The 113,291-nt window shown below is 43.7% G+C and carries 124 protein-coding genes, 5 tRNA genes, 1 pseudogene and 2 riboswitches (2 of these 132 cut by a window edge); of the genes and pseudogenes, 89 read left to right on the top strand and 41 right to left on the bottom strand.

The window, feature by feature from the left end:
* The 13 genes from ADP71_RS12135 to ADP71_RS12195 all read left to right on the top strand — a co-directional run.
* Positions 1-136 carry the end of a tape measure protein gene (locus tag ADP71_RS12135; RefSeq protein WP_171461184.1) on the top strand. The gene continues 3,347 nt to the left of window position 1, outside the view, so the window shows 136 of its 3,483 coding nt (coding positions 3,348-3,483); its start codon lies off the left edge, out of view; the stop codon is at positions 134-136.
* 53 nt (positions 137-189) lie between these two features.
* Positions 190-447, top strand: coding sequence for a hypothetical protein (locus ADP71_RS12140; RefSeq protein WP_104932292.1), 258 nt, complete (start codon positions 190-192; stop codon positions 445-447).
* A 33-nt stretch (positions 448-480) separates the two neighbouring features.
* A complete protein-coding gene (locus ADP71_RS12145) occupies positions 481-1,104 on the top strand; it encodes a hypothetical protein (protein WP_104932293.1) in 624 nt (207 codons plus the stop codon).
* Between the two features lie 73 nt (positions 1,105-1,177).
* Complete coding sequence (locus ADP71_RS12150) at positions 1,178-1,909, top strand: DUF4236 domain-containing protein (protein WP_171461185.1); 732 nt, start codon at positions 1,178-1,180, stop codon at positions 1,907-1,909.
* A 546-nt stretch (positions 1,910-2,455) separates the two neighbouring features.
* On the top strand, positions 2,456-3,292 hold the full coding sequence (locus tag ADP71_RS12155; protein WP_104932296.1) for a BRO-N domain-containing protein: 837 nt from the start codon (positions 2,456-2,458) through the stop codon (positions 3,290-3,292).
* Between the two features lie 101 nt (positions 3,293-3,393).
* Positions 3,394-4,005, top strand: a complete 612-nt coding sequence (locus ADP71_RS12160) for a hypothetical protein (protein ID WP_104932297.1) — start codon at positions 3,394-3,396, stop codon at positions 4,003-4,005.
* Positions 4,006-6,120, top strand: coding sequence for a hypothetical protein (locus ADP71_RS12165; protein WP_104932298.1), 2,115 nt, complete (start codon positions 4,006-4,008; stop codon positions 6,118-6,120).
* A complete protein-coding gene (locus ADP71_RS12170) occupies positions 6,117-7,073 on the top strand; it encodes a hypothetical protein (protein WP_104932299.1) in 957 nt (318 codons plus the stop codon). The genes ADP71_RS12165 and ADP71_RS12170 overlap by 4 nt, the downstream gene beginning before the upstream one ends.
* A 2-nt stretch (positions 7,074-7,075) precedes the next feature.
* On the top strand, positions 7,076-7,660 hold the full coding sequence (locus ADP71_RS12175; RefSeq protein ID WP_104932300.1) for a hypothetical protein: 585 nt from the start codon (positions 7,076-7,078) through the stop codon (positions 7,658-7,660).
* On the top strand, positions 7,657-8,295 hold the full coding sequence (locus tag ADP71_RS12180; RefSeq protein WP_104932301.1) for a hypothetical protein: 639 nt from the start codon (positions 7,657-7,659) through the stop codon (positions 8,293-8,295). Before ADP71_RS12175 ends, ADP71_RS12180 begins: the two co-directional genes overlap by 4 nt.
* Positions 8,296-8,331: 36 nt before the next feature.
* Entirely contained in the window at positions 8,332-8,670 is a 339-nt protein-coding gene (locus ADP71_RS12185; protein ID WP_104932302.1) for a hypothetical protein, read from the top strand.
* Entirely contained in the window at positions 8,667-8,960 is a 294-nt protein-coding gene (locus ADP71_RS12190; RefSeq protein WP_104932303.1) for a hypothetical protein, read from the top strand. The genes ADP71_RS12185 and ADP71_RS12190 overlap by 4 nt, the downstream gene beginning before the upstream one ends.
* 12 nt (positions 8,961-8,972) lie before the next feature.
* Positions 8,973-9,566: a M15 family metallopeptidase gene (locus ADP71_RS12195; protein WP_104932304.1), complete on the top strand. Its 594-nt coding sequence runs from the start codon at positions 8,973-8,975 to the stop codon at positions 9,564-9,566.
* A 450-nt stretch (positions 9,567-10,016) separates the two neighbouring features.
* On the opposite strand, the gene ADP71_RS12200 is transcribed toward ADP71_RS12195, so the two are convergent.
* Both ADP71_RS12200 and rsmI read right to left on the bottom strand, forming a co-directional pair.
* Positions 10,017-10,101 (bottom strand) — tRNA-Leu (locus ADP71_RS12200).
* A 76-nt stretch (positions 10,102-10,177) separates the two neighbouring features.
* Positions 10,178-11,056: a 16S rRNA (cytidine(1402)-2'-O)-methyltransferase gene (gene rsmI, locus ADP71_RS12205; protein WP_019959343.1), complete on the bottom strand. Its 879-nt coding sequence runs from the start codon at positions 11,054-11,056 to the stop codon at positions 10,178-10,180.
* Between the two features lie 55 nt (positions 11,057-11,111).
* On the opposite strand from rsmI, the gene ADP71_RS12210 reads away from it, so the two are divergent.
* From ADP71_RS12210 to ADP71_RS12225, 4 genes are all read left to right on the top strand, one after another.
* Positions 11,112-11,465, top strand: a complete 354-nt coding sequence (locus ADP71_RS12210; protein ID WP_104932428.1) for a YraN family protein — start codon at positions 11,112-11,114, stop codon at positions 11,463-11,465.
* Positions 11,462-12,052, top strand: coding sequence for a phosphoheptose isomerase (locus tag ADP71_RS12215; protein ID WP_019959341.1), 591 nt, complete (start codon positions 11,462-11,464; stop codon positions 12,050-12,052). Before ADP71_RS12210 ends, ADP71_RS12215 begins: the two co-directional genes overlap by 4 nt.
* A 21-nt stretch (positions 12,053-12,073) precedes the next feature.
* On the top strand, positions 12,074-12,679 hold the full coding sequence (locus ADP71_RS12220; protein WP_019959340.1) for a BON domain-containing protein: 606 nt from the start codon (positions 12,074-12,076) through the stop codon (positions 12,677-12,679).
* Between the two features lie 126 nt (positions 12,680-12,805).
* Entirely contained in the window at positions 12,806-13,318 is a 513-nt protein-coding gene (locus ADP71_RS12225; RefSeq protein WP_171461186.1) for a hypothetical protein, read from the top strand.
* A 27-nt stretch (positions 13,319-13,345) separates the two neighbouring features.
* On the opposite strand, the gene ptsP is transcribed toward ADP71_RS12225, so the two are convergent.
* From ptsP to ADP71_RS13215, 5 genes are all read right to left on the bottom strand, one after another.
* Positions 13,346-15,097, bottom strand: coding sequence for a phosphoenolpyruvate--protein phosphotransferase (ptsP, locus tag ADP71_RS12230; RefSeq protein WP_171461187.1), 1,752 nt, complete (start codon positions 15,095-15,097; stop codon positions 13,346-13,348).
* 16 nt (positions 15,098-15,113) lie between these two features.
* The gene (locus ADP71_RS12235; RefSeq protein ID WP_019959337.1) at positions 15,114-15,383 is read right to left on the bottom strand and encodes an HPr family phosphocarrier protein; all 270 of its coding nucleotides are present in this window, start codon (positions 15,381-15,383) and stop codon (positions 15,114-15,116) included.
* A 3-nt stretch (positions 15,384-15,386) separates the two neighbouring features.
* Positions 15,387-15,797: a PTS sugar transporter subunit IIA gene (locus tag ADP71_RS12240; RefSeq protein ID WP_019959336.1), complete on the bottom strand. Its 411-nt coding sequence runs from the start codon at positions 15,795-15,797 to the stop codon at positions 15,387-15,389.
* Between the two features lie 34 nt (positions 15,798-15,831).
* Positions 15,832-16,668 (bottom strand): methylenetetrahydrofolate reductase [NAD(P)H], encoded by an 837-nt coding sequence (gene metF / locus ADP71_RS12245; RefSeq protein WP_019959335.1) that lies wholly within the window; start codon positions 16,666-16,668, stop codon positions 15,832-15,834.
* 287 nt (positions 16,669-16,955) lie between these two features.
* A complete protein-coding gene (locus ADP71_RS13215; RefSeq protein ID WP_026353691.1) occupies positions 16,956-17,180 on the bottom strand; it encodes a zinc-ribbon domain-containing protein in 225 nt (74 codons plus the stop codon).
* A 105-nt stretch (positions 17,181-17,285) separates the two neighbouring features.
* Between ADP71_RS13215 and purU the strand changes: the two genes are divergently transcribed.
* Positions 17,286-18,146 (top strand): formyltetrahydrofolate deformylase, encoded by an 861-nt coding sequence (gene purU, locus ADP71_RS12255; protein WP_026353690.1) that lies wholly within the window; start codon positions 17,286-17,288, stop codon positions 18,144-18,146.
* 74 nt (positions 18,147-18,220) lie between these two features.
* Here purU and ADP71_RS12260 read toward each other — a convergent pair whose 3' ends face one another.
* Genes ADP71_RS12260 through ADP71_RS12270 form a run of 3 tightly spaced genes read right to left on the bottom strand, consistent with a single transcriptional unit; the run spans position 18,221 to position 19,614 of the window.
* Positions 18,221-18,580 (bottom strand): YbaN family protein, encoded by a 360-nt coding sequence (locus ADP71_RS12260; RefSeq protein WP_026353689.1) that lies wholly within the window; start codon positions 18,578-18,580, stop codon positions 18,221-18,223.
* Positions 18,581-18,584: 4 nt separating this feature from the next.
* Positions 18,585-19,139 (bottom strand): DUF1415 domain-containing protein, encoded by a 555-nt coding sequence (locus ADP71_RS12265; RefSeq protein ID WP_019959331.1) that lies wholly within the window; start codon positions 19,137-19,139, stop codon positions 18,585-18,587.
* Positions 19,132-19,614, bottom strand: coding sequence for an Lrp/AsnC family transcriptional regulator (locus tag ADP71_RS12270; protein WP_019959330.1), 483 nt, complete (start codon positions 19,612-19,614; stop codon positions 19,132-19,134). Before ADP71_RS12270 ends, ADP71_RS12265 begins: the two co-directional genes overlap by 8 nt.
* Positions 19,615-19,961: 347 nt before the next feature.
* Positions 19,962-20,058, top strand: a riboswitch (glycine riboswitch).
* 16 nt (positions 20,059-20,074) lie between these two features.
* Positions 20,075-20,171, top strand: a riboswitch (glycine riboswitch).
* A 48-nt stretch (positions 20,172-20,219) separates the two neighbouring features.
* On the opposite strand from ADP71_RS12270, the gene gcvT reads away from it, so the two are divergent.
* The 9 genes from gcvT to ADP71_RS12315 all read left to right on the top strand — a co-directional run bounded on the left by gcvT (position 20,220) and on the right by ADP71_RS12315 (position 28,693).
* On the top strand, positions 20,220-21,317 hold the full coding sequence (gene gcvT, locus ADP71_RS12275) for a glycine cleavage system aminomethyltransferase GcvT (protein WP_104932307.1): 1,098 nt from the start codon (positions 20,220-20,222) through the stop codon (positions 21,315-21,317).
* A 67-nt stretch (positions 21,318-21,384) separates the two neighbouring features.
* A complete protein-coding gene (gcvH, locus tag ADP71_RS12280; RefSeq protein WP_019959326.1) occupies positions 21,385-21,768 on the top strand; it encodes a glycine cleavage system protein GcvH in 384 nt (127 codons plus the stop codon).
* Between the two features lie 148 nt (positions 21,769-21,916).
* Positions 21,917-22,378: an inner membrane protein YiaA gene (gene yiaA / locus ADP71_RS12285; protein WP_104932308.1), complete on the top strand. Its 462-nt coding sequence runs from the start codon at positions 21,917-21,919 to the stop codon at positions 22,376-22,378.
* Between the two features lie 95 nt (positions 22,379-22,473).
* Positions 22,474-23,031, top strand: coding sequence for a DNA-3-methyladenine glycosylase I (locus ADP71_RS12290; RefSeq protein ID WP_104932309.1), 558 nt, complete (start codon positions 22,474-22,476; stop codon positions 23,029-23,031).
* Between the two features lie 12 nt (positions 23,032-23,043).
* On the top strand, positions 23,044-23,685 hold the full coding sequence (locus tag ADP71_RS12295) for a LysE family translocator (RefSeq protein ID WP_019959323.1): 642 nt from the start codon (positions 23,044-23,046) through the stop codon (positions 23,683-23,685).
* Positions 23,682-24,875: an MFS transporter gene (locus ADP71_RS12300; RefSeq protein WP_019959322.1), complete on the top strand. Its 1,194-nt coding sequence runs from the start codon at positions 23,682-23,684 to the stop codon at positions 24,873-24,875. Before ADP71_RS12295 ends, ADP71_RS12300 begins: the two co-directional genes overlap by 4 nt.
* 30 nt (positions 24,876-24,905) lie before the next feature.
* Entirely contained in the window at positions 24,906-27,758 is a 2,853-nt protein-coding gene (gcvP, locus tag ADP71_RS12305; protein WP_104932311.1) for an aminomethyl-transferring glycine dehydrogenase, read from the top strand.
* A gap of 176 nt (positions 27,759-27,934) precedes the next feature.
* Positions 27,935-28,117 carry a hypothetical protein gene (locus ADP71_RS12310; RefSeq protein WP_019959216.1) on the top strand — a complete coding sequence of 61 codons (183 nt, stop codon included), beginning with the start codon at positions 27,935-27,937 and terminating at the stop codon, positions 28,115-28,117.
* Positions 28,118-28,120: 3 nt separating this feature from the next.
* Entirely contained in the window at positions 28,121-28,693 is a 573-nt protein-coding gene (locus ADP71_RS12315) for a hypothetical protein (RefSeq protein ID WP_104932312.1), read from the top strand.
* A 45-nt stretch (positions 28,694-28,738) separates the two neighbouring features.
* Here the strand turns inward: ADP71_RS12315 and ADP71_RS12320 are convergent, their stop codons facing one another.
* On the bottom strand, positions 28,739-29,701 hold the full coding sequence (locus ADP71_RS12320) for an Lnb N-terminal periplasmic domain-containing protein (RefSeq protein WP_019959218.1): 963 nt from the start codon (positions 29,699-29,701) through the stop codon (positions 28,739-28,741).
* A gap of 225 nt (positions 29,702-29,926) precedes the next feature.
* Positions 29,927-31,600 carry a gamma-glutamyltransferase gene (ggt, locus tag ADP71_RS12325; protein ID WP_019959219.1) on the bottom strand — a complete coding sequence of 558 codons (1,674 nt, stop codon included), beginning with the start codon at positions 31,598-31,600 and terminating at the stop codon, positions 29,927-29,929.
* Between the two features lie 395 nt (positions 31,601-31,995).
* On the opposite strand from ggt, the gene ADP71_RS12330 reads away from it, so the two are divergent.
* Positions 31,996-32,544: a tetratricopeptide repeat protein gene (locus ADP71_RS12330; RefSeq protein ID WP_019959220.1), complete on the top strand. Its 549-nt coding sequence runs from the start codon at positions 31,996-31,998 to the stop codon at positions 32,542-32,544.
* A gap of 51 nt (positions 32,545-32,595) precedes the next feature.
* Here the strand turns inward: ADP71_RS12330 and ADP71_RS12335 are convergent, their stop codons facing one another.
* Complete coding sequence (locus ADP71_RS12335; RefSeq protein WP_171461188.1) at positions 32,596-33,954, bottom strand: hypothetical protein; 1,359 nt, start codon at positions 33,952-33,954, stop codon at positions 32,596-32,598.
* Between the two features lie 193 nt (positions 33,955-34,147).
* Between ADP71_RS12335 and ADP71_RS12340 the strand changes: the two genes are divergently transcribed.
* The gene (locus ADP71_RS12340; protein ID WP_104932429.1) at positions 34,148-35,107 is read left to right on the top strand and encodes a L,D-transpeptidase; all 960 of its coding nucleotides are present in this window, start codon (positions 34,148-34,150) and stop codon (positions 35,105-35,107) included.
* 69 nt (positions 35,108-35,176) lie between these two features.
* Here the strand turns inward: ADP71_RS12340 and ADP71_RS12345 are convergent, their stop codons facing one another.
* From ADP71_RS12345 to ADP71_RS12375, 7 genes are all read right to left on the bottom strand, one after another.
* On the bottom strand, positions 35,177-35,734 hold the full coding sequence (locus tag ADP71_RS12345) for a hypoxanthine-guanine phosphoribosyltransferase (RefSeq protein ID WP_019959223.1): 558 nt from the start codon (positions 35,732-35,734) through the stop codon (positions 35,177-35,179).
* A 66-nt stretch (positions 35,735-35,800) separates the two neighbouring features.
* Entirely contained in the window at positions 35,801-36,595 is a 795-nt protein-coding gene (locus ADP71_RS12350; protein ID WP_019959224.1) for a YoaK family protein, read from the bottom strand.
* 8 nt (positions 36,596-36,603) lie between these two features.
* On the bottom strand, positions 36,604-37,065 hold the full coding sequence (gene dtd / locus ADP71_RS12355; RefSeq protein WP_019959225.1) for a D-aminoacyl-tRNA deacylase: 462 nt from the start codon (positions 37,063-37,065) through the stop codon (positions 36,604-36,606).
* A 135-nt stretch (positions 37,066-37,200) separates the two neighbouring features.
* On the bottom strand, positions 37,201-37,401 hold the full coding sequence (locus tag ADP71_RS12360; RefSeq protein ID WP_019959226.1) for a glycine zipper 2TM domain-containing protein: 201 nt from the start codon (positions 37,399-37,401) through the stop codon (positions 37,201-37,203).
* A 165-nt stretch (positions 37,402-37,566) separates the two neighbouring features.
* Entirely contained in the window at positions 37,567-38,010 is a 444-nt protein-coding gene (locus ADP71_RS12365; RefSeq protein ID WP_019959227.1) for an ExbD/TolR family protein, read from the bottom strand.
* 3 nt (positions 38,011-38,013) lie between these two features.
* Entirely contained in the window at positions 38,014-38,685 is a 672-nt protein-coding gene (locus ADP71_RS12370; protein ID WP_019959228.1) for a MotA/TolQ/ExbB proton channel family protein, read from the bottom strand.
* Positions 38,686-38,764: 79 nt separating this feature from the next.
* A complete protein-coding gene (locus ADP71_RS12375; protein WP_019959229.1) occupies positions 38,765-39,577 on the bottom strand; it encodes an energy transducer TonB in 813 nt (270 codons plus the stop codon).
* 188 nt (positions 39,578-39,765) lie between these two features.
* On the opposite strand from ADP71_RS12375, the gene ADP71_RS12380 reads away from it, so the two are divergent.
* Positions 39,766-40,401: a LysE family translocator gene (locus ADP71_RS12380; protein ID WP_237343026.1), complete on the top strand. Its 636-nt coding sequence runs from the start codon at positions 39,766-39,768 to the stop codon at positions 40,399-40,401.
* A 17-nt stretch (positions 40,402-40,418) separates the two neighbouring features.
* Here ADP71_RS12380 and recJ read toward each other — a convergent pair whose 3' ends face one another.
* Both recJ and ADP71_RS12390 read right to left on the bottom strand, forming a co-directional pair.
* Positions 40,419-42,113: a single-stranded-DNA-specific exonuclease RecJ gene (gene recJ, locus ADP71_RS12385; protein WP_019959231.1), complete on the bottom strand. Its 1,695-nt coding sequence runs from the start codon at positions 42,111-42,113 to the stop codon at positions 40,419-40,421.
* Positions 42,110-43,135, bottom strand: coding sequence for a hypothetical protein (locus tag ADP71_RS12390; protein ID WP_019959232.1), 1,026 nt, complete (start codon positions 43,133-43,135; stop codon positions 42,110-42,112). Before ADP71_RS12390 ends, recJ begins: the two co-directional genes overlap by 4 nt.
* Positions 43,136-43,454: 319 nt before the next feature.
* Between ADP71_RS12390 and ADP71_RS12395 the strand changes: the two genes are divergently transcribed.
* The gene (locus tag ADP71_RS12395; protein WP_026353675.1) at positions 43,455-44,741 is read left to right on the top strand and encodes a M23 family metallopeptidase; all 1,287 of its coding nucleotides are present in this window, start codon (positions 43,455-43,457) and stop codon (positions 44,739-44,741) included.
* Positions 44,742-44,908: 167 nt separating this feature from the next.
* The gene (locus tag ADP71_RS12400) at positions 44,909-45,535 is read left to right on the top strand and encodes a hypothetical protein (RefSeq protein ID WP_171461189.1); all 627 of its coding nucleotides are present in this window, start codon (positions 44,909-44,911) and stop codon (positions 45,533-45,535) included.
* A 64-nt stretch (positions 45,536-45,599) separates the two neighbouring features.
* On the opposite strand, the gene ADP71_RS12405 is transcribed toward ADP71_RS12400, so the two are convergent.
* Positions 45,600-46,385 carry a hypothetical protein gene (locus tag ADP71_RS12405; protein WP_019959235.1) on the bottom strand — a complete coding sequence of 262 codons (786 nt, stop codon included), beginning with the start codon at positions 46,383-46,385 and terminating at the stop codon, positions 45,600-45,602.
* A 184-nt stretch (positions 46,386-46,569) separates the two neighbouring features.
* Between ADP71_RS12405 and ADP71_RS12410 the strand changes: the two genes are divergently transcribed.
* On the top strand, positions 46,570-48,867 hold the full coding sequence (locus ADP71_RS12410; protein WP_171461190.1) for a Tex family protein: 2,298 nt from the start codon (positions 46,570-46,572) through the stop codon (positions 48,865-48,867).
* Positions 48,868-48,924: 57 nt separating this feature from the next.
* On the opposite strand, the gene ADP71_RS12415 is transcribed toward ADP71_RS12410, so the two are convergent.
* From ADP71_RS12415 to ADP71_RS12435, 5 genes are all read right to left on the bottom strand, one after another.
* Positions 48,925-49,452, bottom strand: coding sequence for a GTP-binding protein (locus ADP71_RS12415; RefSeq protein ID WP_019959237.1), 528 nt, complete (start codon positions 49,450-49,452; stop codon positions 48,925-48,927).
* A gap of 69 nt (positions 49,453-49,521) precedes the next feature.
* Entirely contained in the window at positions 49,522-50,409 is an 888-nt protein-coding gene (locus tag ADP71_RS12420; protein WP_104932318.1) for a transporter substrate-binding domain-containing protein, read from the bottom strand.
* 41 nt (positions 50,410-50,450) lie between these two features.
* On the bottom strand, positions 50,451-50,900 hold the full coding sequence (locus ADP71_RS12425; RefSeq protein ID WP_019959239.1) for a chemotaxis protein CheX: 450 nt from the start codon (positions 50,898-50,900) through the stop codon (positions 50,451-50,453).
* A gap of 3 nt (positions 50,901-50,903) precedes the next feature.
* Positions 50,904-51,269 carry a response regulator gene (locus tag ADP71_RS12430; RefSeq protein WP_019959240.1) on the bottom strand — a complete coding sequence of 122 codons (366 nt, stop codon included), beginning with the start codon at positions 51,267-51,269 and terminating at the stop codon, positions 50,904-50,906.
* Between the two features lie 24 nt (positions 51,270-51,293).
* Entirely contained in the window at positions 51,294-53,411 is a 2,118-nt protein-coding gene (locus ADP71_RS12435) for an ATP-binding protein (RefSeq protein WP_171461191.1), read from the bottom strand.
* 878 nt (positions 53,412-54,289) lie between these two features.
* Here ADP71_RS12435 and ADP71_RS12440 point away from each other — a divergent pair.
* The 9 genes from ADP71_RS12440 to ADP71_RS12480 all read left to right on the top strand — a co-directional run bounded on the left by ADP71_RS12440 (position 54,290) and on the right by ADP71_RS12480 (position 63,680).
* Positions 54,290-57,115: a hypothetical protein gene (locus ADP71_RS12440; RefSeq protein ID WP_019959242.1), complete on the top strand. Its 2,826-nt coding sequence runs from the start codon at positions 54,290-54,292 to the stop codon at positions 57,113-57,115.
* 158 nt (positions 57,116-57,273) lie between these two features.
* The gene (locus tag ADP71_RS12445; RefSeq protein WP_019959243.1) at positions 57,274-57,861 is read left to right on the top strand and encodes a beta-class carbonic anhydrase; all 588 of its coding nucleotides are present in this window, start codon (positions 57,274-57,276) and stop codon (positions 57,859-57,861) included.
* Positions 57,852-58,472, top strand: a complete 621-nt coding sequence (gene nadD / locus ADP71_RS12450; protein ID WP_019959244.1) for a nicotinate-nucleotide adenylyltransferase — start codon at positions 57,852-57,854, stop codon at positions 58,470-58,472. The genes ADP71_RS12445 and nadD overlap by 10 nt, the downstream gene beginning before the upstream one ends.
* Positions 58,473-58,498: 26 nt before the next feature.
* Positions 58,499-58,882, top strand: coding sequence for a ribosome silencing factor (gene rsfS, locus ADP71_RS12455; protein ID WP_019959245.1), 384 nt, complete (start codon positions 58,499-58,501; stop codon positions 58,880-58,882).
* Between the two features lie 93 nt (positions 58,883-58,975).
* Positions 58,976-59,896, top strand: a complete 921-nt coding sequence (locus ADP71_RS12460) for a DMT family transporter (protein WP_019959246.1) — start codon at positions 58,976-58,978, stop codon at positions 59,894-59,896.
* Positions 59,897-60,011: 115 nt separating this feature from the next.
* A complete protein-coding gene (gene rlmH / locus ADP71_RS12465) occupies positions 60,012-60,482 on the top strand; it encodes a 23S rRNA (pseudouridine(1915)-N(3))-methyltransferase RlmH (RefSeq protein WP_019959247.1) in 471 nt (156 codons plus the stop codon).
* A 106-nt stretch (positions 60,483-60,588) separates the two neighbouring features.
* Positions 60,589-62,466 carry a 1-deoxy-D-xylulose-5-phosphate synthase gene (gene dxs / locus ADP71_RS12470; RefSeq protein ID WP_171461192.1) on the top strand — a complete coding sequence of 626 codons (1,878 nt, stop codon included), beginning with the start codon at positions 60,589-60,591 and terminating at the stop codon, positions 62,464-62,466.
* A gap of 351 nt (positions 62,467-62,817) precedes the next feature.
* Complete coding sequence (locus ADP71_RS12475) at positions 62,818-62,994, top strand: hypothetical protein (protein ID WP_019959249.1); 177 nt, start codon at positions 62,818-62,820, stop codon at positions 62,992-62,994.
* A gap of 188 nt (positions 62,995-63,182) precedes the next feature.
* The gene (locus ADP71_RS12480; protein ID WP_019959250.1) at positions 63,183-63,680 is read left to right on the top strand and encodes a MaoC/PaaZ C-terminal domain-containing protein; all 498 of its coding nucleotides are present in this window, start codon (positions 63,183-63,185) and stop codon (positions 63,678-63,680) included.
* Positions 63,681-63,746: 66 nt separating this feature from the next.
* Here ADP71_RS12480 and phoR read toward each other — a convergent pair whose 3' ends face one another.
* The 11 genes and pseudogenes from phoR to ADP71_RS12535 all read right to left on the bottom strand — a co-directional run bounded on the left by phoR (position 63,747) and on the right by ADP71_RS12535 (position 76,482).
* On the bottom strand, positions 63,747-65,090 hold the full coding sequence (phoR, locus tag ADP71_RS12485; protein WP_019959251.1) for a phosphate regulon sensor histidine kinase PhoR: 1,344 nt from the start codon (positions 65,088-65,090) through the stop codon (positions 63,747-63,749).
* Positions 65,091-65,744: pseudogene (phoB, locus tag ADP71_RS12490) on the bottom strand (phosphate regulon transcriptional regulator PhoB); the annotation flags it as partial.
* Positions 65,745-65,788: 44 nt separating this feature from the next.
* Positions 65,789-66,925 (bottom strand): glutamate 5-kinase, encoded by a 1,137-nt coding sequence (proB, locus tag ADP71_RS12495; protein WP_019959253.1) that lies wholly within the window; start codon positions 66,923-66,925, stop codon positions 65,789-65,791.
* Between the two features lie 190 nt (positions 66,926-67,115).
* Positions 67,116-68,045, bottom strand: a complete 930-nt coding sequence (gene rbsB / locus ADP71_RS12500; protein WP_104932329.1) for a ribose ABC transporter substrate-binding protein RbsB — start codon at positions 68,043-68,045, stop codon at positions 67,116-67,118.
* Between the two features lie 16 nt (positions 68,046-68,061).
* Positions 68,062-69,006 (bottom strand): ribose ABC transporter permease, encoded by a 945-nt coding sequence (gene rbsC / locus ADP71_RS12505; RefSeq protein ID WP_104932330.1) that lies wholly within the window; start codon positions 69,004-69,006, stop codon positions 68,062-68,064.
* Positions 68,993-70,486 (bottom strand): sugar ABC transporter ATP-binding protein, encoded by a 1,494-nt coding sequence (locus ADP71_RS12510; RefSeq protein WP_104932331.1) that lies wholly within the window; start codon positions 70,484-70,486, stop codon positions 68,993-68,995. Before ADP71_RS12510 ends, rbsC begins: the two co-directional genes overlap by 14 nt.
* A 9-nt stretch (positions 70,487-70,495) precedes the next feature.
* Positions 70,496-70,885 carry a D-ribose pyranase gene (gene rbsD, locus ADP71_RS12515; protein WP_019959257.1) on the bottom strand — a complete coding sequence of 130 codons (390 nt, stop codon included), beginning with the start codon at positions 70,883-70,885 and terminating at the stop codon, positions 70,496-70,498.
* Positions 70,886-71,172: 287 nt separating this feature from the next.
* The gene (gene topA / locus ADP71_RS12520) at positions 71,173-73,491 is read right to left on the bottom strand and encodes a type I DNA topoisomerase (protein ID WP_171461193.1); all 2,319 of its coding nucleotides are present in this window, start codon (positions 73,489-73,491) and stop codon (positions 71,173-71,175) included.
* A 98-nt stretch (positions 73,492-73,589) separates the two neighbouring features.
* Complete coding sequence (locus ADP71_RS12525) at positions 73,590-74,048, bottom strand: DUF494 domain-containing protein (protein ID WP_104932332.1); 459 nt, start codon at positions 74,046-74,048, stop codon at positions 73,590-73,592.
* 16 nt (positions 74,049-74,064) lie between these two features.
* Complete coding sequence (gene dprA, locus ADP71_RS12530; RefSeq protein WP_104932333.1) at positions 74,065-75,162, bottom strand: DNA-processing protein DprA; 1,098 nt, start codon at positions 75,160-75,162, stop codon at positions 74,065-74,067.
* A gap of 54 nt (positions 75,163-75,216) precedes the next feature.
* Positions 75,217-76,482 (bottom strand): LysM peptidoglycan-binding domain-containing protein, encoded by a 1,266-nt coding sequence (locus ADP71_RS12535; protein WP_171461194.1) that lies wholly within the window; start codon positions 76,480-76,482, stop codon positions 75,217-75,219.
* A 168-nt stretch (positions 76,483-76,650) separates the two neighbouring features.
* Between ADP71_RS12535 and def the strand changes: the two genes are divergently transcribed.
* The 6 genes from def to ADP71_RS12565 are packed head-to-tail and all read left to right on the top strand — an operon-like array spanning position 76,651 to position 83,255.
* On the top strand, positions 76,651-77,148 hold the full coding sequence (def, locus tag ADP71_RS12540; protein ID WP_019959262.1) for a peptide deformylase: 498 nt from the start codon (positions 76,651-76,653) through the stop codon (positions 77,146-77,148).
* Positions 77,149-78,081 carry a methionyl-tRNA formyltransferase gene (gene fmt, locus ADP71_RS12545; RefSeq protein WP_171461195.1) on the top strand — a complete coding sequence of 311 codons (933 nt, stop codon included), beginning with the start codon at positions 77,149-77,151 and terminating at the stop codon, positions 78,079-78,081.
* The gene (rsmB, locus tag ADP71_RS12550) at positions 78,078-79,334 is read left to right on the top strand and encodes a 16S rRNA (cytosine(967)-C(5))-methyltransferase RsmB (protein ID WP_171461196.1); all 1,257 of its coding nucleotides are present in this window, start codon (positions 78,078-78,080) and stop codon (positions 79,332-79,334) included. The genes fmt and rsmB overlap by 4 nt, the downstream gene beginning before the upstream one ends.
* Positions 79,300-79,887, top strand: a complete 588-nt coding sequence (locus tag ADP71_RS12555) for a DUF4390 domain-containing protein (RefSeq protein WP_257793067.1) — start codon at positions 79,300-79,302, stop codon at positions 79,885-79,887. The genes rsmB and ADP71_RS12555 overlap by 35 nt, the downstream gene beginning before the upstream one ends.
* Before the next feature lie 3 nt (positions 79,888-79,890).
* Positions 79,891-82,005 carry an ATP-binding protein gene (locus ADP71_RS12560; protein WP_019959266.1) on the top strand — a complete coding sequence of 705 codons (2,115 nt, stop codon included), beginning with the start codon at positions 79,891-79,893 and terminating at the stop codon, positions 82,003-82,005.
* The gene (locus ADP71_RS12565; protein ID WP_171461197.1) at positions 82,005-83,255 is read left to right on the top strand and encodes a sigma-54-dependent transcriptional regulator; all 1,251 of its coding nucleotides are present in this window, start codon (positions 82,005-82,007) and stop codon (positions 83,253-83,255) included. Before ADP71_RS12560 ends, ADP71_RS12565 begins: the two co-directional genes overlap by 1 nt.
* Positions 83,256-83,270: 15 nt before the next feature.
* Here ADP71_RS12565 and ADP71_RS12570 read toward each other — a convergent pair whose 3' ends face one another.
* Positions 83,271-84,113, bottom strand: a complete 843-nt coding sequence (locus tag ADP71_RS12570) for an IS3 family transposase (RefSeq protein ID WP_104931415.1) — start codon at positions 84,111-84,113, stop codon at positions 83,271-83,273.
* Positions 84,089-84,403 carry a transposase gene (locus ADP71_RS12575; protein WP_104931416.1) on the bottom strand — a complete coding sequence of 105 codons (315 nt, stop codon included), beginning with the start codon at positions 84,401-84,403 and terminating at the stop codon, positions 84,089-84,091. The genes ADP71_RS12570 and ADP71_RS12575 overlap by 25 nt, the downstream gene beginning before the upstream one ends.
* 147 nt (positions 84,404-84,550) lie before the next feature.
* Between ADP71_RS12575 and rsmD the strand changes: the two genes are divergently transcribed.
* The 41 genes from rsmD to secY form a co-directional block, all read left to right on the top strand.
* Positions 84,551-85,117, top strand: coding sequence for a 16S rRNA (guanine(966)-N(2))-methyltransferase RsmD (gene rsmD / locus ADP71_RS12580; RefSeq protein WP_026353679.1), 567 nt, complete (start codon positions 84,551-84,553; stop codon positions 85,115-85,117).
* Positions 85,118-85,200: 83 nt separating this feature from the next.
* A complete protein-coding gene (locus tag ADP71_RS12585; protein ID WP_019959269.1) occupies positions 85,201-85,455 on the top strand; it encodes a YfhL family 4Fe-4S dicluster ferredoxin in 255 nt (84 codons plus the stop codon).
* A 98-nt stretch (positions 85,456-85,553) separates the two neighbouring features.
* Positions 85,554-85,637, top strand: a tRNA-Tyr gene (locus ADP71_RS12590).
* 31 nt (positions 85,638-85,668) lie between these two features.
* Positions 85,669-85,742, top strand: a tRNA-Gly gene (locus tag ADP71_RS12595).
* A gap of 19 nt (positions 85,743-85,761) precedes the next feature.
* Positions 85,762-85,836: transfer RNA gene (locus ADP71_RS12600), tRNA-Thr, on the top strand.
* Positions 85,837-85,918: 82 nt separating this feature from the next.
* Positions 85,919-87,109 carry an elongation factor Tu gene (gene tuf / locus ADP71_RS12605; RefSeq protein ID WP_058305387.1) on the top strand — a complete coding sequence of 397 codons (1,191 nt, stop codon included), beginning with the start codon at positions 85,919-85,921 and terminating at the stop codon, positions 87,107-87,109.
* Positions 87,110-87,122: 13 nt separating this feature from the next.
* Positions 87,123-87,198, top strand: a tRNA-Trp gene (locus ADP71_RS12610).
* Between the two features lie 62 nt (positions 87,199-87,260).
* Positions 87,261-87,701 carry a preprotein translocase subunit SecE gene (secE, locus tag ADP71_RS12615; protein ID WP_019959470.1) on the top strand — a complete coding sequence of 147 codons (441 nt, stop codon included), beginning with the start codon at positions 87,261-87,263 and terminating at the stop codon, positions 87,699-87,701.
* 2 nt (positions 87,702-87,703) lie between these two features.
* Positions 87,704-88,237, top strand: a complete 534-nt coding sequence (nusG, locus tag ADP71_RS12620; protein WP_104932336.1) for a transcription termination/antitermination protein NusG — start codon at positions 87,704-87,706, stop codon at positions 88,235-88,237.
* Between the two features lie 112 nt (positions 88,238-88,349).
* The gene (gene rplK / locus ADP71_RS12625) at positions 88,350-88,781 is read left to right on the top strand and encodes a 50S ribosomal protein L11 (RefSeq protein WP_019959472.1); all 432 of its coding nucleotides are present in this window, start codon (positions 88,350-88,352) and stop codon (positions 88,779-88,781) included.
* Complete coding sequence (gene rplA, locus ADP71_RS12630) at positions 88,782-89,474, top strand: 50S ribosomal protein L1 (protein ID WP_019959473.1); 693 nt, start codon at positions 88,782-88,784, stop codon at positions 89,472-89,474.
* Between the two features lie 234 nt (positions 89,475-89,708).
* Positions 89,709-90,209 carry a 50S ribosomal protein L10 gene (gene rplJ / locus ADP71_RS12635; protein ID WP_019959474.1) on the top strand — a complete coding sequence of 167 codons (501 nt, stop codon included), beginning with the start codon at positions 89,709-89,711 and terminating at the stop codon, positions 90,207-90,209.
* Positions 90,210-90,255: 46 nt separating this feature from the next.
* The gene (gene rplL, locus ADP71_RS12640) at positions 90,256-90,624 is read left to right on the top strand and encodes a 50S ribosomal protein L7/L12 (protein WP_019959475.1); all 369 of its coding nucleotides are present in this window, start codon (positions 90,256-90,258) and stop codon (positions 90,622-90,624) included.
* A gap of 142 nt (positions 90,625-90,766) precedes the next feature.
* Positions 90,767-94,939, top strand: a complete 4,173-nt coding sequence (gene rpoB, locus ADP71_RS12645) for a DNA-directed RNA polymerase subunit beta (protein ID WP_104932337.1) — start codon at positions 90,767-90,769, stop codon at positions 94,937-94,939.
* 53 nt (positions 94,940-94,992) lie between these two features.
* Positions 94,993-99,147, top strand: coding sequence for a DNA-directed RNA polymerase subunit beta' (rpoC, locus tag ADP71_RS12650; protein ID WP_171461198.1), 4,155 nt, complete (start codon positions 94,993-94,995; stop codon positions 99,145-99,147).
* 351 nt (positions 99,148-99,498) lie between these two features.
* Positions 99,499-99,870, top strand: a complete 372-nt coding sequence (rpsL, locus tag ADP71_RS12655) for a 30S ribosomal protein S12 (protein WP_019959478.1) — start codon at positions 99,499-99,501, stop codon at positions 99,868-99,870.
* 106 nt (positions 99,871-99,976) lie between these two features.
* A complete protein-coding gene (rpsG, locus tag ADP71_RS12660) occupies positions 99,977-100,447 on the top strand; it encodes a 30S ribosomal protein S7 (protein ID WP_019959479.1) in 471 nt (156 codons plus the stop codon).
* Positions 100,448-100,465: 18 nt separating this feature from the next.
* Positions 100,466-102,571: an elongation factor G gene (gene fusA, locus ADP71_RS12665; protein WP_171461199.1), complete on the top strand. Its 2,106-nt coding sequence runs from the start codon at positions 100,466-100,468 to the stop codon at positions 102,569-102,571.
* 83 nt (positions 102,572-102,654) lie between these two features.
* Complete coding sequence (tuf, locus tag ADP71_RS12670) at positions 102,655-103,845, top strand: elongation factor Tu (protein WP_058305387.1); 1,191 nt, start codon at positions 102,655-102,657, stop codon at positions 103,843-103,845.
* Between the two features lie 15 nt (positions 103,846-103,860).
* Positions 103,861-104,172 carry a 30S ribosomal protein S10 gene (rpsJ, locus tag ADP71_RS12675; RefSeq protein WP_019959443.1) on the top strand — a complete coding sequence of 104 codons (312 nt, stop codon included), beginning with the start codon at positions 103,861-103,863 and terminating at the stop codon, positions 104,170-104,172.
* Positions 104,173-104,327: 155 nt separating this feature from the next.
* The gene (gene rplC / locus ADP71_RS12680; RefSeq protein WP_019959442.1) at positions 104,328-104,963 is read left to right on the top strand and encodes a 50S ribosomal protein L3; all 636 of its coding nucleotides are present in this window, start codon (positions 104,328-104,330) and stop codon (positions 104,961-104,963) included.
* Entirely contained in the window at positions 104,963-105,583 is a 621-nt protein-coding gene (rplD, locus tag ADP71_RS12685; protein WP_019959441.1) for a 50S ribosomal protein L4, read from the top strand. Before rplC ends, rplD begins: the two co-directional genes overlap by 1 nt.
* The gene (gene rplW, locus ADP71_RS12690) at positions 105,580-105,891 is read left to right on the top strand and encodes a 50S ribosomal protein L23 (RefSeq protein ID WP_026353710.1); all 312 of its coding nucleotides are present in this window, start codon (positions 105,580-105,582) and stop codon (positions 105,889-105,891) included. Before rplD ends, rplW begins: the two co-directional genes overlap by 4 nt.
* 11 nt (positions 105,892-105,902) lie before the next feature.
* The gene (gene rplB / locus ADP71_RS12695) at positions 105,903-106,739 is read left to right on the top strand and encodes a 50S ribosomal protein L2 (RefSeq protein WP_019959439.1); all 837 of its coding nucleotides are present in this window, start codon (positions 105,903-105,905) and stop codon (positions 106,737-106,739) included.
* Between the two features lie 4 nt (positions 106,740-106,743).
* Complete coding sequence (gene rpsS / locus ADP71_RS12700; RefSeq protein WP_019959438.1) at positions 106,744-107,019, top strand: 30S ribosomal protein S19; 276 nt, start codon at positions 106,744-106,746, stop codon at positions 107,017-107,019.
* A 10-nt stretch (positions 107,020-107,029) separates the two neighbouring features.
* Positions 107,030-107,359 (top strand): 50S ribosomal protein L22, encoded by a 330-nt coding sequence (rplV, locus tag ADP71_RS12705; RefSeq protein ID WP_019959437.1) that lies wholly within the window; start codon positions 107,030-107,032, stop codon positions 107,357-107,359.
* 9 nt (positions 107,360-107,368) lie between these two features.
* Complete coding sequence (rpsC, locus tag ADP71_RS12710) at positions 107,369-108,070, top strand: 30S ribosomal protein S3 (RefSeq protein ID WP_019959436.1); 702 nt, start codon at positions 107,369-107,371, stop codon at positions 108,068-108,070.
* On the top strand, positions 108,054-108,470 hold the full coding sequence (rplP, locus tag ADP71_RS12715) for a 50S ribosomal protein L16 (protein ID WP_019959435.1): 417 nt from the start codon (positions 108,054-108,056) through the stop codon (positions 108,468-108,470). Before rpsC ends, rplP begins: the two co-directional genes overlap by 17 nt.
* Positions 108,470-108,661 (top strand): 50S ribosomal protein L29, encoded by a 192-nt coding sequence (gene rpmC, locus ADP71_RS12720; protein WP_019959434.1) that lies wholly within the window; start codon positions 108,470-108,472, stop codon positions 108,659-108,661. The genes rplP and rpmC overlap by 1 nt, the downstream gene beginning before the upstream one ends.
* Positions 108,661-108,924, top strand: a complete 264-nt coding sequence (gene rpsQ, locus ADP71_RS12725) for a 30S ribosomal protein S17 (protein WP_019959433.1) — start codon at positions 108,661-108,663, stop codon at positions 108,922-108,924. Before rpmC ends, rpsQ begins: the two co-directional genes overlap by 1 nt.
* 183 nt (positions 108,925-109,107) lie before the next feature.
* Positions 109,108-109,476, top strand: coding sequence for a 50S ribosomal protein L14 (gene rplN, locus ADP71_RS12730; RefSeq protein ID WP_019959432.1), 369 nt, complete (start codon positions 109,108-109,110; stop codon positions 109,474-109,476).
* 12 nt (positions 109,477-109,488) lie between these two features.
* Positions 109,489-109,812, top strand: coding sequence for a 50S ribosomal protein L24 (gene rplX, locus ADP71_RS12735; protein WP_019959431.1), 324 nt, complete (start codon positions 109,489-109,491; stop codon positions 109,810-109,812).
* Between the two features lie 15 nt (positions 109,813-109,827).
* Positions 109,828-110,367: a 50S ribosomal protein L5 gene (gene rplE, locus ADP71_RS12740; RefSeq protein ID WP_019959430.1), complete on the top strand. Its 540-nt coding sequence runs from the start codon at positions 109,828-109,830 to the stop codon at positions 110,365-110,367.
* A gap of 3 nt (positions 110,368-110,370) precedes the next feature.
* A complete protein-coding gene (gene rpsN / locus ADP71_RS12745; RefSeq protein ID WP_019959429.1) occupies positions 110,371-110,676 on the top strand; it encodes a 30S ribosomal protein S14 in 306 nt (101 codons plus the stop codon).
* 18 nt (positions 110,677-110,694) lie between these two features.
* On the top strand, positions 110,695-111,087 hold the full coding sequence (gene rpsH, locus ADP71_RS12750) for a 30S ribosomal protein S8 (protein WP_019959428.1): 393 nt from the start codon (positions 110,695-110,697) through the stop codon (positions 111,085-111,087).
* 13 nt (positions 111,088-111,100) lie between these two features.
* Positions 111,101-111,634: a 50S ribosomal protein L6 gene (rplF, locus tag ADP71_RS12755; RefSeq protein WP_019959427.1), complete on the top strand. Its 534-nt coding sequence runs from the start codon at positions 111,101-111,103 to the stop codon at positions 111,632-111,634.
* 14 nt (positions 111,635-111,648) lie between these two features.
* Positions 111,649-112,002, top strand: coding sequence for a 50S ribosomal protein L18 (rplR, locus tag ADP71_RS12760; protein WP_019959426.1), 354 nt, complete (start codon positions 111,649-111,651; stop codon positions 112,000-112,002).
* 21 nt (positions 112,003-112,023) lie between these two features.
* Positions 112,024-112,533: a 30S ribosomal protein S5 gene (gene rpsE, locus ADP71_RS12765; protein ID WP_019959425.1), complete on the top strand. Its 510-nt coding sequence runs from the start codon at positions 112,024-112,026 to the stop codon at positions 112,531-112,533.
* Position 112,534: 1 nt separating this feature from the next.
* Positions 112,535-112,720 carry a 50S ribosomal protein L30 gene (gene rpmD / locus ADP71_RS12770; RefSeq protein WP_019959424.1) on the top strand — a complete coding sequence of 62 codons (186 nt, stop codon included), beginning with the start codon at positions 112,535-112,537 and terminating at the stop codon, positions 112,718-112,720.
* A gap of 1 nt (position 112,721) precedes the next feature.
* Positions 112,722-113,159 carry a 50S ribosomal protein L15 gene (gene rplO / locus ADP71_RS12775; RefSeq protein WP_019959423.1) on the top strand — a complete coding sequence of 146 codons (438 nt, stop codon included), beginning with the start codon at positions 112,722-112,724 and terminating at the stop codon, positions 113,157-113,159.
* Between the two features lie 11 nt (positions 113,160-113,170).
* On the top strand, positions 113,171-113,291 hold the start of the coding sequence (secY, locus tag ADP71_RS12780) for a preprotein translocase subunit SecY (RefSeq protein ID WP_026353709.1). 1,193 nt of this gene lie beyond the right edge of the window; the window shows 121 of its 1,314 coding nt (coding positions 1-121); its start codon is at positions 113,171-113,173; its stop codon lies beyond the right edge, outside the window.

Genomic DNA, 113,291 nt, shown 5'->3' on the forward strand with positions numbered 1-113,291 from the left:
GTATTTGGCATCGCAAGATAGCCAAGCTGATATGGCAAGAGTATTGGTCACACCTGAAAATGCCAAAATCATCAAGCAAATTGCCCAAGCAGGTTTTAAAGACATGGCTCGTGATGGTGCTGCAAAATCTTCATAACTTGATGTTTTGATTTTGGTTATAATCATGGCATATTCTAACAAGGGTGTGCCATGATTGTTAATTTGTATGAGTTTTTGGAAATTGAACCCAGTGCATCATTGGAAGAAGTGTTGGCAGCCATTGCCAAAGCCGAAGCGAATGGGAAAAATCCTAAACTGATTTTGGCGAGTAAAAATCTGTTGTGTGATGCTCAAAGACGCAAACAATACAATGAGTCATTGAAAAAGTATTTGGCGGCGACTGGCGTGACTCTTGATTTTAGTCCTAAACCTAAATCAATTAAAACCATCATTACTAACAATCAGTAAGAATCATCGGAAGAGCAGTTAATTGATGATGAATTGTCAGAACAAAATGCCAATGAACAAGCTATTCGTGTTTTACAGAAGAAGATAGCAATTGGTGTGGCAATATTTGTAGTGATGTTGCTAGGGTTGGCTATTTATTATGTACCGCAATATTGGGCAATACGTTCAGCTAAAATTGCGGCTGAGCAACGCTTGATTGACCCAACAAGCCATTTATTTCGTGACATAGAATATCATTCCGCTATTATTCGTGAGGATAAAAGAGGTTTTGTTTGTGGATATGTGAATGGTAAAAACCGAATGGGAGCTTATACAGGCTTTACAGGATTTATCTATTCTGTAGATAACAAAGATATTTTTTATGAGCCCAATGATGAAGATGACGATTATGCAAATAAAATGTTTTTTAGGTCTTGGCAAGTTGCCTGTTTAGGTGATGATTATACAAAACACTTTATAGATTTGGAAAACTTAGATAAAAATGTTGATAAAGTAGGTAAGAAAATTGAAGATTTGATACAACAATATAAAAATAATGAATTAACCCAAGCCGAATTTTCTGAGCAGTCTGAGCCTTTAAGAGAAGAGCTTAATGGACTTATTGATAGCAAATCTAAAGAGCTATTGACACCTAAGATATTTGTTAAAAGTAAGTGATAAAGTTTTAATCACTTAATCATGACTGAATCCACCTATTGCAGGTCGGGCTTTTTTTTGTTGGGGTGAGCATATGGGATGGCGTTTTAGAAAGTCGATTAAGATTTTGCCTGGCGTGCGTGTGAATATTGGCAAAAAAGGTATTTCTAGTGTATCCGTGGGCAGGCGTGGTGCTAGCATTAATGTTGGTAAACGTGGTACACATGCCAATGTGGGCATACCTGGTTCAGGTTTATCGTATCGCACTAGAATTGGCGGTGGTAATAGAAATCAACCCAATGGGCAGCAAGGACAATCAAAAACTGGCTGCCTCCCCTTGATATTGGTTGTAATTGGTTTATCGGTATTGATGAATTTCATTTTTTCAGGCTCTAGCGATAAGAAGAACGATACAGTGAATACTGTCAAGGCCGTAGCACCTGCTGTTCAAAAAGCGAAGCCTGCCTTACCAGCACCAACCAAAAGCGAAGAAAGCAGTGATGAGGCTGGTGATGAGTTTAAGCCGATACCGTATCTTGGTGAATCTGAGTCAATAAAAGTAGAAGAAAAAACCGATGCGCAACTGATTGCAGAGAGGAAGGCTTACAATCAAGAGTTAAAACGACAATGGCGTGAAAATGATACACAAATACAAGGACTGCTTTCAAAAGGTAACTCTGGTTCTAGTAGTTATTATGCGCCACCTAGCGGTAATTACAGTTCTTCATCATCTCCATCAAGAGAAAAAACGGTTTATGTTGAAGGGTATTATCGCAAAGATGGTACTTATGTGGAACCACATATGCGGAGTAGGCCTAGTCGATAAGAGCATTCTTAAGATTGAAGCCCCACCTATTGCAGGTAGGGCTTTTTTGTTTTATGATGCGCTCAAGGTGTCGCAGCCTTTGTATAAGCGGTCATCACTGCCGTCATTGAGTGATATTTTTTCGTCCATAGAATTCGTGTATCTATTGTTTATGCAGTAGTGCGTCAAAGTTATGGTCGAGAGGGTGAGGAATACAATACCCGTAAGGGGAATAACTCCAGCCGTCTTATGCAGGCTTGCGAACCTCTTGACCGCCCAATTGAGTCCACCTTGCACAGGTGGTTTTTTTGTTTTATGATGTGCTCAAGGTGTCGTAGCCTTGAAACACAAGCGGTCATCACTGCCGTCATTGAGTGATATTTTTTCGTCCATAGAATTCGTGTATCTATTGCTTAGGCAGTAGTGCGTCAAAGTTATGGTCGAGAGGGTGAGGAATACAATACCCGTAAGGGGAATAACTCCAGCCGTCCTTGTGTAAGGCTTACGAACCTCTTGACCGCCCAATTGGGTTTTTAAAATTTCGTAAAAACACAAGGAGTGTTCATCATGAACGCACTGTCTTTCAATCAAGTTTCTTTGAATCCTGTTACACATACTGACAGCCAAATTTGGATTACCGCTACTGAATTAGCTCACGCATTGGGTTATAAAAAAGCCGATGCAGTTACACAGATTTTTAATCGTAATGAAGATGAGTTTTCAAGTAGTATGTCCCAGACCCTCAATTTGAGTGTCAGCGGTAAAATCAATGGCTTACAGCACAAATCAGTACGCATCTTTAGTTTACGTGGCTGCTATGCAATCGCCTTTTTTGCCAAAACCGAAGTCGCCAAACAATTCCGCAAATGGGTGTTGGATTTAATCGAAACCGAAGCACAGAAGTTTACAGGACGCTCAACTACCACAGATGAACGCACAGGCTTACGTGATGCCGTCAATGCCGTAGTCAGCAAAAAAGGCATGTTGTATCCCGACGCTTACAAATTGGTACACCAACGCTTTAATGTTGAACACATCGACGAATTGACTTTAGAGCAAGTCGGACAAGCGACAGAATATTTGCATCGTTTGTTATTGGATACTGCTGAAGCCGTGGTGCAGCCTGTATTGAGTCCAGAACAAAAACGTCGTATTTATTTAACCAGTATTCATGCAACCTTATTGGCAGCTTGGTGGCGTCATTATCAAGAAGGCATGTTTTCATTGAATCGCAAAATGGCAGTATCAGTACATGATAGCTTTATCAATACTCATGAATTGATTTCTGAAGTTTGCCGAGATTTAGATATTGATACTGTGAGAATACAAGATTTGGCAGGTATGCCTTGGGAATCTGATTGGCATACCCGCAGTAAGTTTTGGAATCAATTGGCACTTGCTTGATTGAATTACAATAAAAAAACCATGAAGTGAAAATGCATCACTTCATAAAACCATAACCAGCGTCCTGAAAAAATCAGGACGCTTTTTTATTGGAACAAAACATGAGTTACCCATTGAAGTTTAAATTCTATGTTGACGAAGAACTTGCACAAGAAGTGCAATGGCGCAATGGCTTTCCTACTTTGCCGATTGCTTACAAAGATGCCGAAACTGTGATTTATAAGTTTTATGTCGGTTGCCGCGATATGTCACGAGAATTGGCCGTAGATAGCAGCAATCCTGACACCAACATTAAATTGATGTTGGCTGAAGCTGCGCAGGCGTGGCAAGCAAATGTGGCAGTGACGGCAGGAAGTATGGTGCAACCAGGCAATGGTTTTATGTATCGCTGCATCAGTTCTGGTATTTCTGGAAGTACTCAACCTGTTTGGCCAACGGTACATGGGCAAGGTGTTGCCGATGGTACGGTTCGCTATGTGTGTGCAGGAGTGGCATGGGATATTTCCAATATGTTTTTGTCACAATCAGAAGAATTTGCCACCACATCGACTGCCAAAGTCGCCAACTTGGGACCTGTTTTGGATGGTGGTGCTGAATTTGCAGTGCCGCTTTGGTTACGTGCTGTCAATCCAAATACCTCAAGCCAAAATGATAACAATGCACCCATCATGCATTTGGCTTGGAACAAAGTGATCGAACGAGAGAATATCTAAATGTTAGCCATCCGTCCTCTTGCCACAAGCCCTCTTGCTGTTCACGTTGCCACAGGTGCGGCTGTTGATATTGTGTATGAAGGCGTGGCTTTGTTGTTGCCGCAATCTGTCGGTGAAATTGCGTACGAAGGCGTCGCTTTGTTGTTACCGCAAGCGATTGTGCATGAAGTGGTGTATCAAGGCATCGCATTGCAATTGCCGCAAGAAATGGGCGTTGTGTACGAAGGCGTTGCACTGCAATTGCCGCAAACGATGCAGCCAAAACCATTGCAATACGTTTTTGAAGACTCATTCCAAGATTTTGGTCCATTCAATCTGAATGTTGAAACAGATTTAGGTAGCCTCGATGTGTGCCAATTGTTTGACCGCATCGAAATCACCCAGGCATCAGGTGAGGCCTCAACTGCAAAACTGTCTTTTTTGCAAGATGTGGGTGAGCGCATTGATTTATACCAATACTTGAATCGTAAGATGCGCATTGAGTTAGTGCGTCCTGATAAACCGGCATTTGTGTTATTTGACGGTGAATTTGATGCCAGCATTTGGCAAGTGGGTGGCTTTTTCATCGAGTGGAGTGCGCTGACACCAAGAAAACGCATGCTCAATCAATTGACTCAAGCACAAGTGGACCAAATCGGCTATTTTCAAGAAGATGTGTTCAAAAAGCGCGATGATTACGATGATATGGCAACACAATTAGAAGATCGCATGTCTACCATTCCTGCCAATCTTGATTTCATCGATGGGCAGCCGTTTGTGAATTCTTGGTTTGCCAAAATCATACCTGATTATGTGCTTGGACCTTGTGAGATTGAAGAGGCGCACCGGTCACACAGCGTCAATTCGCAAGATAGCATTGTGAACACCGTCGTTGTCAAATTGCAGCATCAATGGGATTTGTGCCGATATGCTGAGCGAAAATATTGGTTTGATTCACGCTACACAGTGTGTAATTACGCCAACTATGGCTTACCACCTTTGAATGACACGGTCAAAGCGGCTGCTCAAAATACCGGTTGGGTATTGAGCCATTATGAATCAAGCGGCCTGCACGATGGCGGCATTTATCGTTGCTCGTGGCGTGGCGGATTTCCTGCTGAAATGATTTGGTCACCTCGCGGCGGTACGTTTGAGCCTGTGAACGAAAGTGGACGTAGTAGTCGTGTGGTGTACAACTATACCGATTTGTATGCACAGCGTTGTTCGCTCATGCTCAGCAAGCAATTTGTGCAACCTGTTGAAGAGTCAATTTTGATGACGGTGCAAAATGCAGCATCAGTACGCCGCTATGGTGAGCGTAAGCAAACGCAAAATGTGACGGTGACTCAAGTGCGAGAAGACGCTACTGACCGCAAAATCAAGAATTGGGAAAACCAAAGCACTTACAAAAACCCTGCCAAACAAGGTGCCATCAAACAAGCCAATGGCTATTGGATTATTCAAGCAGACAACATCAAAAAAGGCGCATTGCAGCAAGCGTTGGATGTGGCTGTGCGCATTGCAGAAACCAATATTTTGAAGTCACATCGCAGTCACAAATTTGTGTGTAGAACTGATCAAATTGCACCGCAATTGGACATCACTCAAACGCATGAAGTCGATGCAGGACAAGTTTCAGGACGCTTCAAAGTTGACCAAATCACGCATGTTTTTGATTTGCAATCGACTCAAAAGTCTTATACCGAAGTGACGTATGTCATTTTTTCAAATGCTGAAAATGGCAGTTATGTACACCAAGCGATTGAGCCGCCACGCGCGGCTTTGAATCATTTTGCAAAGCCGCAATACCAAAGCCAATTGGGTGTTTTCAACATTCACCAAGGTGCGCGCGTATTTTATGAAGAAGGCGAATATGAGGATTGGGAATCAGAAAATACTTCCTCTCACCCTGCAATCAAAACAGTCAGTATTGGCCAAACGGTTTATTACTACAAGCTTCACGGATGGATTACAGAAACCACTGACAACAACAATGGTGTCGAGATTCGCCAGAGTAAAGACTTCCAAGTAGTAGCAGATGAGATTGAAGAAGAAACAACCGAAACAATGGAGGTGGAAGTGACGCGCACCATTGGCGTTGGTATTCCAAATGACGAGCAGGAGTTGATTGCATGAGTGACAGACAAACAGCGAATGACCTTGCCAAATGGATTGGTCCACAACGTCAACCCAAAACTGCTTCTGCGAAACAGCGTGGTAAGCCTATTGATAAAAGCATTGGCAATGCAGGTGGTAGCGGCTTGGGCGACCAAGCATATACGGGAGATGATGCTCCCACGGGTTCAGAAGATAATCGACCTGTTGACCACACGCTTAGGGAAGAGTTGCGAGTCGGTGATGAGCCTGAGAAGTTCGAGCTCAAAGACTGCGAAACGGGTGAGCCTGTAACGCTAGACGGAATTGGCGGCAATGGCACGAAAGCAGTGCCCCCTGTTGGTTTTGAAGACTGCGTACCGCCGACAGTTGATAGCGGATATGTTTCCGGGGTGTATTGGACAGTAAGCACGGATGTTGGTAAGTTAGGATATCCTAAAACGCCAATCTTGGTAAATTTTGCCGCTCAAACACGGCAAAAAGCAGTCGATGCTGGTCTTGCATCTATCCCATTTGTGCCTGAGTCGCTTACAAATGCAATCGAGTCGAGCATGGATGGTACGTTCGGCGGCGGATTCAACATGTGTCATCAAACAGGTTGTGATTCTGTTGGGTTTGCTATTAGTAGACGATTATGCAGCGCAAATCCAAACCCTATTTGCGACTTACCTCCTCCAATTGCCGTATGGCCTGAAAATGACAGAAATCATCTTAACTACAACACAGAAAAAGGCTGCATCGAGGCGCTATGTCCTGACTTGAATCCGCATGTGTCTGCGAAATACAAAAGCTGTCAAGACGAAATGATTTTGTGCGATAAGGATGGCAACAAAGTGCATGTCAAAATCAATGTAGACGGCACGATGGATGTTACACAAGAGAAGCACGGTCAAACAGCGACAATTAAAGACGGCAAAGTCGCATCAGTCAAAGTCTTATCAGAAACTCAATTAGACAGAATTTTTAGAGATTAAATATGCACACATGGGCAAACAATATGCTGACAACACTGTCGGCAGGCATCACTGCGTCTGCAACAAGCATGACTGTTGCAAGTATGGGTGATTTGGTTTTGGGCGTAAATGAAACAGCGTTTTTGACGCTGCAAAATGACGCTGCAAGCCTGTATGAAATCGTCAAAGTAACAGAGATTTCAGGATTGACGCTCACAATTCAGCGAGCGCAAGAAGGCACAACGGCTCAGGCATGGGAGGTGGGTGCAATAGTGGTTGCAGCTCAGACGAAATCGCAGTTGATTGAAATTCGAGATGGTATCGCTCGAATCAAAAAGCAAATGTGGTTCCAAGTTACAGGCTCGGCAGTATCGTCTGTAAACGGGCAAAAGCAATATTTACAAGCTGCATCTGCCATGGCTTTGACTATTGATTTACAAGACGGGGAAGACATGGTGCTTGAAATCAATCCGGCCACGTTTAATGTAACACTCCCTTCAATATCTTGGCGTGGCAGTGTTCTGACTTGGTTTGAAAATAAGTGGCATACACTTACATTGAGCAAGCGTGGATCAAGCTTGATTTGCTGGTGGGAGGTGGAGCCATGAGTTTTTTGGCCAGGCAATTGATGGGACTAATGAAGACGGTTAACACAGGACGCCCGCAGCAGCTTTGGCGGTTCACGGCGTCTGCTGATTGGGTATTATCAGCATCAAATACAATTGCAAAATTGAATAGTGGCGCATTAGCCGCTTGGCTTCCGATTTTGCCGTCTTCAAAAACAAGAAGTGTTGCAAGCGGGGGCAAGTATTACTTTGAAATTCGAGTCAATCAAGTAATTGTCGGGAATTCAAATGGTCCTCGTTTTGGGGTTTTTGACGGTTCTCAATACCATCTATTCATGCCGCGCGGGGCTGTGGCTGAGGGTACAGAGCCGCACGGCACGAGTACAGCAGCAAATTGGCATCGTTATACAGATGCAACATTGGTTGCAAACACTGTTTATAAATGGAATGGCGGGGACACTGTTGGCTGCTCTGTTGAAAAGAGCGGCAGTAACACGCTCATTAAATTCTACATAAACGGCATGGATGCGGCATATGTTGGCAAACCTGAGTTGTTGATTGCAGGGACGCCAACACTAGGAATCGCGCTTGCGGGTTATCGTATTGCGTCTGCTAATGTGATTGATTTGCAAATTTTAGACTTGAAATATTTGCCCGCAGGTTTTGAGCCGTGGTGATGACCAGCATTAATGGGTCTTTTAAAAAGGGAATTTATGAGTGCAGAAACAGGAGCAGCATATTGGGCGCTCGGTGCGATTGGCATCACAGGTAAAATTTTGGGATTGCCAGTTGAGTTGTTGTTAATTGGTGGCGTGGTGGGCGGTGCTATGCTTGGGCGGCATCGAGAGACAACTCGATTAAATGGCATTGCGACCATTTTATTGTCGGCGGTTTTGGCAGCATCTCTGGCACCATATTTGCCAAAGATGTTTGGCTTTGAGCAAGATTTGGATGTGTTTTGTGCGGTAGCGATTGCAGCGGCGTGGCCTTGGGTTGTTTTGGAGCTAGGACCTATGCTTAAAAGCCGATTATCAGGGAGTAAAAAACCATGATGCTTTTATTTTTAACGATTATTCAGGCGCTCATTTTGGGCGCCATTTTTGTGCACAGTGCTTGCGTGCTGTCAAAAACACGTTTTGAAGGATGGCTCAATCCGATTTGGTTGAGCCACATTTGCTTTTTGGGTTTTGGAATGTACTCAGGTTCGGCGCTGCTCAAGTCAGGTAGTGAATTCAATGGGCAATTGATGGCGTTAGAAGGTGCAGTCTTGTTGCATCTGATCGCTGATTACATTGCATACAAAAAACGTAGTCGTTGCAAAGTGGCAAAAATATTTGGATAAAGGACAGTCAAAATGACTTTGATGAAATTGGGTATGAAATCGCATGAAATTGCGAAGTATCAAAAAATCTTAGGTGTGAAAACCGATGGCATTTTTGGCAAAATTACAGAACAGCATGTTCGTGCTTTTCAGCGTGACAGTGGTTTGGCACAAGATGGCATCATTGGACCGCAAACAAAGGCGGCTTTGGAAGCCGTAGGCAGCGTTTCTTATGTTGCGACAAGCAAAACCACATCAGGCAAGTTTCAACTGTCTGAGCGCAGCCGTGAGCGATTAAAGGGCATTCATCCGAAGATGGTGGAAATTATTGAACGTGCAATGGAATTGACTGATATTGATTTCATGATTACTGAAGGTTTGCGTACTCGTGAGCAACAAGCGAAATATGTCAAAGCAGGGCGCAGTCAAACGATGAATAGCCGGCATTTGACCGGTCATGCGGTTGATGTAGCTGTGTTGATTGATGGTGTGCTGACTTGGGAGTGGAAATATTACGAACAATTGTCTAAATATTTTAAGCAAGCAGCCCAAGAATTGGGCGTTAAAATGACTTGGGGTGGGGATTGGAAGACGTTACGTGACGGTCCGCATTACCAAATTGATTAAAATTGCGCAATTTAAACCGTCTATAGAACCGTCTATAAAATCAAAAAGAAAAGCCACCTATAATGGGTGGCTGGTCTTTTTTTTGTGCTTAAAGCTTTTAAACACAAGGTTTTCTTTGGTGGGCCCGGTGGGAATCGAACCCACGACCAAGGGATTTTGAGTCCCCTGCGTCTACCAATTTCGCCACCTGGGCAGTGGATTTGGTTTAGAAGTAGGATTATAGGTAAGACTCGGTGATTTGTAAATCAATTTTATAAGAATAATATTAAAAATAGGAAGGAATGGATTGGGAAACAATATGATGAGCAGATTGCTTTTACGTTGATAAGCATGTTACCAATTCAAGTACCAAGTGAGATGAAAGAATGATTGAATCATTCATAAGAAGTTTGGGTATGAAAATAGCGGGCAAAAAAATAACCGCTAGCGCGGTTTATTTTCCTAAATCTGTGGTGCCCAGGGTCGGACTCGAACCGACACACCTTGCGGCGGGGGATTTTGAGTCCCCTGCGTCTACCAATTTCGCCACCTGGGCAGTGGATTTGGTTTAGAAGGTGCATTATAAGGGATTCAAAAAATGCGTCAAGTATTTTTGGATAAAAAAAGCAAAATTATTTTGATTTTAATGTTAAGCCCAAGTCATATAAGTCTTTTTTATTGTCACCAAAAGTGCGGTGAACAATGTCACACGCTTTTTTCAATGGCATGTCATCCATTAATAATTGTAATAATTTTTCGCCTTCGTTTGAAATACCAGCCTCATCAGTGCTTTTTTCGAGCGGATGTAACACCAAAACCATTTCGCCACGGCTTTGATTGCTGTCTTGTTTTAAAGCGTCCTGTAACTCGGTCACGCTGCCGACTAAAAATGTTTCAAACGTTTTGGTGATTTCTCGTGCGAGCATCAAACGGCGTTCAGGAAACAAAGCTGCCATGTCGGCCAAAGTGGCTTCGATGCGGTGCGGGGTTTCGTAACCGATGATGGTATGTGGTTTGCTTTGCCATTGTGCTAATAATTGGCGGCGCTCATTGGGTTTGGATGGAATGAAACCTGCAAACTCAAAATCAGGTGCCACAATACCTGCAACCGATAAAGCAGCGATTACAGCACTGGCGCCCACTACAGGCCGCACATGAAAGCCAGCTTGGCGTACTTGTTCAACCAAACGTGCACCTGGATCACACACGGCAGGAGTACCTGCATCAGACACTTGAGCGACCACTTGACCGTCTTCTAAAGCAGCAATGATTTTGCTGGCCATGGATTGTTCGTTTTGTTCACGCACACTCACCATTTTGGCTTTGATGCCATAAGCGGCGAGCAATTGACCCGTCATGCGTGTGTCTTCGGCACAAACCAAATCAGCACGAGACAAGACGGCTAAGGCATGCAAAGTGATGTCGGATAAATTGCCAATAGGTGTGGCCACCACATATAATGTCTGTGGTTCTATATGTGCTTGAGCACGTTCTAATAAGGGTTGTAACACTTGTGTCTCGTTGTAATCAGTTGATGGTGTGATACTATCATATGCGGAGGGTGCTATGCGTTTGCAACATCCAAGCGGTCGCGCAGCAGAAGACTTGGCGGCGGAATTTCTTGTGGCACAAGGTTGCCAAATCATTGAGCGCAATTGGCATTGTCGCCGTGGTGAAATTGATTTGATTGTTTGGGATGGTTCGGTCTGTGTGTTTGTAGAGGTGAAAATGCGCACTTCACAAGCTTATGGTGGTGCTATGGCATCGATTACAACTACCAAACAACGAAAATTGATTTTAAGTGCACAATGGTATTTGCACACACGGGCTCAGCCTGAACCAGCTTGCCGTTTTGATGCGGTATTGATAGACGGAAATGGCCACATTCAGTGGCTGAAAAACATATTGGAATGCTCATGAATTTAACTGACCGCGTTTTTGAACACTTTGCTGAAAGCATTAAAGTCAAACAAGACAATCAAGAATTATTGGCTGAAGCGACAGCTGCTGCAACAGAATTGATGTTTGCGGCCTTGGTGAACGATGGCAAAATTTTATCTTGTGGCAATGGCGGTTCGGCTGCCGATGCACAACATTTTGCAGCTGAATTGGTGGGTCGATTTGAAATTGAACGCATGGGTTTGGCAGGCATTGCTTTGACCACAGACACATCAGCCTTAACAGCGATTGCCAATGATTATGATTTTAATCGTATTTTCTCCAAACAAGTAGAAGCTTTGGGTCGCAGCGGTGATGTGTTGTTGGCGATTTCAACTTCTGGCAATTCTGCCAATGTGATTGCAGCAATTGAAGCGGCGCACGAGCGTGATATGCGAGTGGTGGCGATGACGGGTAAAGATGGCGGCAAAATTGCGCACTTATTAAAAGAAGAAGATATTTTGTTGAATGTGTCACATCAACGTACCGCACGCATTCAAGAAGTGCATATTTTGTTGATTCATGCGATGTGTGATGGTATTGATCAATTATTAATGGGAAATGTTTAAGCGACCTGTAAGGATGATTACATGAAAAAAACGTTGGCAGCAGTATTGATTGGTGTGAGCTTGACTCAAGCGTTGAGTGGATGTGCCGCTTTGGCAGTAGGTGGTTTGGCAGTGGGCGGTTTGTCCATTTTAGACCGCCGCGCAACAGGTGCTCAAGCAGATGACCAAGTCATTGAATTGCAAGTGGTGAATAATATTACCACTTATTTGCACAATCAATATCCTGTTAATGTTTATAACAATGTCAAAGTCATCAGTTACAATCGTGCGGTATTGCTCGTTGGCGTTGTGGCAGATCAAGCGGCAAAAGATACTGCTGAGCGCATTGCCCGTTCACAATTGGCAGTCAATCGCGTGTATAACCATATTACCATTGGTGAAGAGCGTTCAATGAATGTGGCACAAGATGTGTGGATGACTTCTAAAATACGTACCATGTTACTTAATCCAAAAGGTTATAACCCAAATCATGTGAAAGTCACGACATTCAATGGCGTGACCTATGCACAAGGTGTGTTAACCCCTGAAGAGCAAGCTGCTATTAATCAGCAAATTAGCACCACGTTGGGTGTACAAAAACTGGTCACTTTGTATGAGACTTTTGTACCGACTGTGCAAACCCAGTAAGTAGTGATTTCTACTACTTAAGTAAAACCTTAAGGTGCAAATTTTGACTATTTTTCTAGATTAGGAGATATGGTTTCGTGGTTTGTATTAAAATAAGCGTATCATTTTAAATGAATTTTTATTTTTATGAATAATTCTGAGACAAGTGTTGAGCCAAGTGCCGCACAAAAAAATAAGCCTCGTTCTTCTGTTTTTATGAAGTCATTTTGGGGTCTGATTGGTTTATTGGCATTGGCTGCTGCTGGTTTGATTGGCATGGCTGTTGTGGCTTTGAATGAGCATACTTATGTTGAAAAATCGGTAGAAAAACCAGTTGATCCAGGCGTGGAAATTCTTGATTTAGCAGGTAACAGCCGTATGGTCGATAGTAATTTGGTGCCTGTAAATCCATTGGGCAGTGATGAAAATGCTGTCAAATCTGATACCGAGGGTGAGGCGCAAGCCAAGTTGAATGATGAAAAAATTGCTGGTACCAAATTGGTTGAAGCGGTGAAACCTGTTGTTGTTGAGAAGAAAACAGAACACGCTGCCAAGCCATCTGAGCATCATATCGCTAAAGTGGAAGTTGTTAAGCCACCTAAAGTAGAGAAATCAGTACAACATAAAGAAGCCAATGCACAAATGGACAATTTGTTTTGATGGATAGTAGTAAAAAAACCGCTGTTTTTAAACAGCGGTTTTTTGTGGTTCAATGTGGTTGAGTTTTTTCAACAAATCATCTACTTTATTCGGATCATCATTGCGCAGAATTCGCCAAATCTGTTTTTCAATTTCATCGGTATTGCTGTGCACAATCATGTTTTTAACCCGTAAAATATTGGACGGATGCATGGAAAATTGGCGCAATCCCAAGCCGAGTAATAAACGCGTATAACGGTCATCACCTGCCATTTCACCACATACGGAAATTGGTTTGTTGGCTTTTATGGCACTGCGTATCACATGTGTGAGCAGTTTCAGGACGGCTGGATGAGCAGGTTGATACAAGTGGCTGACGGTGTCATCTGAGCGATCTACTGCCAAAGTATATTGAATTAAATCATTGGTACCGATGGATAAAAAATCTACCAATTTCAGCAAGCTCACCACCATTAAGGCCGCAGATGGTACTTCAATCATACAACCCACCGCCACATTGCTTTCAAACTCTTGACTGCGTTCAGTCAGTTGCTGTTTGACCAACTCTAAATGGCTGTGACATTGTCGCAATTCAGTCAATGAGCTAATCATTGGCCATAAAATGCGAATGGGGCCATGCACTGCAGCACGCAAAATGGCGCGCATTTGGGTGCGAAACATCACAGGCTCTGCTAGGCATAAGCGTATACCAGTCAAACCTAATGCAGGATTTAAAGTGTCATTGTGATTGAGCCAGCGAGGGTTTTTGTCCACGCCTAAATCCACTGTGCGTATGGTCAGTGGTTTACCCTTCATTTTTTTGATGGCATCTAAATAAATTTCGTACTGTTCTTCTTCAGAAGGCAAAGTATCGCGGTTTAAAAATAAGAACTCACTGCGAAACAGGCCGACACCATCAATAGACAATTTATGCGCTGCATTGATATCGGCAGGGGATTCAATATTGGCTAAAATTTGAATATTGACTTCGTCGGCAGTGGTAGCTGCTGTATTTTTTAATTTATTGAGTTGGCGTTTTTGACTGCGGTAGAGTTTGGCACGTTTGCGGTATTCTGATAAAACCGTATCACTGGGGTCAACAATGACGACACCATCAATACCATCGACAATGACCCATTCGTCTTCTTGGATGATATTGCGCGCATTGTGCAGTGCAATCACTGACGGAATATCTAAGCTGCGCCCTAAAATAGCGGTGTGACTGGTAGGACCACCGATATCGGTGACAAATGCGGAAATGCGACTGTCTTTGAAATAAATCGTATCGGCAGGAGAAATATCATGTGCAATCAAAATCATGTCATCAAACAAATCATTGTCGACATGCAATTCTACTTCTTGACCACGCAAATTTTTAAAAATGCGTTCAGCGACCTGTAACATATCTTGCTTACGTTCGCGTAAATATTGATCTTCTATGATGTCAAATTGTTGTGACAAGCGTTCTAATTGAACTTGTAAAGCCCATTCGGCATTGATTTCTTTGGCCTCAATAATATCTATGGGCTCACGAGACAATGTGACATCAGTCAAAAGCATCAAATGCAGCGAGATAAATGCGCCCAATTCGGTTGGAGCATTCTCAGGAATACTGCTGCGTAAGTGCTCTAATTGGCGTCTGGTTTGTTTGACCGCATTTTGAAAGCGTTGGCATTCAACGCTGATTTCGTGCGCTTCAATGGGATAATGCGGCACATCATCCAAACCTTGTTGCAATAAGCGCGCTCGCCCAATTGCAATACCCCCTCCAATGGCAACGCCATGTAACATGATGCTCATGACTTTTTATCCTTCGCTATTCTTCCTCGCCGAAATATTCGGCAATGAGTTTTTTCAACGCTGCCATGGCTTCTTCTTCATCTGAACCATCGACTTCTAATGTGATGACAGAGCCTTGTGCTGCTGCCAACATCATCAAACCCATAATGCTTTTGCCATTCACGCGACGTTCTTTGCGTGACACCCAAATTTCTGATTGGAAGCGGGCGGCGGTTTGGGTAAATTTGCTGGATGCACGGGCGTGTAAGCCTAATTTATTTTCTATGGTAACGTCTGCAGTAATCATGATTTATGTCGCTTCTTCTTGTGTATAGGTTAAGGCCATGATGCCGTTGATGGCAGCTGTTTTGACTTCTTGTGCCAATAAATGAACGTTGTCTCGCAGTGGTGCATATTGGATGGCTTTGACCATCATGGGCGCATTTAAGCCCGTGAGCATCACCACATCGATGGATGTAATCAGTTTGCGCGCCACATTACAGGGCGTGGCACCAAAAATATCAGTTAAGAGCAATACCCCTTGACCTTGGTTCACTTGCTCAATCAAATGGGTGGCTTGTTCTAAAATTAACTCAGGAGGTGTGTCTTTAGCGACATTGAGCAAGCGTACGTTATCAGGACACATGTCAAAAAAATGGCTGACCAACGCATTGTAAGCATGGCCAAGTGATTCATGTGTAACAATCAACAATCCAATCATGCAGTCACTCCTGATGGGGGTGGTAATGGAAAAATCAATAGCCCAAGCGTTGGCAAACAGTCGAAACCAAGCCAGCTTGGTTCAAAGTGTAAAAATGCAAGCTCGGTGCACCTTGGCTTAATAAGCGGTCACATAAATCAGTGACCACATCCAAGCCCATGGCTTTGATGGAAGCGGTATCGTCGCCGTATGCTTGTAATTTTAGGCGCAACCAACGTGGAATTTCTGCACCACAAGTATCAGAAAAACGACTTAAGCTTGAAAAATTGGCAATTGGCATGATGCCCGGCACAATCGGAATATTCACGCCTTGGGCTTGCACGGCATCTACAAATGCAAAGTAAGAATCAATATTATAGAAATATTGGGTAATGGCTGAATTGGCACCTGCTTGGCATTTTTGTACAAAGTAATCAATGTCGCTTTGTGCATTTTTAGCTTGCGGGTGAAATTCAGGATATGCACCTACTTCAATGTGAAACCAATCGCCATGTTCTTGGCGAATGAATGAAACCAATTCATTGGCATAGCGAAAGCCATCTGATGCCATAACGCCCATGCCTGAAGGGATGTCACCACGCAAAGCCACAATGTGTTTGATGCCATGTTCACGATAGGTATTCAAAATATGGCGAACTTCTGATTCTTCTGAGCCGATGCAGGCCAAATGAGGTGCGGCAGCGGTACCTTCAGACATGATGTCTAAGACTGTTTGTAAAGTACCATCACGGGTTGTACCGCCTGCGCCAAAGGTACAAGAGAAAAATTCAGGATTGAATTGGCGTAATTGTTGGCGTGTAACGGCAACTTTGGCACGACCTTCTTCTGTGCGTGCAGGAAAAAACTCAAAGCTTAATGGTGTACGGTTCATTTTATTTACAATCAGCTAGGAAGAAAATAACTTAAACCATACTTGAGTTTTGTCGTTAGGACACTCGTTGGGGGCTGCATGATTGATATTTCAATGAAGCATACAAATACATGCCAAAGCATGGTTTTAAGACGTGAATTAAGTATAGGGTTTTATGACAGTCATGACCATGCTTTTACTGTGAAAAATTCAAAAAAAAACGAAATTTTTAGCATATATTACGCTAACAGCAGGGATTTAACCGCTGTTGGCGCAGAATTGACCAAAGGTTTGGTTTGTCTGAAGATTCAGCTTTTTGATGGAATGAATTTTTCAGGCAAAGACGTACCGCATTGTAAGCAAACAAAAGTGGTATTTGGCTTGCCGATGGGGAATAAAGGCAAGAAAAAAATGGAAAGGTGTGAACGGCTGCTGCTCAGGCGGTAAGTGGTTTGAGTTTGGCAAATGGGGCAATTGAATAAGCCCTCTGTTTCGCTGATTTTTTTGGGCTGTACGCCGAAAATGAAAATCATGGATGTCTTTCTGGGTAATGAAAAGAAGGATGAATCAAAAAGCTATACATTTAGATGTGAAAGATTATAATAAAAAATTCCTTTTCCCATATGAGCGAAAAAAGCATGAGTAGTGAACACACAGCAAGACTTTTAATTCATTGTCAGGATCAATCAGGCATTGTGCAAGCTGTATCGGGTCTTTTATACCATGTAGGCGCCAATATTACCGCTTTGGATCAATACACGACTGAGGCCAGTGGTGGTGATTATTTTATGCGAGTGGAGTTTTTGTTGCCGCAATTGGAAAAGCAGCACGATATTTTAATTGAAAACTTTCAGCGCAATGTTGCCAATATGTATGCGATGAATTGGCGTTTGGCTTTGGTCAAAGAGCGCAAAAAAGTGGCTTTATTTGTCTCTAAACATGATCATGCTTTGATGGAATTGTTGTGGCGCCATGCGCGTGGACAGTTGCCGTGTGACATTGCTTGTGTCATCAGCAATCACGAAGATTTGCGTGAGGCGGTGGAAAATTTTGGTATTGAGTACAAGGTGGTTAAAGTGACACCAGAAACCAAAGTACAAGCCGAAGCACAAATCAACGAATGGGTGGCTGATTGTGACTTATTGGTATTGGCGCGTTATATGCAGATTTTGAGTGAAGATTTTACTGCCAAGTGGGCACAAAAAATTATTAACATTCATCATTCATTTTTGCCTGCTTTTGTCGGTGCCGATCCTTATGGTCAAGCATATGATAAAGGTGTGAAGTTGATTGGTGCAACAGCGCATTATGTGACGGCAGATTTAGACCAAGGTCCGATTATCGAGCAAGATGTGAAGCGGGTCGATCACCGTTACACTGTGCAAGAGTTGCGAGAATTGGGTGCGGATGTGGAAAGACAGGTTTTGGCACGTGCCATCACTTGGCATTTAGAAGACCGTGTCATTGTATTTGGTCATAAAACTGTGGTGTTTGAATAAAACATCATCTGATTTGAAAAAAGCGTCCTGTAAATATTTACAGGACGCTTTTTGAATGTTTACAGGGTGCTGTATCAGCGATGAGGCAAACGCCAAATCCAAATGGCGACGCACAAACAAGTGATGCCACACATGCTCCAAACCCATACCATTTCAGGAAAACGGTAATACACCATATAAGTAGACAAAGCCATCATGGAGCTAGACAGCATTTTAGCAGGCAAAGGCACTGCGCGATGTTCTTGCCAATTGTACACAATCGGACCAAATGTTTTGTGTTGTAATAGCCAATGATGAAAGCGTGGTGAAGCTTTGGCAAAACACACTGCCGCCAACAATACAAATGGCGTGGTGGGCAGCAAAGGCAGGAAAATGCCAATGGTACCCAATGCCAAAGCCAACCAACCTGCGGCCAACAAGGCATAGCGCACCATCATATCAGTCCTTTTTCTGCCACAAAGCATCCCAACCTTCATGTCCCATTTTTTCAAGCAAAGCAATGTTGCGCTCAAAAATGGTGTCTGCATTAGGGAATGCTTGCATGGCTTTGGCAATGCTGTCTTCGCGAATCAAATGCAAAATGGGATAAGGTGAGCGATTGGTATAATTGCTGATGTCGTCAGGCTCAGTACCGTCAAACTGAAATTGCGGATGAAACGGTGCAATTTGAATCACGCCTTCCAAACCATGATCGACCAAGGCTTGATCGGCAACATCTAAAATTTGATTGAACAAATCAAAATCGTTGAATAAATTCGGTTCAATCAGCAAAGTGGTTTCTAGCTCGTTGGCAGGCGTTTGCTTGAGCAAGAGCAATTCTTCATCCAAACGCTCTAAAAATACATCCAAATGCCTAGCTTGGCTAACACTAAAGCGAATCAAATCTTTATTGTAAGTGGCTTTGGCAAATGGGCATAAATTTAACCCAATCACGGCAGTTTCTAGCCATGTGCGGGTGGTTTGGATGAGGTCTTGGTGATTCAAATCAGTCATTGTGCAAATGGTTCAATGGTAAAGCGGTGGTTTTTTTCACTTCACGCAATACAAAGCTAGAGCGAGCGTCCTGTACACCTGATTGGTTCAATAAAATTTCCAATACAAAATGCGAGAAATGTTCCATATCGACAAAGAAAGCATGCAACATATAATCGGTTTCACCAGTTAACGCAAAACAGCTCAAAATTTCAGGCCATTGTTGTACTGTTTCATCGAATTTTTCACGACCGCCGCCTGCTTTGTTAACTGTCACACGAATGAAAGCTTGCAAGCCCAATTCAATCGCCGCAGGGCTTAACAAAGCAGCATAACGTTGAATCACGCCAGCATCTTCCAATTGTTTCAAACGACGCAAGCAAGGAGAAGGTGACAAAGCCACACGTTCAGACAATTCTACGTTGGTCAAACGGCCGTTTTCTTGTAAAACTTGTAAAATTTTTAAATCAATTTTATCTAAGACGATGCTCTGCATGAGTGTGGCTCTCCCGTAAAATACAGTGTGTGTACAAAGTAGACGAAAATTTTTAGATTATTGCGCAATTTTTTTGATGAGTTAAATCATAGATTCTCAACATAATGTGACAATATTCTACCTCAAAAGAAGTTTTTTTTTATAAAAAATTAGGAAGTCGTCAAAAAATAGAGGATTGTTGTCGTAAATTGAGAGTGAGCCTATGGTGGATTGGAAGTGTTTTAATGAAAATTTGCCTGTTTTTTTGATATCTATGCTTAATATTATTAATATGAAATTAAAATAAATTAAGTTGCGCTGCATCACCGATGTTACTTGCCAAAAAGCGTAATAGACAGTCATAATAGCGGCGTTTTGCAGGAGAAGTCCGAGAAATAGATTGGCTCGGCTACCGAAGGCGCATAGACCCTTTAATCGCTCAGGTGGAAGGACTGTAAAACCCTTATGTGTTTCATGCAGATAAGGCAAATCTGGAGAGCGGCAAAAAAGCCCACCGAAGGGGGAAAGAATGAAGTCTTTCATTCGAAAATCTCAGGTCACAGGACAGATAGGGAATCGCTTGTTGCTAAAGCAAAAAGCATTCTTAATTCTATGGAGTGATGGACATGAGTGAACCTCAAAAAACCCCGTTTTACAATGCCCACGTTGCCGCTGAAGGTAAAATGGTCGATTTCTCAGGTTGGGATTTACCCATCCATTACGGCTCCCAAATCAAAGAACATGAATTCGTGCGTACCGATGCTGGTATGTTTGACGTGTCTCATATGGTCGTGACTGATGTTTCTGGCGAGCAAGTCAAAGCATGGTTGCAATATCTTTTGGCCAATGATGTAGACAAATTAAAATTTGTTGGTAAAGCCTTGTATTCCCCAATGTTAAACGAGCAAGCCGGTGTTATCGATGACTTGATTGTTTACCTTTCTAATGAAGCAGAAACTGAATACCGCATCGTATCGAATGCAGCCACTCGTGACAAAGACTTGGCGCAATTCACCAAAACCGCAGCACCATTTGGTGTCACTATCAAAGAGCGTCCTGAATTGGCGATGTTGGCAGTGCAAGGTCCTAAAGCGATTGAAAAATTGTTGGTCGCAAAACCTGAATGGGCTGAACAAGTTAACGCATTGAAAGCGTTTGTAGGCGTGGATTTGGGTGGCGATTGGTTTGTAGCCAAAACAGGTTATACTGGTGAAGACGGTGTGGAAGTGATTTTACCTGCGGCGGCGGCGGAAACTTTCTTCAATGAGTTGCGCGCTGTGGGCGTGAATCCTTGTGGTTTGGGCGCGCGTGATACTTTGCGTATGGAAGCGGGCATGAACTTGTACGGTCATGACATGGGCGAAGAAATCAATCCTTTGCAAGCGGGAATGGGTTGGACGATTGCTTGGAGTGATGAACGTGACTTTATCGGTAAAGCCGCTTTGCTCAAAGCCAAAGAAACTGGCGTGCCTGAAAAACAAGTTGGCTTGGTAATGGAAACGCGTGGCGTATTGCGTGAAGGCATGCAAGTGACCGTTCCTGGTATCGGTACTGGCATTATTACTTCAGGTACATTCTCACCGACTTTGAAACAATCTATTGCCATTGCGCGTGTGCCTAAAGCCACCACCGATACCGCACAAGTGGACATTCGTGGCACATTCACTGACGTACGTGTTATCAAATTGCCATTTGTACGCAATGGTCAAAAACAATTTGATTGATTTGGTTTGGGCGTCCTGAAATGGTTTCAGGACGCCAATTTGTAAAATTTAATGTGGAGTAAATCTCATGAGCAATGTTCCAGCAGAATTAAAATATGTTTCTAGCCACGAGTGGTTGCGTTTGGAAGCTGACGGCAGCGTCACCGTTGGCATTACCGACCATGCACAAGAATTATTGGGCGACATCGTATTCGTTGAATTGCCTGAAGTGGGCGCAAATTTGGCTGCTGAAGAGCAAGCTGGCGTGGTTGAATCTGTGAAAGCCGCTTCTGACATTTACGCGCCTATCGCAGGTGAAATTTTGGAAATCAACCAAGAGTTGGTAGATGCACCAGAAACTGCTAACACCGATCCTTACGGTGCGGCTTGGTTCTTCCGCATTCAGCCTGCAAACGCTGCTGATTTAGATGGTTTGTTGGATGCCGCAGCTTACGAAGCAGAAATCAACTGATTGGTGAGTGCATTGAAAGCATGAAATAAGTAGCAAATGCTGCATTTAAGCATAGCAGCATATGCTACTTAAGTAGAAACATCTCATCTCAAATTTGGTCTATTGCATAATGCCGCAATTGGCAATCAATAAATCAAGGGAGAGCGTGATGGCATTGCAAGAACCGAGTAAAGCATTTGTGGGTGCTTCATGGGTAGCATTGGGGGTGGGCATGATGGCTTATCTCTTTGGCCTTTGGAGTGCGCCAATGGCACTGAGCGAAAAAGGTTATTACTTGGTTTTGCTGTTGTTCGGTTTGTTCGCAGCGGTGTCTTTGCAAAAGGCAGTGCGTGACCGCTTAGAACACATACCAGTGACCGATATTTATTTGGGTATTTGTTGGTTTGGGTTGTTAAGTTCGATTGTGATGTTGGCTGTGGGTTTGTGGAACGCACAATTGCCTAGTACCGAAAAAGGCTTTTATGGCATCAGTTTTTTAATGAGCCTGTTTGCTTCCATTACGGTGCAAAAGAATGTGCGCGACATCTTACAAAATCGCCGTGAAACTGGCGAGCCAGAAAAATCCCGTGAATCGTTTTTACAGCGCTTGAGCAAAAACGATGACGAGTAAGCATTCACAAACACATACGTAACAATGGCTTTAACAAATACCGGTAGTGGTTTTCAACCACAGCCGGTTTATTTTTGGACGTTGTAAACGCGCTGATGTCTTATTGTCAATTTGTGCAAACATTGGATGGCGATGACCGCAATCCACACAAACAGTACCATGACCATCTGTATGGTTATTCGGTGGCGTCTGACGATGAACTTTTTGCGCGTTTGGTGTTGGAAATCAACCAAGCAGGTTTGAGTTGGAGCACGATTTTAAACAAATGGGATGGTTTTTATCAAGCCTACCATGATTTTGAAATCAGCAAAGTCGCTGCTTTTGATGCGCAAGACGTGGCGCGTTTGTTACAGGACGCATCGATTGTACGCAACCGTTTGAAAGTGCATGCGGCTATTTACAATGCGCAGCAGATTGTGTTGTTGCAGCAAGAATATGGTTCATTCAAAGCATGGTTAGAGCATCACCATCCATTGGCAAAAAGTGAATGGGTGAAAGTATTTAAACAGCAATTTAAGTTTGTTGGCGGTGAGATTGTTAGCGAGTTTTTAATGAGTACAGGTTATTTGCCCGGTGCGCATGATGCAGACTGCCCTATTTTGATGCTTGTAGAGGGTAGCCAACCACCATATCTCCGAGGCACATCACAATAAGGATAGGGCTTGATGTGGGGAATTGAGAATTATTGGGGTTTTGTGGTGGCGGCATTGGTGTTGAATATTACACCGGGCTCGGACACGATTTACATTTTGAGCAGGACTTTGTCGCAAGGTGCGAAAGCGGGTATTGCATCGGTTTTGGGTATTTCTAGCGGCATTTTGGTGTGGGGCTTGTTGGTATCGTTGGGATTGGCGGCTGTTTTGGCACAAGCGCCGATGTTGATGCTGGCTATTAAACTGTTGGGTGCGGCTTACATTGTTTGGATTGCAGTGCAAATGTGGCGCAGCAATGATTTGGATGCCTCCAGTTTACAGGACGCTTCTAAAGGTATGAGCGTCCTGAAAACCTACCAACAAGGTGTGGTGACCAATTTGCTCAATCCTAAAATTGGTTTGTTTTTTTTGGCATTCTTACCGCAATTTGTCAGTCATGGTGCGGATTCGGCCGTACCGTTTTTATTGTTGACCGCCACATTTATGGTTACGGGAACGCTGTGGTGTTTGTTGTTGGTGGTATTGGCAGGATTTATTAGTAAAAAATTGCAGCAGCGTCCTGAATATGCACAAAGATTGAGCAAAAGCAGTGCGGTGATATTGGGTGCGATGGGCGTGCACACCGGTATTAGTAGCCTTAAAGAGGTGGTATGAGTTCTGCTGCTGAGGTGGCAAAGCAAGAAGCCTTGCCTTTGGGTTTGCTGATTGCCGTATTTGTCATTGGTATGTTTGCTTTTGTGCAAGTGTATGCCGTGCAAGCGATTTTGCCATTATTGATGCAAGCATTTTCTGCTACGCCTGACGAAATTGGTTTTACCGTTGGTGCAACAGTGTTGGCGGTGGCGTTGATGTCGCCTTTTATGGGCATGTTGTCGGATGCGGTGGGACGCAAAAGTGTGATTGTGGCGTCTTTGTTGTTTTTGGGCTTTCCCACCGCCATGATGGGTTTTGCCGATAGTTTGGCGCAAATGAATGTGTGGCGGTTTTTGCAAGGCTTGGCAGTACCGGGCATTACGGTGGTGTTGATTGCTTACATTGGCGAAGAATTTATAGGTCGCAATATGACCAAAATCATGTCTTTGTATGTATCAGGTACGGTGTTCGGTGGGTTTTCAGGCCGCTTTATTTTGGGTCATTTGACCGAATATTTGACATGGCAACAAGCGTTTTGGGTGATGGCAGCAACGATGTTGGCAGGTGTGGTATTGGCCATCACACAATTGCCTGCTTCTAAAAGTTTTGTGCCCAATCGCCAATTAAAGCCTGTGCTGCAAGGATTGTGGTCGCATTTGCACAATCGTTATGTTTTGAGTGCCATGTTATTGGGCGCATGTGTGTTGTTCTCGTTGGTGGGTTGTTTTACGTTCGTCAATTTGCATTTGGCGGCTGCGCCTTACCATTTGAGCAGCGCGCAATTGGCCAATATTTTCATGGTGTACTTAATCGGCATGATTATCACGCCTTTATCAACACGGATTTTGACCCGTTTGGGTGCTAAAAAAACCGCCATATTGGCTGTGCTGATGTCGATGGTGGGTGTGGTCGGCACTTTGGTAGCACCGCTTTGGGAGATTGTGGTGGCTTTGGGCGTGATGAGCTCAGGCGTATTCATTACGCAATCGGCGACCATCAGTTACATCGCCAAGAACGTGACGCAAAATCGTTCTTTGGCTTCAGGTTTGTATTATATGGGTTATTACACAGGTGGCACCATTGGTGCGGCGGTGTGTGGATGGGCTTATGCGCGCGGCGAATGGAATCTGACGGTTGGGGTTTTGTTGTTGGTGCAAGTGTTTGCTTTATTGGTGGCGTCGGTCGTGATGGTTTCACGCAAAGCGCCCTGAAACAATGGTTTTGTAACAGAGGATTCAGTTATGAGTTTCAATGAGTTATTCAATGCCGGTGAATTCATCGGTCGTCACATCGGTATCAATGCCGACAGCACGCAACAAATGTTGCAAGCTGTGGGCGCTGACAGTATCGATGCATTTTTGAGCCAAACCGTACCTGATTCAGTACGCATGCCAGGTGAATTGAATTTGCCTGACAGCGTGACTGAAACCGACGCTTTGCAACAGTTGCGTGGTTTGGCTGATAACATCAAAGTGAACAACAGCTACATCGGTTTGGGTTATTACCCAACTCGCTTGCCATATGTAATTCAACGCAATGTCTTGGAAAACCCAGGTTGGTATACCGCTTACACGCCTTACCAAGCTGAAATTGCGCAAGGTCGTTTGGAAGCATTATTGAACTTCCAACAAGTGTGTATTGACTTGTCTGGTTTGGAATTGGCGGGCGCTTCATTGTTGGATGAAGCCACTGCTGCGGCTGAAGCGATGTCTTTGGCAAAACGCATGAGCAAAGTGAAAACCGACCGTTACTTCGTTGACGCACGTGTGTATCCACAAACTTTGGATGTGATGCAAACTCGTGCCAAATACTTTGGTTTTGAATTGGTTGTGGGCGATTTTGAACAAGCGCAAGAAGGCGAATACTTCGGTGCTTTGTTGCAATACGTGGGCAAAGACGGTGATGTGGTTGATTTGACCGATATCATCGCTGGCTTGAAAGCCAAAGGCGCAAACGTGGCGGTTGCTGCGGACGCGATGAGCTTGGTATTGTTGAAATCCCCTGGCGAAATGGGCGCGGACGTGGCTTTGGGTAACACCCAGCGCTTTGGTGTGCCTATGGGTTTTGGTGGTCCTCACGCAGCATTCTTTGCGTTTACCGATGCTGCTAAGCGTTCTGCTGCGGGTCGCATTATTGGCGTTTCTGTGGATGCCAAAGGCAAACGTGCACTTCGCATGGCTTTGCAAACGCGTGAACAACACATTCGCCGTGAAAAAGCCAACTCTAACATTTGTACGTCACAAGTATTGTTGGCGAACTTGGCTGGTATGTACGCGGTTTACCACGGTCCTGAAGGCGTGAAACGCATTGCCAATCGCATTCACGCATTGGCAACGGCTTTTGCTGATGTGATCAATGCTGCTGAAGGTGTGAGCGTGGTACATGCGCAATTCTTCGACACCGTATTGGTAGAAGCGGGCGACAAAGCAGCATCTATTTATGAAGCATTGTTGGCGCAAGGCATCAACGTGCGTCAAGTGGGCGAAACCGCTTTGGCAGTGGCATTCCACGAATTGTCTAATGCACAAGATTTTGCTCAATTGACTGAAGCGTTCACAGGTACAGCTGCTGCTTTGCCTGCTGAAGCGAAATCTTCATTGAATGCAGCCGTTTTGCGTACCGATGCGATTTTGTCACACCCAGTTTTCAACAGCCACCATACCGAACACGAAATGTTGCGCTACTTGAAAAAATTGGAAGACAAAGACTTGGCGATGAACCGCAGCATGATTTCATTGGGCAGCTGCACGATGAAATTGAATGCCACAGCCGAGATGATTCCAATCACTTGGCCTGAATTCGGTCAAGTACATCCGTTTGCACCTTTGGATCAAGTGGGTGGTTACTTGCAAATGATTGAAAGCTTGCAAGACTATTTGAAAGCCATCACAGGTTTTGATGACATTTCTATGCAACCTAACTCAGGTGCGCAAGGTGAGTATGCAGGTATCGTGTCGATTCGCCGTTACCAAGAAGCTCAAGGCGAAGCGCATCGTGACATTTGCTTGATTCCACGTTCTGCTCACGGTACCAATCCTGCGACTGCGCACATGGTTGGTTTGAAAGTGGTTGTGGTGGAAACCGACGAATACGGTAACGTAGACGTAGCCGATTTGAAAGCCAAAGCCGAGCAACACAAAGACAATTTGTCTGCGTTGATGATCACTTATCCGTCGACTCACGGTGTGTTTGAAGAAGGCATTCGTGAAATTTGTGATGTGATTCACGCCAATGGCGGTCAAGTGTACATGGATGGCGCAAACTTGAATGCACAAGTGGGCTTGATGCAGCCTGCGGAAGTGGGCGCAGACGTCTTGCACATGAACTTGCACAAAACCTTCTGTATCCCTCACGGTGGTGGCGGTCCAGGCATGGGTCCTATTGGTTTGAAATCACATTTGGCTCCATTCAAAGCCAGCCATGCCGTATCAGGCGTGTTCAATGCGGTTGATGGTCAAGGCGCGGTTTCTGCAGCACCTTACGGTTCTGCAAGCATTTTGCCAATCACATGGATGTACATCACCATGATGGGCAAAGACATCAAGCAAGCAACCGAAGCGGCTTTGTTGAACGCGAACTACTTGGCAACGAAATTGGCTGAAGACTACCCAATTTTGTACAGCGGCAAAAACGGCCGTGTGGCGCACGAATGTATCGTTGACTTGCGTCCTTTAAAAGCCGACAGTGGCATCACCGAAGTGGACATTGCTAAGCGTTTGATGGACTACGGTTTCCATGCACCAACCATGTCGTTCCCAGTAGCGGGCACGTTGATGATTGAGCCAACCGAATCTGAAAGCAAAGCGGAATTGGATCGCTTCATTGCTGCGATGAAAAACATCAAGCAAGAAGCTTTGAAAGTTCAAAACGGTGCTTGGCCTAAAGACAACAACCCATTGTGCAACGCACCGCACACGGCTTACAACGTGATTGATGGCGAATGGAATCATCCATACAGCCGTGACGAAGCAGTGTATCCGTTGGATTACGTGCGTGACAACAAATTCTGGCCTACCGTGAACCGCATCGACGATGTGTACGGCGACCGCAATTTGGTGTGCTCTTGTCCACCAATGGATGTGTACGAAGATTAATCTATTGTAATCTATTGGATTAATGCTCTGAGTTGATATAAAGCGTCCTGTAAATTTACAGGACGCTTTTTTATGCTTTTTTGTTGACAGTTTGGTCATATTGCATTTTAATGAAGATGCAATATGAATACTCCTCTTATGCCAAAACAGCATTGTCCAAACAGAAAGGAAGAAACATGAGCACTTATAGAGCGAACATCCGCTATTCTTACTCAAGCACGATTCGTCAATCTCGCAGCACGCAAGTGCATTCTATTTTAACCGTCAAAGACCAAAGCGAATCTGAAATCATCGCTGCCATCAAACGCCGCCATGGCGATGACATTGAAGTGACCATCAGCAGCATTCAGTGGAAATAGCTTTTGAGCCAGCATAACAGCAAGACCCAGCCTATTCATATCGGTCAACATATTGTTCGTTCGATATATGGCATGTTTTTATTGCTAGAGCCTCCCGATGCCACCGTTTTGAAAGCGCATACCGTGGATATTGCCACGTTGGCTTGGCGTTTGCCGTGTGCATGGTCGCAATGGATTTTTGATGATGGTATCAGTCACAAACGTTTGTTGTGGCTCGGCTGTCCTCGTAGCGATGACATGGTGCTGTTTGAACAGCGCATGTGCGATGTGGTTGCCCATTTTAAAATCACGACTTATGCCAGCATTCTGTTGACAGCAGATTGTGTGAGCGTGTCTTTGCACCAAAATGGTGAGAAACAAGTTTGGTTCAGCCACGGAGGCTTCCTTACCGTTGAATGGCAGCAAGATTTGCTCAGCCAATTGTTTGGTAGCCCAAACCATCTGCTTCATTTGCGTGAATTGTCTGCACATGAAGCGATTGCCGAGCCGCAAACCAATGCAGGTAGAATGGCAAGGCAATTGAAAGCACAGCAACTTTGGCGAGATTTAAGTTGGGATAAAACAAGCGTCCTGTAAGGTTTACAGGACGCTTTTATTTTGAATAGTGACTTAAAAAGACTTTCAATTCGGTTGTGGTAAACCTTGTCTGATTAAATCGGAATATTCTTGGCTGTTGGATTCTTTGCCTATGACTCGTGGATTAACATGTGCTTTTTGATACCACGTTTTCATGTCCCAATTGGGATTTAAAGCGTGGACATCGTGCAAATAATTGGGCAAATAACCCGAAGCCAAAATGCGGTAATCCAAAGGCAGCTCGTTGTGCGTGGCTTTTTGTGCCATGCTGTAAATCAAAGTGGTGCAGTTTGACAACAAGGTGTTATACCATTGCGGCGTCGCTCGCAACGAATCGGATTTGGCAAGATATGCTAAGAACAAAGCTTGCATTTCATGTTGGCTGATGCCTTGAATCGGAAAAAAATACACTTGTTCACCACGCACATTGCTGCGGGTATAAACAATGTCTTTTTCGTCTGCGGCAATCAAACTCAATTCAAATTGACGAAAAAAGCCACCGATGGCAGAAAACTCCTCGGTTTTTTCTTTGCGAATTTCAATCGAAAACACTAAAGGTGTTTGGTCTTTGAAATCAAAGCTGACCAAAGTATGGGCAATTTGTGGACCCATCCAATATGAGGCGATGACGTTGATGCCTGTGATGTGGTTCAAATCGTATTGACGGGTTTCCCAGCGAGCATCGAAATCTGTTTGGCTGCGCCAGTTAAAATTGCGCACATTGTGTAAGGTGATGATGCTCCCATTTTTTTCATAATGCATGATTTTGGCGACATCGGCTTGCCACAAACGCTCTTGTTGAGCAGGAATATTCAAAAACCACACCACGCCCATGAGCACTATCAAGCCATGTGTATAAACAGCATGCAGTTTTCGCTGTGGTTGCCACAGTTTGAAAATGGCAAACAGACTGAATATCAGCCAAATGCCGATAAGCATGTTGTTGGCTGAGCCAAAAGCTTGTTGTGTGTGCCAAGCCATCGCCAACCATGCGCTCAAAAGTAACATGATAAGACTCAGACAAAATAAGCCGATGGCGCGCCATAAACGAGAAATACGGAACATGAATCATCTCAATGTGAACAAATAAGTGGAAGCGAGATTGTAAAGCGGCAAGCGCAGATTGCGTTATTAAGATAGGGTAGTGTTTGAATTGGTTCTGTATTGATGTATGACAATCAGCAATAACAAGCGTCCTGTAACAGCTTACAGGACGCTTGAAACGATATGACTTTAAGGTTTTACAGTTGTGATGACGGAATTTTGACCACGACCACGCATGTCTGAAGCGGCAGTGACTTTGCCATCTTGTACATGAATGGCTTGAATATCGCCCAAACGCCAGCCTTGATCTTCGACTTTATAGCCCATTTTGGTCAAGTTAGCAGCAACGGCACCCGTAATCGGTGCAAAATCATCGTAGTAAATCACATCTTTCGGGAACAATTGGTGATGGAAGCGTTGTGCATCAACGGCTTGCTTTAATGGCAAATTGTAGTCATACAAATTGTTGATGACTTGGAAAATTGAAGTGAAAATGCGCGAGCCGCCCGGAGTGCCAATGACCAAGCTTACTTGGTCGTTGGTGGTCATGATGGTCGGTGTCATCGATGACAACATCCGTTTGCCCGGTTCAATGGCATTGGCATCTGCACCAATCACGCCAAACATGTTCGCCACGCCTGCTTTGGCGCTGAAATCATCCATTTCATCGTTGAGCAAGAAGCCTGCGCCTTCCACCACCACGCCATTACCATAATCCCAGTTCAAAGTGTAAGTATTGGCAACGGCATTACCGTCTTTGTCTAAAATAGAGAAATGGGTTGTGTGTGCCGATTCTAAGCCTGGTTTGATGTTTTCTGTTGCTGAGATTTTTTTCGGATTCACTTCTTTGGCTCGTTGCGCCAAATAGTCGCTGCTGATTAATTTTGCAACAGGAATCTTAGAAAAATCAGGGTCGCCCAAGTATTGACCACGATCGGCAAACACGCGTTTTTCAATTTCAGCTATCAAATGTATGTATTGGCTGGAATTCAATGCCACGCCTTTGAAATCCGCCGCACGAGCTTCTTTCATGCCCAACAATTGGCGCAAAGCAATGCCGCCGGAACTTGGCAAAGGCGCGGTGTGGATGACATGGTCACGCCATTTAAAGCTCAAAGGCTCGCGCCATTTGGCTTTGTATTTGTGCAAATCGTCCATGCTGATTAAGCCATCATCACGTTGCATTTGTGCAACCAACAATTGGGCAGTTTTACCTTGATAAAATTCATTGGCACCATTTTGAGAGATGCGTTCTAAGGTTTTGGCCAATTCAGGTTGCTTGAAATTGACGCCTTCTTTCAAATTGCCAAAATATTTGGAAAAATTGGTTTTGCCACCGAATGTTTTTTCAGCATCGGTTTTATACAAAGATTGCGTGCCTGCGACAATGAAGCCTTGGTGAGCATAATCGATGGCGGGTTGCAGCAATTGTGACCATTGGAGTTTGCCAAATTTTTGATGCGCTTCCCACATGCCCATCACCGTACCTGGTACGCCTGCGGCTTTGGCGCCGACCACGCTCATGTTCTCAATGACTTCACCTTTTTCATTCAAATACATGTTTTTGGTGGCTGCCAATGGTGCCACTTCACGGTAATCTAAGAAATAAGGTTTACCATCCATATAAACGGTCATGAAACCACCGCCACCAATATTGCCTGCCTCAGGAAAAGTAACTGCTAAGGCAAAAGCCGATGCTACGGCCGCATCAACGGCATTGCCTCCTTGGGCAAAAATATTTTCTACCACTTTGGCACTGTAAGCATCGGGCATGGCATAAGCCGCTTGTTTGCCTTGAGCAAGACTTAAACTGCTGGCACTGATGAGGGCTGCGGTAACTGCAATTTTCAAGTAGCGTGACATAAGCTTCTCTTTCTTCATGTATTGAAAGGGTGTTGCAAGAGTCCATTCAAACATCATATTGAAGTTATGGTGTTAACAAAAGCAGGATGGATGAAAATAATCATCTGAGTCATAGAAATCAAAATTCGCTTTTGATTTTTATTACATATTAATAATTTTCCAATCGAGGCAAAGATTAAAAAGCGTTTGGATGCTTGTAAATGTCTTGATGTTAGAATGATTTTCAGTGAAACGAGATGGGGATTTTGTTGGCTGTTATTTTGAATCAATCAACTTGTGATTTAAATGTTACAAACATTGTAAATCTTATTTGTTACTGTCGTAAATTTGCTGCTTAGAGACGATGGATGTCGTTATACTGCAACAAGTAGAGTGCGGCATTTGAAGGATGAATCATGCAGTGGTGGAAGCGGTGTGGGTGGATTGTGGCATTGGGTTTATTGCCTTGTACAGCGATGGCGTGGGATCAAGATTGTGACCCCGATTTTGAAAGCTATGCAGAGGTGTTACAAAAGGCCAAAGCAGGCAATGCCGATGCACAATATTGGTTGGGCGAAGCCTATTTTTATGGCTTGAATAATTTGGATGAGCCTATTGCCGAAGACAATCAGGCAGCTAAAAAATGGTACGATTTGGCTGTGAAGCAAAATGATGCTTGCGCCATTCATGCCATTGGCTGGATGTATGACAGCGGTGAAGGTGTGGCTGAAGACATGAGCCAAGCATTTACTTGGTATGAGCGTGCGGCGAAATTGGGCTTAAGCAAGTCACAATTCAATGTCGGCGTCTTGTTGCGTGATGGTGAAGGTGTCGAGCAAGACTTTGAGCGTGCGCGTGGTTGGTTTGCCATTGCAGCAGCGCAAGGTGATACTGAGGCGCAAGAAGAATTGAGTAATTGGGACGCTACCATCGCTGCGATATTGGCAGGTGAAGACGAAGAATAAGATTTATTACAGGACGCTTTAAGCGTCCTGTAAATCAATTGAATATTGGTATTATGATGTTAGATACCAAGCAATGGTGACCCAAACGATATTGGCAAGCAAGACTATAAATGCCAGCGATTGTTGGGTGTTGGCTTGAAAAGATACATTGCGGCTTTGCCCTCGCCACAATAAGGGTACGATGAAAATACCCAAAGCAGCAGCGCAGCCCCAATACATGCCTGTTTGAGATGATTGCCAATTGAGCCAAGACAAAGACCATGCCGCAGGGATGAAGCTAAGGCTCAGTAAAATATGGGTTTTGTGGTATAAAGGGTCTTGTTTGTGACCAAAAAATAGACAAACCAAAGTCATGAAGCACGTTAGAAAAACAGGGCCAGCTGACATCAACCGCCATCCGATTGTGTCAGGTAGCCACAATGTAAAGCCACTGCTTAAGCCCATGAGCGCGCACGCTGCTAAACAGATTTTTTGGATGCTGCGATTGGCCCATTGTGATGCTGGGCGATAATCGGTGGCTTTGACTTTGCTGTGAATATCGCCATTTTGTGCAGCAATAAAAACCAAAATGTTATTTTGCTTGTCGTATAAACGGCGGTTGGCTGGACGAAGCAACATATTTTGTGCTTGTTTAATGAGTTCTTTGTCTCGTCCTTTGAGCTTAGCGGTACGAATGGCCACTTTGATTTCTTGGTAAGTTGCATCGCCGCGTATGCCTAAAAACTGATACCAATTGTCACGTTTGAATGTCGGTGTTGGATTGGCTGCTGCTTGAGTTGGAGAATATTTGTCTGTTTCGGTGTTGCTTGAATGGGCTTGTGTGTTTGCTTGAGTTTGATGAGGCGGGCGTGGATTGTTTTTGCCTCGCTTGAGCCAATTTTTTACAGAAAAACCACGTTGTTTTTGTATGGATGACGATGATTCGGACTGAATGATGGCTGCTGCCGATACAATGTGGTGTTGGGCATCATAATCGGCACGGGCATCTGGGTTTAAAAGCTGTTCTCGAGCGTCCTGAATATATTTGCCATTGAGTCCTTCCAAAACCGCATCATCTATCGCATCGGCAATGTTGGCATAACTGGCTTGGGTATCAATGCCTAAAAACTGATACAAATGTTCAAATTCGTGGATTTGATTGGTCGGAATCAGTTTCTTGTCAATTTGGTGTGTCGCTGTGGGCTTGATAGGTGTGGTATGGTGATGAACAGTGTTGGCATCCATGCCCAAAGAAGCGAATAAATGTTGGTCGTATGTTTGTCGGTGTTGTGGATTGAGCAAATGTGTGCGTGCTGCGGCAATGACTTTCGGATGGGCATCATCGCGCAAGCTGTAAATGGCAATGCCAGCTTGTATGGATTTGATGGATGCATTCGGTTCAATATTGAGAATTTGATACAAATTAATCATGTGATTGCCATTTTATAAACACTGCCAAACAGAGATTGTAGCAATGACGTCTTAATTGCTGTTAATCTTTGTCTGAAAAAAGTGTTTTTGGTTTGCAGTTTCAAATGAATGTGAACAAAAAATACAGTGATGTTAGAAGGTTTCGTTACAATGGCAGTCATTGCAACAATATTTAATGCTTGAGGAAATCTCGGTGAAAAAAACAATGATGATGGCGTTGGCTTTGTCCACAATCAGTTATGGTGCCCATGCTAATTTTATGCAGCCGAATACAGAAATCGATTCAGTAGGTAAGCATGTGGTGATTAATATTCCACAATTGCGTTTGTTTGTATATGAAAATGGCCGTTTGGCTAAAAGTTATCCGATTGCAGTGGGCAAGGGTCGCACGCAAACGCCTCCGGGCGAGTATAAAATTGGTGCCAAAGCATTCAATCCTACTTGGACGGTACCACCTTCTATTCGCCGTGATCGTGCGAAAAAAGGTTTGCCTGAGCTAAAAAGTGTCCCACTGGGACCGAGTAATCCGTTAGGTCCTGTATTTGTGCGTTTTGGTGATCCTAAATTGGGTTTGGGCATTCATGGTACGAGTAAGCCTTCTAGCGTACCGAGTTTTGCCAGTTATGGTTGCGTGCGTTTGAAAAATCCAAATGCAATTGAGTTTGCCAAGTTCATTGATAGTGGTTCGCGTGTGTCTGTGCTGTATCAGCAAGGCATGGTCAATGTTGATGGCAATAACAATGTTTGGGTGGCAGCTTATACAGACCCCTACAATTTGAAAAAATTGGACCCTGCGGCAGTGAAAGCCCAAGCCAATGAAGCGGCTAAAAAACACGGTAAAACAGTCAACGATAAATTGTTGACGCAAGTATTGGCCAATCGTTCTGGTCAACTCAATTGTGTGACATGCGGTCAAGGTGCGAAAAAAGTGCAAGGTACTTTGCAGCCTGTGAAGCAAACTGTGGCAGCAGCACCTGTCTCTAAACCTGCACAGACGGTTATACCGCCTGCATTAGAGAAGATTCCTGCTTCGGAGCCGATTAGCACCCCAGACAGCGAAGAAAGTGAATATTTCATTCAGCCGCATCAGCCTGTGGATTGGAGCAGTCAGTTAAACACCAAATCGGATGAAGATTTTACCCGTTTGTGGTAATTGAATTGGCATTAAAAAAGCGTCCTGTAAATTTTACAGGACGCTTTTTATATAGGGAAAGCTCAAAAATCAATGGTCTTTTAAAGCATAGATTTCGCCCAAATTGCGCCACGCGCCGCTGACATCCATGCCATAACCAAAGACATAACGGTTTGGTACATCTAAGCCGACATAATCTGCGGTGATGGGTTTTTCTTTGTTCAATAATTTATTGGCGAAAACGGCACATTTGCATGATTTGGCACCCATTGCCATCACTTGTTCGGTGATGACGCGCATGGTTTGACCTTCGTCTAAGATGTCGTCCAAAATCAAAACATCACGACCTTCTACTTTTTGCAATTGTGGCGCGCGCGTCCAACTGAAATTGCCACCTTCCAATTTATCGCCATAGCGAGAAACATGAACGTAGTCAAAATCCAATGGGAAACGCAATAAAGGCAATAATTTGCCAGTGAATACCACTGCGCCGCCCATAACAGGCAATAACAATGGGTATGCATCGCCTAAATCGGCAGTAATTTCTGCGGCCATGCGCTCTAAAGCAGCATCACATTCGGCTGCGGTGAACAATACTTCTGCGGTATCTAAAATCTCTTGGGTTTTTGCGCGGTCTGGCATAGTCATGCTGGAGCTCCAAAATGTGTCTATTATACTGACCCTATTAAATAGGAAAAGTGCATAGACATTTTTTTACTTAGGTTTATTTTGTTGATGCTTGCGTCTTTGCCATGCTTTTTTGCGAATTTTGACTTCGTAAGCAATCGGGCTAAAGCCAATAATGAGCAATACGGCAGATAAAGACAGCACAAATTTGAAATGGACTTGGTGAAATCCCCAAGCTCCGAACACGCCACCGAGCACAAAACCTGTTACCAAACCTAAATACAATTTGAGCTTGGCCAGTTGTACCCCTTGTAATGTGGGACGGCGTTTTTTCATGGAATAAAACAGGAATTTGGCTAGCTCGATGCCGATGTCAGTGATAAAACCTGTCATGTGGGTAGAGCGTATCACGCCACCTGATAACATGGTCATGACCGTATTGTGCATGCCCATGATGAAACACATCAATAAAACGGTAATGGGTACTAAGGTTTGATAATGGGTGAGGCCAGAGGCCATGATGCCAAACAGCAACATGTAAACTGCTTCAATCCAAAAAGTGATGGCATATGGGCTGTGTAAGCGAATATGCTTGCCCCACACAATGGAAAAAGCAGCGTGACAAGCACCCAATATAAAACTCAATACCATCAGGGCAGATGAAAGCGCGATAGACCATTGTTGTAAAAAAATATGGTCGGCAATGCGTGCCAATTCGCCTGACATGTGCGAGGTGTAATGGTGAACAGCAAAAAAACCACCTGCGTTGATGGCACCGCCGATAAATGCCATCAAATATCCCAAACCTCGATAGGCGGCATGATTGACATCCGCTTGATGCAAATGGCTCATGCCATAACGAGGAGGGCGAGGATGGGACATATGACCTATTAAAATTGTTTGTGGCTGTCTAATAACAAGGTAACAGGACCATCATTACATAAAGACACTTGCATGTGGGTTTGAAATTCACCTGTGGCAACATTTAAGCCATTATTTTGTAATAATTTTGCAACGAATTCGTATAATGATACTGCTTTTTCAGGACGTGCTGCTTGGGTATAGGAAGGGCGACGACCATTGCGAGCATCACCGTATAAAGTAAACTGCGATACCAGTAACACGCTGCCGCCGATGTCGGTAACAGACCAATTCATTTTGTCTTGTTCATCAGTGAAAATGCGCAAGTGGGTGATTTTATCCGCGATATAACGCGCATCGGTTTCGGTATCTTCTTCTGCAACACCTAATAAAACCATTAAACCTTGTTGTATTTGACCTGCCGTATGGCGACTGTTGGTGGTGAGTACATCGACTTGAGCATGAGCAACACGTTGAACGACGGCACGCATAACCAGAGCACTTTCTAAATATAAATAAGATAAGATTGTAATAACACTGTGTCCATTTAAAAACAAGCGTCCTGTAAACGATTACAGGACGCTTGTTATTGGAATAATGGGTTTTAACCCAAAGCAGAGGTTGTCTTAGCGTACTTGGCTACCAATCACACCACCCAAAGCTGCACCACCTAAAGTTGCACCTGTATTGCCACCAATGAGATGACCAGCCACGCCACCTACGGCTACACCTGCAGCGGTATTGCGTTGTTGAGTGTTCATATTGGCACAGCCAACCAAAGAAGCGCTTACCAAGCCGATAACTGCTAATTGTGCAATGATTTTCATAGTGATGATTCCTTTATCAAATGATATTGTAGATTTTAATATCTAGGTTTCATTTTGACCTGAAAGGTAGCATTTTGTCATTGCCTAACATGTTAAGAATAGTTAAAGCATATAAAAAAGCCTACCATTCTTTTAAAGGTAGGCTTTTAATGCATTTTAAATGATTTATTGAGCGGTCAAAACAGCAGGTGTTTCCGTTACAAAACCGACTTTGGTCAAACCCACTTCTTGTGCAGCGGCCAGTAAAGTGGTTAATGCTTCGTGCTCTGAGGCTTTGTCTGCGGCAATGGCCAAGACGGTATCAGGGTCTTTTTCCAATTGGACTTTCAACTCTTGTACCAATTTATCGGCTGTGATTTCTTTGCCATCCACATGATAAGTACCATCTACACGAATATCCATACGAAACGGTTCTTTTTGCTCTTTGACAGGTTGCTCTTTGGCATTTTCCGAAGCGGTGGGCAAATTCAAAGGGATTTGATGGGTCAAAACAGGCATGGTTACCATAAATACAATCAGCAATACCAACATCACATCGACCAAAGGGGTGACGTTGATTTCCGCCATTGGGCTGTCGTTGCCACCGTCATTCATTGAACCAAAAGACATGATTTACTCCTGAGTTTTCTTTTCAACAGCCAATTGTGCATGCAAGTCGTGTGCAAAGCTGTCCAATTCGTGTGACAAAGTTTTGTTACCACGAACCAATGCGTTGTAAGCCAATACGGCAGGAATGGCCACAAACAAGCCTGCGGCAGTGGCCACCAAAGCCTCACCAATAGGACCTGCTACCGCAGCAATACTCATTTGACCTGCAGCGCTGATGTTGATTAAGGCATGGTAAATACCCCAAACTGTACCGAACAAGCCAATGAATGGTGCGGTTGCGCCAATAGAGGCCAAAGTGGTCAAGCCACTTTCAAATGGGCGCAAAGCTTTGGTCATAGCATTGCGAATGTGGCGAGTCATATAGGTGTCAAATGGCACTTGAATCGCTAAATTACCTGGTTGTTGGCGTTGTTGGTAGGTGTTTTTTAATTCGATAGATTCATTGATCATCTGTGCCAATGGTGAATATTGTGCATCGACATTTTTGTGGGCTTCTGCAATAGATGAAGCATTCCAGAATTTTTCCAATTCAACGCGATTGGCTTTTTTAGCTTTGAGCAAACGGAATGTGCGCCAAATGATGATAGACCATGTGGCAATGCTCATGACTACCAATGATAAAAAGACAAAAATCAGAACGGCATCGCCTTGTTCAAATACCAAACCCAAATTCATAACCCATTATCCTTCATGTATTTATTTGTTTTGTAGTCAGCTGATTGGAAATCAACTGACTCAGTGTTCGTTTGCGCCATCAACTGATTTTGAAGTTGTATGGGCGAGTGTAATTGTTTTGTACCGGCACGCCACCTTTTAAAGCGGGGCTAAAACGGCATTTTTTAGCTTGGCGCAATGCTGCATTGTCCAAACGAGCGTGACCACTAGAGCCTGTGACTTCTACGTTCAGGACGCTGCCATCAGCACCCACCGTCCAACGTACTTTAACCGATCCTGCTTCGCCACGATCTATCGATTCTTGTGGGTACACGGGGCTTAAGCAACTGGCAGAACCTGCAATTTTAGGTCCGCTGGTTGGACCAGAGCCACCACCTTTGCTATTACCTTCACCAGAACCAGAGCCGCCACCTTTGCCTTCACCCTCTTTGCCAATAGCTGTACCTTTGCCGCTACCTTGAGAACCAGCAGCTTGATGGGTACCTGCACTGGCTGTTTGAGTGGGCGCTGTATTGGCAGGCGCTGTTGGTTCAGCAGGTTTGGGTTTGGCAACGATTTTTTCAGGCTGAGGTTTTTCGATTTTAGGTTCGATTTTTTTCTCAGGCTTAGGCTCAGGCTTGCGCTCGATTACACGCTCGACTTCAGGCTTTTTGACAATGGTGCGTTTGATGTCAGGCTGCGGTTTTGGTTTTTTAACCACAGGCGTCACAGGTGCGACCAAAGGTGCGGCTGCAGGTGGTGGGGCGCTGCCGATTTCGACGAAAGTCAACTCTTCTTGAGTGGTGATTAACTCCGCTGGCTTGTCTTCAAACGAAGACAAAGCAGCAATCCCTGCTGCGTGTAGCAAGCTCACGGCGAATATGGTTAAGGCAAATTGCGTGTTCTTTTTCATAGGGCATGATTCTAACTGAGAATGGTTACTATTAACAGTATTTTGTGTGAGATTGACGTAAAATTTTTTCAGCACGCAACAGATGTTAATAGAACAAGCAGTTACTTGTTATATATATGACAATATTATCCATAAGGATGTGGCTTTGTTATGATGTTGTCTCTTCGTCTAAACAAGCGGGTGACATCGTGCATTTAACGCAGTGGTTGTTGTTTGTGAGCAGTACTTTGTTGATTTCAGCAACACCCGGACCCAATATGTTGTGGGCATTTCAATCAGGCTTAAACCATGGTTTGAAAAAAACCATGTGGGCTTTATTGGGCTTGAGTGCGGGTTTGATATTGGTTTTGGGGTTTTCGTTGGCGGGCGTGGCCTTGTTGAGCCAACAATCGCCTTTGGCATTTGAAATTTTCAAATGTTTGGGTGCGCTGTATTTGGCGTATTTGGGTTACCGTTCATGGCACAGTGATGGCGGCAATTTGAATGTAGAAGCAGGAGAAAAAATCACACCGTCAGCATGGCAATTGTTTCGGACCAGTTTGGGCGTGTCTTTGTCCAATCCTAAAGCGATTTTGTTTTTTGCGGCATTTTTTCCGAAATTCATCCAAAGCGATGCCCCGCAAATTCCGCAATATGGCATTTTGATTGCCACTTTTTTTGTCATCGAAATTGTATGGCAATTGTTATACAGCATCAGCGGCCAAGCTTTGTCCAGTTGGTTGCAGCAAGGCCGCCGTTTGTTGTGGTTGAATCGCAGTTGCGGGGTGGTGTTTGTATTGATTGCGGTGAGTTTATTGTGGGACAGCTTCAACACGATGTTTTAAGCGTCCTGTAAAGGTTTTCAGGCCGCTTCCCAATATTCACTGTGCAATTGCAAGATGTGTTGCCCACGCCATTGATTGTCTACCAAACGATAGACCAAATGAATGGTAGCGGGCAAGTCTTCTTCGCAGCGGAAAAACATGGTTTCGACCACTTGCCCATCTTGGCTTTTCAGTTCAGCTTTTTTATGTCCCACACCAATCGCTCTTTGTGATTGAACACTGAAAATACCTTCAAAAATCGGTGCTGCAAAACCTTGTCCCCAAATGACTTGGTTCAAGTCTTGTGCCGATTGCAAATTCAATTGGTGGCGGTTTAAAACCCCATCGGTCAAAAAAGTTTGGGTCAAGTCTGCCAATGTGATGAGTTCACGCACCGCTGCTTCAAAAGCGTCCTGAAAGGCAGCGAGATTTTCAGCGGGCAAGCTTAATCCTGCTGCCATCGCATGACCACCAAATTGAGCAATTAAATTGGGGTGGCGTTTGGAAATGAAATCCAGCGTATCCCGCAAATGCAAAGCAGGAATCGAGCGCCCTGAACCACGCAATTGTCCATTGTCGCCCGGTGCAAAGACAAAAGTAGGGCGGTGATAGCGTTCACGCAACCGACTTGCCACAATCCCAACCACGCCTTGATGCCAATCATCACGGAAAGCGGTGACTGTCATTTGAGTGTCTTGTACTTGAAACTCAGGCAGATTCAAAGCTTCTTTGAGCATGGATTGTTCGATGTTGCGGCGTTCACGGTTTAAAGAATCCAATTCTGCCGCCAAGTTTTGTGCCTCTTGCATAGATTCGGCCAGCAAACAACGTATGCCCACGCTCATGTCGCCCAAGCGTCCTGCCGCGTTGATGCGAGGACCTATGGCAAAGCCCAAATCAAAAGGTTCTGCTTTATGGATATCACGTTTGGCCACTTCAAACAAAGCTTGTATGCCTAAAGCAGCTTTGCCGCCACGAATGCGTTTTAAGCCTTGCGCGACCAAAATGCGATTATTGTGATCGAGTTTGACCACATCGGCGACAGTGCCAAGCGCGACGTAATCCAGCAATAGCGCTAAATTCGGTGGCGTTTGTGTGTCATAACGACCCAATTGTTTGTAATGTGCACGCAAAGCCAACAAGACATAAAACATCACGCCACAGCCAGCCAAGCTTTTGCTGCTAAAGCCACATTCAGGCTGGTTTGGATTGACAATAGTGCAATCGGGTAACTCATCACCAGGCAAATGGTGGTCGGTGACCAAAACTTCTATGCCTAAATTTTTGGCATGGGCGACACCTGCGCTGCTAGCGATGCCATTGTCGACCGTAATAATCACTTGTGCGCCTGCGGCATGTGCCAAATCGACCAACAGTGGCGTGAGTCCATAACCATGTTCAAAACGATTGGGTACCAAAAAATCGATTTTAGCGCCAAACCAGTGCAAACCTTTCATACCCACGGCACAAGCGGTCGCACCATCGGCATCATAATCGGCAATGATGAGCAAACGTTTGCCTTCATCAATGTATTGCGCCAATTGTGCTGCGGCTTGGTGGATGGATTTCAAATCTCGAAAATGCAATAAATGGCTTAAAGCATTGTCCGTTTCGCTCAAATCTTTCAGGCCGCGTGAGGCGTAGAGTTTGGCTAATAATGGATTGATTCCTGCATTTTGCAATTGTTGTTGTATGGCGCTGTCGGGCTCTCGAGCCAAGATATGTGGTTTCATTCGGTATCAGACGCTTGCAAATAATGGTTGAAATGGTGACCACGTTTCCAAAATGCCCAACGTTGTTTGGTTTGGAAATGCAAATCAAAGCCTGTTTCACCATCGGTTTTAATGGTCAAAGATTGTAGTTCACCGCGTTTTAATGCTTGCTGAATGGGCTGTAAAAAGCGTTCATTCAAAGCTTGAAATGCATCTTGATAGCCCCAAATGTCGCCAAACATGCTCGGTGCTTCCAATGGATTGAGCCACAAAATGGCTTGTTCAGGGCGACCTTGTTCTTGTAGCCAAGCTGCGGCAGCTGACCAATCATAAGGCGCATCGGTTTGAGTGTTGGCAGATTGTTGTAATAAAGGTGCATCGGTCAATAAAGGAATATTGGCATCCAAAGGTGTATCGCTGGCCAAGTCACGCCAAAACCAAATGCCGTTGATTTCTGCTTGCTTATTGGAACGGCGTTGCTGGTTGACAGGATGTTGGCTTAAAAACATTTGCAGTTCAGCTTGCAAGGTTTGTAATTTGGCACTGGCTTTGCGATTATCACTTTGTGGGCGCGGCATGAATTTTAGCTGACCTTCGATGTCACATACTGGCGGCAAATGCCATTCGATGGCTGCGCTGCTGGTAACCAACCATAGATATTCACGCTGGGGAACAAAGTGAAACAGGTCATCGTCCATAAAAGCGTTGATGTCTTGGCACATGGCTTGCGCTTCAGACATCGTGAGATTGAGATTGCTACCATCGCTCACGCTCATGCTGTGCATGTCTACCCGTTGTAATACTGGGCTGGCAAAAAAGACATGAGGTGCATCTGCCAAACCTGCTTGCTGTTGGCAATGTTGGAGTAAACTGGTATAGCTTTGTATTTGGCGGTACAAATCACTGCGTTCACGTTGACACGGCTGTATGTTGCCAAAACGCAACCACTCATCTATGGCTTGTGTAGGCAAGTTTTTTGGGACTTGTCCAGTGGCGGCAGCGTGTGGCCAAATCAATCCAGGTAGACACAAGGTCAAATGCATGGCGCAGTCATCTTAATGAGTAAAAAATATATTTTAACCTATCGTGGGCATAGACGATATGGTGGCTTGGTGTTCTGCCCAATGTTGATTTGGAGCATAGACTCTTTAAATTTAACTATAAGTATATTGATTGTAAAAGATTAATTTTCGCTGCATAATTGTAAAGTGATGGAAAGTTATTAGGTGTTGTATATGGGTCGCACTTATAATCCGTATCGATATTAATGAATCAATCTAAATTTGCGCCACGAATCCACTTGATTTGTTTGGCGCAATTGTATTTTTTGATTGAAAGCAATAAGTGAAATAAGGAATCAATTTGAATTCAGCTAAAAGAACCAAACGATGGATGCTCATTCCTATGGTCGTGGCTTTATTGGGTTCAGTAACAGCATTTGCTGTCGGTGATGCGCAAGAAGCACAGCGTCCTGACATGACGCGAGTGATTGAGCGTTTGAGTAAACCTGTTTTACAGCATGCACCCATTAAAGAAGTTTATTGGCGCGAAGAACAAGTGAATGAAGGCGAGAATTTCACGACCTTCTTAAATCGTTTGGGTGTGAGCAATAAGGAAGTGCAAAATTTATTGGCACAAAAAAGCTTTAGTCCAGAGCTTGTGCGTTTGCGTGCGCATCAAATGGTGAGCATACAAGGTGACAATGATGGCGGCTTGAATGCCATTCAGTTTTTCAGTGATGATGAAGACGGTGAAAAAACCTTATTGGCTTTGGAAAAAGTCGATAATCAGTGGCAAGCTTCTGCTACTGAAGTGGATACGGTGACGATGCCGACTTTGCGTGCTGTCAATGTGGTGACTTCCGCGCGTGGTGCTTTGGCACAGGCAAAAGTGCCTGTGGAAATTCGCGAAGCCATCAGTGAAATGTTTGGCGATAAATTTGTCTTGGATGATTTGAAAGAAGGCGATACGGTACGAGTATTGTACGAAAGCCATTATTTCCGTGGTCAAGAAATTTCAGCGGGCAATATTTTGGCAGTCGAAGTGGGCAAAGATGGTCGCTTGTTCCAAGCTTATTATTTTGACCATGGCGATAACACCGGTGCGTATTACGACCATCGTGGTAAATCCATTACCAAAGGTTTTGAGAACAAACCGATTCAAACTGCTGCGCGTGTGAGTTCTGCTTTTGGGATGCGTTTTCACCCGATTTTGAAGACGTATCGCATGCACACAGGTATGGATTATGCTGTGCCAACGGGTACGCCAATTGTGGCACCTTCTGATGGCGTGGTGTCATTTGTTGGTACCAAAGGTGGTTATGGTCAAACTGTGATGCTCAGTCATCGCAAAGGCATGGAAACTTTGTATGCGCACATGAGTAAGTTTGAGCCGGGCATTAGCAATGGTAAAAGCGTGAAAGCAGGTCAAGTGATTGGTTATGTGGGTACGACAGGTCGCTCGACAGGGCCGCATTTGCATTATGAAGTGCGTATTAATGGTCAGATGGTCGATCCATCGACGGTAGCCTTGCCTGTGCGGACGTTGAGCAATTCTGAATTGGCTGCGTTTAAAGGTCGTGTGAATTCGGCAGAAGAGAAGATTGCGACCATTCGTGGTTTGCCTGTGATGGTAGCGCAATTGCATTGATGGTCTGTATTGTCTCAAACAAGCGTCCTGTAAAGTTTTACAGGACGCTTGTTTTGTTATGGCATCGATATTTTAAGTTTTTTAACTTTAATTCTAATGTCATTAACAATGAAAGCGGTTAAGATACGCAGGTCTGTCAGACACCATTTAGATATAAGGATTGACCAATGAAAATGATGAAAACCTCTTTATTGGGTTTGACTGCGGCTGCTGTTTTGGGTGTTTCAAGTATGGTTGTGGCAGCGCCGATGCACCACGCTAATGAACAACACCAAGCCAAACGCGCGGCTTTGACGGATGCGCAAAAAGCGGAAATGACCAAAAAACACATTGAACGCCGTTATGCCAATTTGAAATTGAGCCAAGCACAAATTGGTAAAATCGAAGCGATTGAAAAGCAATACCGTGAAGACATGAAAAACGTGCCACAAACACGTGATTTGAAAAAAGACGCTTTGCAAAATCGTTTGGGTCAATTGCGTGAGCAGCGTTCTAGCGTGTTGCAAAACAAAAATTTCAACACCGAACAAGCACAAAAATTAATCCAAGAGCAGCAAGAAGTGCGTCAACAATTGGGCAGTTTGCGTGAACAAGAAATGGCACGCCACCAAATCAAACAATTGCAAAAAGAACATGCTATTTTCCAAGTTTTGGACAAAAAACAGCAACAAACGTATTTAGAACAAGCTAAAAAACCAGTGCCTATGCAACACATGAATGGTAAAAAAGGTCATAAAGGCAAGCATCATGATGGCAAACCGCACCATCTTAAGCCTGTGATTGAAAAAAAGTAATAGATGAATACATGTAAAACCACGCTGAGGCGTGGTTTTTTGTGGCTTGTTTGTGCCGTAGATATCAATGGGGTATTAACATGCCTTCTTCATGTAAAACTTCCACTTCATTTTTAAATACCGTCAACAAGATGTCGGCGGAAGATTCACCCATTCTGTTGCGATATACTTCATACATATAAGGGCCGCTTTCAAAGCGCACGATTTCATTGCGAGCAGTACCTTCTACTTCAAAATCGGTGCTTTTTAGCAGCAAATCGGGTTTGCTCGATTGGTTTTGGCTTTTTTTCCATGAAGCATAACGGTAGGTTTGGGCATCTAATTGGTCTATGCGTACCAAATAGTTTGGCGTTTGGAACAAATAAATAGGCTCTTGGAATGTTTTTAATGATGCGTGTAATTTGTTTTTTTGTTGCTGCAAGAGTTGTTGACGCCATTTTTTTTCAGCGGCACTGCTGTGATTGACGGCAATGATTTTCAAATTTTTTCCTGTGCTGTCATTGTCATCATCCCGCAGCCACACATCATTTTGTGTTTGGTTATTGCTCAACGAAATACCACGCCAGCCGTATTGATCCCAATCGTTGATGTGGGAATTGGCAATGTTTTGTGTCAGTTTGGCATCAAAGACTTGGTTAAAACGCTGCTTCATTTCTTGAGCATTTTGAATGGCAGGTAACGGCAATTCACGTTCGAGAGGATAATCCACCAGTTTTACGATGGCATTGACATCATTGTTTTTGAAATGTTGGATGAATTGTTGTACCGCTATTTTTTGTTCAGAGCTTAAGTCGTTGGCATATGCGTTTAAGCTGCACAAGCCCAAACAAGCAATCAATAAGGTTCGCATGAAAATGGGTTTCCTTGGTCAAATAAATATGAGGTTTGATGACAAGATAAAATGATTGGCATGGTTTTGAGGCGTCCTGTAAAACGTTTACAGGACGCTTTGTTGTCAATCATACAGCTTGTGTAATGACAAAACCATCAAACTTATTTAAGCTCAAGCATCTGTTTGGAGACATTGGTAAACCATGAATATTACCCAAATTTTGGCCACTGAGTTGGCAGCAAAAGCACATCAAGTCGACGCGGCTGTGGGCTTGTTGGATGAAGGCGCGACAGTGCCATTTATTGCGCGTTATCGCAAAGAAGTGACAGGCGGTTTGGATGACACGCAATTGCGTTTGCTTGCTGAGCGTTTGCAATATTTGCGTGAATTGCTAGAGCGAAAGGCGACGATACTCAAAAGCATCAACGAGCAAGGCAAATTGACGGATGCATTGCAAGCGCAGATTGAGACGATAGACAACAAAACCGAATTGGAAGATGTGTATTTGCCTTACAAGCCCAAGCGTCGCACCAAGGCGCAAATCGCGCGCGAGGCAGGTTTAGAGGCTTTGGCGCAGACTTTGTGGCAGCGTCCTGAAACCGATTTGGATACGGAAGCGGCAAAATATTTCAATGCCGAACATCATATTCAAGATGTCAAAGTGGCTTTGGATGGTGCGCGCGCGATTTTGATGGAGCAGTTTGCTGAAGATGCGGTATTACTAGGACGTTTGCGTGAACGTTTGTGGCAAGTGGGCGAGATACGCAGTGAGGTGATGGCTGGACAAGAACAAAAAGGTGAAAAGTTTCAAGACTATTTCCAGCATCAAGAACCTTTGCGCAGTTTGCCATCGCACCGCAGTTTGGCTTTGTTGCGCGGCCGCAATGAAGGCATCCTGAATGTCAAAATTGTGTACCAAGCCGATGACACGCCAATTACCGAAGCCAGTGAATTTGAAAACCAAATCGCTGCATATTATGGGATTGCAGACCAGCAGCGTGCGGCAGACAAATGGCTCAAAGACACGGTGCGTTTGACTTGGCGGGCGAAATTGTTTTTGTCTTTGGAGTTAGAAGCCATTCATCGTATCAAAACCGAAGGCGATGTGGCGGCGATTACTGTGTTTGCACGCAATTTGAAAGATTTGTTGCTCGCAGCTCCGGCAGGGCGCTTGGTGACTTTGGGTTTGGATCCGGGCATTCGTACAGGCGTGAAAGTCGCTGTGGTGGATGACACCGGCAAATTGTTGGCAACCGATACGGTGTATCCGTTTCAGCCGCGCAATGACAAAAACGGTGCTTTGGCGACTTTGGCACGTTTGATCAAACAATACCAAGTCAAATTGATTGCCATTGGCAATGGTACGGCCAGCCGTGAAACTGACCAATTGGCGGCAGAGTTGATTAAAGCCTTGGGCGATGCGAGTGTGCACAAATTGGTGGTATCGGAAGCGGGCGCTTCAGTGTATTCGGCATCTGAATTGGCAGCAAAAGAATTTCCTGATTTGGACGTGTCTTTGCGTGGAGCGGTATCGATTGCGCGCCGTTTGCAAGACCCATTGGCAGAGTTGGTGAAAATCGACCCTAAATCCATAGGCGTGGGGCAATATCAGCATGATGTCAATCAAGTGCAATTGGCGCGCAGTTTGGATGCGGTGGTGGAAGATTGTGTGAATGCAGTGGGTGTGGATGTGAATATGGCTTCTGCGCCCTTGCTCGCGCGGGTATCGGGTTTGAATCAGACTTTGGCGCAAAATATTGTCGCTTATCGTGATGAAAATGGCGCATTTAAAAATCGCAAACAATTGAAAAAAGTACCGCGTTTAGGCGACAAAACATTTGAGCAAGCGGCAGGATTTTTGCGTATTCAAGGTGGAACTGAGCCTTTGGATGCCTCGTCTGTGCATCCTGAAGCTTATCCGATTGTGGCGAAAATGTTGTTGGATGCCAAAACCGATGCTAAGAATTTAATTGGCAATATAAGCGTCCTGAAAAATTTACAGGCCACTCGTTACACGGATGCACAATTTGGCTTGCCAACTGTGTTGGATATTTTGAGTGAATTGGAAAAACCGGGTCGAGATCCGCGTGGTGAATTCAAAACCGCTATATTTGCCGAAGGCGTGGACGACATCAAGCATTTGGTTGTCGGCAGTATCATGGAAGGCGTGGTGACGAATGTGGCGGCATTTGGTGCATTTGTTGACATTGGCGTACATCAAGATGGTTTGGTTCATATCTCAGCTTTGGCCAATCAATATGTCTCTGACCCTCATACGGTGGTGAAGGCAGGGCAGGTAGTAAAAGTCAAAGTATTGAGTGTGGATGTGGCGCGCAAGCGTATTGCGTTGACGATGCGTTTGGAGGATGAGGTGGGTGGTGCGGTATCTGAGCGTTCCAATCGCAACATGAATCAGCCAAATCGCCAACAAAAGCGTCCTGAAAAAGAAGTGGTTTCTGATGGTGCTATGGCCGCAGCTTTTGCTAAACTGAAGCGCTAATATTCAATAACGTCCGTCAAAACAGTGTAGTGATACACTGTTTTGATAGATGTCATCTTAGATAGCAAACAACAAAGACATAATCAAACGGCGTACATCTTTGCCTTCACGCACATCAACCAATAATACCGGAATATTAGGACGAAATTCGTCCGTGACTTGTTTGAAATCTGCTGCAGCAATATGTGGATTGGTTTTGTCGATGTGGTTAACACCAATGACCAAGGGTGTGCGGTCTTCTACAATCAGCTTTTTAAAAGCTTCCATATAAAAACGCAAATCGCCTAAAGGATCAGGCGCACGCGCATTGACTAAAATAGCCAAGCCCATGCTGCCACGACTGAGAATTTCCCACATGAAGTCAAAACGGTGTTGGCCAGGTGTGCCATACATGTGAACTTTGGTTTCTTCATCCAAAACCACTGAGCCATAATCCATGGCTACAGTGGTTTGGTTTTTCATGCTTGCGACATCGTCAGATGGACGGACTTCTGTTAACACAGGATCATGATCACTGAATGCTTTAATTAGCGTCGTTTTCCCTGATCCTACAGGGCCGGTAAAAATGATTTTGTGCTCAAACATGGTCTGCCACCTGTACATCCTGCTTTGCGTTCATGGATATTCGGAAAATAGTAAGGTGGTAGTCTACCATTAACCGTTAGCCCAAGGTAAAAAGTCTTTAGGAACAGGTTTGTGAAACCATTTAAAGTAAATACGATCGTAAATGCCTTCTTCGTGAATTTGCTTTAAGCCAGCATTGAGCTTGTCTCTGAGCTCGTAATTGCCTTTTTTCACAGCAATACCAAAATATTGGGTCGGCGCATCAGGTAAAGTCAAACGCTTGGTTGGCACCTCAGGATAGCTTAAAGCATAATAATCCATGACTGGTCCATCTCCAATGACTGCTTCAGAAGAATCGGCAAACATGGCTTTTAGGGCAATAAATTGGCTATCTGATGGAATCACATTGTTTTCGGTGACACCTAATTGCATGATATTGGTTTGTTGAGCAGAACCTTTTAAGGTAGAAACCTTACTTTTATTGGCCACTAAATCCTCAAAACTGTGGATTTTATCATTGGTGGTTTTAACCAATAATACGTCTTGCAGTGCGAAATAAGGTTGTGAGAATTGATAAACCTCTTCACGCTCTGGCGTCAAGTTGACTGATGAGATGATGATGTCTCGCTCGCCTGTATTCAAAGTATGTAAGATGCCATCCCAAGGATGGGTCAAAACATTGATATGGAATTTTTGGCGCGCAGCAATGGCATAAATAATGTCCATGTCAAAGCCAATAGATTGACCATATTCATCGCGAAACTCCATTGGTGCATAAGAACCCATGGTGCCGACCAAATACGTTGGCGCATTTTCTGGCAAATTGGTGTCCATGTATTCAGATGGCTTTGGAATTTCTTGGATTTCTACCGCTTCAGCGGTTGCGTCACCAGCTTTTGTGGGTTGTTGGCATGCGCTTAAGAGCATGACAGAAACAGCCAAACCAAGAAATGCCCGTACAGGTCGACGAACAAGCATGATTTTCTCCTAACAATATGCGGATTCAGTGGAGCAGTTCATTATTTACGCAAACAAATAACGATGGCCGCATGGTGTTTGCGCCATTCCAATGGAATGACAAATGAGCGATCTTTGCGTGGTAACAAAATTTCATCAGGTGCGCCACAAATGACAATTGGCACTGAAATATTGAACTCTTCACCAAACTCACTGCGCGAGTTGCCCGCAATGGTATTGGCCACTTCGCCGACTAAATCTGTCATGTTTTCTTCAGACAAATCTGGTTCTTGAATGCTTTCTAAAATATGAGCCAGCAAGATGCGTGGTGCTGTGAAATACACAATACCCGTGTTATTGCCTGAAATGGCAATGATGCCTGTGTAGTCATGCGCAGCCGGCATTTTGTTTTCAACCAAATAAGGCGTACCGATGATGATTTCTTCTTTATCGATTTGGCTGAAATAATGCTGAGCGCCTGCGATGAATACTTTTAATTTGTCTTCTTTCATATTTTAATCCTGAACCAATTCATTCAGAGCTTCCATCAGCTCGTCTTCTGTAAACGGTTTGCAAATGAAACCGCAAGCCCCTAATTCCAATGCCTTGATACCGGTAGCTTTGTCTGATAAGGCTGAAATAACCAAAATCAATGTGTCCGGTGCTAAATTAATAATGTTGCGTATGCACTCTAAACCATCCATTTCAGGCATGGTTAAGTCCATGGTAATCACTTCTGGAAGGTGTTTCTTAAATTCTTCTAATGCTTCTAAGCCGTTGCTAGCGGTTGCTACCAAGTCAAATTGTGAAGCATTGAATCCCCTTTTGATGCGATTGCGAATGATGTTGGAATCATCCACGACCATGAGTTTATATGCCATATTTATGAACCTTTTTCTTCGAATTTATAATGGGAAGGTGAAACTAAAGCGTGTAAATTGACCCGGCTGCGAATGGATGCCAATTTTGCCACCTAATTTTTGTACACGATCTTTCACCACATCTAAGCCTACGCCACGACCTGCATCATCGTCAGCTTGGTTGTACGTCGAGAAGCCAGGAGTGAATAACAGTCCCAATAGTTTGCGATTTTCCCAAGATTCCATTTCTTTTTCAGAGTACAGGCCGCTGCTGATGGCTTTGGCTTTGATGGCGTCATAGTTGATGCCTTGGCCATCGTCTTCAATGGTTAATTGAACTTGGTTTGAATCCACATGCAATTTGATTTGTACGTGACCTGTTTGATTTTTTTGACGGGTCAAGCGTATGCTTGGACTTTCAATACCATGCACAACGGCATTGCGTAACACTTGAATGGCAATGTCACGAATCGCTTCGTCCAAACTGGTTTTAGGCGTTGCATCTTCTAAACTTTGTGTGGTCAATTTCACTTGTTTGAATTGGCGTTTGGCCAAATCTTGAGCAAATTGCTGCAAGTTTTGAGTAAAGGCAAATAATGGTGCTGTGGTTTTGTTGATGTTTTCTGGAACATTCACTTGAACCGTACCGTCGGCTTGGCTGCTGCTAATGCGTTTGTTCAATTGGTCAATAATTTGAGTCAATTTGATCAACTCATCCAAAGAGACTGCCAATGGTAAGAAATCGTCACCTGACAAAGATGGTTCTTTTTGCAAGCTGGTTACTTTGTCTTCAAAAGCATTGCTGGCATTGGCAAATGCATACAGACCCAAGCTACTAGAAATACCTTTTAAGTTGTGGGCTTCACGGAAGATTTTTTGCAATTTTTGTTGCAATTCGCTTTGTGACGTACCACTGCCTTTCAAAATCTCATTGATGGTATCTGTGTGTTTGTGAACCGCACTAATAAAGTCGGTAATCAAAGCTGCATCGGTATTTAAGATGGTCGTCAACATGTCGATTTGCAAATCGTTGTGTTCACGTTCTTGTAATAGACGTTGCTCCAATTTCACGGTATCGGTAATGTCAGATACGTTGACCAATACGCGAATAATGTCTTTGCCACTGTAAACTCGAGAGAACTTGAAGTCCAAAAAGCGAGTACGTTGATAACCAGATAAGTCATCTACTGTTGTTTCAATACGTGCCAAAGGATTCAAGTCGGCAATCAAACGTTCTTTTACTTTTGGATTGTACAGCTGTTTAATAAAGCCTTGTGTGGTATCCATGTCATCGTCTGAAATCATGGTAGTCAAAATTTCAGAGAAGTTTTTACCACCAATATCGCGGTGACCAATAATCTGTTCCAACTCTTTAGAATATTGTTGACCGATGTTTAAGTCATTATCCAACAAGAACAAACCTGTTTTTACCGTATCTAAAATCTCGGTTGTTTCTCGACGTGCTTCATTGGCCTCGGCATCGGAAGTGGTCAATCGGCGTACGAAGTAGAACATAAATACGACAAAGTAAATAACGGCCAAACTAATTGCGGTAATTTGTAAGTAGCGCAAATACGTTGCTTGTTGCAAAGAGGCTTGGCTCAATTCATTCAAAATACTGTTAGTGTGGTTGTAGATACTGACACTTGAACCCTGCGTTGAGTCGACTACTTGATCTAGAATCAAAGCTGGTGTGTTGATGTCATTGGCTACTTTTAAGTAGCCATCTAATTTGGTATTTAATGAATGCCATTGTAATTTGATTTGTTCCAAAGAGACTTTTTGGTTGTCTTCCAAGGCATTAATACTGACTTGAGCGCCAAGACTGTCTTCAATCACGCCACCTTGGTCAAAAGCACTGACAATTTTATTGAATCGGTCTTTATTAAGTGTTAACTGACTCAAGGTATATTGAATATGTGGGCTTCGGATATCTTCCGATTGACTCAGTTTTAAGTCATACAAGTCACGAGATATGGTTTGAGTCAGACCTCGCAATTGTTGAGCGGCTGCTACTTGCGTGCTATTGCGTTCAACCAAAAAGATGGTGTAAATGTTGAACGTCAATACGGCAATTACCAATACCAAGAACAATACAATGGATTGGATCAGGCCACGGTAACGGGAGAACGTGGAGTTTTTAAGTTCTAATTGCTTGGCCATAAATGGGGTAACCTCGCTTGTCCTTATTGCTGGCTAAAAAACACCTTGAAGAGCTCAAAATCGGATATTTAAATCAATGACCAAATAATATATTGCTGGAGCGATTATAAAGAGCTAACTGGGTGTTTAAACTCAAATCAAAATGATATTGCGTAATGCTAGTGTAATTTAAAATCTTAAAATAACACTCTTTTGCGTCAGACGGCTATGAGTGATAGTGATGATAAGGCGTTTGGTTTTTTGTGAAAATATGTAGCAATTTTATGCTTTAATTAATTATATTTTCATAACTATATGCTTAGTATTGCCTGAGTAGCCGTTTTTATTAAAAAAATGAGACCTTTGTATTTTAAAGATGAACCCATTTTAAAATAATGCTATGACATTCAGTTGTTTGGAATGATAAACAATAACACGCCATCTTGAAACCTATTTCAGACTAAATTCGTTGATTTAGGTGAAATATAGTTAAGAAATATTTGTTTTCATAAAGAATTTATTTGAATAGAATGGTTAATGGCTGTTATGCACAGGTACTGTGATTGTCAAAGACTATTTGTTAGGGTCAGTATTTGTAGTGTACAAAATCCACTACAATCGATTGAAAGCTATCTTTTAGATGGGTTGAGTGTGTCTGAGATGGTATTTGATGGATGGAAAAATCATTAAAATTAGGTGGGATTTTAGTTTGCTTTAGTAATCTGAAAGTTCATTTTTTTTAAATATATATATTCGCTACAAATCTGGTATTGATTTTGAGGTGGATTCTTATCATATCTTCGTTAGTTGATACCTTTTAAGCAGGGTCATGGATGGTGTGACACACTTTTGAAGTTTAATCATTTAAATCGTTATTTGGCAGTGAGAGAGTATTCAGTATGCAAACGCTCAAATTGGTTGTTAGTTTAGGTGGCTTGTCTGTTTCGGCGGCTCAAAATTTACAAGTGGCAGACAATCCAATATCGATGATCAATGCGCATGCTTGTAAGGCGATTTTGATTACTGATGAGGTACGTTATCAGCCACCTATTATCAGCCAAGTAAGCGACCTGAAAATCATTGATATACCTAAAATATCTGTAGCAGATACGATATTTGATAGCAAACAATTAAAAATGCGCGGTGCGGCTCGTCGCTTGTTAAGAAAGCATTTTTGGCAACATCAAGCATTATTTTGGTCAAGTTTTGATGCTGAACTGGCGCCGTATTCTGATCAACATGCAGTGAGTGTGGTGTTATTGGTTGATACCACGAATATGTTGGCCAGCAGTATTTGTTGGGATGTTTTGTGTCAAATTCGTCTGCATTATCCTCATATTCGTTGTTATTTGGTTTTTCTCGTTTCTCAAAATCCGCAAAGCCTGAATGAGTTTGAAAAATTGAACGTTGCAGCTTTATTATCTGAATACAATGGTATTGGACAAAAAGCATGGCTTCCCTGCAACTTAGACAGTCAAACGCCTTACGCAGTTGAAAATATACCTTTGTGGGAAGCCAGTTTTCTACATGAATTGCCACACAAAAGTGATGTGGCTTTTGACTATGCGCCGTTGATTGAACAAGTTGTGAGTCTGCCGCAACAAAAACTCGGTATGGATACCTTTGAGCATTTGTTGAAAGAGGACTTTCCTAAACTGAGTGACATTAATAAAAAAGTCATGTTGCCACGGGTCATTAGTTTGTTGAAAGCTTCATTGCAAATGGACATGACTGCTGCACAAAAAATGATGACGCAAACCATACAAGTGCAGTTATTGGGTTTGTTGTTACAGCCTAGTCGAGTTAAAAAAAGTGTTTTACAAACCAATGACGGGTGGTTACAGGCCGGTTGGATATTGGATGAGAAAAGTTTGCTGCTCAATGCTTCTTTAGATGCAGGTTCTAGTGCCAAGCATGAAAGCATTGAAAAAGAGTGGCAAGTCCGTGGTGATTTTTTTGTGCAACAAGTACAAGACATGAAAAAATTATCATGGAAAGAGAAAGCCGATGAGTTGTATGTTTTATTTCAAAAAGCTTATGACAAATATTTTAGGGAAGCGGGTGTAGAACAATATTACTCTTTGTCGCAGTCGCGCTTAGAGCGATTACTAGAAGCGCAAGGCAAAGTGATTGAGTCTAAAATCTGGAGTCAATGTTTCCATGGTGAATATGACTTAAATCAGCTTGCGATGCAAATTCCCGAAGCATTGTCATATTACATATTGTTACAAGAAAAATTTGAATTGCAACAAAGACGGATGCGTGAAGAGTATTTGATACAGCAGTCTTTGTGGCAAGAAAAGATGGATGCTTGGCAAAACAGTAGCCGTCGTGAACGTGGGCGCATGGAACAAATACCCATGTTAGAACTGGGTGAATTGTTAAAAACACAATATGTTTTGCAATCTCATTATAAGGCATTTTCATTTGCCATTAAGTTGATTGATACCTTGATGCCATGCTACCAAAATATTTTGAATTCGGTGGATGGCATTAAAAAATTGTGGCTTAAACAAGAACAAACACAAAGTGAAGTTTTGTCACAGCTGGAAATAGATTCTCAGAATGTGTGGGTCACTAAGAATTATAAAAATGGTGTGCATCAATATTTGCTACAACCTACCTCTAGTACAGCACAGCACTTATTACGCGAATTTATAGTTGATTTGAATGATTGGGTGCCTGAAATGCAGTCAACTTGGACACGCCGAGTGGGTGAACAAGGAGATTTTACACAGCTTTTCGCATGGATGAAGCAAGGACAATGGTTGACATTGGTGGAACGAATTGCTGCTCAAATCAGTTACCGTTTGTCTATGCAAACGCCGCAATCAGGTGTGAGTCCATTGAGTTTGATGTTTGAGCAACGCTTAACCGATTTAACGCAATTGCAAGTACAGCAATTGAGTAAGCACATTATTGACAGTATGACTCGTGGCTATAAAACCCAATGGGAGCCATTGGGTAAAGTCTTAAGTGAGCATTATCAATCTAGATCTTCGGCAGCAATTTTATGTTCTTTGGATTTGCAAAATCCAGAAGCCCAAACAGTGGTCTTGTGGATGAAAGAAATTGCCAAAAGAGTGAATCCAAATGTCGCGGTGGTGCCTACTGAGGTTGAACAGCAAATTCAAATGGTCATGATGCATACAGGTTATTTGCAAGAGTGGATGGGTTTATACCAATATCAAAGTGTGTATCAGCAACATGTTCAGCATGATGATGTATTGGAATGGATACACATTGATGGATTGGCTGCAAAACTGCGTCATATTAGCTTGCAATTTGGGCAGCGCAATTTGGATTTGGTGCGACAGCAATTGTTATTGGCGAAAATTTCAGGACACTTGGTACGTAAAAATGACGGTTTTGAGTTGTTTGTCAATCTCGCAGGCGGCCTGAAACGACATACGTTTGTGACGGATGATTTGGCTTATTTGACTGAAACCATTCCATTGCGATTGGTTAAAGCTTTGATAGACCAAAACCGTGTTTTGCGTGAAGAAAATGTGCAAGATGAAATCACTGTTTGGAATCAAAAATTAGATGATATTTTGTCTGAAATGAGGGCATTGTATGTGCCTGAGGGCATGGACTTGGCTGATATGGATTGGAAAGATGCGGGCAAATATGTGGTTTGGACCCGATCGGTACAAAACTTGCGCAAATATTGGTTATTGCCACCAGAGTCTATGGACAATACGGCCAATGCTATTTTGAATTGAAGATTCAAATTGATATCTCAAAAATCAAAAGGTTTTTAGAGTGTCAAACTAAGTTAAATCTGATGGGTTTTTCATTTTTTAGACAAGCATTACAGGGAGTAGATTGCATGCTTGTGGTAGCATAGTGGTCTGAAAAAAATGAGTAGGATGCTTGAATCATGAGTTTATTGACCGAAGTATTGGATCACAACAAAGCTTTTGTAGATGCGGGTGAATACGTCCAATTTTTTAGTGACAAATACCCAAATCGTGGCTTGGCCATTTTGTCGTGCATGGATGCACGCATTATTGAGTTGCTGAACCAAGCATTGGGTTTGAAAAATGGCGATGCCAAAATGATTAAAAATGCTGGTGCATTGGTGACCCATCCTTGGGGGTCGGTGATGCGCTCGCTGTTAGTGGCTGTGTTTGAATTGCGTTGTAAAGAAATCATGGTTGTGGCACATTATGACTGTGGTATGCGCGGCTTGAATTCAAAACACGTGTTGGAAAAAGCCGAAGAAGCAGGCATCAGTACGCAATGCATTGATACTTTGCGCCATGCTGCCATTGATTTGGATGGTTGGTTAACGGGTTTTGATAATGTCGAACAAAGTGTTCGTCATTCAGTAGACATGATACGCAATCATCCATTGATGCCTAAATCGATTCCGATTCATGGTTTGGTGATACATCCGACAACGGGTAAATTGAATTTGGTAGTAGATGGTTATAGCAATGTTGCGGACAATTTACCATGCGCATAGGTTTGTTTGGCGGCACGTTTGATCCCATTCATCAAGGTCATGTGAGTATGGCCAAGGCTTTTGCCGATGAATTGCAATTGCAACAAGTGGTCTTCATTCCGACTGGTGAATCGTATCACAAGACGAGCCAGCCTACTTCCGCTGAACATCGTTTGAATATGGTAGAAATAGCGATTGCTGCCGATGAGCGTTTTGCGGTGAGTGATGTGGACATGGTGCGCAAAGGTGCGACTTATACGGTGGATACTTTGCAAATTCTCAGACAATATTTTCCGCAAGACGAATTGTGGTGGTTAATGGGAATGGATTCGCTATTGCAAATGCATACTTGGCATCGTTATGCAGACATTTTTAAGCTGACGAATATTGCGGTTGCTGCTCGTAATGGTGAAAAAATCCAACAAGTTGCGCCAAAAATGCACCAATTATTGGGCGATGCTTTAAGTGCACCAAGAAGTTCGAGCGCAGGACAGCTACGTTTGTTACAATGGCAGGCTGAGGACGTTAGCTCCACCCAGATACGCGATGCCATTGGGCATCATCAAGCCATAGACGCTTGGGTCGGTCAACCGGTGCAAAACTATATACGCACACATGGTTTATACCGTTAAGCGTCAGATTAAGAGTTTTAAATAAGATGACAGATACAGTAGATTTACAAAAAATGGTCGATGTGGCCGTGAATGCTTTGGAAGATGTTAAGGGTAAAGACATTGTGGTATTGGATGTTGCTGCCAAAACATCGTTGTTCCAACGCATGATCATTGCCAGTGGCGATAGCAACCGCCAAGTGAAAGCATTGGTGAACAATGTTGCGGTTGACTTGAAAGCGCAAGGCTTTGAAGTTTTGAGCACCGAAGGCACGGAAAGTGGCGAATGGGCTTTGGTCGATGCAGGCGATGTGGTGGTTCACGTGATGTTGCCAGCGGTACGTGATTTTTACGATATTGAAGCATTGTGGGGTGGCGAAAAACCATCTTTTCATTCAGGTCATGCCAAGCCTTGGAGCAGCGCAGACTAATCAAACCAAATCATGGTTTTATACAAGCGTCCTGTAAATTACAGGACGCTTGTTTTTTGGAGTAACAATCATATTATCAAAGGAGAGTGAGACATGACCAAGCAGCTTGCAACTGCAGTGGGATGTTTGTTGTTGGCCAATATGATTTGGGCGGGCAATGCATTGCTAGCCAGATATGCCAGTAGTGGTGATTTGCAGCCGATTACGATGAATTTTTTGCGTTGGAGTATTGGGGCATTGGTGTTGTTGCCGTTTTGCGTTAAAACCATTTACCAACACCGAGGCATTTGGTTGAAATGGGATGTCTTTAAAAAGCTGCTGTCTTTGGCTATTTTGGGGATGGTGATTTACAACAGCTTGCTTTACGCTTCAGCACATCACACCACTGCCATCAATATTGCTTTGCTCAATACCTGTATTCCGTTGGCGACATTTATGGCAGCTGGCATATTGATGGGACAATGGCCTAAAGCTGCTTCTTGGTTAGGCTTGAGCATTGCAGCGTCAGGATTGTTGTATTTGATTAGCCGAGGCAATATCGAAGCCTTAGTGCAATTGCAGTTTAACCAAGGTGATTTATGGATGTTGGTCGCTGTGGTGGCGTGGTCTGTTTATACGGTATTGTTAAAAATTTGGGCTGGAAAATTGGGTTTGCCGCCTTTGGCGATGCTCAATGTGATGATGTGTTTGGCGGTGATATTGATGTTGCCATTGGCTGGCTGGGAAGTGGCACAATTGGGTTTGCCGAGTTGGAATGCAACCAATTTGGGTATTTTGGCTTATATCGGCATTATGGCATCCATTGTGTCTTATGTGGCATGGAATTATGGCGTGGGGCAAGTGGGTCCTGCTAAGGCTTCATTGGCTTTGTATACCATGCCAGTATTTTCATCGATTTTAAGCTATGTATTATTAGGTGAAAGTTTGCAGCACTACCATTGGGTTGGTGGCGGTATTATTGTCAGTGGTTTGTTGCTTGCCAGTGCTTTAGGTCAAGTGCCTAAAAACAAATAAATTACCCGTATTTTACATGTACGATTGTGGTAAATCTCAGTGGTGGCGATTTGGGCTGACCGCAGTTTGCCACAATCCGTTATAATTTAGCGTCCTGTAACAGATGTGAGTGTGCATGAACATCACTTTATTGGCAGTTGGAAACAAAATGCCACGTTGGGTGGCTGAAGCTACCGAAGAATATGCCAAGCGTTTTGGACGCGAAATCAATTACCAAATCAAAGAGATTAAGCCTGAAAAGCGTGGTGCAGGCGTGAATGCAGAGCAAGGCATGTTGGCTGAAGAAGCGCGCTTGTTAGCAGCGATTCCAGCAGGCTGTTTTTTAGTGGTTTTAGATGAACGTGGCCAAGCGCCTACTTCGGTTCAATTGGCAGAACACATGGGACGTTGGTTGCAAGATGGTCAAGATGTGTGTTTTATTATTGGTGGCGCCGATGGCATGACCGATAAAATTAAACAAAAAGCCCGTTTGTTGATGCGTATTTCCAGTTTAACTTTGCCACACGGCATGGTACGTGTTTTGTTGACCGAGCAGCTTTATCGCGCTGTATCCATCTTAAACAACCATCCTTACCACCGTGAATAAGTGGTTGCATCTTGCATTGCAGCAATCATTTATTCCATGATAACAAATGTTAGAATGTTTTCAGCTACAATAGTCAAAACATCAAGCACCTCAGAATATTACAACTATGACAAAATCATTATTAAATCAAATTGAATTACCTTCAGATTTGCGCCAACTGCCTGAATCTGATTTGCCACAAGTTGCCGATGAGTTGCGCGAGTTTCTATTGCAAACGGTTTGTGCAACTGGTGGTCACTTTGCCAGCAATTTGGGTACTGTCGAGTTAACCGTTGCTTTGCATTATGTTTATAACACGCCGAATGATCATTTGGTGTGGGATGTGGGGCATCAAAGTTATCCACACAAAATTTTGACAGGTCGAAAACATCGTATGGGCACCATGCGTCAAAAAGATGGTTTGGCAGGCTTCCCTAAGCGCTGCGAATCACCTTACGATGCGTTTGGTGTCGGTCATTCTTCTACATCTATTGGTGCAGCTTTGGGTATGCAAGTGGCCGATCAATTACAAGGTCGTCCTAACCGTCATGTCGCGATTATTGGTGATGGCGCGATGACTGCTGGTCAAGCATTTGAAGCTTTGAACAACGCAGGGGATATGAAAGATACCAATTTATTAGTCATTTTGAATGACAATGAAATGTCGATTTCTCCTAATGTTGGCGCTTTACCAAAATATTTGGCATCGTCTGTGATGCGAGATGTGAAAGATTTGGTGAAGTCTGCTAAAAACAAATCCGAAAAAGTATTGAACAAATTGCCCGGTGTGTTGGATGTGGCCAAGCGTTTTGAGAATAAACTCAAAGAAGCGGTGGATGGCTCACCATTAGACATGCATGTTTCATTGTTTGAGAAGTTTGGCTTTGAATACACAGGCCCTGTTGATGGTCATGATGTATTGGGTTTGACTGAAACTTTAAAAACCTTGCGCAGTAAAAGCGGCCCGCAGTTTTTGCACATTATCACTAAAAAAGGCAATGGTTATAAATTGGCTGAAAACGACCCTGTCGGATTTCATGCCATTGGTAAAATGGATCCTGCCGTAGGTCCTGTTAAATCCAGTACGCCAGCTGCAGTGACATACACACAAGTATTTGGTCAATGGTTGTGTGACCAAGCTGCCGTAGACAATCGTTTGGTTGGTGTGACACCTGCCATGCGTGAAGGCTCGGGTTTGGTGGCGTTTGAAAAACAATATCCAAATCGTTATTTTGATGTGGGCATTGCGGAACAACATGCTGTGACGTTTGCAGGTGGTTTGGCTTGTGATGGTATTAAGCCAGTGGTGGCAATTTACTCGACTTTCTTACAGCGAGCATATGACCAATTGGTACACGATGTGGCGATTCAAAATTTGCCAGTGATGTTTGCCATTGACCGTGCTGGTATTGTTGGTGCGGATGGTCCTACTCATGCAGGTGCTTATGACTTGAGCTTTATGCGCTGTATTCCTAATATGGTGATTGCAGCGCCATCGGATGAATATGAATGTCGTTTGTTATTGTCAACATGTTACCAATTAAATCAACCAACAGCTGTGCGTTATCCTCGTGGTAGTGGTACGGGCGTGGATGCAGGACGTGAATTGCAGACGGTGGAAGTCGGTAAAGGTTTGATTCGTCGCCAAGGTGAAAAAGTGGCTATATTGGCTTTTGGTAGCATGGTGCAGCCTGCATTACAGGCCGCTGACAATTTGAATGCTACGGTCGCCGACATGCGTTTTGTGAAGCCTTTGGATGAAGCATTGATTATTGAGTTGGCAAACAATCATGATTTTATTGTCACTGTGGAAGAAAATGCGGTTCAAGGTGGTGCAGGTTCTGCGGTATTGGAATTCATGGCTAAAAACAAATTGTGTAAGCCTGTTTTGAACCTTGGTATTGCAGATGTGGTGACTGAACACGGTGATCCTAAATTGATTTTACAAGGTCTGGGTTTAGATGTTGTTGGAATTGAGACCTCGATTCGAAATTTTATGATTTGATATGAAGTTAATTAAAAAAGCCAAGCATTAGCTTGGCTTTTTTAATTGTTGTTTTTAATTCACATATTGATGATTTTCGAAGATAAATATTAAAAAAACATAAAATAATGGCAATATTTTTTTTTGTGAAAATAAATATGAAAATGATTGCTTTACAGTCTTATTTCATGAAATTAAATGTTAATTAGAAATTGAAATTTTGGTATTTTTTGTTAAAAAATAATTATTCTTATGATTTTGGTATTTGATTTTAGATAAGGTTTTTCTTATTTTATGGATACTTAAAGTAAAATATCTATATGATTAAGTATGAGTAATTTTTTATGATGACTGAGAGGACATTTTCAAATAATGAGCAAACTGGTAGAGCAAACAAAGACACTTATCCATGGTTTAGACACAGCTGAAAATAGTACATTAAGCCCACAGCAATTGGTAGAAGCGGCTTGGAATCAACAAGACCCACGAAAAATTGCTGAAGATTTGAATGCGTTGATGCAAGCAATGATGGAAACCCCTTCTCCTTAGTGGGTAAGTAGCATTGCTTGAGTGAGCGCACTTTTGCATCCATTTGATTGAATATCTCATTATGTGAGGCATAAAATCAATCATTTGAGATGAGTGACAAATTAATTATGATAAATTCATCATTAGTGTATTATCTAACTTCTAAAAATCGACCTAATGAGTCGTGATTACAATCCAATGGAGTTGAGATGAAAAATTTTACTTACGATGAGTTGTCAGTAGGGCAAAGCGGGGGTTTGGAAAAAACAGTGACGGCCAAAGATGTGTTGTTGTTTGCGGCTGTAACGGGAGATACCAATCCTGCACATTTGGATCCTGAATATGCCGAACAAACCATGTTCAAAGGCGTGATTGCACACGGCATGTATAGCGCTGGTTTGATTTCAGCGGTATTGGGTACACGCTTTCCTGGCCCTGGTACGATTTATTTGGGTCAAGATTTGCAATTTAAGCGTCCTGTAAATATTGGTGATACTTTGACTGTGACTTTGACTGTTGCTGACAAACGTGACGACAAAAAAATTGTCACTTTGGCGTGCGAAGTGGTCAATCAAGATGGCAAAGTGGTGGTCACAGGCAATTCGACCATTATTGCGCCTGCTATCAGCATAGAACACGAATTGTTATGCTTGGGTGAAGTGGCTGTGCCTGAAGCACCGAATGAGCATTTTGCGGCATTGTTATAAGTTTGTAAAACAAATAGACAAAGCGTCCTGTAAATTTACAGGACGCTTTTTAGATGGGAGATGACTTTAAGATTGTGTTGTTTCGGTTTCAATATTGCCCAATAAAGATACCCGTTGTGGTTCTTGAATGGTGTCAAACTGGGCGCTGAATGTGCTACCGATACCCAACTGGCTTTCAACCAACAATTGGCTACCATGTTCGGCCAATGCATGTTTGGTAATGGCCAAACCCAGACCTGTACCACCGCTGGCACGTGAGCGGCCTGTATCGACACGGTAAAAGCGTTCGGTTAAGCGGGGAATATGCTCTGAGGCAATACCAGGACCGTTGTCGGTGACGCTGAAGGTGACGGTGTGGTCATCATGGGCTTCCAAGCTGATTTGAATGTGACCACCTTCATGGTTGTAGCGTACCGCATTGAAAACCAAGTTGCTCAAAGCATTGTATAAGTCTAGTTGTATGCCTTTGACCCAAATATTGGCACTGATTTCCGTATCAAACGTTTGTTTGTCCGCAGACAGAATGATACCTTCTTGTATCAATTGCCCTACCATGGCGGATAAATGAATGGGTTGCAATTGGTCGCTGTCTTTGGTGGCTTCCAAGCGCGACAGAGTCAATAAATCATCCAATAAGGCCAACATACGATCACTGTCTTTTTTCATTAAATCTAGAAATTGTATGCGTTGTTCAGTAGGCAATTGTGGATAATCTTGCATGGTTTCGACAAAGCCGTTGATGACAGTCAAAGGCGTGCGCAATTCATGTGAGACATTGGCGACAAAATCGGTACGGGTTTGATTGATTTGCTCGATGCGAGTGATATCTTGGCTGACCAAGAGTTGTAGATTTTTATCAAAATCAGTACATTTGAGCATAACATGGCGGCTTAAGCCTTTGTTGGTTGGTAAAGTCAGTTTGATTTCGTCTGTGTCTTTGTTGTCCATGAATTGATGAAAACTGGGTTGACGCACCAAGTTGGCCAAAATACCGCCAGTGTCTTCCGTTTTCAATAAAAAATGTTCTCGTGCCACCGAGTTCATCCATTCAATTCTGCCATCTTGATTTAAAATCAACACGCCATCAGGCATCACTTCAAATGCTTTGTACAAGCGTTGCAAAGATTGCACGATTTTTTGTTTGCGACGTTTACGGCTTTTGGCTTGTCGGGTCAAAGTCGCAAAAATTTGTTGCCAAATACCAATGCCGCTGGGTGCATTGGAAGGCTTAGGTCGCTCTAACCATGTAATCAATTGGCTGATTTGCCATAAGTGTGTGAACAGCCAAATGGAGAGCAAGCTTAAAAACGTGATAAAGCCGTAGCTTTGTTTCCAAATCATGCCGACAATCGCACCACAGACAGCGAAAGATAAAATCACACGAATGCAGTGCAGCGCAAATCGGCTCATTTATTGGCTTTCTTTTTGCGAGAAACGATAACCTGCACCGCGAACGGTTTGTAGTAAATGTTCCAATTGTGCAGTGCTTAAAGCCCGACGCAAGCGACGAATGTGAACATCGACGGTACGTTCTTCTACAAATACGTGGTCGCCCCATACCAAATCCAGCAATTGACGGCGGGTATAGACACGGTCAGCATGGGTCATGAAAAAATGTAATAATTTGAATTCGGTTGGACCAAAATGAATCGATTGACCATTGCCGCGGACAGTGTGTTCGTTAGGATCTAGCTCTAAACCTGCCAAAGCAATCACTTCACTGGTTTTTTGTGGTGCACGGCGACGCAACAAAGCATTGACGCGAGCGACCAATTCTCGTGGTGAAAAAGGCTTAGTCAAGTAATCGTCAGAACCCAAATTCAAGCCCATTTCTTTATCCACATCATCGCTTCGGGCAGTCAATAAAATGATGGGTAAATCTTTGGTACGGGCATCTTGGCGCAATTGCTTGGTCAATTGTATGCCAGATGTTCCCGGCAACATCCAATCGAGCAAAACCACATCGGGCAGCTTTTCGAGCAAATGTGGCCTTGCCTCTTCCACACTGCCACAACTGGTGACGTTGAAACCAGCTTGTTTAAAGCAAGAGCATAAAGTGCTGGTATGACGTTATTGTGACAGTGTCATCATTTGTGTGACAAATCGTTTTATGAAGCTGTTTTAAATGCAGAACGTATGACCAAGTTGTCACGATGCAATACTTCTTCTTCAGCCACATAATCCAAAATCGCTTCAATTTGATGCGATGGTTGGCGCAAAATTTTCTCGATTTCATCACTGCTGTAATTGGTCAAACCACGAGCCACTTCTTCGCCATCAGGATTGACCACAGAAATGACCGCACCACGTAAAAACTGTCCTTGTACGCCAATACAGCCGATAGGCAATAAGCTGGAGTGTTTTTGGCTTAGGGCAATGGCAGCACCAGCATCGATGGTGACTTTGCCTGAAAATTGCAAATGACCCATAATCCATTGTTGGCGTGCAGACAAGCGTGAACGGTTTGGAGTCAACCAAGTACCAATACGTTCACCTTGACACAAACGCAAGAGCAAATCAGGTTCATGACCTGATGCAATCAAAGTCGCCGCGCCACTTAAAGCCGCCCGTTTGGCCGCGATGACTTTGGTATACATGCCGCCTGTGCCCACAGCAGAACCTGCGCCACCTGCCATCGATTCTAAATCAGGATGATTGGCTTCGATTTCATGTATGAATTTGGCATTGGGATTTTTGCGAGGGTCGCTGTCATACAGGCCGCTTTGATCGGTCAAAATCAATAAGGCATCGGCTTCAATCAAATTGGTGACCAAAGCGCCCAACGTATCGTTGTCACCCAGTTTGATTTCGCTGGTGGTGACCGTATCGTTTTCATTGATGATGGGAACGACATTCCAATCGAGCAAAGTACGCAAAGTCGAACGCGCATTCAAATAGCGGGTACGATTGCTCAAATCGTCGTGGGTGAGCAGGATTTGGGCAGTTTGAATCCCATGTTCTGCAAACACCTCTTCGTAAGCCTGCGCTAACCCCATTTGACCAATAGCAGCGGCGGCCTGTAATTCATTCAAGGCTTTGGGGCGTGATTTCCAACCCAAGCGCTTGATGCCCTCGGCAATGGCACCGCTGGACACAAACACGACTTGTTTGCCTTGGGCTTTGAGTTGAGCGATTTGGGCTGCCCATTTGGCTAGGGCTTCTAAGTCTACGCCTTTGCCTTCGGCAGTAACCAAACTAGAGCCGACTTTGATGACGAGAGTATGTGCTTCACTGATGGATTTCATGGTATTTTGGGCTCACAACAACAAGACCGTTATGATAATTCATTTGTGCAGACACTGAAAGCCAAGCCGATTGGCTGGTGTGTTTACAGGACGCTTATCTATGTGAATGATCGTTACCATCAGACAAAAGCGCCATAAAAAAGCGTCCTGTAAACTTTACAGGACGCTTTGAAAACGAATTGGCAATTGATTATTTGGTAACCAATTTCAATTGTACAGGAATCGCTTTTTCAACATTTTCACCATTGAAATGTTTCACCGCTGCATTGATGGCTTCTTCGCCAATCAAAGCAGGTTGTTGTTCCACAGTGGCAGCCAATTTGCCTGCTTTGACTTTGGCTACGGCATCTTCAGTGGCATCAAAACCAATGACTACGACGTCTTTTTTCGCAGCAGCAACGGCTTCCAAAGCACCCAAAGCCATTTCGTCATTTTGTGCGAAAACTGCTTTCACATTAGGCTGAGCTTGTAAGATGTTTTCCATTACAGTCAAACCTTTTGAGCGATCAAAATCAGCAGTTTGGCTGGTCACAATATTCAATTTGCCTGTTACCGCTTTGGTAAAGCCTTCGCCACGTTCGATGGCAGCAGACGAACCTGCTACACCTTCTAACATCGCCACTTCAGAGCCTTCAGGCACCAATGTCAATAAGTATTCACCCGCCAATTTACCACCTGCAACGTTGTCAGAAGCAATGTGTGAGAAGACATTGCCGCCGTTAGCAGAGCGGTCAACGGTAATGACAGGAATGCCCGCTTTGTTTGCAGATTCAATTACTGAAACCACAGCTGCAGAATCAACAGGATTGATGATAATTAATTTCACGCCTTGTTGAATCAAATCTTCCACGTCGGCTGCTTGCTTAGACGCATCGTTTTGAGCATCTACGACGGTTAAGCTGGCACCCAATGCGGCTGCTTTGGTTTTCGCTGAATCACCCAATGTGACAAAGAACGGGTTGTTTAACGTAGAAATAGACATGCCAATGGTTTTGTCGCTACTTTGAGCAGTTTGGCTAGATGCCGCAGGTGTGGTGCTGCTGGAACCTGATTCCAGAGAACAAGCGGCTAACCAAAATAAGGCAAATGTTGCCATCATCAGGGTGAAATACTTTTTCATGAGAAATTCCTTTTGTTTAAGCTTCTTTTTTACGGTCTAATAAAACCGCTAATAAAATAACGACGCCTTTAACTACCAATTGGTAGAAAGATGAAACACCAATCAAGTTCATGCCGTTGTTCAAAACACCGATAATCAAAGCACCAACCAAAGTGCCAAAAATCCAACCACGGCCACCATTTAAAGATGTGCCGCCCAAAACCACGGCGGCAATCGCGTCTAATTCATAGGAAGTGCCTGCGGTTGGTTGGGCGGAGTTCAAGCGCGAAGTCAGAATCAAAGCTGAAATAGAGGCTAGCAAGCCAGTCAATGCATACACGCCGATTTTGATGCGGTCGATGTTGATACCTGATAATTTAGAGGCCTCTTCATTGCCGCCCACTGCATATACACGGCGACCAAAAGTCGTGTGGTGCAAGATGAAATACAACACAGCGAAAGCGATGATCATGGTCACCACAGGCATCGGTAAGCCTAACATGTAACCTTTGCCCATCATTTGGAAGGCCACCGAATCGCCCAAGCCTGATACAGGACGACCATCGGTATAAGCCAAAGTCAAACCGCGGTAAATGGTCATGGTTGCCAGCGTAGCAATGAACGGAGCGACTTTGCCTTTGGTGATGATTAAGCCATTGATTAAACCTAAGCCTAGACCTAATAACATGGCTATCATCATGGCTAAAATAGGGTCATAACCACCAGCGAGCATGGAGGCTGCAACCGCGCCAGTTAAAGCCAAAGTGGAGCCTACTGATAAATCAATGCCACGAGTCAAAATCACAAAAGTCATGCCAAACGCAATCAATGCGCTGATAGAGACTTGGCGCAAAACATTGAGTAAATTGTTGGCAGTTAAGAAGTTTGGATTCATGGCGCTGATGACAACAACCAATAAAATCAAACCGAAAAATGGGCCCAAACGGGACAGTAAAGCTTTGGTTGGATTAGTGGAGGACATGTTTTTCACCTCCTGTGGCAAAATGCATGATGTGTTCTTGGGTCATATTTTTTTGGGTGACTTCGCCTGTAATGCGGCCTTCATGCATGACCAAAACGCGGTCAGCCATACCGATGACCTCGGGTAATTCTGAGGAAATCATGAGAATTGCGACTCCTGCTTCTGCAAGCTGATTGATGATGTTGTAAATTTCTTTTTTAGCGCCAATATCCACGCCACGAGTAGGTTCGTCCAAAATCAAAATATCGGGCTCTGTACCCAACCATTTGGCTAAAACCACTTTTTGCTGATTGCCGCCTGACAATGATTTGGCAGCCAATTCGGCATTGGTGGTGCGGATAGCGAGTTGCTCGATGAAGTTTTGTACAAATTCGCGTTCGGCTTGAATTTGAGTAATGCCTGCGCGACAAGTTTTGTCAAAATTGGGCAACATGATGTTGTCACGAATCGAAAAGTCCAAAACCAAACCTTCGGTTTTGCGGTCTTCGGTGACAAATGCGATTTTGTGGCGCATGGCTTGAATCGGATTTTTGATGCTGACGCTTTGACCATCGATGTGGATTTGCCCTTGTTGGGCTTTGCGGTGACCAAAGAGGGTTTGCGCAACCTCTGTGCGGCCTGAACCCATCAAACCCGCCAAAACCAAGACTTCGCCTTTGCGCAAATCAAATGACACATTGTCGAATGCTTTGGACGCTGACAAATTGCGTACCGATAATTTCACTTCGCCAATATTGGCATTGCGTTCAGGAAAACGCTCACCCAGTTCACGACCTACCATCATCGCCACAATTTCGTCGAAATTGGTTTCTGGAATGTTGCGCACACCTGCATACTGACCATCTCGTAAAATGGTAATGCGGTCGCAAATGGCAAAAATCTCTTCCATGCGGTGAGAAATATAAACAAAAGAAATACCTTTGTTTTTCAATTCACGCACGGTTTCAAACAAAGTTTGAATTTCACGGTCAGTCAAAGCCGCAGTGGGCTCATCCATTACAATGTATTTGGCGTCAGAGGCGATGGCTTTGGCGATTTCAACCAGCTGTTGCTTGCCCACAGACAAATCACCTGCGCGGGTTTTTGGATCAATGTCCAAGCCCAATTTACACAGCAATTCATAGGTTTGGCGCTGCATTTCTTTGTTTTTTAAAATGCCAAAACCATAGGTCAACTCTTTACCTAAAAACAGATTTTCTGCCACCGACAAGTCTGGCAGAATATTTAACTCTTGGTGAATGACGTGAATGCCGCAGGCTTCAGAGTCACGCACACTTTTGAAAATTTTTTCTTGACCGTTAACGGTGATGCTGCCACTGTCTTTTTGATGAATACCGCTTAGGATTTTCATCAAAGTAGATTTGCCAGCACCGTTTTCGCCCATCAAAGCATGGATTTCACCATTTTTTAGCTCGAACTCTACGCCATTTAAGACTTGGTTGCTGCTGAAGGCTTTGCAAATGCCTGTCATGTGTATCATGGAGCCTCCTTAAAAAATCACGCCGCTTTGCAAGATGATATTGGCGTAAGGCGTGGCCTCACCTGTGCGGATGATGACTTTGGCTTGGGCACATTGTTGCTTGAATGCTTCATGGGAAACATATTCTGTGTGCAAGTTCAAATTTTGAATGTGTTGGTCGAGGCTTTGGTTGTGTGCCGTGATTTCACTGGCGCACACACTTTTCTCTACGACCAAATCTGCTAATACAGCATTGAGCACATCTTCAAAACTGGGCTTGTGCAAAGCGTATGCCAAATCGATGCATGTCACACCCGCAGGAACGGGTAAGCCACAGTCTGCAATGACAATGGTGTCGGTATGTCCCAATTTTGCAAAAATACCCGCCAATTCGCGGTTTAAGATGCCATGTTTTTTCATGCGTTGAGAGCCTTAAAGTGTTGATGATGTATGATTATTTTGATGACCATCATCTTCACCTGTTCGTGGTTTGGTTTGGAAAAAGGTGTAATATTATCAAATTAATGGATTCTTTGAGTGTAAATTTGCTTAATTAATTCAATTAATGGGGTTTTTATAACTATGGCATTTAAATTTTGCAATAAATGTTCATATTCATTTCTATATTTATGAGGCATTAGATATCAAAAAGCGTCCTGTAAATGTTTACAGGACGCTGAGTTTGATTTAATCAGGTTTGGAATTGCTTATTCGGCGTTGGTTTCTTTTTTAGCCTCTGGTGCTTCGATTTGCTCAGCATGACCACACTCTTTTTGTGGACACACTTTTTCAGTGCCACGACGCTTGGTCACTTTGATGGTCAATAATGGCCAATTACATTTTGGACAAGCTTCGTTGATTGGTGGGTTCCAAACGGCGTAATCGCAATCTGGATAGGTTTCACAGCTGTAAAACAATTTGCCAAAACGGCTCTTGCGCTCAATCAAATGACCTTTGCCACATTTCGGGCAAGCGACGCCCGAGTCTTTTTTCTCTAAAGGCTCGATGTAAGTACATTTAGGCTTGCTTTTGTAATTGCTGCAACCGATGAATTTACCGAAACGACCTTTTTTGTAAATCAATTGACCATTGCATTTGGGACAAAAGCGGCCTTCTACTTCGGTCGGCTCTTCGGCAGCTTTGGCGGCTTCTTCCGCGGTTTCGTTGACGTTGCGGGTGTAATCGCATTCAGGATAACCGTGGCAAGCGATGAAGCGGCCGCGTTTGCCAAATTTAATCATCAATTTGTGTTGACCACATTTTGGACAATCTTCTTCCAAATCTTCTGAGGTGATTTGTGCGCGCGGAATGTCTTCTTTTTCTTTGACTTGTTTGTCAAAGTCTTTCCAAAATGATTTCATCACCGGTTGCCAAGCGCGTTTGCCATTGGCAATATCGTCGAGTTGGTCTTCCAGTTTAGCGGTGAAATTGTAATCGACGTATTGACCAAAATGCTCGGTTAAAAACTTGTTCACAATGTCGCCTGTGTCCGTTGGCGTAAAACGCTTTTGGTCTAGGGTGACATATTCACGGTCTTTGAGTGTAGAAATGATACTGGCGTAAGTCGATGGACGGCCGATGCCAAATTCTTCCAAAGCTTTCACCAAAGACGCTTCCGTGTAACGTGGTGGTGGTTGAGTAAAGTGTTGTTCGCCACGCAAAGCATCGACGGGCAAAACGTCGCCTTCGTTCATTTCCGGCAATTTTTTGCTGCCTTCTTCGCCATCGTCATCGTCATCAGTGTCTTCTTCGTACACGCTCAAAAAGCCAGCGAAGGTTTGCACTTGACCTGTGGTGCGGAAGATGCCTTCACCCATTTCAATGTCAACCGAAGTCAAATCGAATTTCGCAGGTGTCATTTGACATGCGACTGTGCGTTTCCAAATCATTTGGTACAAACGGAATTGGTCGCTGCTCAAAAACGGTTTCACTTCTTCAGGCGTCCTGTAAACCGAAGTAGGACGGATAGATTCATGCGCTTCTTGGGCATTTTTCGATTTGGTTTTGTAGGTATTGGCTTTGCTCGGCAAAAATTGTTTGTCGATTTTGTTTTCAATGTAATGGCGAATTTCAACCAAAGCATCTTCAGACAAACTGACTGAGTCAGTACGCATGTATGAAATCAAACCAATCGCGCCTTGACCGACATCGATGCCTTCGTACAATTGTTGTGCAGTGCGCATGGTACGGTCAGTGGTCATACCCAATTTGCGTACGGCTTCTTGTTGCAAAGTTGAAGTGGTAAACGGTGCGGCTGGGTTGCGGCTGCGTTTTTTCTTTTCAATCTTGGCAATTTTGGCTTCGTTACCTGTCAAGCTGGCAATGACTTGGGCTTGAGATGCTTCATCGGGCAAAGCGAATTGGTCTAATTTTTCATTTTGATAATGGGTTAAGCGGGCTGAAAATTTGCTGCGACCTTTGTGGCTGTCCAAATGAACAGACCAATATTCTTGTTCCGTGAATGCTTTGATTTCGTTTTCGCGCTCGCAAATTAAGCGTAAAGCAGGGCTTTGTACACGACCTGCTGACAAACCACGACGGATTTTTTTCCATAACAATGGTGATAAATTAAAACCAACCAAATAATCCAAAGCACGTCGCGCTTGTTGGGCATCGACCAATTCTTGTGAAATCGGGCGTGGATTTTCAATGGCCTCTAAAACGGCTTTTTTGGTGACCTCATGAAAGACCACGCGCTCTTTGGGTAAAGTTTTCAGGCCGCGTTTGCCATCTAAAATTTGTTGTAAATGCCAAGAAATGGCTTCACCTTCGCGGTCCGGGTCGGTTGCCAAATACACATGTTCAACTTCACGCGCGGCTTGAACAATGGCATCAACGTGTTTGCTGTTGCGACTGACCAATTGGTATTTCATCGCAAAGTCATTTTCAGGATCCACTGCGCCGCTTTTGGGAACCAAGTCGCGCACATGACCATAAGACGCTAAAACTTCAAATTCAGCGCCTAAGTATTTTTTCAGTGTTTTGGCTTTGGAAGGTGATTCCACGATTAATAAATTTTTGGCCATTTTAGGAGTATTCGTATTGTTTGATTATTTGGGTGCAAAGTGTACAAAACGCAGCGTTTAGGCTGCGTTTGGTCAGGCGCAAGAACGTTCTGCCTTATTTATTGCATCATGGTATGACCGTGTAAAGCAACCAATAATTCATCGCCGATTAAAATTGGCAATTCACTTTGGTGCAACCACAAGACCATTAATGCCAATAATTTGGTGTGGTCAACGGTAATATCTTCATCAGGCAATTGGGTGAGCATGTGAATGATGAGTTCACGTTGGGTTGAGTTAATACCGCTTTCCGCTTGTAAAAAACTCAATAAATGAATCACTTCTTCAGGTAGAACATCGAGTTCATACTGATTGAAAACACGGATATATTCACAATCATCTAGAATGGCTTGATCCATGCTTAAACTGTTGGTTAAATGCTCTAAGCATTCTAAAGCATCGCGAATCTCTTCGCCATCAAAGCCTGCTTCGGCTAATAATGTGCCTAAAGCATCTTGCTTTGGACAGGTTTCCCAGTCTTGGAAGTTTTCAATTAAAAAAGCAATGACATCGAACATAATCTATCCAGTTGGGTTAATGAATTCGTTGGTAACGACCACCTGTGAGTGCTGCAATTTGACCTTGTAGCTCTAATTCCAATAATTCAGCATACACATCTGTAAGGCTGCTGCCAAGTTTATCGACCAATTGGTCAGGATGTATGGGGTCAAAACCCATGGCTTGCAAGAGCGGTGATGGATTTGGATGGTTGTCTGTATTGGCTTTTGGCTCAAAATGGGTATTTTTGTGCAGCTGCGGCAAAAGGATACATTCTTCCAAAATATCTTGAGTGGATTCAATGAGCTTGGCGCCTTGTTTGATCAACGCATGACAGCCTTTGCTATGAGGATTGTGAATTGAGCCGGGTATGGCCATCACTTCTTTGTTCATTTCCAATCCTAAGCGGGCTGTAATTAAAGATCCTGATTCCACAGCCGCTTCAACCACCAAAATCGCTTGCGACAAAGCTGCAATGATGCGGTTGCGTCTTGGGAAGTTTTGCGCAACAGGTGGTGTTCCAAGGGCGAATTCTGACAGCAATAAGCCTTTTTCACAAATTTGATGTGCCAATTGGCGATTGGCCGCAGGATAAACGCGGTCTATGCCTGTTCCCAAAACAGCGATAGTGGCACCATTTACTTGAATACAGCCTTGATGGGCTGCGGTGTCGATGCCTGCGGCAAATCCAGAAACAATCGCCATATTGTGTTGGCTTAAATCTGCCGCAAATCTGTGAGCATTTTGTAAGCCTTGGGCTGTCGCGTGGCGGCTACCGATAATCGCTATGCTAGGTTGATGTAATAAGGATAAATCGCCTTTGGCGAACAATAACGGTGGTGGCGAGTCAATTTGTGCTAAATTTAATGGATAATCATCGTCTAGTAAAGACAATAAATGGTTGTTTGCATGTTCGCTTTCCCATATTAAAGCGTCCTGTAAAGCTTGTTTGCCTTGACGTTGTTGTATGGCTTGAATGGCTTTGGGTTTGGCTAAGTTGGAAAGTGCAGAGATTGGTGTTTGCCAAATGTCAGCAGGATAATCCAAATATTGTAATATTTTTAATAGGGTCATGGGACCGACATAAGGCGTGAGGGCCAATTCAAGATAAGCCAAGCGGTGGGCATCGTTCATGACTCAATATCCTAGAAATCAAAAACGCACCCGAAGGTGCGTTGATAGATACCATCAATATTTGATGTAATCCCCACGATTGTAATTACCATGCTCATAGTAATGGGGTTCTTGTGGCTCGTTTGGAACATGCGTGCTGTGATTGCTGAAATCATCTAAATCACGACCTGGTTCACGGACCGTATCGCCTACGCTGACGTTGGTTAAGCTGCTTAAAATTAAAGCATACGAAATATTTTCATTGGCTTGATAGACCATTGCCAAAGCCAGCTCTTCAGATGGAATGGAAATATGACCATAGCGTGGACCATCGTCATTGCCACGACGCTCGACCTTGGTGGTGTTGATTTTGCGATAGATGCTGATGACTGTACCAGGATCAATACCTTGGCTTAAACCTTGATTGATGGCTATGGTTTGAAATTGTGCTGCTTCACTAACGCCATCCAGAATAGACAAAACTTTGGCATTCACAGGCACAGAAGGCTCGTGTGGCATGAATTGAAAGCCTGTTTTGATAAAATCAGGCTCACGCATCAAATAGTCACCTTTTAAAATTTCCGAACCAATTTCACGAATCATCATCGGTTGTGCGGTTGTGGTTGGGATTTTTAATAAAGGGTGTTTTAAAGTGTAATACTCATCATCATTTAAACGACTGTTGTCGGCGACTGTGTCACGCTCACTCCATGCGCTTGGATTAAAATTAATTGTTTCTAATTTACCGGTGATGATGATTTCACGACCTAAGAATTTTTTGGTATCAGGGTCGGTAATGTCTTTATTTACACGGTAGCTATAATATGTACCTGGTTCTTTTAAGCCATAAGAATAAACACGGTCACCGGGTGAATAAATCAAGCGGCTGTCAGGACCTTGAATCAAATGAGGTGCATTCTTCATTTCTTCGGTACTGATAATTTGTGGCGACTGCATGAAAGTTTGCGCCAAATTCATGTTGATGGTGTTAATACCATAACCGTCACTGACTGTGCGTACACCGGGGTGAATTTTGATGACTGGGATTTTAGTGCTGTCTTCTAAGCCTAGAACAGGTTGCCCATTGACATAACTTAAGACCAAAGTTTGACCTGGATAAATCAGGTGGGGGCTGCGCAATTGGGTACGGTTGGCATTCCACAGCTTAGGCCATTGCCAAGGATTGCTCAGATAGCGTCCTGAAATGCCCCATAAGGTATCGCCTTGTTTGACTGTATAACGAGCAGGAGCGTCAGCACGCAATTTCAGCGTTTGTGCAAAGCTGGAAGTGGAAATAGCTAAGCCTGCAGTGCAAAGCAAGGTTATAATGGTTCTTTGCATGATTTTCCCTTATTTCGAATTCTATAATGACATGAATGCCAATTTATCTAAATCATAGATGATTTGCATGGATAAAATCTAGTTTTTCAATCACATTCTCTTGAAATCAATGATATTGTCGTCAATTAAGTCATATACAACAGCATTTTAGTTTTAAGGAGTCCCCTGATGGCACTGTTAGAAATTTTACAATATCCAGATGAGCGTTTGGCGATCATTGCCAAGCCTGTTGAACAAGTAGATGAACGCATTCAACAATTGATTAAAGATATGGCTGAAACCATGTATGCCGCACATGGTATTGGTTTGGCTGCAACGCAAGTGAATGTGCATGAGCAAGTCGTGGTCATGGACTTGTCAGAAAGTCACAATGAATTGCGTGTCTTCATCAATGCTAAAATTACTGAACGTGATGGTGAAACCGTTTATGAAGAAGGTTGTTTGTCTGTACCTGGCATTTACGACAAAGTGCACCGTTCAGAAACGGTCACTGTCGAAGCTTTGAATGAAAAAGGTGAGCCTTTCACTTTGCATGCTGATGGTTTATTGGCGATTTGCGTTCAACATGAATTGGATCATTTGAATGGCAAAGTGTTTGTACAGCATTTGTCACGCTTGAAGCAAGACCGTATTAAAAACAAATTGAAAAAAGCCCAAAGAGCCTAAATGAGAATCATATTTGCAGGTACCCCTGATTTTGCAGCCAATGCATTGGCTGCTTTGATTGCTGCTGGACATGAAGTGGCGGCTGTTTTGACGCAGCCTGATCGCCCTAAAGGGCGTGGCATGAAATTGACAGCATCGCCTGTCAAAGCTTTGGCTTTGGAACATGGCTTGCCAGTTTGGCAGCCTGAGCATTTGAAAGACGAGGTCATTCAACAGCAATTGCGGGATTTGAATGCTGAAGTGATGGTGGTGGCGGCTTATGGTTTGCTATTGCCTGCAAGCGTCCTGAAAATTCCTGCTCGAGGTTGCTTGAATATTCATGCGTCTTTGTTGCCGCGTTGGCGTGGCGCTGCGCCGATTCAGCGTGCCATAGAAGCAGGTGATGCAGAATCGGGCATATGTATTATGCAAATGGATGTTGGCTTGGATACGGGTGATATGCTGTTAACCAAAACCACACCTATTGGTCCGCAAACCAATGCAGTGCAATTACATGATACTTTGACAGAGTTGGGCGCGCAGGCCATCGTAGAAGCTTTGGCGCAGTTACCTGATTTGGTGGCGTTGCCACAGCCTAGCGAGGGCGTGACGTATGCACAAAAACTGTCTAAAGCCGATGCGCAATTGGACTGGAATTTATCTGTGCAGCAAGTACATGACAAAATCCGCGCCATGAATCCTGTTCCAGGTGCATGGACGAATTTGAATGGTGATGTATTCAAAATCTGGAGCAGTGAGATAAAAGAGCATAGCGTGAATGCTGCTGTGGGCAGCATTTTGAGTGTGGATAAAAATGGCATTGCTGTGCAGGCGGCAGATGGTGTTTTGAACATTACCGAATTACAAGCCAGTGGTAGCAAGCGCATGTCAGTGGCCGCATTTTTAGCAGGACGCACTGTTACAGTGGGTCAGGCATTTGAAAGACAAGTATGAGTTTAGGCAATATTCAATTACAGGCCGCACACATTTATTTGAAAGTGGCGGCAGGTTCTAATCTGACAGATTTGTTGACACAAGTAAAAGCGCAAGAAGCGTGGACGGCGCAAGAGTGGGGTACTTTGCAAGATTTGTCTTATGGCACACAGCGTTACCGTGGCAGTTTGAATGCTTATTTGCGTTTGCGTGTGCCTAAGCCTTTGTCTGAGCCAAAATTAGAAGCTTTGTTGATGGTGGCGATGTACCAATTGCTCTACACGCAAAATGCACAACATGCAGTGGTGAATGAGGCGGTACAAGCATCACAAAAATTGGCAGATGGTAAATTCAAATCTTTGCTCAATGCAGTATTGCGTCAAGTGATTCGTGATGGCTGCAAATTGCCAAAAATTGTGCTGCAAGACGATGTTGAAGCCAAGTTTAACTTCCCAGAGTGGTGGGTTGAAAAGTTAAAAAAAGACTATCCAAAGTATTGGCATAATATTTTGGCAGCCAGTCAATTGCCGCCGCCATTGACCTTGCGTGTGAATCAGCGCCATACGACGGGTGAAGCGTATTTGGCTTTATTGGCAGAGCAGGGCTTGGAAGCCACCTTGCTTGGTTCACAAGCTGTGCGTCTGAAACAAGCAACATCTGTTGCTAATTTGCCACAATTTTACGATGGTGTTGTTTCTGTGCAAGATTGGGGTGCGCAACAAGCTGCTTTGTTGTTAGATCCTCAAAATGGTGAACGTATTTTGGATGCTTGTGCGGCTCCTGGCGGCAAAACAGGCCATTTGTTGGAGTTGGCAGACATTGACTTGTTGGCGATTGATGTAGATTCAAAACGCTTGCGTCGTGTGCAAGAAAATGTAGATCGTTTGGGTTTGCCTGCTCAAATTAAAGCTGCCGATGCCACGAAGTTAGATGCTTGGTATGATGGTCAACCGTTTGATGCAGTGTTAGCGGATGTGCCTTGTACCGCTTCTGGTGTGGTGAAGCGTCATCCTGATATCAAATGGTTGCGTCGTCGCCAAGATGCTGCATCTGTTGCACAACAGCAACATGTGTTGTTGGATGTGTTATGGTCGACGGTGAAATCGGGTGGTCGTATGCTTTTAGCCACATGTTCTATTTTCCCAGAAGAAAATCAACAGCAATTGCAGGCATTTTTAGAGCGTCATTCGGATGCTACGTTGCGTACCGAGCGCATTTGTCTGCCTAATGATACTCAAGATGGTTTCTATTACTCGCTTATTGATAAAGCTTAGTATTCTTTTTATCTGTGTGGGCAGCTTTGCGCTGGCCCACGCTGATGGCATTCGTGTGAAGCGAGCTCAAGCAGTTTTGGGCATGCAAGGTCAGTTATTGGTTAACAGTCGCTTTGAGACCAGCTTGCCAGCTTCTTTACATGACGCTTTGAAACAAGGCGTGGCTTTGGACTTTCAATTGCAATATCAATTGATTGCACCGAGAGTTTTGGCTTATAACTTGCGCTTCAATCCATGGGCTGACACCGTCAGCCCCATTTCTTATAAACTGACTTATCATCCATTAACGGACAAATACCGAGTGACGATAGGAACGTTTTCTACTGAGTACTCGAATTTACAAGTTGCTTTACGCAGTATTGGCGGTATTGTGAAATGGGATGTTCATCCTGTGAATACATTTCTTGCAGCTGAAAAAGACCAAATTTATGCGCAAATTCGTTTAAGTTTGAGCAGTCATCAATTACCAAGACCATTTCAAATCAATACTTTGACTTCCAAAGCTTGGGGCTTGGATTCTGGGTGGGTGCGTTTGAGAGTAGAAACGGAGTAATTTGTGCGTTTATTTGTCATTGCTGTGGCAATTATTACGATGTTGCTGTTGTACATGTTGGCATTGGCAACAGGGCATGCTTCGATTTTTTCCGACTATTTTTGGTGGATTTTCGGGTTCAATGCTCTTGCTTTGGGCATGTTGTTGTTTTCGGTAGGCAGACAAGTTTGGCAGTTGTGGCGAGATGGACGCAAGCGTGTATTTGGTGCGCGTATTGCCAAAAGATTGACCATGATGTTTGCCATTGTTGCCATATTACCGGGTTTGTTTTTGTTTGGTGTATCGGCACAGTTCATTCGCCATAGTATTGATTCTTGGTTTGGCAATGAAACGGAAGTGGCATTAGAACGCAGCCTGAATTTGAGCAAAGTTGCACTGAATGGTAGCGTAGAGGATGCTTTGCGTGATGCTGTGCCGTTGCAAATTGAAATGGCTAGAGCGCTGGTTTTTCATGATGATGTTGCATTGGCGTTATCAGGTCGCTTACAGCGAGGTGGATATCGACAATTGGCTTTATGGGATCAAGAAAATAAAAAATTTGTAGAAAAAGTAGGCGGTGGTGGGCAGTTTGATTGGCCTGAATTGACACAACAAGATTGGCAGCGTTTGCACAAAGATGGCTCGATTGGTAATTTAGAATCGGTACAAAATACTTTATATATCAATGGCTGGCTAATGATTCCACAGGTGGACGAAAGCAATGTTATTTTGTTTTTTCGTAAGCCCGTTCCTGAGTCTATTGCGCAAGATGCGGTGTTAATTGAAGCTGCTCGCGCAAAATATGCTGAATTGAGTTATGCCAAACAAGGTTTGCAAGCTTTTTTTGTGATGACGTTGTTGATGGCAACGGTGTTGGCAATCAGTTTGGCATTGTTGCTTGCGGTTTATTTTTCGAGACGTTTTGTCGCGCCTTTGTCTGCTTTGGCCGATGGGACACGGGCGGTGGCGCAAGGTGACTTTAGTCAAAAAAGTCCTGTTTTGCGTACCGATGAGATGGGTATTTTGAGTAGTTTATTCAATCGCATGACAGAGCAATTGGATGTTGCCAAACAACAGGCAGAAAAAAATCGCCATCAGCAAGAAGTTGCTAGGGCTTACTTGGAGCAGGTATTGGCAAGTTTAAGTACGGGCGTTATCTCATTGAATGCCAATGGTTATTTGCGTACTTATAATGACAGTGCAGAACAAATTCTTGGCATGGATTTGATGGCTGCAGAAACATTGCCTGTAGAACAATGGGGACAGCTGGGTACGCAATGGGGCGTATTAGCGAAAATCATTGAAGAAACGTGTCTGAAAATGGGCGATACAGCACCATTGCAAATGGACTATATTGGCGTGGATCAGGCACAAATTTTGCTCGTTAAGGCCGCTCCAATTATCTATGAAGATATGTCGCATACCGTGATTATTTTTGATGATGTGACCGATTTGGTGAGTGCCCAAAAAGAGGCTGCATGGGGTGAGGTGGCTAAGCGATTGGCGCATGAAATTCGCAATCCATTAACACCTATTCAATTATCAGCCGAACGGTTGGCATGGAAACTTCAAGACAAATTGTCTGAAGACGATGCCCGTATTTTGGTGCGTTCTACGGATACGATTGTGAAGCAAGTGGCTGCTTTAAAAGAAATGGTTGAAGCCTTTCGAAATTATGCGCGTTCGCCTTCTTTACGGCCTGTAAAACAAGATTTGCGCCAAGTGGTCAATGAAGTTTTGGTGTTGTATGAAGGTTCTATTTGTAATTTTCAGGCGGATTTGGGTAATATACCGTTAATGGTGCGCATTGATACGGCATTGATGCGCCAAGTACTGCACAATATCTTTAAGAATGCAGCAGAAGCAGCAGAGCTTGCAGAGCGTCCGCAAGTTGACATTATTGCATGGTCGAATGAGCAAACCGTCACGTTGACAGTGGCGAATAATGGCCAGAGTTTTCAGCCAGCTATTTTGGCGAAAGCATTTGAGCCTTATATTACTGATAAGAAAAACGGAACTGGGTTGGGGTTGGCAGTGGTGAAAAAAATCATTGATGACCACCAAGGTAAAATTACCTTAGCCAATCAAGAATCCGGCGGCGCAATCATACGAATCATATTGCCAAAAATGGAGGAATAATGCGCAGTACAGATATCTTAATTGTTGATGATGAGGTGGGAATACGAGACCTTTTGTCTGAAATTTTACAGGACGAGGGGTATACCGTTGCAGAAGCAGAAGATGCGGAAGCGGCTCGTCAACTGCGCAATCAAACCAGACCTGCGATGGTTTTACTCGATATTTGGATGCCAGATTGTGATGGCATTACTTTATTGAAAGAGTGGGCGCAATCGGGTCAGTTGAATATGCCTGTCATTATGATGAGTGGACACGCTAGCATTGATACTGCTGTAGAAGCGACTAAAATTGGTGCTTTGGATTTCTTGGAAAAACCGATTGCTTTGCAAAAACTGTTGACCACAGTGCAACGTGCTTTGAAATATGGCCAAATGCAACAAGCCAGCACTTTGACTTTGGAGAAGTTGGGCAATAGTGTTGCGATGGATGAATTAAGTACCCAGTTGATTAAAGTTCAAAAAGGCAAGTTTCCGTTATTATTAACGGGTGAAAAAGGCTCACCTTTTGAACTGGTGGCCAGAACTTTGTTAAATAATGGTTCACCTTGGGTGACACCTGCCAAACCTGAGCAATTGATAGACAATGGTTTAGAGTTGCTGCAAAAAGCACAAAATGGTGTTTTGTATTTGGGTGATGTGTCGCAGTTGCCATTGGCCGCCCAGCGTGCAGTGGTTGGTTTATTGCAAAAAACAGAGCAATATCCAGCACGTGTCGTGGCTTATTGCAGTCGTCCTTTGGAAGAGATGTTGACTCAGTCTGAGTACGAATCTGACTTAATCAATGGTTTTGCTAACTCAATGGTGGCAGTACCAGCTTTGCGTGAGCAAGCAGATGATTTGGTGTCCATCATTAACCATTTGTTGGCAGAGTTGATTGAAAATCGCCAGATTCCAATGGTGAAGTTTACCGTACAAGCCCAAAATGCTTTGCGTCAATATGATTGGCCGGGCAATTTAGAGCAACTCAAAAGCGTCCTGAAAAGCTTGGCGTTGAATGCAGAGCATGGTGCAGTAGATGCACCACAAGTTACGGCTTTGTTGTCGCAATTTAAACAAACTCAAGCCAACCATATTTCAGGCGGCTTTAATTTTGATTTGCCTTTGCGTGAGTTGCGAGAGGAGCTGGAAAAGCGTTATTTTGAGTACCATATTACCCAAGAAAATGGCAATATGAGTCGAGTGGCGCAGCGAGTGGGTTTGGAAAGAACGCATTTGTATCGTAAGCTCAAACAGTTGGGTGTAATGACCTAGCACTTTCTGCACAAGTCACAAGCTTAATCGATAGACTTCAGTAGGAGTTTTCATACCCAATGCCTGATGAGGTCTTCGTTCATTGTAAAACTGTATCCAATCGCTCAATACACGATTGGCATGTTGCAAACTCTCAAAGCGGTAGCGATGAACGCATTGCTCTTTAATGGTGCGAATCAATCTTTCCACCATGCCGTTTTGCTGTGGGCAATGCGGTGTGATGAATTCTTGCTGCAAACCATAACTGCTCACCAACGCAGTATATTTGCGACTGGTAAACACCAAACCATTGTCTGAACGCAATAAGAAACGTTCAGGCACCTTGCCCAAACAGCGAAAGCGGCTGATCAAAGCGTGTTCCAATGCACTCACAGCCGTACTGGCTTTACCAGTTTTGGAAAGTTGCCAGCCCAATAATTCACGGGTATGGCAATCCATTACCAAAGCCAGACTGAGCCAACCATCTTTACCACCCCAAACCCGACACAAATCTGTAGACCAACGTTGATTTGGCTCCTGTGCTTTGGATGGCACCGCTTGAATCCGAGGTCTGCGACCGACTGAGCGTTTACGTACTTGCCAACCTTTGAGCTGAAACACACGTTGGACAGTGTTTTTATTCATACTCAGCAAAGCAGCAACCGTCCTGTAACCAAATGATGGTTGTTCTTCAATCAATTGTTTAATCGGTTCTGAATAGCATTCTTTTACCACTGGCTGTTTGCGATGTGGTCGGTAATACACTGAACGACGAGCCACACCAAACCAAGCACACAAGCGGCTGATGCTGACGTGAACACCATCAGATGCAAACTGTTCATGCAAACGCCAAATCAGTTCTCGTCCCGCTCCAACCATTCCTCCAACTTTTTTCGCGCACGCAGCTCCAACATCGCTTCACCATAAGCGGCCTGTAATTGGTGAATTTGCTTTTCGTATTGCTGACGCACATCACGAGGTTTGGCTCGCAAAGCGTTTTCCATACCTTCTTTAGCTTGATCAACCCAGCTTTCCAATTCAGATGGCGTTAAATCAAATTGCCGAGAAGCTTCGGCTACCGTGGTCTTACCTTGGATGATTTCCAATACCAATGCACTCTTGCGTTTGGCACTCCAACGTTTGTTTTCATCACTCATTTGGCTACTCATTTTAGTATCTCCTAGATGGAATAATACCTGAGCAGAAATTTAGTGGGTCATTACATGGGCGTGCAATTTTCCAAACGTCAGGCAGAAAAAACTGAGTAATATTGATTGAAACGGCTGCCTTTGGGCAGCTTTGTATTTTTAAAGACCATGAAACACAATAAAGCACACACACAACAAGTTCGTATTATTGGTGGTACGCATCGCCGTCGCATTGTTCATTTTAATGAGGCCGAAGGTTTGCGCCCTACGCCCGATCGAGTGCGTGAGCAAGTGTTCAATTGGCTTGGGCAGCGATTGCATGGTTTGCGTGTGTTGGATGTGTTCGGTGGCAGTGGCGTGATGGCATTTGAAGCAGCTTCGCGCGGTGCTGAGCATGTGGATGTGGTGGAGTTAAATCGTCAGAGTGCTCAAGTGATGCGAGAGAATGTGCGTCAATTGCAATTGGAACATGTGTTTGTTCACCATCAGGATGCATTGCGATTTTTACAGGCCGCTTCTAAGCCTTACGATGTCATCTTCTTAGATCCGCCTTACCGTTGGCAAGATTGGGGATTGGTTTGGGCGGATTTAATCAAATTGTCGCATGAAGACAGTATGATTTACATTGAAGCTTCACAACTGCCAGAGTTGCCTTCGCAATTGGTTTGGCATAAGCAAGGTTCTGCAGGGCAGAGTCATTATGGTTTGGCCATGCTGCAAAGCATTGATTTATAATTGCCAACAGGCAAAATATTTGCCAATATGCATCGAAGCTGTAACAATGTCGGGTTTATAACGCTTGATTATAGGTAACAGAAATGTCTTTGCTTATTACCGATGAGTGCATTAATTGCGATGTGTGTGAGCCAGAGTGCCCCAATGATGCGATTTACCAAGGTGATGAAATTTACGAGATTCATCCGCATTTGTGTACACAGTGCGTAGGTCATTATGATGAGCCGCAATGCCAACAAGTTTGTCCAGTAGACTGTATTTTGATTGATGAAGAAAAACCTGAGACTCAAGCAGAGCTGCAAGACAAATACGAAAAGTTGCAAGAAGCTAAAAAATAATCATCATAAAAACAAGTTGTTAATCAATTAAACGGAAAAACACTGAAAATTAATGTTGACGGGCTGTGAGAATCATCTTAATATTCAGCCTCTCTTGTGGAGGGATTCCCGAGCGGCCAAAGGGGGGAGACTGTAAATCTCTTGCGAAAGCTTCGAAGGTTCGAATCCTTCTCCCTCCACCACAAGATTTGCAGTAGCGGTTGGGGTTGTAGCGCGGGTGTAGCTCAATGGTAGAGCAGAAGCCTTCCAAGCTTATGGTGAGGGTTCGATTCCCTTCACCCGCTCCAAACGAAACACAATAGTTAGGCCCATGTAGCTCAGGGGTAGAGCACTCCCTTGGTAAGGGAGAGGCCGGCAGTTCGAATCTGCCCATGGGCACCAAAATATTAGCAACACCAAATTTTTTGTGGTTTTGTTTATCTGATTTATTTTGCAACAAACAAAATAGGACTTAGGAATAGCCATGGCTAAAGAAAAATTCGAGCGGAGCAAACCGCACGTAAACGTTGGCACCATTGGTCACGTTGACCATGGTAAAACTACTTTGACTGCTGCTTTGTGCACAGTATTGTCTAAAGCATTTGGTGGTGCTGCTAAAGCTTACGATCAAATCGACAACGCGCCTGAAGAAAAAGCACGTGGTATTACCATTAATACTTCACACGTTGAATACGAAACTGAAACTCGTCACTACGCTCACGTAGACTGTCCAGGTCACGCCGACTATGTTAAAAACATGATTACTGGCGCGGCTCAAATGGATGGCGCGATTTTGGTATGTTCAGCAGCTGATGGTCCTATGCCACAAACTCGTGAACACATCTTGTTGGGTCGTCAAGTAGGCGTGCCTTACATCTTGGTATTCATGAACAAATGTGACATGGTTGACGACGAAGAGTTGTTGGAATTGGTTGAGATGGAAATCCGTGACTTGTTGTCAAGCTACGACTTCCCAGGCGACGACTGCCCAATCATCAAAGGTTCTGCATTGAAAGCCTTGGAAGGCGACCAATCAGCAATCGGCGAACCAGCAATCTTGGAATTGGCTGCAGCTTTGGATTCTTACATCCCTACTCCAGAACGTGCTGTTGACAAACCATTCTTGTTGCCAATCGAAGACGTGTTCTCTATTTCTGGTCGTGGTACTGTTGTGACTGGTCGTATCGAGCGCGGTATCGTTAAAGTTGGTGAAGAGATCGAAATCGTTGGTTTGAAAGACACTGTTAAAACAACTTGTACGGGCGTTGAGATGTTCCGTAAATTGTTGGACGAAGGTCAAGCTGGCGACAACGTAGGTGTATTGTTGCGTGGTACTAAACGTGAAGACGTTGAGCGTGGTCAAGTATTGGCTAAGCCAGGTACTATCAAACCTCACACTACATTTACTGCTGAAGTTTACGTATTGTCTAAAGAAGAGGGTGGCCGTCATACTCCATTCTTCGCTAACTACCGTCCACAGTTCTACTTCCGTACAACTGACGTAACTGGTGCAGTTACTTTGGGTGAAGGTGTGGAAATGGTTATGCCAGGTGAAAACGTGTCAATCACTGTTGAATTGATTGCACCTATCGCTATGGAAGATGGTTTGCGCTTCGCGATTCGTGAAGGTGGTCGTACCGTTGGTGCTGGTGTTGTAGCATCTGTAATCAAATAACGACATAGTTTCAAGGCCAATGGCTCAATTGGTAGAGCATCGGTCTCCAAAACCGAGGGTTGGGGGTTCGAGTCCCTCTTGGCCTGCCATATCAAGACTAATCGGCCTGTAAAGGTTGGTTAGTCTTTTTTTTATTGTTAGAAAGTGCTTTATGGATAACCAAAATCAACCTGAAAAGGTTGTTAAGCGTTCTAAGGCAGAGTTGAAAGCTCAAGCTCAGGCTGAAGTGCAAAAAAACAAAACAGTTGATATGGTTAAAATTATAGCTGCTTTGTTGGTTGTGGTTGCTTCTGTTTGGGCTTATTATGCTTTGCCGCAATTGAATGTGTATGTGCGTGGCTTGATTACAGCTGCGGGTGTTGCAATTGCTGTAGCAATCGTATTTTTTGCAACTCATTTAGGTAAGCGTTTGGTAGCTTATGTAAAGGGTGCATTTGTAGAATTAAACAAAGTGGTATGGCCTGAGCGTCCTGAAGCGATGCGTACGACTTTGTATGTGGTGGCATTTGTTGCTACTTTGGCGGGTTTTATGTGGATGGCCGATTCGTTGATCGCATGGGTTTTCTATGACTTGCTATTGAAAAGAGGTTAATCATGGCTAAAAAATGGTATGTAGTGCATGCGTACTCTGGTTTTGAGAAAAATGTTCAAAAGACCTTAAAAGAGCGCATTGAGCGCGAAAGCATGCAAGATTATTTTGGTCAAATTTTGGTGCCTGTCGAAGAAGTGGTTGACATCAAAAATGGCAAACGTTCATTAAGCGAGCGTAAGTTTTTCCCAGGCTATGTATTGGTTGAGATGGAAATGACCGATGACTCATGGCATTTGGTGAAATCAACACCGCGTGTTTCTGGCTTTATCGGTGGTACAGCTAACCGACCTTTGCCAATTACGCAGCGTGAAGTTGATGCAATTATGCAACAAATCCAAACTGGCGGTGAAAAACCAAAACCTAAAGTTGAGTTTGATGTGGGTCAGCGTATCCGTGTCAATGATGGCCCATTTGCTGACTTTAATGGCGTTGTAGACGAAGTGAACTACGAGCGTAACAAGTTAAAAGTATCAGTACAAATTTTTGGTCGTGAAACACCAGTTGAGTTGGATTTCACTCAAGTTGAAAAAGTATAAGTTATTTAAGAGCTTGTGCTTGCAAACTAAAAATACAGGGTCTATAATAGTAGACCTTGTTTTTTTTGGGGAGCGGAACCTTCCGCGATTGACCCACTAACGGAGAATAAACGTGGCAAAAAAAGTAATTGGCTACATTAAGCTACAAATCCCGGCTGGTAAAGCCAACCCATCACCACCAGTAGGCCCTGCTTTGGGTCAACGTGGTTTGAACATTATGGAATTCTGTAAAGCGTTCAATGCCCAAACTCAAGGCATGGAACCAGGTTTGCCAACACCAGTAGTGATTACTGCGTATGCTGACAAATCATTTACATTTGTATTGAAAACACCTCCTGCATCAGTTTTGTTGCGTAAAGCAGCTGGCTTGCAAAAAGGTTCTGCAAATCCTTTGACCAACAAAGTGGGTAAAATCACTCGTGCACAAGTTGAAGAAATTGCAAAAACCAAAGCCCCTGATTTGACAGGTGCTGACTTGGACGCTTCTGTACGCATTATTGCAGGTACAGCTCGTTCAATGGGTATCGAAGTGGAGGGCGTGTAAATGGCTAAGATCTCTAAACGTTTAGAAGCTTTGCGCGCTGGTGTAGACAGCAACAAATTGTACGCAATCGATGAAGCGATTGTGGCAGTTAAAGCTGCAGCTACTGCTAAATTTGACGAATCTGTTGACGTTGCGATTAACTTGGGTGTTGACCCTCGTAAATCTGACCAAGTGGTTCGTGGCGCAGTTGTATTGCCTAAAGGTACTGGTAAAACCACTCGCGTAGCGGTTTTCACTCAAGGTGCTAATGCTGATGCTGCTCGTGAAGCGGGTGCTGACATCGTTGGTATGGAAGAGTTGGCTGATGAAGTTAAAAAAGGCAACTTGAACTTTGACGTTGTGATTGCTTCTCCAGATGCAATGCGTATCGTTGGTCAATTGGGTACTATCTTGGGCCCACGTGGCTTGATGCCTAACCCTAAAGTAGGTACTGTGACTCCTAACGTTGCTGAAGCAGTTAAAAATGCTAAAGCAGGTCAAGTTCAATACCGTACTGACAAAGCTGGTATCATTCATGCAACTATCGGTCGTGCTTCTTTTGCTGAAGCTGATTTGCGTGAAAACTTCAATGCGTTGTTGGAAGCTTTGGTAAAAGCAAAACCTGCTGCTGCCAAAGGCCAATACGTTAAAAAAATTGCCGTTTCAAGCACTATGGGCTTGGGCGTGCGTGTTGATACTTCTAGTACCAACTAATTGATTTAGGGCGTCCTGTAACTTGTTACAGATTTACAGGACGCTTTATTGGGCTACTTATTTAAGTAGATGTCCAAGACCGTAGGGATTCGCAAGAATTTAAATATTGCCCTACGCAGACGGTAGTCCCGAAAACGATTTTCTTACAAACGCTGTTTGTAAAATGTCTTTTTCTTGGTTGCCGAGCTGGGGAAGCACTTCGGTGTTTCGATTATTAACAGTGGGAGGTAGACCTTGAGTCTCAATATTGAAGCCAAAAAAGCCACCGTTGAAGGCATTGCTGCAGGTATTGCAAATGCTCAAACTTTGGTGATTGCTGAATATCGCGGTATCAGTGTTTCCAATTTGACCGAATTGCGTGCGAATGCGCGTAAAGAGGGCGTGTACTTACACGTATTGAAAAACACTTTGGTACGCCGTGCGGTTGAAGGTACTTCTTTTGCAGCTTTAGCAGATCAAATGGTTGGTCCATTGATCTACTCTGCATCTGAAGACGCTGTTGCTGCTGCTAAAGTATTACATCAGTTCTCTAAAAAAGACGACAAAATTGTTGTTAAAGCTGGTGTGTACAATGGTGATTTGTTAGATGCTGCACAAGTAGCCGAATTAGCTTCTATTCCTTCGCAAGAAGAATTGTTGGCTAAATTGTTGGGTGTTATGCAAGCGCCAGTTTCTGGCTTTGCTCGCGCCTTGGCTGCTTTGGCTGCAAAAAATGCAGAAACCGAAGCCGCGTAATTTACATTTGATTTATTTGATTTTTGATTTTTAGGAGTTTAATAGCATGGCTATTACTAAAGAAGACATTTTAGAAGCAGTTGCTGGTTTGACCGTTATGGAATTGAACGACTTGGTTAAAGCGTTCGAAGAAAAATTTGGCGTTTCTGCTGCTGCTTTGGCAGTTGCTGGTGGTGGCGCTGCTGCTGCTGCAGTTGAAGAAAAAACTGAATTTGACGTTGTATTGACTGCTGCTGGCGACCAAAAAGTTGGCGTGATCAAAGTGGTTCGTGCAATTACTGGTTTGGGCTTGAAAGAAGCTAAAGACTTGGTAGATGGCGCTCCTAAAACTGTTAAAGAAGGCGTTTCTCAAGCTGAAGCTGACGACATCGCTAAACAATTGACTGAAGCTGGTGCTAAAGTCGAAATCAAATAATTTTTATTTGATTGATGGGCTGGCAGTTTTTACTGCCGGCCTTATTTCGCTTGTTGCATAGGGTTATTAATACTGGGCATTCTGGCGAAGTGTTTAGTCTTAACAGCCTGCCAAAAACCTCCCAATTATTGGAGTTTCTTACATGAGTTACTCATTCACTGAGAAAAAACGCATCCGAAAAAGCTTTGCCAAACGTGAAAATGTTTTAGATTTTCCGTTTTTGCTTGCTACTCAATTGGATTCTTACGCATCATTTTTGCAGTTGAATACGCCATTTGACCAACGTAAAGAAGATGGTTTACAGGCCGCCTTCACGTCTATTTTCCCAATTATCAGCCACAATACACATGCGCGCTTAGAGTTTGTACATTACATCTTGGGCGAGCCTGCATTTGATATTCAAGAATGTCAAATGCGTGGTATTACGTATGCAGCACCTTTGCGTGCACGCATTCGTTTGGTGATTATGGATCGTGAAGCTTCTAAACCAACGGTTAAAGAAGTTCGTGAAAATGAAGTTTACATGGGTGAAATCCCATTGATGACACCAAGTGGTTCATTTGTCATTAATGGTACTGAGCGCGTTATCGTGTCTCAGTTACACCGTTCTCCTGGCGTGTTCTTTGAACATGACCGTGGTAAAACCCATTCGTCTGGTAAATTGTTGTTCTCAGCTCGCATCATTCCTTACCGTGGTTCATGGTTGGATTTTGAGTTTGATCCAAAAGATTTGTTGTATTTCCGTATTGACCGTCGCCGTAAAATGCCAGTGACCATCTTGTTGAAAGCATTGGGTTACGATGCTGAAGCGATTTTGAACATGTTCTACGATAAAGACGTGTTTCATTTGAGCGAAGATGGCATTGAGCAAGAGTTGGTATTGAGCCGCCTGAAAGGCGAAGTTGCCAAAATCGATGTCATGGACAAAGATGGCAATTTAATCGTTGCCAAAGGCAAACGCTTTACTGCGAAATCTGTACGCGATTTAAGCAATGCTGGTATCAATCGTTTGACGGTGGATTTTGACAGCTTGATTGGCAAAGTATTGGCCAAAGATGTCATCACACCATTGACTGGTGAAGTTTTGGCCAGTGCGAATGAGGAATTGACCGAAGAAGTTTTGGCTCAATTGCAAATTCACGAAATCAAACGAATTGAAACTTTGTTCATCAACGAGTTAGATCAAGGTGGTTACATTGCTAATACCTTGCGTGTTGATGAAGTAGAAACTCGCTTGCAAGCACGTGTGGCTATTTACCGCATGATGCGTCCTGGTGAGCCACCTACCGAAGATGCTGTTGAACAATTGTTCAATCGCTTGTTCTTCAGTGGCGACAGCTATGATTTGTCACGCGTGGGTCGTATGAAGTTCAACACCCGTACTTACGAACACAAATTGGATGAAAAATCTCCAAATTGGTACCGTAGTATGATTGAAGAATTGTCTGCATTGACTGATGGCAAAAATTTTGTATTGACCAATGAAGACATCATCATTTCGATTGCGACTTTGGTTGAATTGCGCAATGGTCATGGCGAAGTGGACGATATTGACCACTTGGGTAACCGTCGTGTTCGTTCAGTAGGTGAATTGGCTGAAAACCAATTCCGTTCAGGCTTAGCGCGTGTTGAGCGTGCTGTAAAAGAGCGTTTGAACCAAGCTGAATCAGACAACTTGATGCCACACGACTTGATCAATGCCAAACCTGTTTCTGCGGCAATCAAAGAATTTTTTGGTTCTAGCCAATTGTCTCAGTTCATGGACCAAACCAACCCATTGTCTGAAGTGACACACAAACGTCGTGTTTCTGCTTTGGGCCCCGGCGGTTTGACACGTGAACGTGCAGGTTTTGAAGTACGTGACGTACATCCAACACATTACGGCCGTGTGTGTCCGATTGAAACACCAGAGGGTCCAAACATTGGTTTGATCAACTCTTTGTCTGTTTATGCTCGTACCAATGAATATGGCTTCTTGGAAACACCTTACCGCCGTGTTATTGATGGCAAAGTGACCGATCAAATCGATTACTTGTCTGCTATTGAAGAAGGTCGCTATGTGATTGCACAGGCGAATGCTGAATTGAATGCAGAAGGCGCTTTGATTGATGATTTGGTGACTTGTCGTGAAAAAGGTGACACCATTTTGGCTACGCCAGACCGTGTTCAATACATGGACGTGGCGACAGGTCAGGTGGTATCGGTAGCTGCTTCATTGATTCCATTCTTGGAGCATGATGACGCCAACCGTGCATTGATGGGTGCCAACATGCAACGTCAAGCGGTTCCTTGTTTGCGTGCGGATAAACCGTTGGTAGGTACTGGTATTGAGCGCTCTGTAGCGGTGGATTCTGCAACTGCGGTTGTGGCACGTCGTGGCGGTGTGGTTGAGTCTGTGGACGCAAGCCGTGTCGTGATTCGTGTACATGACGAAGAAGCGATTGCTGGTGAAGTGGGTGTGGATATCTACAACTTGGTGAAATACACCCGTTCTAACCAATCAACCAATATCAACCAACGTCCTGTAGTGAGCAAAGGTGATATCTTGGCTCGTGGTGACGTGGTCGCTGACGGTGCATCGACTGACTTGGGTGAATTGGCTTTGGGTCAAAACATGACCATCGCCTTCATGCCTTGGAATGGTTACAACTACGAAGACTCGATTTTGATTTCTGAGCGTGTTGTGGCGGAAGACCGTTACACCACCATTCATATTGAAGAATTGAACGTTGTAGCGCGTGATACCAAATTGGGTGCTGAAGAAATCACTCGCGACATTCCGAACTTGTCTGAACGCATGCAAAACCGTTTGGATGATGCAGGTATTGTGTACATCGGTGCTGAAGTGGAAGCTGGTGACGTTTTGGTGGGTAAAGTAACCCCTAAAGGCGAAACCCAGTTAACACCAGAAGAAAAATTGTTGCGTGCGATTTTCGGTGAAAAAGCCTCTGATGTTAAAGACACGTCATTGCGTATGCCAACAGGTATGAGCGGTACGGTGATTGACGTTCAAGTATTCACTCGTGAAGGCATTGAGCGTGACAAACGTGCACAATCGATTATCGATTCTGAGTTGAAACCTTACCGTAAAGACTTGAACGACCAAATTCGTATTTTCAATAACGATGCTTTTGATCGTATTGAACGCATGATTGTGGGTCAAGAAGCCAATGGCGGTCCAATGCGTTTGGTGAAAGGTACCAAAATTACCAAAGAATATTTGTTGGTGATTGAGAACAAACATGAATGGTTCGATATCCGTTTGGCTGATGAAAACTTGGCGAAACAATTGGAATTGACCAAACACAGTTTGGCGCAGAAGTATGAAGAAGCCGATGCCATGTATGAAGTCAAAAAGAAAAAATTGACTCAAGGCGACGAATTGCAACCTGGCGTACAAAAAATGGTGAAAGTATTCATCGCCATCAAACGTCGTTTGCAAGCGGGTGACAAAATGGCTGGTCGTCACGGTAACAAAGGTGTGGTATCTCGCATCTTGCCTGTGGAAGACATGCCATACATGGCCGACGGTCGTACGGTGGACATCGTATTGAACCCATTGGGCGTACCATCGCGTATGAACATTGGTCAGATTTTGGAAGTGCATTTGGGTTGGGCTGCCAAAGGTATTGGTGAGCGTGTGAACAAGATGTTGGTAGAACAACGCGAAGTGGCCGAATTGCGCGCCTTCTTCGATAAGTTGTACAACACCAGCGGCAAGAAAGAGCAATTGGATGAATTCACCGATGCTGAAATCTTGAACTTGGCAAAACACTTGCGTCGCGGTATGACGTTTGCTTCTCCTGTATTTGATGGTGCTGATGAAGCTGAAATCAAAGAGATGTTGGAATTGGCTTATCCAAGCGAAGATCCTGATATGCAAAAATTGGGCTTCAATGCAACCAAAACTCAAGTGACTTTGTACGATGGTCGTACGGGTGAAGCATTTGACCGTCATGTAACCGTTGGTGTGATGCATTACTTGAAATTGCATCACTTGGTTGACGAAAAAATGCATGCTCGTTCTACTGGTCCTTACAGCTTGGTGACACAACAACCATTGGGCGGTAAAGCACAATTCGGTGGTCAGCGTTTCGGTGAGATGGAGGTTTGGGCATTGGAAGCTTACGGTGCTGCTTATACCTTGCAAGAAATGTTGACTGTGAAGTCAGATGACGTGGTGGGTCGTACGAAGATGTATGAAAACATCGTTAAAGGCGAACACAAAATTGATGCAGGCATGCCTGAGTCATTCAATGTGTTGGTTAAAGAGATCCGCTCATTGGGCTTGGACATCGATTTAGAGCGTTACTAATTGTGCCTAACGGGTTTCAGGACGCCTGAAGCCCGTCAACAACTGGAGCTAAAATGAAAGCTTTGTTAGATTTATTTAACCCCTTGCAAGGTGCAGGTGCGGATGATGAATTTGATGCCATCAAAATCGGCATTGCATCACCAGAAACCATTCGCTCTTGGTCTTACGGTGAAGTTAAAAAACCTGAAACCATCAACTATCGTACGTTCAAACCTGAACGTGATGGTTTATTCTGTGCCAAAATTTTTGGCCCAGTTAAAGATTATGAATGTTTGTGCGGTAAATACAAACGCTTGAAATTCAAAGGTGTGACCTGCGAAAAATGTGGCGTAGAAGTGACTTTGTCTAAAGTGCGTCGTGAGCGCATGGGTCACATTGAATTGGCGTCACCTGTTGCACACATTTGGTTCTTGAAATCATTGCCATCTCGTTTGGGCATGGTTTTGGACATGACTTTGCGTGATATCGAACGCATTTTGTATTTTGAAGCATTTGTGGTAACCGATCCTGGCTTAACTTCTTTGCAACGCCGTCAATTGTTGACTGAAGAAGATTATTACGAGCATTTGGACGAATACGGCGAAGAATTTGAAGCGAAAATGGGTGCCGAAGGTGTGCGCGAATTGTTGCGCACTTTGGACATCGAAAACGAAATTCAAGTTTTGCGTCAAGAGTTGGAATCAACTGGCTCTGATACCAAAATCAAAAAAATTGCAAAACGTTTGAAAGTATTGGAAGCCTTCCAACGCTCAGGTATGAAACTTGAGTGGATGATTATGGATGTGTTGCCAGTATTGCCACCTGATTTGCGTCCATTGGTACCGTTGGATGGTGGTCGTTTTGCCACTTCTGACTTGAATGATTTGTACCGTCGTGTGATTAACCGTAACAACCGTTTGAAACGTTTGTTGGAGTTGCGCGCGCCAGACATCATCGTTCGCAATGAAAAACGTATGTTGCAAGAAGCAGTGGATTCGTTGTTAGACAACGGCCGTCGCGGTAAAGCGATGACTGGTGCGAACAAACGCCCATTGAAATCATTGGCTGACATGATCAAAGGTAAGGGCGGTCGTTTCCGTCAGAACTTGCTGGGTAAACGTGTGGACTATTCAGGCCGCTCTGTGATTACCGTAGGTCCTTACTTGCGTTTGCACCAATGTGGTTTGCCTAAAAAAATGGCATTGGAATTGTTCAAACCAGTCATTTTCCACAAATTGGAAAAATTGGAATTGGCCAACTCCATCAAACAAGCCAAAAAATTGGTAGAACAAGAAGTGCCAGAAGTTTGGGACATCTTGGAAGACGTGATTCGCGAACATCCAATCATGTTGAACCGTGCGCCTACCTTGCACCGTTTGGGTATTCAAGCGTTTGAACCGATTTTGATTGAAGGCAAAGCCATTCAATTGCACCCGCTCGTTTGTGCGGCATTTAACGCCGACTTTGACGGTGACCAAATGGCGGTTCACGTACCATTGTCTTTGGAAGCGCAACAAGAAGCGCGTACATTGATGTTGGCGTCAAACAACGTGTTGTCTCCAGCCAATGGTGAGCCAATTATCGTACCTTCTCAAGACATCGTCTTGGGTCTGTATTACATGACGCGTGACAAAATCAATGGCAAAGGCGAAGGCACTTTGTTCGCGGATGTCAAAGAAGTACAACGTGCATACGAAACCCGCCAAGTTGAATTGGCAACCAAATGTACAGTACGTTTGACCGAATATGTGAAAAACGAACAAGGTGGTTACGATGCTGTAAGACGTCGTTATGAAACCACTGTGGGTCGCGCCATTTTGTCTACTTTGTTACCTAAAGGCTTGGCATTTGAACACATTAACAAAGCATTGAAAAAGAAAGAAATTTCTAAATTAATCAATGTGTCGTTTCGTGTGTGCGGCTTGCGTGATACGGTGATTTTTGCTGACCACTTGATGTACACAGGTTATGCATATTCTACTCGTGGTGGTATTTCGATTTGTGTGGACGACATGGAAGTGCCGGCTGCAAAAGTAACTTTGTTGGCAGAAGCTCAAGGCGAAGTGAAGGAAATCGAAGAACAATACCGTCAAGGTTTGGTAACCAATGGCGAACGCTATAATAAAGTGGTCGACATTTGGGGTCGTACAGGCGATAAGATTGCCAAAGCGATGATGGACAATTTGTCTGTGGACAAAGTCATTGACCGTGATGGTAACGAAGTTGACCAAGAATCATTCAACTCAATTTACATGATGGCTGACTCTGGTGCCCGTGGTTCGGCAGCACAGATCAAACAGTTGTCAGGTATGCGTGGTTTGATGGCAAAACCTGATGGTTCGATCATTGAAACACCAATTACGTCTAACTTCCGTGAAGGCTTGACGGTATTGCAATACTTTATTTCAACACACGGTGCGCGTAAAGGTTTGGCGGATACGGCGTTGAAAACAGCGAACTCAGGTTACTTGACACGTCGTTTGGTTGACGTGACCCAAGACTTGGTGGTGATTGAGGACGATTGTGGTACCACTGACGGCTTTGTCATGAAAGCAGTTGTACAAGGTGGTGACGTGATTGAGCCGTTGCGCGATCGTATCTTGGGCCGTGTGACTGCAGAAGATGTGGTTGACCCTAATACCAATACAACGATTGTTGAAGCTGGCACTATCTTGTCTGAAGCTTTGGTGAACTTGATTGACAATTCTGGTGCGGATGAAGTTAAAGTTCGTACACCAATTACTTGTAAAACACGTTATGGCTTGTGTGCTCAATGTTACGGTCGTGACTTGGCGCGTGGTAAGTTGGTTAATACAGGTGAAGCAGTTGGTGTGATTGCTGCTCAATCGATTGGTGAGCCTGGTACTCAGTTGACGATGCGTACGTTCCATATTGGTGGTGCTGCGTCTCGAGCTGCTGCGGCAACTCAAGTTGAATCTAAATCTAACGGTACGGCACGTTTCTCTAGCCAAATGCGTTATGTAACCAACAACAAAGGCGAATTGATTGTCATCGGTCGTTCTTGTGAAGTGGTGATTCATGACGATGTGGGTCGTGAGCGTGAACGTCATAAAGTGCCTTACGGTTCTACTTTGATGGTACGTGATGGTGAGACGATTGTTGCAGGTCAAGTATTGGCAACATGGGATCCGCATACCCGTCCAATGATTACCGAACATGCAGGTCGCGTTCGCTTTGAAAACATCGAAGAAGGTGTGACTGTTGCCAAACAAACTGACGAAGTGACTGGTTTGTCTACTTTGGTGGTGATTGATGGTAAACGTCGCGGTTCACAAGCGCGAGTATTGCGTCCAGCGGTTCGTTTGTTGGATGAAAATGGTGAAGAAATTCGTGCTGCAGGTTCTGATACACCTGTGACGATGGCATTCCCAATCGGTGCGATTATTACGGTGCGTGAAGGTCAAGAAGTGGGTAAGGGTGAAGTATTGGCTCGTATTCCTCAAGCTTCTACCAAAACTCGTGACATTACCGGTGGTTTGCCTCGTGTAGCTGAATTGTTCGAGGCTCGTACACCAAAAGACGCGGGTATGTTGGCGGAAGTGACTGGTACGGTTTCGTTCGGTAAAGAAACCAAAGGCAAACAACGTTTGGTGATTACCGATGTTGATGGCATCGTGGTTGAAACTTTAATCTCGAAAGAGAAACAAGTTTTGGTGCATGACGGTCAAGTTGTAAATCGCGGTGAGGTGATTGTGGATGGTGCGGTTGACCCACACGACATCTTGCGTTTGCAAGGCATTGAAGCTTTGGCGCGCTATATCATTCAAGAAGTGCAAGAAGTTTACCGCTTACAAGGCGTGAAGATTTCTGACAAACACATTGAAGTGATCATCCGTCAAATGTTGCGTCGTGTGAACATTGCTGATTCAGGCGAAACTCAGTTCATTACTGGTGAACAAGTTGAGCGTGCGGAAGTGATGATTGCCAACGAAAAAATGGCGGCAGAAGGCAAACAACCTGCACGCATTGAAAACATTTTGTTGGGTATTACCAAAGCATCGTTGTCGACTGATTCGTTCATTTCTGCAGCTTCGTTCCAAGAGACTACTCGTGTCTTGACTGAAGCGGCGATTATGGGCAAACGTGATGATTTGCGTGGCTTGAAAGAAAACGTGATTGTGGGTCGTTTGATTCCTGCAGGTACGGGTTTGCATTACCATCGCAAGCGTCGTCAAAACAATCCATTGCCTGAAACTTCAGCAGAATAATCTGTTTTAAGTTTGAGCATTATGCAAAGCGTCCTGTAAAACATTTACAGGACGCTTTTTTATGGGTATGTATTATAGAGATTGAATGAAAAAAATATTAAAAATCAAGGTAATAAATTTTACTCTTTCAAGGATATGAATGCCAAGGTTGGCAGCGTCCTGTAAGGCTTTGCCAAATTTGATTGAATTTAAAACTCGGGTTTATTTTTTGGCAAGGCATTTATCTGTATCAAATTAGGTTAAAAAACAATCAAATATGCGCTGGTTGATTTGACTTGATGATTCAATAGCGTCTATAATTTCGCCCTTGCTGGCATGGTGCCAGTAGTTTTTCAATGGGAACTTAAATAAATGCCTACTATTAACCAGTTGGTTCGCAAAGGCCGTCAAAAACCGGTTTATGTGAACAAAGTGCCTGCTTTGGAAGCATGTCCACAAAAACGCGGTGTATGTACTCGTGTTTACACTACTACACCTAAAAAACCTAACTCTGCATTGCGTAAAGTATGTAAAGTGCGTTTGACTAACGGTTTCGAAGTGATTTCGTATATCGGTGGTGAAGGCCATAACTTGCAAGAGCATAGCGTTGTATTGATTCGTGGCGGTCGTGTAAAAGACTTGCCGGGTGTGCGTTACCATACTGTTCGTGGTTCTTTGGACACTGCTGGTGTTAAAGACCGTAAACAAAGCCGTTCTAAATACGGTACTAAACGTCCTAAGTAATTGGCTTTTGACGTGGGTTGCCCGTTTGGGTAATCGAGTAAGTGCTTATCTCTGATGAATAAGCCAGAGCAATGATGCTCAACTGAATAGAATGTAAGGAATTAAAATGCCAAGACGTAGAGAAGTCCCTAAACGCGAGATTTTGCCTGATCCTAAATTCGGTAGCACCGAATTGTCTAAATTCATGAACGTTGTGATGATTGACGGCAAAAAATCAGTTGCAGAGCGTATTATTTATGGCGCTTTGGAACAAATCGAAAAGAAATCTGGTAAGCCAGCGATCGAAGTATTCGAAGCTGCTATTGCTAATGCGAAACCAATCGTGGAAGTGAAAAGCCGCCGTGTCGGTGGTGCTAACTATCAAGTTCCCGTTGAAGTTCGTCCGTCACGTCGTTTGGCGTTGGCAATGCGCTGGGTACGCGATGCGGCTCGTAAACGTGGTGAAAAATCAATGGACTTGCGTTTGGCAGGCGAATTGATGGATGCAGCTGAAGGCCGTGGTGGCGCGTTGAAAAAACGTGAAGAAGTTCACCGTATGGCTGAAGCGAACAAAGCGTTCTCTCACTTCCGTTTCTAATTTAAAAAGGCGACAACCGTGGCTCGTAAAACCCCTATTTCGCGCTACCGTAATATCGGTATTAGCGCACATATTGACGCCGGCAAAACGACTACTTCAGAACGTATCTTGTTCTACACTGGCATGACTCACAAATTGGGTGAAGTTCATGACGGCGCAGCAACAACTGACTGGATGGAACAAGAGCAAGAGCGTGGTATTACCATTACTTCTGCTGCTGTGACCACATTCTGGAAAGGTATGGACGGTACGTTGCCTGAATACCGTTTCAACGTGATTGACACTCCAGGACACGTAGACTTTACTGTTGAAGTAGAGCGTTCTATGCGTGTATTGGACGGTGCGGTAATGGTTTACTGTGCTGTAGGTGGTGTACAACCTCAGTCTGAAACTGTATGGCGCCAAGCCAATAAATACCAAGTGCCTCGTTTGGCATTTGTAAACAAAATGGACCGTCAAGGTGCTAACTTCTTCCGTGTGGTTGAGCAAATGCAAACTCGTTTGCGTGCTAACCCAGTACCAGTAGTGGTACCTATCGGTGCAGAAGATAGTTTCCAAGGTGTGGTTGACTTGTTGAAAATGAAAGCCATTTTGTGGAATGATGCCACTCAAGGTTTGACTTTTGACTATGCTGACATTCCTGCTGACTTGGTTTCTGTTGCTGAAGAATGGCGCGAGAAAATGGTTGAAGCTGCGGCTGAAGCCACAGAAGATTTGATGGAAAAATACTTGGGCGGTGAAGAATTGACCGAACAAGAAATCGTTGAAGCTTTGCGTACTCGTACTTTGGCTGGTGAAATCCAACCTGTATTGTGTGGTTCTGCATTTAAAAACAAAGGTGTACAACGTATGTTGGACGCAGTTGTTGAATACTTGCCAGCACCGACTGACATTCCTGCAGTAGCGGGTGTTTCTCCTAAGACTGACGAGGCTATGACTCGTGAAGCATCTGATGAAGAGAAATTCTCTGCGTTGGCATTCAAATTGATGAATGACAAATATGTAGGTCAGTTGACGTTCATCCGTGTTTACTCAGGCGTATTGAAGTCTGGTGATACTGTAATCAACTCAGTAAAAGGCACTCGTGAGCGCGTGGGTCGTTTGGTACAAATGAAAGCCAACGATCGTGAAGAAATCGAAGAAGTACGCGCTGGTGACATCGCTGCTGCAATCGGTTTGAAAGACGTGACCACTGGTGAGACTTTGTGTGCTGAAGATGCTCCGATCATCTTGGAACGCATGGAATTCCCAGAGCCTGTAATTCACGTGGCTGTTGAACCAAAAACCAAAGCTGACCAAGAAAAAATGGGCTTGGCTTTGAACCGTTTGGCTAAAGAAGATCCTTCTTTCCGCGTTAAAACTGACGAAGAGTCTGGTCAAACTATTATCTCTGGTATGGGTGAATTGCACTTAGAGATTTTGGTTGACCGTATGAAACGTGAGTTCGGCGTTGAAGCTGCAGTAGGCGCGCCTCAAGTGGCTTACCGTGAAACCATCCGCAAAGCAGTGGAAGTGGAAGGCAAACACGTTAAGCAGTCTGGTGGTAAAGGTCAATACGGTCACGCTGTGATCAAATTGGAGCCTTTGGAACCAGGTGGTGTGGGTTACGAGTTCTTGGACGAGATCAAAGGTGGTGTGATTCCTAAAGAATTCATCCCTTCTGTTGACAAAGGTATTCGTGATACTTTGAACAGCGGTATCTTGGCTGGTTACCCAGTAGTGGACGTTCGCGTTCGCTTGGTATTCGGTTCTTACCATGATGTTGACTCTTCGCAAATCGCATTTGAATTGGCTGGTTCTATGGCATTCAAAGAAGGTATGCGTCGTGCGAGTGCTTGCTTGTTAGAGCCTATCATGGCTGTAGAAGTGGAAACTCCAGAAGACTACATGGGCGATGTAATGGGTGACTTGAACCGCCGTCGTGGTATGGTATTGGGCATGGACGATGATGGTATTGGCGGCAAAAAAATCCGCGCAGAAGTACCATTGAAAGAAATGTTCGGCTACTCTACTGACTTGCGTTCAGCGACTCAAGGTCGTGCAACTTACTCTATGGAATTCAAGAAATACGCTGAAGTTCCTAACAACGTTGCCGAAGAAATCATTGCTAGCCGCAAAGGTTAATTATTTTTAACGAGTTAAGCGTCCTGTAAATGTTTACAGGCCGCTTTCTAAATACTCATTGTTCTTTACAAGGAATTAGTCAAATGGCTAAAGAAAAATTTGAACGCAGTAAACCACACGTAAACGTGGGTACAATTGGTCACGTTGACCATGGTAAAACTACTTTGACTGCTGCTTTGTGCACAGTATTGTCTAAAGCATTTGGTGGTGCTGCTAAAGCTTACGATCAAATCGACAACGCGCCTGAAGAAAAAGCACGTGGTATTACCATTAATACTTCACACGTTGAATACGAAACTGAAACTCGTCACTACGCTCACGTAGACTGTCCAGGTCACGCCGACTATGTTAAAAACATGATTACTGGCGCGGCTCAAATGGATGGCGCGATTTTGGTATGTTCAGCAGCTGATGGTCCTATGCCACAAACTCGTGAACACATCTTGTTGGGTCGTCAAGTAGGCGTGCCTTACATCTTGGTATTCATGAACAAATGTGACATGGTTGACGACGAAGAGTTGTTGGAATTGGTTGAGATGGAAATCCGTGACTTGTTGTCAAGCTACGACTTCCCAGGCGACGACTGCCCAATCATCAAAGGTTCTGCATTGAAAGCCTTGGAAGGCGACCAATCAGCAATCGGCGAACCAGCAATCTTGGAATTGGCTGCAGCTTTGGATTCTTACATCCCTACTCCAGAACGTGCTGTTGACAAACCATTCTTGTTGCCAATCGAAGACGTGTTCTCTATTTCTGGTCGTGGTACTGTTGTGACTGGTCGTATCGAGCGCGGTATCGTTAAAGTTGGTGAAGAGATCGAAATCGTTGGTTTGAAAGACACTGTTAAAACAACTTGTACGGGCGTTGAGATGTTCCGTAAATTGTTGGACGAAGGTCAAGCTGGCGACAACGTAGGTGTATTGTTGCGTGGTACTAAACGTGAAGACGTTGAGCGTGGTCAAGTATTGGCTAAGCCAGGTACTATCAAACCTCACACTACATTTACTGCTGAAGTTTACGTATTGTCTAAAGAAGAGGGTGGCCGTCATACTCCATTCTTCGCTAACTACCGTCCACAGTTCTACTTCCGTACAACTGACGTAACTGGTGCAGTTACTTTGGGTGAAGGCGTGGAAATGGTTATGCCAGGTGAAAACGTGTCAATCACTGTTGAATTGATTGCACCTATCGCTATGGAAGATGGTTTGCGCTTCGCGATTCGTGAAGGTGGTCGTACCGTTGGTGCTGGTGTTGTAGCATCTGTAATCAAATAATTTAGGAATATTGAGATGAAAAACCAAAAAATCCGTATTCGCTTGAAAGCTTATGATTACAGCTTGATCGATCATTCTGCTCAAGAAATCGTTGAGACTGCTAAACGTACTGGTGCTGTGGTTAAAGGTCCAATTCCTTTGCCTACAAAAATCGAACGTTTCAACATCTTGCGTTCTCCTCACGTTAACAAAACTTCTCGTGAACAGTTGGAAATCCGCACTCACTTGCGTTTGATGGATATCGTTGATTGGACTGATAAAACCACAGATGCTTTGATGAAATTGGACTTGCCAGCAGGCGTTGATGTAGAAATCAAAGTGCAATAATTATACAGATTTGCAATATTTTAATTTAAAACATTGATTTAAGTTGAAGTGTTGTAGTATGATTGCGGACTCAGCAATTATTTATAACTTGCTGAGTTCGTTTTTTATACATTAGCCAATCAATCGTAATTGGTGCCTTTAATTAAGGAATAAACATGAGTTTAGGTCTGGTAGGGCGCAAAGTAGGCATGACTCGCGTGTTCGACGAACAGGGTGCATCTGTTCCAGTAACCGTGTTGGAAATGACTGCTAACCGCGTCACTCAGGTTAAAACCAAAGACACAGACGGCTACGAAGCTGTTCAAGTGACTTTTGGTTCAAAAAAAGCGAATCGTGTTAACAAAACAGAAGCTGGTCACTTTGCAAAAGCAGGTGTTGAAGCTGGTTCTGGTTTGATCGAATTCGCAATCGAAGCTGGTGAATTGAAAGCTGGCGACGTTATTGAAGTGTCGATGTTTGAAGCTGGTCAGTTGGTTGATATCACTGGCACTTCTAAAGGTAAAGGCTTTGCCGGTACCATCAAACGTCATAATTTTGATTCTCAACGTACTTCTCACGGTAACTCACGTTCTCACCGTGTACCAGGCTCTATCGGCCAAGCACAAGACCCAGGTCGCGTGTTTAAAGGCAAGCGCATGGCTGGCCAATATGGTAACACTAAATCAACTGTACAAAACTTAGTGGTTGTACGTGTTGATGCAGAACGCAACTTACTGTTGGTAAAAGGTGCAGTACCTGGCTCGATTAACAGCGATGTCGTGGTGCGTCCTAGTGTGAAAGCGGGTGCGTAATGGAATTGAAATTAATCAACGCTAACGGCGAAGTTGCGGGCAATGTGGCTGCTTCTGATGCTTTGTTTGGTCGTGAATACAACGAAGCTTTGGTACACCAATTGGTGACTGCTTACTTGGCGAATGCTCGTTCAGGTAACCGTGCACAAAAAACCCGTGCTGAAGTAAATCACTCTACTAAAAAACCTTGGCGTCAAAAAGGTACCGGTCGCGCGCGTTCTGGTATGACTTCGTCTCCAATCTGGCGTAAAGGTGGCCGTGCGTTCCCTAACAAACCTGATGAGAACTTCACTCAAAAAGTGAACCGCAAAATGTTCCGCGCTGGTATCGCGACTATTTTGTCTCAATTGGTGCGTGATGATCGCTTGGTAGTAGTTGAAGATTTGACTGTTGATTCTCCAAAAACCAAAGCTTTCGCTGAACAAGTGAAAAATATGGGTTTGGAACAAGTGTTGTTCTTGACTACACAATTGGATGAAAACGTATTTTTATCTAGTCGCAACTTGCACAATGTTTTGGTTTTAGAAGCTCATCAAGCTGATCCTTATAGCTTATTGCGCTTTAAGAAAGTTGTGTTGACTAAAGCAGCAGTTGCACAATTAGAGGAGCAATGGGCATGAATCAAGAACGTTTAATGAAAGTGATTCTGGCACCTGTTGTTTCAGAAAAAAGCAATATGATTGCTGAAAAACGCAATCAAATGACTTTTAAAGTGTTGCCTAATGCAACCAAAACTGAAATCAAAGCAGCTGTTGAATTGTTGTTCAGTGTTCAAGTGGCTTCTGTGACTACCACGACTACTAAAGGCAAGAAAAAACGCTTTGGCAGTTCTTTTGGTAAACGCAGCGACGTGAAAAAAGCGTATGTTAGCTTGGTTGAAGGTCAGCAATTAGACTTAGAAACCGCAGCAGCCGCTTCTGCAGAATAAGGAAAAGTGAAATGGCTATTGTTAAAATGAAGCCGACTTCTGCTGGCCGTCGCGGCATGGTCCGTGTAGTCACTGAAGGTCTGCACAAAGGCGCTCCTTACGCTCCTTTGTTAGAAAAACAAAACTCTACCGCTGGTCGTAACAACGGTGGTCGTATTACTACTCGTCATAAAGGTGGTGGTCACAAACATCATTACCGTATGATTGACTTCAAACGTAACAGCAAGGACGGTATTCCGGCAACTGTTGAACGTATTGAATACGATCCAAACCGCACTGCGCACATCGCTTTGTTGTGCTATGCAGACGGTGAACGTCGTTACATCATCGCTCCACGTGGTTTGAAAGCTGGTGCACAAGTTGTTTCTGGTGCTGAGTCTGCGATTAAAGTAGGTAATACTTTACCTATTCGCAACATCCCAGTTGGTACTACCATCCACTGTATCGAAATGAAACCAGGTAAAGGCGCGCAAATTGCTCGCTCCGCTGGTACTTCAGCGATGTTGTTGGCTCGTGAAGGCATTTACGCTCAATTGCGTTTGCGTTCAGGCGAAATCCGAAAAATTCACGTTGATTGCCGTGCAACCATCGGTGAAGTGGGTAACGAAGAGCAAAGCTTGAAGAAAATCGGTAAAGCTGGTGCTAATCGCTGGAAAGGCATTCGTCCTACCGTACGCGGTGTGGTAATGAATCCAGTAGATCACCCACACGGTGGTGGTGAAGGTCGTACCGGTGAAGGTCGTGAGCCAGTTAGCCCATGGGGTACTCCAGCTAAAGGCTACCGCACCCGTAGCAACAAACGCACGAATAACATGATTGTTCGTCGCCGCTTTTCAAATAAAGGGTAATTAGATGGCACGTTCATTGAAAAAAGGTCCTTATGTAGACCTGCACTTGCTGAAAAAAGTTGATACAGCACGTGCAACCAGCGACAAGCGTCCAATCAAAACTTGGTCTCGTCGCTCTACTATCTTGCCTGACTTTATTGGTTTGACCATTGCTGTACACAACGGCCGTACTCACGTGCCTGTTTACATCAGCGACAACATGGTTGGTCACAAATTGGGCGAATTCGCGTTCACTCGCACTTTTAAAGGCCATTTGGCTGATAAAAAAGCTAAGAAATAAGGAGTGAATGATGAAAGTATCTGCACAACATAAAAATGCACGTATTTCTGCGCAAAAAGCTCGCTTAATTGCTGACTTGATTCGCGGTAAAGATGTTGCTTCTGCTTTGACTATTTTGCAATTTGCGCCGCAAAAAGCAGCTGAGTTGACTTATAAAGTATTGGGCTCTGCAATTGCCAATGCTGAACACAACGAAGGTGCTGACATCGATGAATTGAAAGTGGTTGAAATTTTCGTTGACAAAGGCCCAAGCTTGAAACGTTTCTCAGCTCGTGCTAAAGGTCGCGGTAACCGCATTGAAAAACAAACTTGTCACATCACTGTGACCGTTGGTAACTAAGGAAAAACAATGGGACAAAAAATCAACCCAACTGGTTTCCGATTAGCGGTGAACAAAGATTGGTCTTCAAAATGGTTTGCTAAAACTAGCGAGTTTCCAACTGTTTTGAAACAAGATATCGACGTTCGCAACTACTTGCAAAAACGTTTGAAAAATGCTTCAGTTGGTCGCATCGTGATTGAGCGCCCTGCTAAGTCAGCAAAAATTACCATTTTCACTGCCCGTCCAGGTATCGTGATTGGTAAAAAAGGCGAAGACATTGAAGTGTTGAAACGTGACTTGCAAAATTTATTGGGTTTGCCAGTTCATGTGAACATTGAAGAAATTCGCAAGCCTGAGTTGGATGCAAAAATCATTGCTGACAATATTGCTAGCCAATTGGAAAAACGTGTAATGTTCCGTCGTGCCATGAAACGCTCTATGCAAAATGCAATGCGTGCTGGTGCGAAAGGTATCAAAATCATGTCTTCAGGTCGCTTGAATGGTATCGATATCGCTCGTAGCGAATGGTATCGTGAAGGCCGAGTGCCTTTGCATACTTTACGTGCTGACGTTGATTATGCAACAAGTGAAGCGTTGACTACCTACGGTATCATTGGCATTAAAGTTTGGGTTTACAAAGGTGAAGCTGGTTCTCAACCACAAGTAGCTGCAAAACCTGAAGAAAAGAAAAACGGAAAGGCAGGTCGTCGAAATGCTGCAGCCAACTAGACTGAAATATCGTAAACAACACAAAGGTCGTAACACTGGTGTTGCGACTCGTGGTAACAAAGTAAGCTTTGGTGATTTCGGTTTGAAAGCAACTGGCCGTGGTCGTTTGACTGCACGTCAGATCGAAGCTGCTCGTCGTGCGATGACCCGTCATATTAAACGTGGTGGTCGTATTTGGATCCGTGTTTTCCCAGACAAACCAATTACTGAAAAACCTGCTGAAGTTCGTATGGGTGGCGGTAAAGGTTCTCCAGAGTACTGGGTAGCGGAAATTCAACCAGGTAAAATGCTGTACGAAATGGATGGCGTGTCAGAAGAGTTGGCTCGTGAAGCATTCGAATTGGCAGCAGCAAAATTGCCTATTTCTACTGTTTTTGTAGTTAGACAGGTAGGTCAATAATGAGTGCTAAAAATTTACACGACAAATCTGTTGAGCAATTAAATGAAGAATTGATGAGTTTGTTGAAAGCTCAGTTCGGTTTGCGTATGCAAGCTGCAACGAATCAATTGCAAAAAACCAGCGAAATTAAAAAAACTCGCCGTGAAATTGCTCGTATTAAAACCATTTTGAGCCAAAAGGTTGGTCAATAATGAGCGAAAAGAAAAATGTTCGTACATTAACCGGTAAAGTGGTTAGTGACAAAATGGACAAAACCGTTGTTGTTTTGGTTGAGCGTAAAGTGAAACACCCTTTGTACGGTAAAGTAATTCGCCGTTCAAACAAGTTTCATGCTCATGATGAAAACAATGAGTATGCGGTTGGTGACGTGGTAACGATTGCAGAATCGCGCCCATTGTCTAAAACCAAAACTTGGGTTGTTGCCACTTTGGTGGAAAAAAACAACACCATTTAAGTTTTAGGTGCTATCAAGAGGCGAATACTTGCTTAAATCAAAAGATTAGGGTAAGATTCGCTTCTTATAGTTTTGTCTATCCCTTCGGGATCCAAGACTGGTTCATCTAAACCCTTATTGGGTGCTCAAGCAAATGGCTTGATAGATTGTTGAATTAAGTTGGGTATATAAAGGTAATCTACAATGATACAAATGCAGACCATGCTTGATGTGGCTGATAACTCTGGTGCGCGCCGTGTAATGTGCATCAAAGTTTTGGGTGGCTCTAAACGCCGCTACGCTACTGTTGGCGACATCATTAAAGTGACTGTTAAAGATGCGGCGCCTCGTGGCCGTGTTAAAAAAGGTGACGTTTACAATGCAGTGGTAGTTCGTACTGCTAAAGGTGTTCGTCGTGCTGATGGCGCGTTGATCAAATTTGATAACAATGCAGCAGTTATCTTGAACAACAAATTAGAGCCAATGGGTACTCGTATTTTTGGCCCAGTAACACGTGAATTGCGTAACGAACGCTTCATGAAAATCGTTTCATTAGCGCCTGAAGTGTTATAAGAAGGATTTATCATGGCTAAAATTAAATCAGGTGATCAAGTTATTGTGATCACAGGCAAGAACAAAGGCGCTACTGGTAAAGTTTTGCGTGTTTTGGATGGTAAAGTAGTGGTTGAAGGTGTTAACGTTGTTAAACGTCACCAAAAACCTAATCCAATGCGCGGCGTTGAAGGTGGTATCGTTTCTAAAAACGCACCAATCAATGTTTCAAATGTAGCGATTTTTAATCCTGAAACCAAAAAAGCTGATCGCGTTGGTATCAAATTAGTTGAGACTGAAGGCAAAGTTAAACGCGTTCGCGTGTTTAAGTCTAACGGCGCTCAAATTGACGCGTAATAAGGTGAGATAAAAATGGCACGTTTAAGCGACTTTTACAAAGAAACCGTGGTTCCAGAGTTGATGAAACAATTCAACTACGAATCTGTAATGCAAGTACCACGCATTGAAAAAATCACCTTGAACATGGGTGTTGGTGAGGCTGTTGCAGATAAAAAAGTAATGGATCACGCTGTTTCTGATTTGGAAAAAATTGCTGGTCAAAAACCAGTTGTAACTTTGGCTCGCAAGTCAATCGCGGGTTTCAAAATCCGTGATAACTACCCAGTGGGTTGTAAAGTGACTTTGCGTCGCGAACGCATGTTTGAATTCTTGGATCGTTTGATTACCATCTCTTTGCCTCGCGTGCGTGACTTCCGTGGTGTGAATGGTAAATCATTTGATGGTAGCGGTAACTTCAACATGGGTGTACGCGAACAAATCATTTTCCCTGAAATTGAATATGACAAAATCGATGCATTGCGTGGTTTGAATATTACGATTACTACTACTGCACAAACTGATGAAGAAGCGAAAGCTTTGTTGTCATTGTTCAAATTCCCATTTAAAGGTTAATTCATGGCTAAGAAAGCACTAATTAATCGTGAATCAAAACGTGAAGCATTGGCTATTAAATATGCTGCTAAACGTGAAGCGATTTTCGCTGTCATTAATGACGAAAGCGCTACTGCGGAAGAACGTTTTGAAGCTCGTTTAAAATTCCAAAGCATTCCTCGTAATGCAATGCCAGTTCGCCAACGTCGTCGTTGTGCATTGACTGGTCGCCCTCGTGGCACTTTCCGTAAATTTGGTTTGGCTCGTACCAAGGTTCGCGAAATCGCAATGCGTGGCGAAATTCCTGGTGTGATTAAATCAAGTTGGTAATGAATGAGGGCTTAAGATATGAGTATGCATGATCCGATTTCTGATATGTTGACCCGCATTCGCAACGCTCAACGTGTAAATAAAAACACGGTTGCAATGCCATCTTCAAAAATCAAAACTGCTATTGCGCAAGTTTTGAAAGAAGAAGGTTACATTGAAGATTACAGCGTTGCTGGTGAAGTTAAAGCAACCTTAGAAATTCAATTGAAGTATTACGCAGGTCGTCCTGTAATCGAGCACATTCAACGTGTTTCTCGCCCAGGCTTGCGCGTATACAAAGCGGCTAACGAAATTCCTTCAGTAATGAATGGTTTAGGCGTGGCTATTGTTAGCACCTCTAAAGGTGTAATGACTGATCGTAAAGCACGTGCCAACAGTGTTGGTGGCGAATTGCTTTGCGTAGTAGCATAAGGAGTGTTGTTTAATGTCTCGCGTTGCTAAAAGTCCAGTTGTTATCCCTGCTGGTGTAGAAGTAAAGTTTGGTACTGAAGTTTTGACTATCTCTGGCAAAAATGGCGAATTGTCATTGCCTTTGTCTCAAGACGTAAACATTGCTTTGGAAGAAGGTCAATTGACTTTCACTCCTAATAATGACAGCAAACATGCTGGCGCCATGTCAGGCACTTTACGTGCTTTGGTAAACAACATGGTTAAAGGTGTTGCTGAAGGTTTTGAGAAGAAATTGCAATTGATTGGCGTGGGTTACCGCGCGCAAGCTCAAGGTCAAATCTTGAACTTGTCATTGGGTTTCTCTCATCCTGTTGCTTATGAATTGCCAGAAGGCGTAACTGCGGTTACTCCATCTCAAACTGAAATTGTTATTTCTGGTGCTGACAAGCAAAAAGTTGGTCAAGTAGCTGCCGAAGTTCGTGGTTATCGTCCTCCTGAGCCTTATAAAGGCAAAGGTGTTCGTTATGCAGACGAAAAAGTGGTTATTAAAGAGACTAAGAAAAAATAATTGAGGCTCGATAAATGAATAAAAAAGTTGCAAGACTCCGCCGTGCACGTAAAACCCGTGCCAAAATTGCGGGCTTAGGTATTGAAAGATTGAGTGTTTATCGTTCAAACAATCACATTTATGCCCAAATTATCTCTGCTGAAGGCGACAAAGTGTTGGCTCAAGCATCTACAGTTGAAACTGCAGTACGTGGCGACTTGAAATCAGGTAGCTCTGTTGAAGCAGCTCAATTGGTTGGTAAACGCATTGCAGAAGCAGCTAAAGCTGCTGGTGTTGAAAAAGTTGCGTTTGACCGTGCTGGTTTCAAATACCATGGTCGTGTAAAAGCATTGGCCGATGCTGCCCGTGAAAACGGTCTCAGTTTCTAATAGTAAGTTTGGAGTTTACAAATGGCAAAACACGAAATTGACGATCGCGGCGATGGCTTAATTGAAAAGATGGTCGCAGTCAACCGCGTGACTAAAGTGGTTAAAGGTGGCCGTATTATGGCTTTCTCAGCACTAACAGTAGTTGGTGATGGTGATGGTCGTATTGGCATGGGTAAAGGTAAATCTAAAGAAGTACCTGTTGCCGTTCAAAAAGCAATGGATCAAGCTCGTCGCAACATGATCAAAGTACCTTTAAATGGTACAACCATTCACCACGCAGTGGTTGGTAAACATGGCGCTACTAAAGTGTTCATGCAACCTGCTAAAGAAGGTAATGGTGTGAAAGCTGGTGGTCCTATGCGTTTGGTATTTGATGCTATGGGTATCCATAACATCTCTGCTAAAGTACATGGTTCTACTAACCCTTACAACATTGTTCGTGCTACTTTGGATGGCTTGAGCAAATTGTATACACCTTCAGATATTGCTGCTAAACGTGGCTTAACTGTTGATGAAATTTTAGGTGAATAAGATGACTGAGACTAAAAAAATCAAAGTCACTTTGGCTAAAAGCTTAATTGGCTGTATCGAAAAACACCGTGCTTGTGCACGTGGTTTGGGTTTGCGTCACCGCGAACATACTGTAGAAGTGTTAGACACTCCAGAAAACCGCGGCATGATCAACAAAATTTCTTATTTGTTGAAAGTGGAGGATTAAGATGCAATTAAATACCATTAAGCCAGCTGAAGGTGCTACTCACTACGCTCGTCGCGTAGGTCGTGGTATTGGTTCAGGTTTAGGTAAAACTTGTGGTCGTGGTCATAAAGGCCAAAAAAGCCGTAAAGGTGGCTTCCATAAAGTAGGTTTTGAAGGCGGTCAAATGCCTTTGCAACGCCGTTTGCCTAAACGTGGTTTCCGTTCAGTAACTGCTAAGTTTAACGACGAAATCACTTTGTCACAATTGAACAATTTGCCAGTTAGTGAAGTTGATTTGTTGGCTTTGAAACAAGCTCAAATCATTTCTCAAAATGCTAAAGTAGTAAAAGTTATTGGTACAGGTCAAATTGAACGTGCAGTTCAATTAGGTGCTGGTATCAAAGCGACTGCTTCTGCTAAAGTGGCGATTGAAGCTGCTGGCGGCAAATTGTCTGATTAAGGTCTATATTGATGGCAAACCCAAAAAACTCTGGTTCTACTAAGTTTGCCGACCTGAAACAACGCATCTTTTTTTTAATAGGTGCGTTGGTAGTTTTTAGGATCGGTGCTCATATCCCTGTACCCGGTATCG

It is taken from the genome of Vitreoscilla sp. C1 (assembly GCF_002951955.2).
Classification (GTDB): domain Bacteria; phylum Pseudomonadota; class Gammaproteobacteria; order Burkholderiales; family Neisseriaceae; genus Vitreoscilla; species Vitreoscilla stercoraria.

What these genes read in the sequence shown, in the direction of transcription:
- ADP71_RS12140 (WP_104932292.1), top strand. Translation starts at nt 190, where the DNA reads ATGATTGTTAATTTGTATGAGTTTTTGGAAATTGAACCCAGTGCATCA.
- ADP71_RS12150 (WP_171461185.1), top strand. Translation starts at nt 1,178, where the DNA reads ATGGGATGGCGTTTTAGAAAGTCGATTAAGATTTTGCCTGGCGTGCGT.
- ADP71_RS12155 (WP_104932296.1), top strand. Translation starts at nt 2,456, where the DNA reads ATGAACGCACTGTCTTTCAATCAAGTTTCTTTGAATCCTGTTACACAT.
- ADP71_RS12160 (WP_104932297.1), top strand. Translation starts at nt 3,394, where the DNA reads ATGAGTTACCCATTGAAGTTTAAATTCTATGTTGACGAAGAACTTGCA.
- ADP71_RS12165 (WP_104932298.1), top strand. Translation starts at nt 4,006, where the DNA reads ATGTTAGCCATCCGTCCTCTTGCCACAAGCCCTCTTGCTGTTCACGTT.
- ADP71_RS12170 (WP_104932299.1), top strand. Translation starts at nt 6,117, where the DNA reads ATGAGTGACAGACAAACAGCGAATGACCTTGCCAAATGGATTGGTCCA.
- ADP71_RS12175 (WP_104932300.1), top strand. Translation starts at nt 7,076, where the DNA reads ATGCACACATGGGCAAACAATATGCTGACAACACTGTCGGCAGGCATC.
- ADP71_RS12180 (WP_104932301.1), top strand. Translation starts at nt 7,657, where the DNA reads ATGAGTTTTTTGGCCAGGCAATTGATGGGACTAATGAAGACGGTTAAC.
- ADP71_RS12185 (WP_104932302.1), top strand. Translation starts at nt 8,332, where the DNA reads ATGAGTGCAGAAACAGGAGCAGCATATTGGGCGCTCGGTGCGATTGGC.
- ADP71_RS12190 (WP_104932303.1), top strand. Translation starts at nt 8,667, where the DNA reads ATGATGCTTTTATTTTTAACGATTATTCAGGCGCTCATTTTGGGCGCC.
- ADP71_RS12195 (WP_104932304.1), top strand. Translation starts at nt 8,973, where the DNA reads ATGACTTTGATGAAATTGGGTATGAAATCGCATGAAATTGCGAAGTAT.
- ADP71_RS12210 (WP_104932428.1), top strand. Translation starts at nt 11,112, where the DNA reads ATGCGTTTGCAACATCCAAGCGGTCGCGCAGCAGAAGACTTGGCGGCG.
- ADP71_RS12215 (WP_019959341.1), top strand. Translation starts at nt 11,462, where the DNA reads ATGAATTTAACTGACCGCGTTTTTGAACACTTTGCTGAAAGCATTAAA.
- ADP71_RS12220 (WP_019959340.1), top strand. Translation starts at nt 12,074, where the DNA reads ATGAAAAAAACGTTGGCAGCAGTATTGATTGGTGTGAGCTTGACTCAA.
- ADP71_RS12225 (WP_171461186.1), top strand. Translation starts at nt 12,806, where the DNA reads ATGAATAATTCTGAGACAAGTGTTGAGCCAAGTGCCGCACAAAAAAAT.
- ptsP (WP_171461187.1), bottom strand. Translation starts at nt 15,097, where the DNA reads ATGAGCATCATGTTACATGGCGTTGCCATTGGAGGGGGTATTGCAATT.
- ADP71_RS12235 (WP_019959337.1), bottom strand. Translation starts at nt 15,383, where the DNA reads ATGATTACTGCAGACGTTACCATAGAAAATAAATTAGGCTTACACGCC.
- ADP71_RS12240 (WP_019959336.1), bottom strand. Translation starts at nt 15,797, where the DNA reads ATGATTGGATTGTTGATTGTTACACATGAATCACTTGGCCATGCTTAC.
- metF (WP_019959335.1), bottom strand. Translation starts at nt 16,668, where the DNA reads ATGAACCGTACACCATTAAGCTTTGAGTTTTTTCCTGCACGCACAGAA.
- ADP71_RS13215 (WP_026353691.1), bottom strand. Translation starts at nt 17,180, where the DNA reads ATGATTTTCATTTTCGGCGTACAGCCCAAAAAAATCAGCGAAACAGAG.
- purU (WP_026353690.1), top strand. Translation starts at nt 17,286, where the DNA reads ATGAGTAGTGAACACACAGCAAGACTTTTAATTCATTGTCAGGATCAA.
- ADP71_RS12260 (WP_026353689.1), bottom strand. Translation starts at nt 18,580, where the DNA reads ATGGTGCGCTATGCCTTGTTGGCCGCAGGTTGGTTGGCTTTGGCATTG.
- ADP71_RS12265 (WP_019959331.1), bottom strand. Translation starts at nt 19,139, where the DNA reads ATGACTGATTTGAATCACCAAGACCTCATCCAAACCACCCGCACATGG.
- ADP71_RS12270 (WP_019959330.1), bottom strand. Translation starts at nt 19,614, where the DNA reads ATGCAGAGCATCGTCTTAGATAAAATTGATTTAAAAATTTTACAAGTT.
- gcvT (WP_104932307.1), top strand. Translation starts at nt 20,220, where the DNA reads ATGAGTGAACCTCAAAAAACCCCGTTTTACAATGCCCACGTTGCCGCT.
- gcvH (WP_019959326.1), top strand. Translation starts at nt 21,385, where the DNA reads ATGAGCAATGTTCCAGCAGAATTAAAATATGTTTCTAGCCACGAGTGG.
- yiaA (WP_104932308.1), top strand. Translation starts at nt 21,917, where the DNA reads ATGGCATTGCAAGAACCGAGTAAAGCATTTGTGGGTGCTTCATGGGTA.
- ADP71_RS12290 (WP_104932309.1), top strand. Translation starts at nt 22,474, where the DNA reads ATGTCTTATTGTCAATTTGTGCAAACATTGGATGGCGATGACCGCAAT.
- ADP71_RS12295 (WP_019959323.1), top strand. Translation starts at nt 23,044, where the DNA reads ATGTGGGGAATTGAGAATTATTGGGGTTTTGTGGTGGCGGCATTGGTG.
- ADP71_RS12300 (WP_019959322.1), top strand. Translation starts at nt 23,682, where the DNA reads ATGAGTTCTGCTGCTGAGGTGGCAAAGCAAGAAGCCTTGCCTTTGGGT.
- gcvP (WP_104932311.1), top strand. Translation starts at nt 24,906, where the DNA reads ATGAGTTTCAATGAGTTATTCAATGCCGGTGAATTCATCGGTCGTCAC.
- ADP71_RS12310 (WP_019959216.1), top strand. Translation starts at nt 27,935, where the DNA reads ATGAGCACTTATAGAGCGAACATCCGCTATTCTTACTCAAGCACGATT.
- ADP71_RS12320 (WP_019959218.1), bottom strand. Translation starts at nt 29,701, where the DNA reads ATGTTACTTTTGAGCGCATGGTTGGCGATGGCTTGGCACACACAACAA.
- ggt (WP_019959219.1), bottom strand. Translation starts at nt 31,600, where the DNA reads ATGTCACGCTACTTGAAAATTGCAGTTACCGCAGCCCTCATCAGTGCC.
- ADP71_RS12330 (WP_019959220.1), top strand. Translation starts at nt 31,996, where the DNA reads ATGCAGTGGTGGAAGCGGTGTGGGTGGATTGTGGCATTGGGTTTATTG.
- ADP71_RS12335 (WP_171461188.1), bottom strand. Translation starts at nt 33,954, where the DNA reads ATGATTAATTTGTATCAAATTCTCAATATTGAACCGAATGCATCCATC.
- ADP71_RS12345 (WP_019959223.1), bottom strand. Translation starts at nt 35,734, where the DNA reads ATGACTATGCCAGACCGCGCAAAAACCCAAGAGATTTTAGATACCGCA.
- ADP71_RS12350 (WP_019959224.1), bottom strand. Translation starts at nt 36,595, where the DNA reads ATGTCCCATCCTCGCCCTCCTCGTTATGGCATGAGCCATTTGCATCAA.
- dtd (WP_019959225.1), bottom strand. Translation starts at nt 37,065, where the DNA reads ATGCGTGCCGTCGTTCAACGTGTTGCTCATGCTCAAGTCGATGTACTC.
- ADP71_RS12360 (WP_019959226.1), bottom strand. Translation starts at nt 37,401, where the DNA reads ATGAAAATCATTGCACAATTAGCAGTTATCGGCTTGGTAAGCGCTTCT.
- ADP71_RS12365 (WP_019959227.1), bottom strand. Translation starts at nt 38,010, where the DNA reads ATGTCTTTTGGTTCAATGAATGACGGTGGCAACGACAGCCCAATGGCG.
- ADP71_RS12370 (WP_019959228.1), bottom strand. Translation starts at nt 38,685, where the DNA reads ATGAATTTGGGTTTGGTATTTGAACAAGGCGATGCCGTTCTGATTTTT.
- ADP71_RS12375 (WP_019959229.1), bottom strand. Translation starts at nt 39,577, where the DNA reads ATGAAAAAGAACACGCAATTTGCCTTAACCATATTCGCCGTGAGCTTG.
- recJ (WP_019959231.1), bottom strand. Translation starts at nt 42,113, where the DNA reads ATGAAACCACATATCTTGGCTCGAGAGCCCGACAGCGCCATACAACAA.
- ADP71_RS12390 (WP_019959232.1), bottom strand. Translation starts at nt 43,135, where the DNA reads ATGCATTTGACCTTGTGTCTACCTGGATTGATTTGGCCACACGCTGCC.
- ADP71_RS12400 (WP_171461189.1), top strand. Translation starts at nt 44,909, where the DNA reads ATGAAAATGATGAAAACCTCTTTATTGGGTTTGACTGCGGCTGCTGTT.
- ADP71_RS12405 (WP_019959235.1), bottom strand. Translation starts at nt 46,385, where the DNA reads ATGCGAACCTTATTGATTGCTTGTTTGGGCTTGTGCAGCTTAAACGCA.
- ADP71_RS12410 (WP_171461190.1), top strand. Translation starts at nt 46,570, where the DNA reads ATGAATATTACCCAAATTTTGGCCACTGAGTTGGCAGCAAAAGCACAT.
- ADP71_RS12415 (WP_019959237.1), bottom strand. Translation starts at nt 49,452, where the DNA reads ATGTTTGAGCACAAAATCATTTTTACCGGCCCTGTAGGATCAGGGAAA.
- ADP71_RS12420 (WP_104932318.1), bottom strand. Translation starts at nt 50,409, where the DNA reads ATGCTTGTTCGTCGACCTGTACGGGCATTTCTTGGTTTGGCTGTTTCT.
- ADP71_RS12425 (WP_019959239.1), bottom strand. Translation starts at nt 50,900, where the DNA reads ATGAAAGAAGACAAATTAAAAGTATTCATCGCAGGCGCTCAGCATTAT.
- ADP71_RS12430 (WP_019959240.1), bottom strand. Translation starts at nt 51,269, where the DNA reads ATGGCATATAAACTCATGGTCGTGGATGATTCCAACATCATTCGCAAT.
- ADP71_RS12435 (WP_171461191.1), bottom strand. Translation starts at nt 53,411, where the DNA reads ATGGCCAAGCAATTAGAACTTAAAAACTCCACGTTCTCCCGTTACCGT.
- ADP71_RS12440 (WP_019959242.1), top strand. Translation starts at nt 54,290, where the DNA reads ATGCAAACGCTCAAATTGGTTGTTAGTTTAGGTGGCTTGTCTGTTTCG.
- ADP71_RS12445 (WP_019959243.1), top strand. Translation starts at nt 57,274, where the DNA reads ATGAGTTTATTGACCGAAGTATTGGATCACAACAAAGCTTTTGTAGAT.
- nadD (WP_019959244.1), top strand. Translation starts at nt 57,852, where the DNA reads ATGCGCATAGGTTTGTTTGGCGGCACGTTTGATCCCATTCATCAAGGT.
- rsfS (WP_019959245.1), top strand. Translation starts at nt 58,499, where the DNA reads ATGACAGATACAGTAGATTTACAAAAAATGGTCGATGTGGCCGTGAAT.
- ADP71_RS12460 (WP_019959246.1), top strand. Translation starts at nt 58,976, where the DNA reads ATGACCAAGCAGCTTGCAACTGCAGTGGGATGTTTGTTGTTGGCCAAT.
- rlmH (WP_019959247.1), top strand. Translation starts at nt 60,012, where the DNA reads ATGAACATCACTTTATTGGCAGTTGGAAACAAAATGCCACGTTGGGTG.
- dxs (WP_171461192.1), top strand. Translation starts at nt 60,589, where the DNA reads ATGACAAAATCATTATTAAATCAAATTGAATTACCTTCAGATTTGCGC.
- ADP71_RS12475 (WP_019959249.1), top strand. Translation starts at nt 62,818, where the DNA reads ATGAGCAAACTGGTAGAGCAAACAAAGACACTTATCCATGGTTTAGAC.
- ADP71_RS12480 (WP_019959250.1), top strand. Translation starts at nt 63,183, where the DNA reads ATGAAAAATTTTACTTACGATGAGTTGTCAGTAGGGCAAAGCGGGGGT.
- phoR (WP_019959251.1), bottom strand. Translation starts at nt 65,090, where the DNA reads ATGAGCCGATTTGCGCTGCACTGCATTCGTGTGATTTTATCTTTCGCT.
- proB (WP_019959253.1), bottom strand. Translation starts at nt 66,925, where the DNA reads ATGAAATCCATCAGTGAAGCACATACTCTCGTCATCAAAGTCGGCTCT.
- rbsB (WP_104932329.1), bottom strand. Translation starts at nt 68,045, where the DNA reads ATGAAAAAGTATTTCACCCTGATGATGGCAACATTTGCCTTATTTTGG.
- rbsC (WP_104932330.1), bottom strand. Translation starts at nt 69,006, where the DNA reads ATGTCCTCCACTAATCCAACCAAAGCTTTACTGTCCCGTTTGGGCCCA.
- ADP71_RS12510 (WP_104932331.1), bottom strand. Translation starts at nt 70,486, where the DNA reads ATGATACACATGACAGGCATTTGCAAAGCCTTCAGCAGCAACCAAGTC.
- rbsD (WP_019959257.1), bottom strand. Translation starts at nt 70,885, where the DNA reads ATGAAAAAACATGGCATCTTAAACCGCGAATTGGCGGGTATTTTTGCA.
- topA (WP_171461193.1), bottom strand. Translation starts at nt 73,491, where the DNA reads ATGGCCAAAAATTTATTAATCGTGGAATCACCTTCCAAAGCCAAAACA.
- ADP71_RS12525 (WP_104932332.1), bottom strand. Translation starts at nt 74,048, where the DNA reads ATGTTCGATGTCATTGCTTTTTTAATTGAAAACTTCCAAGACTGGGAA.
- dprA (WP_104932333.1), bottom strand. Translation starts at nt 75,162, where the DNA reads ATGAACGATGCCCACCGCTTGGCTTATCTTGAATTGGCCCTCACGCCT.
- ADP71_RS12535 (WP_171461194.1), bottom strand. Translation starts at nt 76,482, where the DNA reads ATGCAAAGAACCATTATAACCTTGCTTTGCACTGCAGGCTTAGCTATT.
- def (WP_019959262.1), top strand. Translation starts at nt 76,651, where the DNA reads ATGGCACTGTTAGAAATTTTACAATATCCAGATGAGCGTTTGGCGATC.
- fmt (WP_171461195.1), top strand. Translation starts at nt 77,149, where the DNA reads ATGAGAATCATATTTGCAGGTACCCCTGATTTTGCAGCCAATGCATTG.
- rsmB (WP_171461196.1), top strand. Translation starts at nt 78,078, where the DNA reads ATGAGTTTAGGCAATATTCAATTACAGGCCGCACACATTTATTTGAAA.
- ADP71_RS12555 (WP_257793067.1), top strand. Translation starts at nt 79,300, where the DNA reads ATGGTTTCTATTACTCGCTTATTGATAAAGCTTAGTATTCTTTTTATC.
- ADP71_RS12565 (WP_171461197.1), top strand. Translation starts at nt 82,005, where the DNA reads ATGCGCAGTACAGATATCTTAATTGTTGATGATGAGGTGGGAATACGA.
- ADP71_RS12570 (WP_104931415.1), bottom strand. Translation starts at nt 84,113, where the DNA reads ATGGTTGGAGCGGGACGAGAACTGATTTGGCGTTTGCATGAACAGTTT.
- ADP71_RS12575 (WP_104931416.1), bottom strand. Translation starts at nt 84,403, where the DNA reads ATGAGTAGCCAAATGAGTGATGAAAACAAACGTTGGAGTGCCAAACGC.
- rsmD (WP_026353679.1), top strand. Translation starts at nt 84,551, where the DNA reads ATGAAACACAATAAAGCACACACACAACAAGTTCGTATTATTGGTGGT.
- ADP71_RS12585 (WP_019959269.1), top strand. Translation starts at nt 85,201, where the DNA reads ATGTCTTTGCTTATTACCGATGAGTGCATTAATTGCGATGTGTGTGAG.
- tuf (WP_058305387.1), top strand. Translation starts at nt 85,919, where the DNA reads ATGGCTAAAGAAAAATTCGAGCGGAGCAAACCGCACGTAAACGTTGGC.
- secE (WP_019959470.1), top strand. Translation starts at nt 87,261, where the DNA reads ATGGATAACCAAAATCAACCTGAAAAGGTTGTTAAGCGTTCTAAGGCA.
- nusG (WP_104932336.1), top strand. Translation starts at nt 87,704, where the DNA reads ATGGCTAAAAAATGGTATGTAGTGCATGCGTACTCTGGTTTTGAGAAA.
- rplA (WP_019959473.1), top strand. Translation starts at nt 88,782, where the DNA reads ATGGCTAAGATCTCTAAACGTTTAGAAGCTTTGCGCGCTGGTGTAGAC.
- rplL (WP_019959475.1), top strand. Translation starts at nt 90,256, where the DNA reads ATGGCTATTACTAAAGAAGACATTTTAGAAGCAGTTGCTGGTTTGACC.
- rpoB (WP_104932337.1), top strand. Translation starts at nt 90,767, where the DNA reads ATGAGTTACTCATTCACTGAGAAAAAACGCATCCGAAAAAGCTTTGCC.
- rpoC (WP_171461198.1), top strand. Translation starts at nt 94,993, where the DNA reads ATGAAAGCTTTGTTAGATTTATTTAACCCCTTGCAAGGTGCAGGTGCG.
- rpsL (WP_019959478.1), top strand. Translation starts at nt 99,499, where the DNA reads ATGCCTACTATTAACCAGTTGGTTCGCAAAGGCCGTCAAAAACCGGTT.
- rpsG (WP_019959479.1), top strand. Translation starts at nt 99,977, where the DNA reads ATGCCAAGACGTAGAGAAGTCCCTAAACGCGAGATTTTGCCTGATCCT.
- tuf (WP_058305387.1), top strand. Translation starts at nt 102,655, where the DNA reads ATGGCTAAAGAAAAATTTGAACGCAGTAAACCACACGTAAACGTGGGT.
- rpsJ (WP_019959443.1), top strand. Translation starts at nt 103,861, where the DNA reads ATGAAAAACCAAAAAATCCGTATTCGCTTGAAAGCTTATGATTACAGC.
- rplC (WP_019959442.1), top strand. Translation starts at nt 104,328, where the DNA reads ATGAGTTTAGGTCTGGTAGGGCGCAAAGTAGGCATGACTCGCGTGTTC.
- rplD (WP_019959441.1), top strand. Translation starts at nt 104,963, where the DNA reads ATGGAATTGAAATTAATCAACGCTAACGGCGAAGTTGCGGGCAATGTG.
- rplW (WP_026353710.1), top strand. Translation starts at nt 105,580, where the DNA reads ATGAATCAAGAACGTTTAATGAAAGTGATTCTGGCACCTGTTGTTTCA.
- rplB (WP_019959439.1), top strand. Translation starts at nt 105,903, where the DNA reads ATGGCTATTGTTAAAATGAAGCCGACTTCTGCTGGCCGTCGCGGCATG.
- rpsS (WP_019959438.1), top strand. Translation starts at nt 106,744, where the DNA reads ATGGCACGTTCATTGAAAAAAGGTCCTTATGTAGACCTGCACTTGCTG.
- rplV (WP_019959437.1), top strand. Translation starts at nt 107,030, where the DNA reads ATGAAAGTATCTGCACAACATAAAAATGCACGTATTTCTGCGCAAAAA.
- rpsC (WP_019959436.1), top strand. Translation starts at nt 107,369, where the DNA reads ATGGGACAAAAAATCAACCCAACTGGTTTCCGATTAGCGGTGAACAAA.
- rplP (WP_019959435.1), top strand. Translation starts at nt 108,054, where the DNA reads ATGCTGCAGCCAACTAGACTGAAATATCGTAAACAACACAAAGGTCGT.
- rpmC (WP_019959434.1), top strand. Translation starts at nt 108,470, where the DNA reads ATGAGTGCTAAAAATTTACACGACAAATCTGTTGAGCAATTAAATGAA.
- rpsQ (WP_019959433.1), top strand. Translation starts at nt 108,661, where the DNA reads ATGAGCGAAAAGAAAAATGTTCGTACATTAACCGGTAAAGTGGTTAGT.
- rplN (WP_019959432.1), top strand. Translation starts at nt 109,108, where the DNA reads ATGATACAAATGCAGACCATGCTTGATGTGGCTGATAACTCTGGTGCG.
- rplX (WP_019959431.1), top strand. Translation starts at nt 109,489, where the DNA reads ATGGCTAAAATTAAATCAGGTGATCAAGTTATTGTGATCACAGGCAAG.
- rplE (WP_019959430.1), top strand. Translation starts at nt 109,828, where the DNA reads ATGGCACGTTTAAGCGACTTTTACAAAGAAACCGTGGTTCCAGAGTTG.
- rpsN (WP_019959429.1), top strand. Translation starts at nt 110,371, where the DNA reads ATGGCTAAGAAAGCACTAATTAATCGTGAATCAAAACGTGAAGCATTG.
- rpsH (WP_019959428.1), top strand. Translation starts at nt 110,695, where the DNA reads ATGAGTATGCATGATCCGATTTCTGATATGTTGACCCGCATTCGCAAC.
- rplF (WP_019959427.1), top strand. Translation starts at nt 111,101, where the DNA reads ATGTCTCGCGTTGCTAAAAGTCCAGTTGTTATCCCTGCTGGTGTAGAA.
- rplR (WP_019959426.1), top strand. Translation starts at nt 111,649, where the DNA reads ATGAATAAAAAAGTTGCAAGACTCCGCCGTGCACGTAAAACCCGTGCC.
- rpsE (WP_019959425.1), top strand. Translation starts at nt 112,024, where the DNA reads ATGGCAAAACACGAAATTGACGATCGCGGCGATGGCTTAATTGAAAAG.
- rpmD (WP_019959424.1), top strand. Translation starts at nt 112,535, where the DNA reads ATGACTGAGACTAAAAAAATCAAAGTCACTTTGGCTAAAAGCTTAATT.
- rplO (WP_019959423.1), top strand. Translation starts at nt 112,722, where the DNA reads ATGCAATTAAATACCATTAAGCCAGCTGAAGGTGCTACTCACTACGCT.